The sequence below is a fragment of the Bradyrhizobium sp. AUGA SZCCT0105 genome (genome assembly GCF_018129565.1).
Lineage (GTDB): Bacteria > Pseudomonadota > Alphaproteobacteria > Rhizobiales > Xanthobacteraceae > Bradyrhizobium.
This window is the reverse complement of the sequence record NZ_JAFCMK010000011.1, coordinates 1-115,343: the sequence shown is the minus strand read 5'-3', so window position 1 is coordinate 115,343 and position 115,343 is coordinate 1. Positions and strand designations below refer to the sequence as shown.

Here is a 115,343-nt window from a genome sequence, read left to right as displayed (position 1 = left end):
TCTGCGACGGCATTGCGGCCGATGGGGAGCGACCCCGCCTCGCGGAAACCTTCGATTGGACCGGACCATTCGCCGGCGCTCATTTGGCCTATTCGGCCGGCAGCTCCCAGTTTTCGTCAAGCGGCCAGGGATCTGCGCCAGCGGCTGGCTCGTTCGGGCTTATTAATGTTTTCGACCCCTCCAAGGGTACGGGCAGCTACGCCATCGGACTGAGCGCCGGGTACAATTACATGTTTCCGTCGCGCGTGGTTCTTGGCGTCGAGGCCGATGTGTCCTTTCCGAACACGATCGCGGGCTCCGCTGTCGTCCCCGGTTCACAGGGCCCCTCGACGTTCAGAGAGGCGGTGCAAGCCTCCGGATCGGTGCGCGCGCGCCTTGGCTATGCGCCGGGCGCCTGGCTTTTCTACGCCACCGGCGGCCTGGCGTGGACCTACGACCGGTCGACGCTCGCACCGGGGGTCGGCGCTGATGGTGAAGCCCAGGATCTTACGCGTCTAGGCTTCGCATGGGGAGCAGGAGCCGAACTCGGGTTGTCGCCGAATTGGTCGGCAAGGTTCGAATACCTCGGGACGGGTTTCGGCTCGCAGGGTGTGACATTTTCGGGAGCGGCGCAGCGGGTGTCGTCGGATTGGGCGGTTCACACGGCACGGTTGGGCTTCAACTATCGGTTTGGCCGGGATGAAGGGCAAGTGCTCGACGCGGGCCTGAAGCCGCTGGAGACCGATTGGTTCAATCTGCGGGCTCAGACCACCTACCTGCAGCAGTATGCGGCGCCGTTTCGTGCGCCATACCGCGGCACCAACAGCCTCATTCCCAATCAATCCCGCGAAACCTGGGACGTCACCTTCTATGCCGGGATGCGGCCGTGGGAGGGCGGCGAATTCTGGATCAATCCGGAGATCGACCAAGGGTTCGGCTTGAGCTCGACGCTCGGGGTCGCGGGATTTCCGAGCGGCGAAGCCTACAAGGTCGGTTCTGCCGTTCCCTACGCCCGAATTCCCCGCGCCTTCTTTCGGCAGACGTTCAACCTCGGCGGCGAAACGAAGAAGGTCGACGGCGACATCAATCAGTTCGCCAGTACCCAGACTAGCGATCGGATCGTCCTGACAGTCGGAAAGTTCGCAGTAACCGACGTCTTCGACAACAACAAATACGCGCACGACCCGCGTAAGGACCTCATGAACTGGTCGCTGATCGATACCGGCACTTTCGATTATGCGGCGGATGCCTGGGGCTACACCTATGGCGCCGCCATCGAATGGTATACGGGCGCCTGGACGATACGCGGAGGCCTGTTCGACCTGTCCAGGGTGCCCAACAGTCAGGAGCTCGATCCGACTTTCCAGCAGTTCCAATGGGTCGGAGAGATCGAACACCGGCATGAAATTTGGGGCAAGCCTGGCAAGGTAGCGGTGACCGGCTTTCTATCGCGGGGACGCATGGGACGCTTCGACGATGCCGTGGCGCTCACCCAGGCGACCGGCGGGCCTGCCGACACGGCATCCGTCCGGTCGTATCGCAGCCGCGCGGGCGTCAGCGTCAATCTCGAACAGGAGGTGACCCGCGATCTTGGCATCTTTGCACGCGCCGGCGTTGCCGACGGATCGGTGGAGTCGTATGAGTTCACGGATATCGACCGGACGGCAGCGGCCGGGCTCTCGCTCGCGGGCGCATCGTGGAATAGACCGAACGACACATTCGGACTGGCTGGCGTCATCAACGGCATTTCAAGTGCGCGGCGGGCCTATCTCGATGCCGGCGGGCTCGGCATTCTGGTCGGCGACGGCCGGCTTCCCAATCCCGGTCCGGAGAAGATCATCGAAACCTACTACAGCTTTCCAGTATCGGCGTGGCGCGCGACCTTGAACTATCAGTTGGTCACCAATCCCGCCTACAATCGCGACCGCGGTCCGGCTTCAATTTTCGGCGCCCGTTTGCGCGCGCAGTTCTAGCAACGGCAAGCCGCACGGTTACTTCGTTCGGCTCAATTCCGCGCCTGCAGCGCTGAACACGACATCGGCGGAACGACATTTCTCTCTCACCGTTTGCAGGATTTCGCGTCCATCCGGCGTCTTGCCGTCGTGCATGAGGAACTCGCCGATGTAAAAATCGGCTTCGCAGAGCCGCTTGGCGGCTGGCGCGTTGCCCTCCTCGGCATGCTCACGTACGCGACCCGCCTCCAGGGTCCCAAGATAGAGATCGAGGACCGCGCCCGGCCACCGGTCGCGTCGCACCCTGGCCGTGTTCTCCTCGAGTTCCTGGCGGTCCGCAAATCCCTGGTGGACCCGCGCTATGTGCAACCAGATCACCGGATTCGGGTTCGATGGCCTGAGACGAACGGCGATCTGAAGGTCCTCGACCGCCGCCGCAATAGCGTCCGAGTACAGGTGCGCGCGACCTCGTCCGAGATAGACGGCCGCATTACCCGGATCGAGCTTTTGGGCACGATCGAAATCGCCTATCGCTTCCTTGTACCGGCCAAGCGCCAAATACGCGTTTGCCCTGTTGGCCCAAAAGATGGGATCGCTTTCGCGCAGCCGGATGGCTTCACCGAAATCCGCGATGGCGGTTTCCGCGTCTCCCTGCATGAGGTAGACGCCGCCGCGATTGCTGTAGGCATCGGCAAAATCCTTCCGCAAGGCAATCGCGCGATCGTAGTCGGCCACGGCGGCCTGGTAGTTTTGCTTCGCGATGAAAGCGTGGGCACGGTTGTAGTAGGCCTCCGCATACGCCGGATCGAGACGTATCGCGGTCCCGTAATTCTCAATGGCCAAGTCCAATTCGCCCTTGCGTTCGTAAACCGAACCGAGATTATTACGTATCAGCGCACTGTCGGGGTTGAGCCGAAGGGCTTGCAAGAGGTCGTCGCGCGCGAGGTCGAATTCGCGGCGATCCGTCCAGATGAGCGCCCTGTAGACGTAGGAGTTCGGAAACTGCGGGAGCAGTGCGATCGCAGCGTCGAGATCGCCCAGCGCAAGGTCGCGCAAACCGAGCGCTTCGTAGGAGACGCCGCGGCTGTACAGGAGAAATCCTCGCTGCTCCGGCGCGAACTCTCCGCGCCGGAGGGCTTCGTCGAACAGCTGAATGGCATATGGATAGAGCCTCCGCTCTTTTGCAGCAAACCCTTCGCGGACGAGCTCGTTTGCCGTCTGCGCCGCCGAAGGCACTGCAAAAGCGAAAAGGATCGAGACGCACAAGGCCGCGCGAGCTGCGGCATACCGAAGACCGTACAGCCGCGCTGCGCCGCGCGGTATTGCGCTCCAAACCGCCTTTATCTCGGTCATCCGCGTCGACGTGGGCGCCCTGCGCTGAAACATCCGCCTACCCTCCCGTCAGTTGGCCGATCGCCACGAAAGGTGCCCGGTTGCGGATAACCCGCAATCATCGCACCGGAATGACCAGCCTCCCGGCTCCCTATGCCAATCGCCGTCGCTCGCGCATGCCGGACACGCCGCCGTTCCCCTTTCGGACGGCCCCGCGCCGAGCTTGGCTTCCACCGCCGCCTTGAGCCGGTTGGCGCGCACGATTCCTTCCGTTTCCTCATTCTCGTCCACCTAACCTAGACCACGCTGTCTGGAGCGAGCGAGCAGGCGTTGCCCTCGCTGATCTCGATCTGCAGGGTCGCGTGGCCGATCTTGTAGAATTCCTGCAGCATGTGGGCGCATTCCATCAGGAATTCGTCGCCCGGATGTCCGGACGGGATCACCAAATGACATGTCATCGCGGTTTCGGTGGTGCTGATCGGCCATACGTGCAGATCATGGATTTCCGTCACGTTCGGTCGATCGAGCAGAAACGCCCGGACCGCATCGAGGTCGATCTCCGCGGGTGCTGCGCTCAACGACATGCCGACCGAACTCCGCAGCAGGCCCCAAGTGCTCCACAGAATGACGGCGCAGATCACCAGGCTCATCGCCGGATCCAGCCACAACCACCCGGTCCATAGGATCAGCGCCGCCGAGATCACGACGCCGGCCGACACAGCGGCGTCGCCCGCCATGTGCAGGAACGCGCCCTGAATGTTGATGTCGCCCTTTCGTCCTCTTGCAAACAGCAGTGCCGTGGCACCGTTGACGAATATGCCTATCGTCGCGACCACCATGACGGTGACGCCGGCGACCGGTTCCGGATCCCGGAAACGCTGCACCGACTCCCACCCGATCGCGCCGGTGGCCACAAGCAGAAAGACTGCGTTTGCGAGTGCCGCAAGGATCGACGAGCCGCGGAGCCCGTACGTGAACCTTCCGCTTGGAGCGCGCTTGGAGGCGATTGAGGCCGCCCAGGCGACCAGCAGTCCGAAGACGTCGCTCAGATTGTGCCCGGCGTCGGCCATCAGCGCGGTCGAGTTCCCGAGATAGCCGTAGACGGCCTCGGCGACGACGAGCGCGGTGTTCAAGGTGATGCCGATGGCGAACGCCTTGCCGAAACTCGCCGGCGCATGGACGTGCCCGGCGCCACCATGATCATGATGATGATCATCGCCGGCGGCATGCCGGTGATCGCCATCATGATCATGGTCCCCATCATGGCCATGACCGGCATGCCGACGATGATTATCGGCGCTCCCGCCCCTCTTGCTTACGTTAGACATGCAGCACGGCCTCCTCGGCTCTGATGGCTTCGTCCTCGATCTGGACAGTGACGTGGTCGATGCCGAATTCGTCCTTCATGACTCGGCGTGTTTCACGCAGCGCCTCGCGTCCACGCGACATGTCGGCGAGGACGAGATGGCCGCTCATGGCGTCGAAGCCGGACGTGACGGTCCATACGTGTAGATCATGGACGGCGGTCACGCCGGCGATCTGCATGAGCTTCCGTTCAAGCGTCCCAGGGTCGACGTTCGGGGGCGTGCCCTCCATCAGGATATGCGTAACCTGCTTCAGCAGCGCCCAAGTCCTTGGGACGATGAACAGCCCGATGCCGGCGCCGATGATCGGGTCGGCAAGAACCCAGCCCTTCCACATGATGAGCAAGGACGCGACGATGACCCCGATCGAGCCGAGCATGTCGCTCAGCACCTCGAAATATGCGCCCTTTACGTTCAGGCTTTCGGACGATCCACCGGCAAGCAGCCGCATACTGATCAGGTTGACGACGAGCCCGATCGCCGCGACGACGAGCATCGGGCCGCTCCGGATCTCGGGTGGCGCCTGGAAGCGTTGATAGGCTTCGTAGAGGATGTAGACCGTAAGCAGCAGCAGCACGACGGCGTTGGTCAGCGCCGACAACACTTCCATGCGCAGGTAGCCGTACGTCCGCTGCGGGGTCGCCTCGCGTTGCGCGAACCGGATCGCGAGCAGCGCCAGCGCCAGCCCGCCGACGTCCGTCATCATGTGCGCGGCGTCCGCCAGCAGCGCCAGGCTGCCCGTGACCAGACCGCCGACGACCTCGGCCACCATGTAGGTCGCCGTGAGGCCAAGCGCCCACGCCAGCCTTCCCGCGTGCTGCGCGGCCGCGGTTCCTGCGGCACCTCCACCGTGCATGCGGTCAGCTCCCCGGAGTCAAGGTTTGGTGGTCTTCGGCGCCGCCGAAGTGAATGTGCGCGTTTATCGATGACGTCATGCTCTACGATCCAGTCTTCCATCCGCCTTCATCGAAACCGGCTCCCGTTCCAGATCAATCGTGTGCAGCAGCTATGGTCGAATGCGCCGCAATGCAGATCGATGGCGGGGACGCCGGAAACGATCGACATGTCGACTTCAGAGGTCTTTCCGCGCCAGACCTCCCGCTGCAAGCCAGCCCGGGAAACAAAGACGCGATGGAGACATCCGTCGGCCGAACAGAGCTCCGCACTTTTTGCGCATCCGATCTCGTCGAAGTGCACCGCCGTGAATTCTTCACCCGCGCCTCCCTGCAGATACCGCAGAAACCCGTTACGCACGGTGATGTATTCATTCCCGCATTCGCGCTGCGCCACATCGAGTGCGGAGCGGATGGCGGGAGAGAGCCGGTCGTACTGGCCGGAGGATAGCGGCACCAACCGGCCGGAGGCCTGACCCGAAGCGCGCGCCATCGCGCCGGACGCCGTAAGACACATCATCAATGCTATGAAGAAACGCCACATGAGATCCTCCCTGCCAGCGTTGCCAACCGCATCATGAGCATTCTCGACCCGATTTGAAGGAGACGCCGATACGCTGTTCCTTGATCCAGACGATCCGGCATTCGTGACGGACATCGTCGGACGAGATCACCAGCGTGAATTCCCGAGGCACGCCGAGCGGACTCACGACGTCCAGCATCGCGCCCGACTTCGTGAGGTTGCGCACGGTACAAGAGATCGCCGATCCCCCGAACGAGATCATTCCGGCCTTCAAAACGCGCGTTCGCCGCAATTTGCGCTTGTCTTCCACGAGGGCCTCCCATCGCGACACGCTAGTCCACCTTCTTTTCGGCCTTCTCCGCGAGTTCGACGATGTCGCCTTTCGTGAACAGGATGCCCTGAAGCTCGGTCCGCCAGTCCTTATTGCGTCGGAGCAGGAATTCGAGATTCATGCCAAAATGCTTGAATTCCTCCTTCTGCGCGTTGGCCATGATCGCTTTGGCCTCCTTGTCCTTTTCCAGCGACATCCGCTGTTCGTACCAGCCGATGGCCTCGGCTTCCTCGATCAGCGACGTGATCATTCGTGCGAAGGTGCGCGTCTCCTGCGAAAGCTCGTCGGCCGGTTCGTGGTATTGGTCGAATCCCATTTTCTTCTCCTGCTGTTCAGGTCGTGGATGGATTTGCTATTTGGATCGAGTTGAAGGCGACGCCTGTGACGAGGCGTCCGTCAGAATTCGTTTTTATTCCCCTCCGGCTTGATTTTCTTCGGCCGCCAGCGGCGGGCGTCGAGCCGGCCGATCACCGGCAGAAATTCAAATTCGAGGATCAGGATCACCATTCCGGTCACGAGCGCGGCGATCAGAAGTTCACCGACACCCGCGAGCATGCCGACCGCGGCCGTCGACCAGATCGCCGCGGCGGTGGTCAGGCCTCGGACGGCGCCCCCGTCCCTCAGGATCATGCCGCCTCCGAGGAAGCCGACGCCGGTCACAACGCCCGCCATCACTTTTTCGGCGGTCGCCGGAAAATTCTCGACGCCGACGGCCGTGAAAGCGGCCGCTCCCAGGCTGACGAGCATGAAGGTACGATCGCCGGCCTCGGAACCACGAAACTCGCGTTCCCACCCGATCGGGAAAGCCAGCGCCACCGCGACTCCAATCCTGATTAGCAATGCAGCATCGAACCTTGTGGTCCCGCCGGCGTCGCCCGGCGCGGCGGACGCGATTGCCGCGCCAATCGTCAGCCCGAAGACCAGAGCGAAAAAAGCGACGGGGGCCATCGCATGACGCGCCCTCCCTATGGTGGACATTCGGTTCAATTCTTGGCCTTTCCTGTGCTTGAAGGGTCGGGTAGACGGAGCAGCCGCAGGGCGTTCAGCGTGACCAGCACTGTCGCGCCGGTGTCGGCGAGGATGGCGGGCCACAGCCCGGTGAGCCCGACTACGGTGGTGACCAGGAAAACTGCCTTCAGCCCTAGCGCGACCGTGATGTTCTGGCGGATGTTGGTCATGGTCCGCTTGGACAGGTCGACCATGGCCGCGACATCGGACACGCGTCCGTGCAGCACGGCGGCGTCCGCGGTCTCCAGCGCGACGTCGGTACCGCCGCCCATGGCGATGCCGACGTCGGCGGCGGCGAGCGCAGGTGCATCGTTGATGCCGTCGCCGATCTTGGCGACGGACCACCCGGCTTTCTGGAACTGGCCGACGATACGCTGCTTGTCCTGCGGCAGAAGTTCCGCTTCCACGTCGATTCCCAATTGCTGGCCAATGGCGGTGGCGGTGCGGCGGTTGTCGCCGGTCAGCATCACCGTCCTGATCCCGGCGTCCGCCAACAGCTTCAGGCCCGTCTTGGCATCCGGACGAGGCTCGTCCCGCATGGCGATCGCGCCGGCGACTCTGTCGTCCATGACGAGCAGGGCAACCGTCTTCCCCTCGTCGTTGAGGGCCGAGATCCGGGCGTCCTGTTCGGCGGTGGTGGGGGCAAATTCGGAGACTGCTTTTGGCGAGCCGAGGAATATCTTTATGCCCTCCACCGTCGCTTCGACGCCCTTGCCGCCGATCGCCGTGGCGTTCGAAGTCGGCGGCAACCAGATCTGGTGGTCCGCCGCCCTGGACAGGATCGCAGCAGCAAGCGGGTGGCTTGATCCGGATTCGAGCGCGGCGGCGAAACGCAGGACGTCTCCCTCGCTCCGCTCGAAGGCGATGATATCCGTGACCTGGGGCTTGCCCGCAGTGAGCGTACCCGTCTTGTCGAAACAGGCGATGGTGATCTTGCCGATCTGTTCGAGGACGGCGCCGCCCTTCAGCAGCAGACCCCGGCGTGCACCGGCAGATAGACTGGCGGCGATCGCCGCAGGGGTCGAGATCACCAGGGCGCAGGGACACCCGATCAGCAGAATGGCGAGGCCCTTGTAGATCCAGCCGCTCCAGGTCCCGCCGAACACCAGCGGTGGGATGATGGCCACCAGGGCCGCGACCACGACCACGCCGGGCGTGTAGTACCGCGAGAAGCGGTCGATGAAGCGCTCGGTAGGCGCTTTGGACTCCTGCGCCTCCTCGACAAGCTTCACCACGCGGGCGATCGTGTTGTCTGCCGCAGCGGCTGTCACCCGCACACTGAGCAATCCGTCTCCGTTGACGGTGCCGGCGAACAAGGTCTCGTCGCGGCCCTTCCGGACGGGCGTGCTTTCGCCGGTGACCGGCGCCTCGTCGATCGAACTCTCTCCGGAAACGATGACGCCGTCGGCCGGGATCCGGTCGCCGGGACGCACTTGGATCATGGCGCCGACCGATAGGGTATCGGCCGGGACCTCGCGGACCTGACCGTCCTCCTCCAACCGTGCGGTCTTGGGCACCAGCTTGGTCAGGTCCTGAATGCTGGCGCGCGCCCGGCTGGCGGCGACGCCCTCGAGCAGTTCTCCGATCAGGAACAGGAAGACCACCGTGACCGCTTCCTCGGTCGCCCCGATGAAGACGGCGCCGATCGCGGCGATCGTCATCAGCATCTCGATGGAAAACGGCGTCCCCGCAGTTGCAGCGGAAACTGCGCGCTTCGCGATCGGGACCAGCCCGACCATCATCGCCGGGAAAAACGCCCATTGCTCGATGGCTGGAAATGCTTTTCCGATCGCGAAAGCGACCGCGAGAGCGGTTCCGGACGCGATGGTCAAACCGCCCTTGCGGGTTTTCCACCAAGGCTGATCCGAAGGGGCATCTAGATGAGAATGGCTTTCGCCGGATGTTGTAGAGATACCACGATCGTCGCCATGAACATCGCTTCGATCGGACTCGGGCCGGGCCACCCGGTAGCCGAGATTCGAGATCTGATCGCGGATCTCATCGGCGTCTACCCCTCCGGCGCCGCGGCGGACAGTCACCGTGCCGCCCGTCACCGAAACGGTGACCTCCGTGACCCCAGGCATTCGCTGGAGGGCGTTTTCGATCTTCGTGGCGCAGGATGCGCAGTCCATCCCGTCGACGCGAAAGCGAACCTTCTCCGTCTGTAAGGTGTCGCTCATGATCGATTCCTTTGGCACTGCGGGAGAGGCTCGGTGCGATGTTTCAAATTCACGTCTTGCCCTCCTGGCGCAACCGCTTGTAGAGCGCTTCGACCGCGTCCGAGAAATCCAGCGATACATTGCGTGCACAATGATCTTCCAGAAAATGCAATTGGTTGATGAGATCGAACGTCACCGGATTGAGATCGAGCCCCTCGTCGACACCGGGCGGCCTGCTCAGGATGATGCCGCTCATGAAGCCTTGCGCCCATGCAAGGTAGTCCCGTCGAACCACAGGATTGGCTTTGACGTCGTCGTTGAATCGCTGACACGTGGTGGCGCCAAGACCGACGATCCGCGCCTTTGGTGCTTCCGCCCCGAGGGCGATACCTGCGCTGGCTGAGAAGACGGCAGCCCAGGACAGCGCCACCACGACGCAGAGCGACGGCCGGCCCGGACCAACCGCGCTCATCCGGGCCTGCGGCTCAATTCCGAAGGCGGTATCGCGTATTGCACAACGTCCACTCGATGCCCTGCCGTCCTGGTGCGCAGCGGCCATCACTTCTTGAACTTCACTTGGCCGGATTTTCCTTCGGCGGTCTTGATGGTGAGCGCGATCGTCGTCCCCGCCGCTATCGGGTTCTTCGCGTCGCCCTTCAGCGAATTCTCGCCCTGAGGCACAAGCGTAACTGTTTCGCGCCCGCCGCCTCCCGCGATCAAAACCGCGGCGGTGTAGCCCTTAGTGGAAACCGGCTTGGGGGAGTTCGGAACGAACACATTGATCGTGACCGTATTTCCGGCGGTCATGAGCTCGGCATCAATGCCGGCGACATCGAGCATCAAGCCGCCGTTGGGACCCTTTTCGTATTCCTCCGCGTAGGCCGGGACTGCGAACAACATGGCGGCGATTAACCACAGCGCATATCTCATGACTTAGCTCCTTCAGTCAGGGGTGCTTCCGATTTCCCGTTCTCCAGATCCTCCCGCCTGAACAGGACGTAGAGAGCCGGCAATACCAACAGCGTGAGAATGGTCGAAGAGATGATTCCGCCGATGACGACCGTCGCCAACGGCCGCTGTACTTCCGCGCCGGCGCCGGTTGCGATTGCCATCGGCACGAATCCAAGCGACGCCACAAGCGCGGTCATCAGCACAGGGCGCAATCTGGTGAGCGCACCTTCGCTGACGGCTTCGACGAGGCGGCGCCCTTCCTTGCGAAGTCTCTCGATGAAGGTGATGATGACGAGGCCGTTGAGCACGGCCACGCCCGAAAGGGCGATGAAACCGATGCCTGCACTGATCGACAGCGGAATGCCCCGCAGTAGGAGTGCCAATATGCCACCGGTCAAGGCCAACGGGACGCCGCTGAAGACCAGCAGGGCGTCAGGTATGGAGCCGAGGCTCATGAACAGAAGCAGGAAAATCAGCAGAAGCGCTATCGGCACGACAATCGTCAGCCGCTGTGTCGCGGACACCAGTTGCTCGAACTGTCCGCCCCAGCCGATCCAATAGCCTGCCGGAAGTTTGACCTTGGCCTCGACCTGTTGCTGGGCGTCCGCCACGAAGGATCCGAGGTCGCGTCCGCGCACATTGGCGGTGACGACGATGCGACGTTTACCCTGCTCCCGGCTGATCTGGTTAGGACCGGGCGCGAGATTGATCTGGGCTAGTTCCGAAAGGGGCACATAGCGAATCTGGGAAAGCGGCGAATTGCCCCAGATGGCCGGGACGGCCTTTGCCTGGTTTTCCAGCGGCGGCAGCGGAACCGGCAGCGCTTTGAGCGCGAAGATATCGGAGCGCAAATGCTCCGGAAGCCGGACGACGATATCGAATCGGCGGTCACCCTCGAAGACCACCCCGGAATTCTTGCCGCCGACCGCAATCTCGACCAGGTTCTGAACGTCGCCAACGCTGATGCCGTAACGCGACAACGCTTGACGATTCAGTTTGACCGTCAGCACCGGCAATCCAGACGACTGTTCGGTCTTGACGTCGGCCGAGCCTTTCACATTTTGCAGAACGGCCTGGACGCGTGACGCGTACTCGGCGAGCACATCGAGGTCGTCGCCAAATATCTTGACGCCGACGTCGCTGCGGACGCCCGATATGAGTTCGTTCATGCGCTGTTGGATCGGCTGCGAAATTTCATAGACGTTGCCCGGGATCTCTTCCGCTGCCTCCTGAATTTCGGCGACGACCGCGGCCTTCGGCTTCTCCGGATCGGGCCATTCCTTCCGCGGCTTCAGCATGACGTATCCGTCGGACGTCGAGGGCGGCATCAGGTCGGTGGCGACCTCCGCGGTGCCGGTACGCGAGAAAACCTCCTTGACCTCCGCAATTTTCATCAGCCGTTTCTCGACCATGGCCTCCATTTCGAGCGACTGGGTCAAGCTGGTTCCTGGAATTCGTATCGCCTGTAGCGAAACATCACCCTCGTCAAGGCTCGGAATGAATTCACCGCCCATGCGCGTAGTAGAAATGCCGCACACGATCATCAGCAGGACTGCGATTATAGCGACGCCGAACCTGTTGCGGATCGAGGCGGCCAGCAACGGCCTATACAGTTTTCGCGCCCCGCGCATGAACCAATTCTCATGCTCCGAAACTTTGCCTGTCACCAACAAGGCGACCGCCGCCGGCACGAACGTCAGCGATAGGATGCTCGCGCCGGTGAGCGCCATCAGCACCGTCAACGCCATCGGAGTAAACATCTTTCCTTCGACGCCTGTGAGGGTCAGGATCGGGATATAGACCACACCGATAATCAACGTTCCGAACAGGCTCGGACCGATCACTTCTCGAGAAGCGGCCAGTATCGTCTCGAACCGCTCTTGGCGGTTGAGTATTCGGCCGAGCCGGTGCTGCTCCGCCGCCAGAAGGCGCAGACAGTTCTCCACGATGATGACGGCACCGTCGATGATGATGCCGAAGTCGATGGCGCCAAGGCTCATCAGGTTGGCGCTGACTTTGTTCTCCACCATGCCGGTGATGGTGAATAGCATCGCCAGCGGAATCACGAAGGCGGTGGCGATCGCGGCTCTAAAATTGCCGAGGATCAGGAAAAGGATGACGATGACGAGCAAAGCGCCTTCGACGAGGTTCTTTTCAACCGTTGCTACCGTCGCTTCGACGAGGTGCGTCCGATCATAGACGACCCTCGCGATCACGCCGTCCGGCAACGACCGTCCGATCTCTTTGAGCTTGGCGGCAACCCGTTGAGCCACCGTGCGGCTGTTCTCGCCGATCAAAAGCATGGCGGTTCCAAGAACGACTTCCTTTCCGTTGACCGTTGCAGCACCCGTCCGCAGATCCTTGCCTTCCCTGACGTCGGCGACGTCTCCCACGCGGACAGGCACGCCATTGCGCGTCCCGATTACGATTTCCTTAATTTCCTCGACGTTGGCGACTTGCCCGGGCGTGCGTACGAGGTACTGCTCGCCGTTCCGTTCGATGTAGCCGGCGCCGACGTTGGCATTGTTGGCCGCCAGCGCCGTCATCACCTCTCGGAAACTGAGCTTGTAGGCCATCAATTGCGCGGGATCCGGCAGCACGTGGAATTGCCGTTCGAAGCCGCCGATGGTGTTGACCTCGATGACGCCGGGTACGTTCCGAAGCTGCGGCTTGATGATCCAGTCCTGTATCGTCCGCAGATCGCTCGGCGTGTATTCGCCGCCGCCGGCCTTGCGGGCTTCCGGTTTGGCTTCGACGGTGAACAGGTATATCTCGCCAAGTCCGGTTGATACCGGCCCCATCGCGGTTTCGATGCTGGGCGGTAGCTGGTCCTTGACCTGTTGGATCCGTTCGTTGACCAACTGCCGGGCGAAATAGATGTCGGTACCGTCCTTGAAAATGACCGTTACCTGGCTCAGTCCGTAGCGGGACTGCGACCGGGTGCTGTCCAGATGGGGCAGTCCTCCCATCGCGGTCTCGACGGGGAACGTGATCCGCTGTTCGACCTCCAGCGGCGAGTATCCGGGCGCCCGGCTGTTGATCTGGATTTGAACGTTGGTGATGTCTGGGACCGCATCGATCGGAAGGCGCGTGAAATTCCAGGCACCAAAGGCCGCCATGAGCAGGACACCGATCATGACGAGCCAACGCTGGCGGATGGCGAACGAAAGGATCGCATCAATCATTGGGTTGCTCCGGACGTTTGCCGGTTTCCCGGACGCGCGCAAACGAATGAACGGGTGTCGTGTAGACGACACCGTCGCCCTTGCGTCCGGTCCAGGCGGCCGATGCGATGCTACCGCAGATGTCATCGGCAAGTTCGGACCGGCAGACCAATCGCAGCTCCAGGTATTGATGGTAGGTGAGATCCGTCTCCGTCGACACGTAACCGCCCCCTTGTCCGCGCCCTCTTCCCTGTCCCCGCACCTCATCGAAGGTGAAACCGGGAAAATCAGGAAGATCGTGCAGCGCGCGGACGACATGGCCTTCCATGTGCGGCCTGATCAGCGCGGTAATCAAAGTCTTGCTGCCCTCAGTGCTCATCACTACCCGCTCCCTTTGCCAGTTCCGCCTTGACGATGAAGCTGTTCTGAGCGGCGTAGACGTCGCCTTCGAGCACACCAAAGATGATTTCGACGAGATGAGTGTCGCGTTCGCCGATCTCGACGTCGCGGGCGTCGAATTTTTCGCCGTTGCGAACGAAGACGACCGTCCGGTTCTCGACGGTTTGCAACGCCGAGGACTTGACTGCGACGCCGACTTTCTTCGCCGACAGGGTCAGTCGACCCGTGATGAACAACCCGGGACGGAGCCGTTGTTCCGCGTTCGTCACGATGGCTCTGGCAATCGCGCTCTGGGTATCGCTGCTGCCGACCGGCGACAGGTACGAAACCTTGGCCTCGATTGCCGGCCCGCCGTCCGCCGGATCGATGAAGACCTGGTCGCCGATGCTGACGCGCTTCAAGTCGCGGCGGTACACCGAGAAGTCCACCCACACCGTCGACAAGTCGGCGATCACGAAGGCGGGCTTCTGCTCGGATACAAACTCTCCCAAGGTAGTTTGACGGTCGATTACGGTACCAGCGAGCGCCGCCTTCAATTCATATTGGGTCAGGCTCTGGTTGCTTTCGATGACCGCCACGACCTCGCCCTTCTGAACGACGTCGCCGATCCGCTTGCGAACGTCCCGGACGATCCCCGGGAAGCGGGGCGTAACCTGGACAAGCGATTCCTGGTTGGGTTGAACGATGCCGTTCAGCAGAAGGCTGTCGCGCAGTACGCCGGACGAGGCTTTTGCAAGCTCGATCCCCGCCGCCTGGACCTTGGCGTCGCTCAAGGCGACGCTGTCGGCATGTTCCTCCTTCTCGGCCTTCTCGGTCGGCGCAGTCTTCGAGGTCGCCGGCAGCAGCATCCGGTATCCGCCGTAGGCAAGCGCGGCGGCGACCAGAATGAATACGGAATATCGGACAATTGCCTTCATTATCTCGAACTCTCGCGGGTTAGCGTAAACGGGTTGCCGGCAAGCCCTTCGATCGTCGCAATTGCGATATGGAAGTTCTGCAGCGCTTCCTGCTCGCGCAGCAGCGCCTGCAATAGCGACCCTCGGACGTCGAGCAGTTCAAGCAGGGTAAAACGGCCCTGCGAGTAGCCGCTGAAGATCGTCTCCGACGCGCTGCGGGCATTGGGAATGACCGATGAACGCAACAGCTTCATCTCGGCCAACGCACCGGTCAAAGTATCGTAGGCTCGGCCCACGATGCTGATCAGCACAAGCTTGTTGATGGCACGCTCCGCTTCGGTCTTTGCGAGCGTCTCCTGCGCTGCGATGATGTTGCCCGTGTTCTGGTCGAACACCGGGATTGGAATCGAGACGCCCAGCCGGACCGCGTTGTCGTTGGTGTCCTGAAAATGCCGCCAGCCCGCAGAAATGCGCGGGTCGGGGATCGCCTTCAGGCGCGCGATCAGGAGCTCGGCATTGCGTTGGGCTGTGACCGCGGTCCACCGCAGCAACTGCGGATTGGCTTCAATGGCCTGGATGATGGTCTGGAACGGAGGCGGCTGGCCGATAGTCGCGAGCCGTCCGACCGCCTTGCCGAACCGCGGACTGCTGTCGCCCATGAGTATCGCCAGATCGCGGCGGGCCAGGGCCAACTGCGTCTTGGTGCGCTCGCGTTCGACGCGGAACAGATCGGCGGCGACCTGGGCCCGCAGCGTCTCCGCCGGGGAAGATGCACCTTCCTGGACGCGCTTCTGAAGGAGCGGAATCAGCGGATCGAAGCTTGCGATCTGCTCGTCGAATATCTCGATGCGGCGCTGCGCGCTGATGATCGTGATGAACGCGATCGCGGTCTCGGACAGCACTTCCAGCCGGGTTGCCCGGCGCTGCCAAACGGCCGTGCCGATGCCCGCCTCGCCCGCGGCGACGCGCGCTTCGCGCTTGCCGCCCAGTTCGACGAGTTGGCTTAATTGCAGGTTGGTCTCGGCTGACCGCAGCCCCTTGTAGGGCCCCGACCCCAAAGCATTGTCCAGTTCGAACGATACGTCCGGATTGGGGAGCGCACCGGCCTGGATCCGGAGCCCACCAGCAATGCCGATATCGCGCTCGGCCGCCGTCAGGCGCGGATTCGCGGCCAATGCCCGCTGCAGCGCTTGCGGCAACGTGATGACATGCGAAGAACGTTCGGCAGCCTGGACTGGAATTGAAAGTACAGCCAATGCGCATGCAATGCGCAGGGCGTCTCGGACCAAAAACATGCAAAAAACCTGAAAAGCACGAAGACGACGCGGTCAGACCGCGCGGCGGCGATGTTCAGGCCAGATGTTTGGGTGGCGGCGTATCAAGCCGCGGGTGGTCCTCGAAAAGGAGCTTCGGCGGGGCGAAGTACAGCGTCACGGGGCGCGCGGAGGGCCCGGCATCCGTGACCAGCGCAGGCATCATGACCGGCGCGCAAACGTAGCAATGTCCGGCGATCACGTTGGATTTCTTGGAGCCGCCCTCATCCGAGCCATCGTCGGGGATATTGCCCGAATCGGATGCGATAGCGGCCGCGACAGCTTCGTCCGTGCAGGAAATGGTGTGTACCAGACCGACGAAAAGGTAAGCAAAAGCAAGGAACATCAGCAGCATCCGGCGAAAACCCGGTGCTTGCAGTCTTGGCAGTTTCTGACCGGCCTGACGTCCCATGTCGTCGGGTTAGCAAATTTCTTCTGCGAACACTATTACAATGTTGACACCCGTTTGAGAACCTTCCGCTCGTCAAACACGGCGGCTGATTGTGTAGCGGCACCTGTCACTTGCGCCGAAGGATTTCGGCCAATCCGATGATCGTCCCCGCTGCGCCGAGTGGCCCGATGATCGTTACCCAAGGATGGTCCGGAAACGCTCGGTGCAGAAGGATACCGGCAACAGTCGCGCACAAGGCAGTTATCGCCAGAACCCCGACGATAAAGATGGATCGTTGGGTCTGGGACATTGGATGACAACCTTGCGCTCTGCGGGCGAATCGCGGGAATTCATTGTTTGCTTACGTAAAATGGAGCCCGAGGCCCAAAACTGCAAATTTGGGCGGCATGGAACTCGGTTCTAACTTGGACGTAAACAAACGCCATTTTTCCATGCTTTTTCCGGCCGAGGGGCATTCTGGTGAATTCGACCAAAAAGAGCGCGCGAACAGGACCTAGCCCGGTCGTGGGTACGAGCAAGCCGCGCCTGCTGGATGCCCTCGGGCCGGGGCTTATCACGGGCGCCTCCGACGATGATCCAAGCGGGATCGCCACGTATAGCCAGGCCGGCGCCCAATTCGGCTACACGCTGAGCTGGACAATGTTGTTGACCTATCCGCTGATGGCGGCGGTCCAGATGATCAGCGGAAGGATCGGACGGACGACGGGTCGTGGCCTCGCAGGCAATTTGCGTCAGCATTATCCGAATTGGCTCTTGCAAGTCTTCGTGACGCTGCTGGCGGCCGCCAACATCATCAACATCGGCGCCGACCTCGGTGCGATGGCCGACTCCACCAGTCTGGTGCTCGGCGGCTCGAAAACTTTTTATGTGGCCCTATTTGGCCTGGTCTGCATCGGGCTGCAGGTCCTGCTGCAGTACACCCGTTACGTATCCTACCTGAAATGGCTGACGCTCGCGCTGCTCGCCTACGTGGCAACGCTGTTTATGGTGGACGTCCACTGGGGCGAAGCGCTTCGCCAGTTCGTATTGCCGTCCATTACCTGGAAGATCGAATATATCCAGACTATCGTCGCGGTCTTTGGCACGACGATCAGCCCCTACCTCCTATTCTGGCAGGCGTCTCAGGAGGCCGAGGACATACGCGTCGTTCCCGAACGACAGATCCTGAAACGGGCGCCAGAACAGGGTCCGGACGCCATCAAGCGGATCGAGCTCGATACCCTGATCGGCATGGGCGTTTCAAACCTGATCGCGTTGGCCATCATCTTGACGACCGCCGCCACGCTTAACGTATCCGGCGTGACGGATATCGAGACTTCCGCCCAGGCCGCCGAGGCGTTGCGTCCGATCGCCGGCAATTACGCCGCGACGATATTCGCGTTGGGCGTTCTCGGAACGGGACTTCTGGCCATTCCCGTGCTGGCCGGTTCAGCAGCCTACGCCATTGGCGAAGCCCGCAAGTGGCCGATCGGCCTTGCACGGCAACCCAAGGAAGCGAAGGCTTTCTACGCGACGATTGTCATGGCGACAATTGTCGGCATCCTCCTCAATTTTGCGCCGATCGACCCCATCAAGGCGCTGTACTGGTGCGCGGTCATCAACGGCATCGTTGCGGTGCCGGTGATGGGACTGATGATGCTGATGGCGGCAAATCCCAAGATCATGGGCGAATTCACGATCGGCGGTTGGCTGACGGGACTGGGATGGATAGCGACGGGTGTCATGGCGGCTGCGGCGGTCGCCATGGGGGTCACATATTTCATGTAGCCTTGTCCAGGTGAACGGCGATCAGATGCGCCCCGGCCGACATCGTGGCGAGCACGATCGCCTCATCCCATTCGGATAGACGCTCCGTGAGCGGTCGGCCGCGGCCGATGGCTAACGCCGCTTGCACAAGCGAACCGAGCCCGCTGACGCCCGCCAGGTAGCGAAAGAAGAGCGTGCTCGTCGCTCCCGTACTGATAGCGAGCGCCGCCGCCAGGGCCACCGCGAACGCGGTCTCCCAACCGACCTTGCTCAACCACGCACGAAAAGGGTTCGTCTGCACTATCTCTCTCAAAAAGAAGGAAGTTTGGCATTCAGCCGGCGACTTCGTCCAACAGAAGAATCAGCAGAAAACCCACGAAAAAAAGACTGGTTACCCACGGCTTCTCCGGAGCCGAATGAGCTTCCACCAGGAGCTCTTCGGTGACGAGGTATAGCAGCGCTATCAGACCGAACGAAAAGAATGCCGCGATCCAGAAATTAGGTAGATGGCTCAACGGGATGCCGACGGCCGCCCCGGTCGGCAATAGCACCGCCAGGCCAGCGATGATGAAAAGCACCTTCGTCGGCTGCCGAATGGTTTCCGATAGTTCGCCGGTGAGCGAGAGCCCGAGAAAAAGCACTTCGATCGTGAGCGCTACCGTAAGGAGAAAACCCTGTTTGACGCCGGCGGCGAAACCGATGCCGAGGACCAATCCGTCGATGAAGATGTCCACCGCGACCATGATGACCAGTCCAAGGGTGCCTTTGGCCTTTTCGCCCAGACGCTTGATCAGGAGCATGAGGAGGATGCCCGCGGCTCCTCCAAGGATGACCGCCCAGACCGACTGGCGATGTTTGATGTCCGGGAGGAGTTCGCCGGCCGCGGCGGCGAAAACGACGCCCGCCGCGAAATGCTGAATCGCAGCGGCAATCACAGGCGTCGGTTGCCGCCAGAGCGCGACGGCAGCCCCCAGAACGACGGCGACGCTGGGGATCAGGGTATAAAACCAACCGGCCATATTCACCCTCGGACGGCTTGGAACGGCAGCGCGGATCCGCGCGCGGATAGACCGTCTAACCGGCTAAGCAACCTTACCGACCGTGGCGCGTTTCTGATTTCCAAACTCAAAGGAGACTACCGATGCCGGACACTTCACAAATCAAAGAGCACATGGACGTCATTTCAGCCGACAAAAAGACCGTCGGCAAGGTCGATCATCTGGACGGCTCCGACAAGATTAAGCTGACCAAACAAAGTTCCCCGGATGGAGACCATCATCACTTTATTCCGGTCGCCTGGATCGACCACATCGATCAGCACGTTCACCTGACAAAATCCGGCGCGGATATCGCCGCTCACTGGGAGCACGAAGGCCGAAAGTAAATTCGACAGCGTCTGCTCCCCGGCTGGTGCACCGCCGGCCGGGGTGGCATCTTCCGGTTCCTCTTCAGACTTTATCGACCTAAGGTATCTTGCGCCGCCATGACAATAGCTTGATGCGGCCGATAGCTCTTCTCGGTTATCTTGAGCGACGCGGGATGCGGCAAGCTGATGAAGCGCGCCCGCGCGGTATGAAGGACTCGCGGCAAGTTGTCAGTCCCGCATTTGATTCTTCTGTGGTCTATAACGGCATGTCCCCGGCCGTTGGATCGCTTCGCCACAAGCATCACACTATCCGGACCTACATCATCGGCATCGGCACGGGTGAACACATCCTCCTTTTCATTGGGATGATGCGGACAGGCCGTCCCCTGATATCTTCTAAGGCTTGCATATCGCCGCATCTGCTCCTGATCCAAAAGCGCGGCTGTGGACAAGCGGCATTTGAGATGAGTTTCCCGGAGTTCGCTCTACGTGCGGGCGGCGGCGGCAGTGGCCGTCCGGAGGCTGTCCGGGATGATGGCTCGCGAGGCGAATTGCCGGTCGAGCTCCGTCTCCTCTTCGATCATCCGCGTGCCCAACAGGATCGACTTGCGCTTCATGGATTCGAACAGGCTTCGTACCGCGGAGATTTGGTCGGGCCTTAATTCCAGTTTGTCCGCGAGTTCCAGCGCATGCGACGGAACCCCCGGATATCCGTTTAATTCCGCGGCCAACGCCATTCCCTGGCTGAGGTCCGCGACCTGCTGCCCAGAAAGCGCCTTCACGGTTCGGTCTTGCATTCTCGCGTAAGGGCCTTCGGCACGTGCGTTGCTCGTTACAAGCAAAGGACGGCTGTCGTCAAAATGCGCTTTATTGGAAACCCCGCGGTCTGATGACCTTATTTTCGCAGAAACCGGCTGAACTGGAAGCGCTGCGTACCACCGCCGGGCGTCAAATGATCATGCCGCTTCGGATCGATCCGTTCAAACTCGGGCCCTAGCGCGGAGGCAAGAGTTGTCGGATCGTAGCGCACGATCGGCAAGCCGCTGCACCTTTCGGGACCGTCGGGAGCGAACGTCGCGATGATAACGTGCCCCCCGGAGCGCACGGCCTTCGTCAGGCGAGCGATGTAAGGAAGTCGATATCAATTCGATATGCCGTGCGCGGCTGAACGGGCGGCATGTCTATTCGCTTTTCGCGGCGCAGGCCTATTCGACGGCGTAGGTGCTGGGAGGCGCGCCGTCTCTCGTAACGGCGTAAATGGTGAATGGGCCTTTCTTTTCTCCAGGCATCTCAGGCGAGCCCGCGGGCAAGCCGGGAAGGGTAATGCCAGCAATAGCAGGACGCTCCGAAAGCAGTCTCCGAATCACGCGGACCGGAACGAGGCCTTCGACGACATAGCCGTCAACGAACATCGTATGGCACCCTTCAAGTTTTTCCGGAACGCCTGCCTTCCTGCTGATCTCTGCGAGTTCGTTCGTGATCTTGACCTGGACCTCGAACCCATACTCCCGCAAGTATGAGACATATTCATCGCAACATTTACAGATCGGTTTCTTGAACAGGGTCGCTTGGGTCGATACGGCAAAGGCGGGAGCAGGAAGCGAAAACAATGCGGCAACAATGCTCCGGCACAAGGTTCGTCGGTTCATCAAAGTCCTCCTTGCATTCAACGAAAAAAACCCGGTCGCAGTGGGGACGGCGTCTATCGACAGGCCCACAAGCCGGATTTGGGCCCCCCTTGGTAGGTGCATGACTTCCCTGAATTGCGTTGTTGCGGCGACGGGCGTCCTTGCCATCCCGTCTTGGAAGCAGTCGGCGGGGTTCCGGCCTGGTTGAAGGCACCATATTCGGCGGGCTGGTTCGGCCGATGTTGGAGATTGTGGTCGGCATGGACGGCGCTTGATATCGCCATGAACGGCAACAACAATGAAACACGAAGAAGGATGTTGGCCATTTTTCTCTCTCCTTTGATCCGCTTGCGCGCCGCCAACCTGTGCCCTTCAGGGCCGGGCCTAGGCGGGACGGACATCTTTTCCCGATCTATCGAATGTTTTGACTGCATCGGGTTTTCCGGTTGCGCAAGAATGTGAAAGCTCTCTGTTACTGGAGGACATCCAGGGTTGGCCTGTGGATCGAGCCGGGACGCCGGCCGGAAGCAGGAAGCGAAACCCGCGAGGGCGGATACTCGGCTCTTCGGGGCCGAGAGTAGTCACGCTCTACTAGCTAGATCGGATGAGAGCGCCGATTGGTTACAAGAACACGCAACCGTGATTCCGGATTCGTAAGGACCGTCTCGAAGAGGCTCGGTCAACGGAAGGCAGCCGGCCTCCCCGTTGTCGACGGGACTGCGGGGCGGGACAACCGTGGCCGGCAACGCGTGCAGCGGTGCGGGCCAGATAGGCAAGCAACTCCCCACCCGCTCACACGACGTAGTCATCCCAGCTCGCATAATGTTCCCGGCTGCGTTTGCCGCGTGGCGCGCTAAGCGCGATTAGGATGACACCTAAGACCGCGCTCGTCCAAGCCGCCGTAGACGATCCCCCGGCGAGGATCCACGGCGCGACGATCAGCCAGAGGCCGCAACCGGCGATGACAAATCGCACGGGCCTCGCCACCTCTGCCGTCGCGATAATCGCCGTTGTCACGACAAGGGCTCCCACGACATGATCGCTGTCCGCCATCGCTCCTGCCGTTCCGAAGGTGAGCCGCGTGAACATCAATGAAACGCCGAGGATCGCGCTTGTCGCGAGCGTCCAAGGCAGCGTCACTCCGCGTATCATGTCCGCGAGCGCCGCCTTCGGCGAAGCAAGATCGTGTCCACCGACATCGGAACCACCCAGCATGGCGTCCCCCAAGAAGAACGTACGCCAGAACGGCTTTCCTGCGCGGCGGCTCCAGACAAGAAATTGGCCCATTGCGATCAACTCATCGAGAGAAAACGGGATCATGACAAGCATCGCAAGTGCTGCGAGCAGGCACAGCGCGCACCAAGTCCCGATGATAATCGGCTGAATAATGATGAAATAGATGCTGATCACGCCCAACGGCACGACGAGGATGCCGAAGAAGGTCACCATCCACGGCATCGTACGCCATCTTGCGCGACCGCCCATGCAGGCCATGAGGATCTCAAGAGCATAGGCAACGGCTCCCAGACCGGCATCGGGAATGGGCCAAGCCTTCGAAACATCGGAAGTGATGATGGTTTCGGTGCCATTCAGTCCGCCGACCCCTCCAAAGAACGGGTCCCAAACGGCCTGAACGTGGCCCAGCTGGTAGGCAGTCAACTGCCGCGCGATGAGCAGCCCGACCAGCCCCATTGCAGCGACCGGAAGACGCTGCGCCGAGGTCGACGGGCAGTAAGTCCAACCGGGAGGTACCGATGTGGAGTCCATCATGCCTTCCATGCTCATGCCGGGCATCATGGGCACAAGAACCGCAAAGGTAATGACCAGCATTCCCACGATCAGATCGTTGTTGTAGGCCGCAGCGCTGGGCGCCCAGAATACCAGCGGCGCAAACAACAGCCAAAGCCCTATGACGACGTTTGCCCATTGCGCCCAGTTGGAACGGCGGGAAAGCGACAGGGCTCCGAAGAGCATGATCAGCAGCCCGGCGATGACGTCGCTTCGCCCCAGTATCGCGCTGCGCCAGTCCGGCGGAGCCAGTGAGCGATCTTCCGTGACCTGGAGGATCGCAAAATCGAAGGAGGCATGCTCGAACAGCCCGAAAGCGAAGGCACTCGTCACAAGCCAGGCCCCGAGAGCGATGTTGACGAAATGCGCCCAACGCGTCGTGTGACGTTCGGACTCCATCATGTTTTCGTGCTCGCGGGACACCCGTTGTTGCAAGGCGACCTGTTCGACCATGCGCGCCTCCGGAGATTTTTCCGGCTGCCCGCCCCCGAGCGCGGCAGCATCGCCGGCCACCAGCGCGTCGTTCAACTTGTTTTCGCGGTACCAGCGCGCCGGATCCGCTTTCAGGTTGTCTATGATGGTCGGCAACGATCCCCGCAGAGAGAACCTTGGCTGCCAACCCAGCAACTTACGGGCTCTGCCGATGTCGAGTTCATAGTGATCGTCGGCGAAATCGACCATCCACGGCTTGATGAACGGCTCCTCGTCCAATATCTCGTCCTCAAGCCAAGCCCCCGCCTTCGCCATGAGTTTCGGGACTTTTTTTGTATGCCATTCCTCGCCATGCAGAAGCTTGGCGGTCGTGCGTTGCACCTCATCGTAGCTCATCGTCTCTGGCTCTCCGAGCAACAGGACCAGATCGCTCGGCAAATCCTTGCGTCGTTCGATCAATCGAGCAATTCCGTCGCAGGCATCTTCCAGATGCAGGAACGGTTGGCCGTGTGCCGGGTCGCCCGGGTAAAGCAGGCTAAGCAGCCGGCGTTCGTAGATGCGCGCAATCTGCTGCGACAAAAATGCGTTGCGGCCCTCGTCGGTATAAACGCCGGCCAGGCGCAGGCTCACGATTGGGATGTTTCCGTGCCGCTCGCGGATCTTAGCTTCGGTCTCGACCTTGGACATCGGGTACGGCCAGCGGGGGTCGATCGGCGCCTCTTCGTTGATGGGATGCCCGGGCTTCGTCGGCGCATGAACCAGCAGCGTGCTGCTGAATATGAACTGCTCGACTTCGAAATCCTTCAGATGCGCCAGCAGCCGCTCGGTCCCACCAACGGTAATGCTTTCGTAGAGCGGGCTGGGCTCCCCGGACAGATCGTAGTAGGCGGCCAAGTGGATGACTGAGGCGATGCGGTTTCCATACGCGATACGAAGTCGCTCGAAGGCGCCTTTCACGCCCACTTCCGAAGTGAGGTCGATGCATACGCATTCCGCCTGGGGCGGCGGGGCATGCGACGCGATACGGTCGAAACCGACGAGCGCGAACGAGCCTGACAGCTTGCGCACCAGAGCCGATCCGATGAAGCCGCTGCTTCCGGTGATAATAACAACGGGCAGGTCTGACAATTTCACTCCCGAATCGCGAATAAACGGACGCCACGCAAGGCACGGTGACCGTACGAAGGGGACGACTTGGAGTTAGTTCGTGCCGTCCGAGCCGTCGGTTACGCCGCTTTATCACTAGATCGTGAGCTTGTTGTCTCCCGTAAAGTACTATTCTCGGGACAAGGCGACTCGCATTTTATCTATACGAGCGAGAATGTCGGGGCATGCCCGTTGGACATCAGGGCGGAGGTCCCGGCGGCGCAAGAGCCGCGGTCCGACCCTAGCTCTACTCAACCATGCACCTAGATGCCGGTTCCACCGACGCAAGGGGCAACCAACGGGGCGGGACGACTGTGCGGTGAAGCCCAGAGACGATGACGGTTATGCCGGTGGTCAGCGAGCCCGGCAAGCGCGCCCTTACGCGCCAGATCGACAGGGGCCGCTATTCGCACCGCCTACATGACCGCAGCAAAGGGTCCGGTCGCGACGCGTGGAACCGAACGCAACGCATGGGAGCCATTCGTCTCGCCGTATCATTTCCCCTCCGGATTTGTACTTTGCTGCTTCAAACAGCGGGTCACCACCGCAGCAAACGCGGCCCCAGATAGGCACCGGCGAAAGTGCACAACGCGACGGTCCCTCCATACCAAAGCGCGATGAAGGGCATCGAGTCGTCGGTGCAATGAAACGCGTAGGCCGTCGCGCTGATGCCGCCCGCAGTCAGGCCTGCGAGAGCTCCTGCGCGGGTGAGATTGGTTGGGGCTGCCTGGCGTACCGCCCAGATGACGGCAGCGAACGGGACGATGGCGATAATGGGTATCGAAAGAAGACATTCGAGCCATTGGTCGCCGACCGCCATCGCCGCCCAGTGCGAACTCGGCGTGGAGAATAGACTTATCGCAGCAAGGATCATGATGCCGACAAAGGGCGAAGCGATGAGGCCGACCGATGTCCGGCGCTCGCCACCCGGTCGGGAGACCCTGTTCAATGCTGACAGCGACAGAGCGACGATGCCGATAGCGAACGCGAGCTTCACGAGGAGAAAAGTCCATGTGGTAACTTGTTCCAGATCGGGCCGGAGCCCGAGCGCCATAACGATTACCGCGAGAGACGCAACGCCGCCGACGATAATTGCGCCCGCTATGGTGCGCGAGACCTGCCGGCGGTTGACGACTTCGACATTTGTGCTGAGAATTTCAACCAGATCGTCTGTTTTCACAATTCCGGCTCCCGTGAGATTGATGCTGACAAAGCTTTCAGTCCCCGATGTATGTTAACTTTCACTGCGGACTCCGACATGCCGCTCCGCGCTGCGGCTTCCGAAACGCTCAATCCGTCAAGTTTGACGTACTGTATGGCACGGCGCATCTTCGGCGGTAGCTGAGCCATCAGGCGGCCGAGATCCGTCATGCTTTCCGACGCCACGCTATCGTCTTGGGCGGTCAGTTCGCCTGCGTCCTCGATCGGCACATTTGCGCGCGATGCTCGGTTTCTCCTCAGATAGTCGATCAGTTTGTAGCGCGCGATCGCGTAGACCCAGGGGGTCAGAAGCTGCTTGGGGTCATAAGTATGGCGCCGGGTATGGATGGCAATGAGCGCCTCCTGCACAAGGTCCTCCGCGTCGGAATCGCCGCGTGCGTAGCTGGGCATTCTGCTCCTGTAGTAAGCACGCAGATGCTTGCTTAAGCGTCCTAGAAGCGCGCGATGCGCCGCAGAGTCGCCATTGAGCCCGGCGATCATCAGGCCTCTAAGCTCGGATTCGTTGCTCGTCATGCACGAGATATACCTATGTTCGGACCCGGCTGCGTCCCGGTTACAACCGTCGCAAAAAAATTAATCGCCGGTGCGACGCCGTCAACATGTGGGCCAATTCAATATCGACACGTTAGTATCGACACGACCTGCCGGCCTTGACGTAAGGAATGTGCACTTTCAGAGCGCCTCGGGAGATCGGCCTCACGGTGCCGTGATTTTGTAACCCGATTCCCCTTTCAACCGAACTGTTTAATGGACGTCAAATTTGCCCGGCACCTGCGGAAATCGGCTCCGGCTATGTCCCGTGGGCTGGGCCGGACAAGACCTCGGAACCCGCCCGCTGGCAAGACTCTCGATCTCTTGGGCGGCTGCGGACGAGGTCGGCGACCGCCTTGGTGAGGCTCTTGGAGGATGACCAAGTCTTAATCGCCCCGCCGAGCGGTATTTGATCGGGAAGGAGTTTGATCATGGGTGCATGGGGTTTGGCCGTCGTTATGATCGTAGCCGTGTCATGGGCACTTTACCGCTACGTGGCACCGCGGAGTTGGCGGGAATGGGCGAGCGCCGGATTGGTGCAAGCATTCATAATCGCGCTTTATGCGGAAATGTACGGCTTCCCGCTCACGATCTACTTGCTCACGCGTTTCTTCAACCTGGACCGGAAATATCTCCATAACAATCTGTGGTCGGAGCTGTCCGGTTATGGAGAAAGCGCAATGGTAATTGCGATGGTCGCGGGGCTTCCGCTCGTCGTGGCCGGCCTGATCATGCTTGCCGGGGGCTGGCGGGAGGTCTATCGCGCCTACCGGCAAGGGCGCTTGGCGACCGACGGTCTCTACGGGATTGTCCGGCATCCGCAATATACGGGCATCTTCCTGGCCTTGTTCGGCGAAGGCGTTTTGCATTGGCCGACGATCTTCTCCGTAGCTCTGTATCCGGTCATCGTCATCGCCTACGTTCTACTTGCGCGTTCAGAGGAACGACAGATGATCAAGAAGTTCGGCGATCAGTACGCCGAATATCAGCGGCGTGTACCCATGTTTTTGCCCCGCTGGAGAGAATGGCGAAATTTTGCCGGTAACCAGACCCAAATCAATACATAACCTTCTTCGAATGAAATTGTACAGCGACAGCACGGCCATACCGGAACAGCCGCCGCACAATGGCCACCGGATCTTTCTTTGTTCGAAATAGCTGAAAAGGCGAGTCATGTTAAACGAGCGTTCCTCAGTTTCGATCCCATCTTCCAAATTTGATCAGTTTCTTTTCGCGCCGATGTGCGAGGAAGGCAATGGAATGCAGATTAGTGTTCTGTCCGCATTGGCCCGCGCTCACGTTGACCCGTGGGAGGAAGCGAGACGCCTTTCGACAATGCCCAAGGCAAACGTCGAGAAGGCGATAGTATCGACGCTCCGCCAGGTTTCCGGAAGAGATTGGAATTCCGCGGATGCTGCGGCAATAGCAAGGCGCCTGGAGGGACTTTTGCCGGATCGAGAAGAAAATGTGAGATCGGCGCCGACGAATATCGAAGTGCTGAGACTGCGCCGGCAATTCTATTGGTTGCCGTGGTTGGGAATTGCCCTCGCAATATCATTCGTCAATCATCGCGCCGGACCGACAATCCAAGGACTTTCGGCGTCCACCCAAGCCGAAATGTCGCGCTCCACGAATGAGAACGCGGATATCCCACCTCGCGGACCTAGCGAGTAGATAAGAGCATTCGCCGAGGATTAGTTGCGTGGATCGAGGGCGTCTAATACGGCGATTTCTCGCCGGCCCATTCTTGCGGATCGCCAAGTGGCCCCTGTATACGGGGCAATTTGGGGACGGGCGATTTCCCGGCACGAGTCCCATCGAAGGGCCCTTCCGATCAGGCGATCTCCTGTCCACTCGACACGCCGCCGCATCGCTTCTGCTGGTCTCGAAAGAAGTTGCGTTTGCTGCCGCGATGCGAAGTGCGGCCCTCCCCGCACGGGATTCCAGGCGGGGCGGAAATTTGCCGAGGGAATCAACACCAGGCGACTCAGCGGCGACTCTTCGCGGCTTTAGCGAGATCGCGAGCCGCGGTTTCGGAGTTGGTGAGCATGAGTGTCAGGCGATCGAGAACGCCTTTATGGTGCAGGCAACCCCGCGCGCGTCGCCGTTGGACAATTCTTCGTCAGGCCAAGCCGATACGCCAGCCGCTGCTCTTCTGAAGGCTTCGCTGGTCGTGCGTATATTTCGACCTCACGATGCGATGATTGTGTAACCAGATTCCCCATTCAGCCGAATTGCTTATTTAGAGGCGACTTGCTGATCGAACAAATCTTTTCCCGTTTCTCGGTGTAGTGCGCCCGACCAGAAGATTTCGGACACGCCACCAGTGAGATGGCCTGATCACAGGCAAAAGGGAGACAGCAAGAAGATGGATAATTTGATCAGAGAGCCCAGCACTAACTCGGAGCGGTTAAACACGGGCAAGACTGAATTCAAGGTCGCTGTCGCAATCGCGAGCGGCGCCGCCCTCTCGCTTGGATTCATCGTTTTTGCACTTGGCATCCGCCCGGACCTCCAGGACGCCGATGTGATGGCCTTCGTTGCAGCGAAGCTGGTATTCAGTCTGGTCGCCGCCGCGCTGTCGTCTGTCTTTCTGGCGCGACTCGCACGTCCTGGCTTGGAGCTCCTGTCCACACTCTCCCTGACAGCCGTGCCCTTTCTCGGCGTTATGATTCTCGCAGTGGCGGGTATGGCCGCCGATCCGAATTGGGAACAAATGATAACTGGGGATCAATGGCGCGAATGCGTTCTTTCAGTTCCGATCATAACGATCGTGCCCTTTGTCGCGATCATGTGGGCTGCGCGCCAGGCGGCGCCGGTGAACCCAGCGCGGACGGGCGCGATCGCCGGACTTACTGCCAGCGCTGTCAGCGTGACCGCCTTTTCGATCCATTGCACCATCGATCCTGCCCCGCTTGTTGCTCTGTGGTTCGGTGGAACGGGCATTCTGTGCATGCTTAGCGGAGCAAATCTGGGGCCCCGGCTTTTGCGGCGCTAAACGATAACGAGCCTATGCAGCACCAAAAATAACAGAAACGCTCGCTGACGGAACCGAAGGCGTGAGCATGGCATTACTTTGATAGCTATGTGCTGGCAACCGGTTTGAACCGGCGCCCACCCTTCTAACCAAGCAATCTACAGGTCGATCGACGCTGGGTCCTTTTTATGAGTTGTGCCTTTCGCGACATCTTATTCGAGCGATTGTAACCGGTTGGTGGTGTTGCCCGAACTCCTAGACAACGATGCCGACATCGACTTCCGGTACCGAAAAGGATCAATCGTGACGTTCCAACAGTCGCCCAGCGATACCGATACCACCTCCGACAACTACCGCGAGACACAAACCTTTCTTCTTCTTTGTCCCACTCACCGCGACGACCGCGAGCTGGCCTTGATCGGAGGATATCGAAGGAGATTCCTTCGCCACGAGTACGCCAGCATCGCGCTAGAGGAAATGGTGTCGCAGTACGGGTCAGTTCTGCCCTCTTTTGCTGACCCGCTTGCCGAAATAGAAACCATTCTGACGAAATTGTCAGGTACCGCGATCGCCGGTGTCATCAGCACCGACGACTATCCTGGGAGCGCTCTGGCGTGCGCCGTCGCGCAGCATCTCAATCTGCCGGGCGCCTCGCCCGCTGCAAATCTGCTTTGTCAGCACAAATACTATGCGCGCCGTCTTCAGCATGCCGTCGTTCCCGAGGCCGTCCCGTCATTCGCCCGCGTCGACGTGAGCGAAAGAATGGCGATGCCGTCTCCCATTGCGCTTCCGGCCTTCGTGAAGCCGGTGAAGTCGTTCTTTTCCATCGGAGCACAGCGTGTGGATTCGGAGCGGCAGCTTACGTCCATGAAACGCCATTGGGCCTCCCGCCGCGCCTTCTTTCGTCCCTTTGAGCGGCTGTTCGAGTACTATGTTGGACTGCCCATGGAAAGCGGGTACCTGTTGGCGGAAAGTCTGCTATCGGGACGGCAATGTACGTTGGAGGGATACGCATTCGGCGGCGACGTGCAAGTTGTCGGCATAGTGGACTCCGTCATGTTTCCCGGAACGAATGTTTTCGAACGCTTCGAGTATCCGTCGCTCCTGCCAGGACCTGTTCAAGAACGAATGGCCACGATTGCGCGAACGTTTATGGCGAGCCTCGGGTACCGCGACGCGATGTTCAATATCGAGTTTATCTACGATCCTGTTGCTGACACAGTAAGCATCGTCGAGGTCAATCCGCGCATGGCCTCTCAATTTGCCGATCTGTACGAAAAGGTAGACGGCTTCAACACGTACGCTGTGCTGCTCGATCTCGCGGCCGGCCGCGAACCGCGACTCTCGCGACGCGAAGGTCAGCACCGCACGGCTGCGAGCTTTGTTCTGCGATCCTTCGAGGACATGCATGTCGTCGCCCTTCCCTCAGTGCACAATTTGGAGCGATTAAGCCTGCGGCATCCCGACGCGCGGATCGAGATCCTGGCCACGGCCGGGAGCGCTCTTTCCCTTGAGATGCAGGACGGCCAGAGTTTCAGGTACGGGGTCGTCAATGTGGGAGCGCGCGACCGACAAGAGCTGCTCGAGAAATTCGAAGAATTTCGACGCGACTTGGGGTTTGTCTTCCTGCCCACGTCCTCCGACCGCTCCGATCTTCCGCTGCGGGTGTCCCGCTTGGAACATGAACTAAGAATTCACGAAGCAGTGAGCGAGTAACCTCGCAGCATTTGTCTTCGAATTAGCAAGTAGGTACGCAAGCCGCGGGGTTGTATCAAAGGATCAGGTGCGAACTCGACCTGCCACAACAATTATTTGCGACCCCGGTCAGCGGGCGCCGAGAGGAAGTCAAATGAGCGAGCTCACCATTCCTTCGGGAAAAGATGAACCAAAACACTGTATGCAAAAGCGTTCCCTTTCTGCCGATGTCAAGCTCGGCCTGGCTCTGATGGGGCTCGCGCTGTTCGCTGGCGGCACGCTCAACTGGCACTGGCTGGTCGCCGCAGGCCTACTGCCGATAGTTGTTTGCCTTCTGTTCTGCGGGGCAATGTGCGGTCTGCATCTTTGCTCCGGCAACAGGGGCAACAACCAGGGCCCCGGACGCCCGACGATGGTTCCCCTCCCGGGAACTAATGCACGCATCTGAAGATGCCACCGCAAGCCTAATCGACGTTCACAAAACCACGGAGATGCAACATGAAGAAAATCGCAATATTATCACTTAGCCTGCTCGCCGCAGGCGTGGGCATGTCCCTTCCCGGCACGGTGCGCGCCGCGGACGAGCCGACCGCGTCCTCCTCCCAGAGCCCCGTTGCGAAAGATCATGAGAGCATGATGGGCGGCGACATGCAGGCAATGTCGAAGATGATGGCCCAGATGAACCAGATGATGGAGAAGTGCGATAAGATGATGCAAAAAATGGACGATCGGAAAACGAAGTAGCGATCTTCAAAGAAAGGCCTTTAAGGGGAGTTTTGCAAATTACCGATGAGCGGGCGCCTTGGGTTTTCCATGGGCGCCCGCTCCGCTTCCCGTAAACCTCTGGTCAACGCGCTGGCGAATGGTCTCCGTTCTAGTGACTATCGGCGGGCTTCTAGCAACTCTAAAATAGCAGCGGGCCTCTATTTAATTGTGAAGGGGATGATGAGGTCGCTGGCAAACGTCCATTGTGAACCCTTCGTTCCTCCGCCGAATGGCGTGGTGTTGTTCAAGGAAGCGTCGTAGCGAATCTCCGGCCTGATAGTGAGACCTTCCAGTTGCTTTGGGACCGGAGGTTTGATGGCAAGTCCAACGGTCAACGCACCGTAAGTCGTCGGGCCGCCGCTGATCGCCACACCCAATGGATTGCCGTGTTCAACCCTCACAAAATCCAGATTGCCGGGGAAAGAGGCAACAAAGAAGCCGTTGTTGTCGCGCCAGATCTCTCCGCGGCCAGTGATCTTGAGCCAATCGTTGATCGCGTAAGTCGCGTATTGGGCTACGCCGCCGCCAGTCGCGTTGAAACCGTCGTCGCGTATGTAGTTCAGATCGGTCGTCAAGGTCAGCTTGTCGGTTGGTTTCCAGATTACGGTCACATCGTTGAGATAACGCAGAGCGGTGTTGGGATTGACGCCCGCAAGAACGACAGACGACACGTTGGGATTTTCTGGACCGATGTGAGTCGTTGCCAAAACGGTTAGTGCGCCACCCAGCAAATTCAGACCGATACCGCCGTGGAACGCGGCGGCCTTGTTGTTGTCGCCACAATTAAAGCAATCGAAGCGATTGCCGAAGGTCGTGTTAACGCCCGTGTCTACGCCTAGATAAATATCAAGCATTGGATTGACGTGGGTGGTCGTCATGACGCCGGTGTGCTTGAACGGAATGCCGAAATTGAAGATGTAGGAATGCGAATAAAGCGCATTGTCAGGCGCGTAGATAACCTCCGCGCCTTCCAAGGTCACGAACTGTCCGACCTTTACGTCAATGCCACCCGAAGTAAGCCATGGCAGGTGGAACAGAGCGTGCGCCTCGACGATGTCGAACTGGTTGCGGCCGCTGATCGACTGGTCGAACTCACCCAGGTAATGCGTGTAGCGCGCGTCCGAGCCGTACATCGCTTGGAACTTGAAGCCAAAATCGTATCCAGTCGCTTTCGGATCGAGAGGGCGCTGAACCGTGAGCAAAGCCTGATTCAAGAAAGCTGAATTGGACTTGTCCGTAAAGAGCTGGCCAAAATTCCCGCCAGCGGGGTCGTTTCCATTGACCGTACCACCCACTTCCACGTGACCGTTGATCGTCAGTGTATCCCACCAAGAGGGCATGGGCGGCGGCGCTTTGACAGCCTTCAAAGGGATATCCGCGGCGTGGGCGGCCGTCACAGCGGCGAACGCGATTACCGCGGATGTGATCATTCTCTTCATAGCAGCCCCCTCAAATTAGGTCGTTCGAACGTCCGGCACTCGCGTTGCGAAATCCGAACCAGATACGACCTTGTCCAACCCCGTGCATGGCTGCAGTTAATGGGCCCTAAGCAATACGAGGCAAGCCAATAGCATTGGCAATTGCTGCTCTTTTAGGCAAAAGCAGTATCGATACTTAATTCGTTGCACGCTGTTGCAATCTGGGCACAGTGAAACCCGTGGGAGAACCGGCCCCGGCGGCGAGCGCCCACAATAAAAATACCCCGCCCGCAGAAGGAGCGGACGCGGCCAATCAGGAGTAGGAACTCTGGTGAACATGAACGCCTTGGTAAAAATTCGACCATCCGATTCGCGCACGGAACACCCCCCGGACTGGCAGTTTATAGGGTTGTGCGGTCAGCATCGGCGCATATCCCCGACCGCGTCTCAGCCGCCTTCCGTGCCGGTGTCGTTTCTTAGTCGGTCCCATTTGTTACCGAGCGACCGGAGTATGGCTACTGAATTGTACCTCTGCTTGGGAGAGACACATCCCAATGGTCTCCAAGTGAGAAGTTCGGCACTTTGTCATTCGACAGGGGGAGGCGCCTTGGCCTCCCGACCCTTTTCCTGTCTCCGTGCTTCACACTCACGCAGCAGTTCTGGGCAGGACCACACAACATTTCCATCGTCCTCCACAATGAACGGGCTGATGAGGGTCATGTTTTCCTTTAGCCAAGCCGCACGGTTTATGGCGCTTTCGTTATTCGCGTGTCGCTCGCACTGCAGGAGGAGGACGCCATCGGGAGCGGAAACTTGCTGCCATATTGGGTCATCGGCATAAAGCAATGTCACGGGGCCAAACTCCGAGCGCTGCTTCCAATGACGCCACAGTTCTTGACAGGCAAGCTCGACGGCAAGCGGCACCGGCCTGATTTCGTTTTCCCAAAGTTGCACCGCGGCACGACCGAGTCCGAGCTTTTCCCCCGCCTCGACCTGCGTGTATCCTATTTTTTTCCGCCACTTTTTAAATTCCCACACGTCCATAGCGTTATCCTGAATCCAACAGATTCCGCACCTTCAATTTCACTCACCGATGATTTGACTCAAGCGACTCCAAGTCAGGCACCGTCCTTTTCGAGAAGGCTAAAACTCGCACTGGTTTTGTCCCCGCTCTTGCTCGCTTTCCATGCGTCGCACTCGCCCAGCAACGCTGGAGTTGACCAAACAACATTCCCATCGTCTTCCACAATGAGCGGAGTAACGAGCGTCATGGTCTCCCTTAGCCAAATCGCGCGGTTAATGGCGCTTTCGTTGTTTGGATGTCGCTCGGATCGCAGGAGGAGGACGCCACAGGGTGGAGAAGTTTGCTGCCATACTGAGTCGTCGGCATAGAGCAGTGTCACTGGGCCAAAGTCCGGACGCTGCTTCCAACGGCGCAACAGTTCCCGACAGGCAAGCTCCACGGCCAGCGGTACTGGGCTTTCGGCCTCCCAATACTGCACGGCGGCGCGGCTGTATCCGAGCCTCTCTCCCGCCTCAGCCTGCGTGTATCCTAATTTCTTCCGCCACGTTTTGAAGTCCCACACGTGCGTTATCCTGATTGTGCAACAGAGAAATATCTCGGGAGCGATGCCTTTGCCGAGTGGGTGAAAATCATACAAGGTCTATACCAATCGGCGTCACGTAGAACCATCTGTGTCGGCATTCCGCAACTTGGTGACAAGATTCGACAACCCGCGATGCAGCGCAACACGAACCGCATTCTCACTCGTCATCAGTTTTGCGGCTGTTTCCTTCAGCGATACGTGTCCGGAGACGGGTCGCTTGCAAGACAATGCGCTGAAGCTGCGGCAGACTTTTGGATATGCTCATCGACTTCAGGGGTCTTACGGAACTCAGAGGGCGGTCCCTCAGCCGAGCGTTCCCCCGAAACAATTGATGTCGATGCGGCACGGCTCGCCGGTCCGGCGCATTACGTCCAAGAGCTTATTGCGGGTAATCGCGAATAGCCAGGAGCAAACGGTGCACTCGCCTCCTAAGTGTGACGTTGATGCACAGCGAGCAAGATTTCTTGCACGATCGCCTCGCGATGGACTGCCGGCAATCCCTCCCGCGCCAACTCGCGCTCCGCGGTTGCTCGCACTACCGGCGCAATTTCCCGCAACAGACGGTGATAAGCGGCGCCATCGCCTGCATTGGCCGACTGCATTAGCTGGACCATTCGATTTCACGTTCGCGCACGCGCCTAGGATTCTGTGTTCATCGCGTTTCGCTAAACCGGTGAGGAGAGCTCTCACACGCTGATTTCCTGAAAATATCTAACGCCGGTCAAAGAAAAGGTATTTCACGAACGCCGCAACCGCGAGCAATAGGACGATGAGGAAGAGAATCCCTAACAGGCCCATACCAAACATCATGCCGTCACTCATCATCATGCCATTCATCATCCAATTCTCCGTATCTTGCATCTTTCAACGCCTCTGTATTCACTCCGCCGCTTGCGAACGGTCAAAGGCGCTTGTCAAAGTCCGATCTGGGATCTCCTGTTCGACTGTAGCGGCCGCATTCGGTTCGCTGGGCAATCGAAATCCCTTGATTAGCGCATAGACGGCCGGGATCACAATGAGCGTCAGGATGGTCGACGAGATCATGCCGCCGATCATCGGCACCGCGATACGCTGCATGACCTCTGAGCCCGTGCCTGTGCTCCATAGAATGGGAATGAGGCCGGCCATGATAGCAACGACAGTCATCATTTTGGGTCGCACCCGCTCGACCGCGCCCAGCATGATCGCGGCATTCAGGTCCGCTCGCGTAAACGGCTTGCCTTCCGCGATTCGTTCCGCCTGAAGCTCCTTCATCGCATGATCGAGATAGATCAGCATGATGACGCCGGTCTCCGCCGCGACGCCCGCCAAGGCGATGAAGCCCACGGCCACTGCGACGGAAAAATTGAACCCAAGCCACCACATCAGCCAAAATCCGCCGACAAGGGCGAACGGCAGCGACAGCATCACGATCAGCGTCTCGGTCAGCCGACGGAAATTCAGATAAAGCAGCAGAAAGATAATCAGCAACGTCACCGGCACAACGATCTTTAGCCTTGCGGTGGCGCGCTCCAGATATTCGAACTGGCCGCTCCAGACGATGTAATTCCCCGGCGGAAACTGCACGCTGGCGGCCACCGCCGCCTTGGCATCCGCGACGTAACCGCCGAGATCGCGATCCCGGATATCAACGAAAATGTAGACCGCGAGCTGGCCGTTCTCGGTACGGATCGTTGTTGGGCCGCGCGCCAGCTTGATGGCGGCGACCTCGCCGAGAGGCACGGTTCCACCGCCCGGCATAGCCACAAGGACATCTCTTGCGATCGATTGGGGATCGCTGCGCAGATCGCGCGGATACCGGAGATTGACGCTATAACGCTCGCGGCCTTCCACGGTGGTGGTGATGGTTTCGCCGCCGAGGGCGGACGAAACCGTATCCTGCACATCACTGACCATTAGGCCGTAGCGTGCGAGCGCCTCGCGGTTTGGGACGACATCCAGATAGTAACCGCCGATCACCCGCTCGGCATAAGCGCTGGAGGTGCCCGGAACCGCCTTCACGACGGCTTCAATTTGCCGTGCCAGCTTCTCCATCTCCGTCAGGTCTTTACCGAGGACCTTGATGCCGATCGGGGTGCGAATTCCGGTCGCGAGCATGTCGGTGCGGGCCTTGATCGGCATGGTCCAGGCGTTGGAGACGCCGGGAAACTGCAAAGCCTTGTCCAGTTCGGCAATCAGGCCATCGGTGGTCAGGCCCGCCCGCCATTGCTCCTTGGGTTTGAGATTGACGATGGTCTCGAACATCTCGGTGGGAGCAGGATCGGTCGCGGTCTCGGCGCGTCCGGCCTTACCATAGACCGAGGCAACTTCCGGAAACGTCTTGATGATCTTGTTCTGCGTTTGCAAAATTTCGGCCGCCTTGGTCACCGAAAGCCCCGGCAATGTCGTCGGCATGTACATCAAGGTGCCTTCGTTCAAGCTTGGCATGAACTCGGTTCCGAGTTGCCGTGCCGGCCAGAGGCTCACCGCCAAAGCGACAAGCGCCAGAAGGATCGTCAAGGTCTTGGCCTTCAGCACGCCACGGATCATCGGCCGATAGACCCAGATCAGGAAGCGATTGACCGGGTTCTTGTGCTCCGGAACAATCTTGCCACGCACGAACAGCACCATGAGAGCCGGGACCAAAGTGATCGACAGGATGGCCGCCGCCGCCATCGAGAACGTTTTGGTAAAGGCAAGCGGGCTGAACAGACGCCCCTCCTGCGATTCCATGGTGAAGATCGGCAGGAATGACACCGTGATGATCAACAGGCTGAAAAACAAAGCCGGTCCGACTTCACTCGCAGCCTCAATCAGGACTTCTATCCGTGGCTTGTCGGGTGGCGCGCGCTCGAGATGTTTATGAGCGTTCTCGATCATTACGATGGCGCCGTCGATCATGGCACCGATCGCGATGGCAATTCCACCAAGGCTCATGATATTGGAGCCGATTCCCAGCATCTTCATGGCGCTGAAAGCCATCAGGATGCCTACAGGCAACATCACGATGGCGACGAGGGCGCTTCGCACATGCAGCAGGAACACGATGCAGACGATCGCAACGACGATGCTTTCTTCCGTCAGCGTTCGCTTGAGCGTCTCGATCGCATCGTGAATAAGTTTTGAGCGATCATAGACCGGTATGATCTCAACGCCTTTAGGTAGCGCCGCCGCCATGTCGGCAAGACGCGCCTTCACGTTGTCGATGACATCCAGCGCGTTTTGGCCGAAACGTTGCAAGGCAATGCCGCTGGCGACCTCACCATCACCGTTGAGCTCGGTAATGCCTCGGCGCTCATCCGGTCCAAGCTCGATCCGCGCCACGTCCTTCAGCAAAACCGGTGTGCCCTTGTCAACTTTCAGCACAATGCTTGAAAGGTCGGAAAGGCTTTTGACGTAGCCCCGGCCGCGCACGATGAATTCAAATTCCGATAACTCCACGGTACGGCCGCCGACATCCATGTTGCTGCCGCGGATCGCGTCGCGCACCTTCGCAAGCGGGATATCCAGTGATCTCAACCGGTTCGGATCGACGATGATGTTGTACTGCTTGACGAAGCCGCCGACGCTCGCCACTTCGGCAACACCCTCGGCCTTGGAAATGCCGTAGCGAATGGTCCAATCCTGCAGGGATCGCAAATCCGCCAGCGATTTGTCCTTGGACTGCAGCGCGTACTGATAGACCCACCCGACGCCGGTCGCATCTGGGCCTAGCGTAGGCGTCACGCCGGCCGGGAGCTTCCGCGCGGCCGCGTTGAGGAATTCCAGCACGCGCGAGCGCGCCCAATAGATGTCGGTACCATCCTCGAAGATGATGTAAACAAAGGAGACGCCGAAGAACGAAAATCCCCGCACGACTTTGGATTTCGGCACCGTCAGCATCGCCGTCGTGAGCGGATAGGTGACCTGATCCTCAATGACCTGGGGTGCCTGACCCTTGTACTCGGTGTAGACGATCACCTGGGTGTCGGAGAGGTCGGGGATCGCGTCCAGCGCCGAGTTTTTTAGAGCATACACGCCGGATGCCACGGCAAAAACCGCCCCAATCAGGACCAGCATCAGGTTGCGGGCGGACCAGTCGATAAGACGCGCGATCATTGCGATTTCTCCCCGGCATCGAGGCCCTTGAGCGCGGCTTTGAGGTTGCTTTCGGCGTCGATCAGGAAATTCGCGGAGACGACGACCTTGTCGTTTTCGGTGAGCCCTTCCCTAATCTCGACACGGCCACCGCCGCGCCGTCCGAGCTTGACTTCGCGCGGTTCAAAACGGCCATCACCCTTGTCGAGAAGCACGACCTGCCGCTCTCCGCTGTCGATGACGGCGCTGCTGGACACGGTCACGACGGGAGCTTCCGTTCCTGTGGCGATTTCCACATCCGCATACATGTCGGGGCGCAGTACGTCGTCCGGGTTCGACAATTCGATTCTGATCCGCGCGGTTCGCGTCTCTGCCTTTAAATGGGGATAAATCAATGAGACCTTGCCGATGAATGGACGGTCCGGATAGGCCCGTGGACGCACGGTTACCTTTTGCCCAACTTCAATGAGTCCCAGATCACGTTCGGCGACGTCGACCATCACCCAGACGACATCATGGTCGACAATCCGAAACAGCACGTCACCCGGTGCTGCCCGCATGCCGTTGACCGCAGTCCGCTCCACGATCTCGCCGTCCTGCGGCGCGGGCCAGTTCATATAGACAGGAATTTCGCGGGTATGCTCAATGTCGGCAATAAAGCTGTCCGGCGCACCAAGGTTCTCTAGGCGCCGGCGAGCCCCTTTTAGGGCCTGATTGCCTATTCCGGCGTCCGGACGGGCATTGAGAGCCGAGAGATATTCCGCGGCAGCGCTTGACAGGTTGGGCCCGTAGATGCGCATCAGCGGCTGCCCCTTGTAGACGTGCGTGCCGGTGGTGACGTTGCCGACGGTGTCGATGAAGCCTTCGAAACGCAGCGAGACGACCGATTTGCGTCGCTCGTCTTCCTCGACGATGCCCGGTGCACGCACCATCGTATTCAGGGTGCGGCGCTCCGCGAGTTCGGTCTGAACGCCTGCCTTCTGCAGCTTGCCCGCACTGACTTTGACGGAAGAGTCGTCGTCCTGTTCTCCTTCATAGACCGGCAGGTAGGCCATTCCCATCGAGTCTTTTTTCGGAGTCGGCGACGTATCAGGCAAGCCCATGGGATTGCGGTAATAGCGGATTTTGCCTCGATCCCCGCCCTTCGCAGTCATCGTTTCCGGAGCTTTCGCCTCGAAACTCAAATCTTCGCTGCTGCGGACCGCGAGATAGTCCTTGCCCGCCGAAGTCTTCTTCGGAGTCAGCGAATAGGCCGGAAGGCCATCGGGATCGCGATAGTAAAGGATTGGTCCGGGCGCTTCGCCTTGGCGGGGGCTTTGTTTTGCAGCCGCGGGGAGCACACCGTCCAGCCACTCTGGAAGCGGGGCGTTCGATCGCCCGACAGCTAATCCGAACACGCCCGCAACCATGATTGCGGACGTAATCAACAGCACTCCAATCGGCCGGTTCATAGGGAACCTCCCGCAAGACGTTCCAGCTCGGCGTATTTTGACTGCAGCTCTACCTTGAGCTTGAGCAGATCGAGCTGGACCGCGCGAAGCCTGCGCTCCGCCTCGAAGACAAAAAACAAATCCGTGGAGCCGGCCTGGAAGCCGTTCCTCGCGTTGTCGACGGACGAGCGGGCCGGCGGCAATTGACGCGTTGCGTAGATCTGCACGACCTTGCGGAGTGCCTCGACGCCGAACCAGGCGTCGGCGACCTGTCCATCGATTCGCAGCCGCAACGCTTCGTTGCGGGCCTGCGCAGCGCCAAGACGGGCGCCTGCGGCTCGTTGCTCGGCGTCCTTGACCTCGTAGTGCAAGGGCAGCTTGACGCCCAGCATGAACTCGCCGGTATCTTCTGTGCCGGGCCGCTGCACGTACTTTGCGCCCAGCGTCATGTCCGGATAGTAGTTGAGGTCGGTGAGCGATTTGGTTTGAGCCGCGGAATTGCTTTGCGCCCCGGCCAGGGCCAGCATCGGATTCGCGGAGCGTGCGAGCGCCTGCGCCTGGGCGAGGCTGACCGCCTTGGCGGTCCGGAAGCCGGCCGGCGGCGCTAACGGCGCCAAGGACGGACGGCCGATCAGCGCATTCAGCCTGGCTGCAGCGGACTTCTGCTCGCCCTGCCGGCGGACGACGTCGCCCTCGGCCGTGGCAGCTTCCACCTCGGCTCTGATGACATCCTGCTGATCGACCGACGTTGCACCGTATCGCGCCCGTACTAATCCGAGAATCTCGTCGTAACGCCGTTTGATCTCTACCGAGATACCGACGGCCTCATACGCGGCGTTGTATTCGCCATGCGCGGCAACGACCTGCGCAATCAGTTCGGTAACGGTCGCGCGTCCCTGGAATTTTGCGGCGTCGGCGTCGGCTTGCGCGATATTGCGCTCGAGGCCGTATTTGCCCCAATACTTGAATTCCTGCTCTACGCCAAAGCGACGCTGCCCCACGCCCTGGCGATTGACGTCCCAGGCTTCGAGGATAAGGGTTGGATCGGACAGCACGCCGGCGGTTCCGATCTTGTGGACTGCCGCATCGAAATCGAGCGAAGCGGCCGCAACCGTCGGGTTGAGGCGCTTGGCAATTGCGACGACGCTTTCCACCGTCGCTCCGGGCAGGGTCTGATCGCCTGCCGCCGCCGGAGACAACCACAGCACCGCTGTAATTGCTCCAAAAGCGGCTACGTTCGTAATTCCGTTCAAGCGGATCACGGCGCGGCCTTGAGGACGAGCTTGCTTTCGACGGTGCCGGTTTCGCCCTGAACTTTGGCGCCCAAGGACAATTGCCATCCGCCTTCCATCGTCACGGCGGCCTTGAACTTATAGACGCCAGGCTCCGTGCTCGGCATCGGTTCGATCGTGGTTTTCATCGTCTCCATGCCTTCGGGGGCCATATCGAGTCTCGTTGCGAAGATCACGGCGTCGGGCACAGGCTTGTTGTCAGGTTTATGGATCAGCCGTACCGAAATGACCGCGTCGCCCTTCTTGACGGTCTTGTCGACGAGCTGGAATTCATAGTCCTTGACGTCCGCGCGCGCCACGGACGACACGCCCAACATCGCCAGCGCAGTCAACGCACTCACGCCGGCACGTCTTGAGATAGAAATAGACATAAGATTTCTCCAAGTGTTACTGATCCCCTTGGCCCTACGCCGCGCGGATGGTTGCAGTGGTCCGGCGAAACGCAGCGGATAGCCGAAAGGCCGTCAGTCACGCAGACCAGATCGCAAGCCTTAGACTTGAAGACGAGGAGGTCGCGCTGGTGGCCTGGGCGGCAGGCCTTCGTCGGCACTCTCATCGAAAGCGGGATTCGCCACCTCGACGGGATAGCGAACCGTCAACAGATCGCCCGGCGCGGGCTCGATGAAAATGCCCGCCGTGGCGCACAAAGCCGCGAATGGGCAGATCTTGCCCGCATCCGGTGCCTTCGCCGGTGCCGCCGCCCCGTCGGATTGCATCATCGCCATACAGTCCGGCGACATGCCGGCAGCCATGGCTGGGAAGGCCGCGCTACCTGCCACCAACCCGAGGATGGCGAGGCTCGCGACGATACTCCTCAGCAAGGAAATGGCACGGTTCAGACGCATACCCGAATATCCCATGGAGGCCGGTGGCAGCGCAACCGGCGAATCAAAAAGCTGACGGCATTGTTACACCCGAATTTCGGCATTCGACCACTAACCACCGGCCGAACCGCCCGGAGGCGGGCGCGGCCGCGATGAAAACCGCAGCAAGAGTGCAGCGCATCACGGCAGCGATAATCGGAGACCGTGGCTGCCGGTCCGCTCCCCGTTGTTCGCGGGCGACGACCAGGCAAACAGCTTAGCCGCCCCGCCGCCCGGCGCCTTTGCCCGGTCATTCCCGCGTCCAGCCGCCGTCTTGAAATTGCGCGCACCATATCGAGCCTGGTCCGAGAGAGCCTCAATGTAGATCTTCTCTCAGCAGGTCTGTGTTGATGGCGAAAGCTGCCATCGCGCCTTCTGCAGCAGCAACGACCGCGAATTGCAACTTCCGCGACGCATCGCCGGCGACGTACAGGCCCGGCACGTTCGTTTTTTCGTAGTCGTGCGTATCGACCATATCTTTGGTGCTCGGATTGTAACCCAATCTGGCAGCAAGATCCGACCTTTGGTGCTCTCCATTCATGACGAATATCGCGCTGCGCGGGATCACTTGGCCTGTGGTGACTCGCACGGCCTCGAGCCCCCTATCGTTCCCTATCAGGCTCTCGACCTGATCCTCAATCACCCGGATGCCGTGCTTTGCGAGACGATCGCAATCCTCCGGCGATAGATTTCCGCCTCCATCGGTGAACAGAACGATATCCTTGCTCCACGCGGTCAACTCTAGGGCGACGTCCCCGGCCGCAGGCCCCGGGCCATAGACGGCAAGCGGTTTGTCGCGATGCTCCCAGCCGTTGCAGTATGGACAGCTATAGGCTCCGTTGCCCCACAATTCTCGAAACCCCGGGAGATCCGGCAATTGATCGACCATTCCCGTTGCCACCAGCAGCTTCCTGGTGCGGACGTTGGTTCCGTCGCTCAAGGTCACCGCGAAGCGGTCGTCCAGATGGTGCGCGGCCACAACCGAACGCTCGAGCAACTCGACGCTGTCGTAGCGCCTTAATTGCTCCCGTCCGAGAAGAAGCAACGTCGTGGGCGATTCGCCATCTCTGGTGAGGAAGCCGTTGACGCGACGTGACACTGCATTGCGCGGCCGGCCTGGGTCACACAAGAGGACGCTCCTTCGGCATCGGCCCAGCACCAGCGCGGCATTCAGACCGGCCGGCCCCGCTCCGGCGATAACTACGTCGAACATTCAGTTCTCCAGTCCATATTGTCCTGCGGTAGTTCGAAGGGGCGCCAAGTTTTGGTTACACGTTACGGGCCTCACGATCCCGTGATATGGATGCAGTTGGAAAGATGTCTCTGTGGCGTCCCGGTTATCCAAGAAAGGTCGTGTTTCAGATCCGGGTGCTAAAGGAGTTAAAGGGACCGGTCGGCCAATATGCGATCGACCCTCTTTGTCCGACTACTGCTTGCTCAGGCCGATCAGGGCGATCAAGGTCTTCAGCCCCCGGTGGATGTTGATCTTGACCGCGGATTTCGAAATCCCGCAGCGGGTTGCGGCCTCGGCCACGCTCAGGCCGTCTATCTTCACGTATCGAATCGAGAGGCTCACCTTCTCCGGAAGACGGGCCAAGAGTTTGGTCATGTCCAGGGCACTTTCGATTTCCGAGGGGTCGTGCTGTTCGATGAGTTCCCCCGCGTCGCCGATGGAAATGTCGGTCATCGACGTTTTGGTATGACGCAAATGGTCGATCAGCTTGTACCGCGCAATGGCATAGACCCACGGCGTGAAAGGTTGATCCGGGTCATACGTATGTCTGCTCGTATGGACGGCCAACAGGCATTCCTGCACCAGATCCTCGACTTCAAACGGTTTGCGTCCGGCGCGCGCAAGTCTGCCCTTGTAGTACGCGCGCAAGTGGCCGCTCAACGTCTGAAACAAGGTCTTGTGCGCTGAGGCGTCGCCGGCGAGACTTGCGGTCATGAGCGCCCTCATAGTCCTCTCTTGCATCATCGGACATCGCCTCCGATAAGCAACGACGGGGATGGAGGAAGCCTCGGACCAGGCCCACGCGGGAAACCAAACTTGCCTTCCGGAACGGTCGACGACGCGAGCCCGCCATTTCGCTCAGAGAACTCCTCGCCGAAGGGGTTGCCGAGATAAGGCGCAAGAATAGGGCTCTCGCCGAGCCCTCCGGCCGAGCAAAAACAGGACATGAACCGGCGAATGCCGGCACGACCGCAAATCATGAAAACGTCCAAAGGGTAATGGCAGCCGATCGGCAGCCGAGCCAAGACTCGCGTTAAACGCGCGCGCGGCAGATGCTGTAGTGATCAGGCGGATTTAGGCGGAAAGGGATCCGGCCGCATCCTTAACCCGATGCCAAAGGTCGACAGAAGCGGGAAGGCGAATCGAGATACCGCGAGGCTCGTGTCAACCGTTTGCGTCCCGATGGAGAGGAAGCTGGCACAAGACGATGGACACACGCGCAGAGCCCCGCACTCCTTCGCGCAATGGTCGCAATTGACCGGCTCCGACAATTCGGTTTGTGCCGTCGACGAGGGGAAAGCGGCGCACGTGGCTGCTCCGCCCTGCGCGATGATGTTCACCAGAAGCACAAGAGCCAGTAGCGGCGCGATCGCACGGCGGATTCTAGTCCACATCACGACGCATGTTAACACCTGCGACAGGCCGTTCAAGCGTCCCTGCCTACCTAAACCGCAGCTTCCGCGCTCTCGAGACATTCGTTTGCGCAACGCAACAATCGTGCGAATCGATTGGGCCAAACGAAGATCGCGCGGCACCGCGTTGGTCAACTCGCCCGTCTGATACAGGGCACTACTTCACGTCGACGTGAGCCTGTAACCCAAAAGCTTGTCCATCCGAAATAACCGTCATGCAGCCTGCGATGAGGACATGGGACGGCGCAGCAAATATTCTAGGAATTCTCTGGTGACGGGTTTCAACGCTCTTGCGACGAAGTGTCCCCCGATGGAAGCAGTGAACTGATCACTATGTCAGGCGAGAACTACTACAAAAAAGAGAACGAACCTGCGCCGGCGTTGCAACACGCGCCACGCGACCAGATGCATCTCCTTAACGCCCGTTCGCCAAGTCCACGCGATCTGCGGCTGGATCTTTTTCGCGGGCTCGCCAACTGGGCCATTTTCATCGATCACATCCCGAACAACGTCGTTGCGTGGCTTACGATCAGAAATTACGGTTTCATCGATGCCGCCGACCTGTTCGTCTTCATTTCCGGGTATGCTGCATCCGTCGCGTACGTCAAGATTTTGGCGGAGCGTGGATTTGCCGTAGCCGCTGCGCGCACGGTGAAACGCGTTTGGCAACTCTATGCCGCGCACGTTCTCCTGTTCTTCATCTATGTCGCGGCAATCGGATACGTCGCACAGCGCTACACCGGTCTCGATCTAGCCAACCAGTTCAACATTGCCGGACTGATAGGCAATCCCGCGGACACGCTTTTTCAGGGACTGATCCTGCGATTCAAGCCGTTGAATCTGGATGTCCTGCCCCTCTATATCGTGCTCATGGCATTTCTCCCCGCGATATCGTGGCTCATGTTGCGAGCACCGGATCTGGCTATGGGAGCATCATTGCTGCTCTACTTGGGAGCACGGCATTTCGGGTGGAATCTCTCCGCCTACCCCACCGGGGTCTGGTATTTCAATCCGTTTGCATGGCAACTGCTGTTCGTATTCGGCTCTTGGCTTGCAATCGGCGGAGCAGCGAAGTCGCGTCGCGCAATCGGATCGCCAAGCCTCCTGTATCTTGGAGGGGCATACCTGATTTTCTCCCTCGCGATGACAATGGCCAGCCGGTTTCCCGAGCTTGCAGGTCTGATCCCGATCTGGCTACTTGAGCTTTTCAATCCGAACGACAAGACCAATCTCGCTCCCTATCGGGTGGCCCACCTTGTCATTATCGTGCTCCTGGTCGCCAGATTCGTGCCCCGCAATTGGACCGGCCTTGAACAGAAGATATTCCAACCGGTCGTCATGTGCGGTCAGCAATCGCTAAAGGTCTTTTGCGTCGGTATATTGCTGTCGTTCGCAGCACATGTCGTGCTTGCCGTCGGCTCCGAATCCGTCTGGGCCCAGATTCTGGTTACCGCGGCCGGCCTCTCGCTAATGAGCGCGGTCGCCTATTGTTCATCTTGGTACAAGAAATCCGTTCACCCGCTAACAAATTTCGTTCCGGAACGCGGCAATAGAACCGCGATCGAGGGCCTTGCGGGAACGACCACCTCGGGGGAGATTCGGATTCGGGCTTTGCAGGACGAGACCCCGCTCCTTGCGCCGAAGGAAGGGCGATTTAACCGGATCGCCGTTCAGGGTTAACCGGCTTTCAGGTGCGAAAACATCGGGTTGTCGTAAAAATGGACGAAGTGATCCGCCTTCGCGTGTCTCGGGGGCGGCCTTCGGACACCCGCCGAGCACGCCCGGCCAAGGCGATTATTGCGAAACTCGCGGAGTCAATCTTAAGCAGCTCCGCTTGTAACCGATAGGGATCATCCTTCGAACTAACCACGTACAGGCCGTCGCATCGGGATGGCCGGCGAAGCATTGCGGCAAATTGGCTTCCCGGGCCCGCGACAACTTCGAGCACGTCGCATACCCCGACAGGAGGAATTGATGCGTAAGTTGTGGACAGTCTCGTCGTCGCGAAGGACGACCGAAAGCTGGGCATCGAAGTGGGCTACGGCCTGGAGGGGGCACTAAATGACGTCACAGCCAAGCGCATCGTCGACGAAATCATCGTGCCGCTGTTCAAGGGGGGGGGTAATTTCACCGACGGCATCTCCGCGGGGGTCGACCGGATCATCCGCGTCGTCGATGGGGAACCGCTGCCTGCGCCGTCACCAAGACCCGCCGCCGGTCTTTCTGATCTTCAAAACTACCTTCCTGTCATTATCATCCTGGCGCTCATGGTCGGCGGCTTCCTGCGAGCCTTGCTGGGCGGCTTTCCCGGCGCCTTGATGACCGGCGGTACGGTTTCATTCCTCGCGTGGTTGTTTGTCGGAACGTCATCGATTGCGCTGACTGCGGGATTGATTGCCTTTGTGTTCACTTTGTTCAGTGGAAGGTTTGGTTCATTGGGAATTCTCGCCTTCGCGGGCGGGACCTTCTCGGGAAGTTCAAGGGATAGCGGTTTCGGCGGCGGCGGCGGATCCGGGAGCTGGTGACAATGGGCATCAAACGTATCACACGCATCTGCTTGCGAACCGCTGGCGGGTCCGCAGGGCTTTCTCCCGGCAGGCTCTGGCTTCGATCAAGGGGGCAATGAATGCGGGTGAGGCCACCAACGCCGGCCAGATCGGCTTTGTTGTGGAAGGCGCGCTCGATGGTGCGCCGCTGTTCTTGCATCAAACCGCGAGAGAACGCGCGCTTGACGTTTTTTCGCAATTGCGGATTTGGGACACGGAACACAACAATGGCGTGCTGATTTATCTGCTGCTTGCCGACCGGAACGTAGAGATTATCGCTGATCGTGGCATCGACGCTAAGGTCGGCCCCGCCGGTTGGGAAGAAATCTGCGTCACCATGGAAGCCGAGTTCAGGCGGGCGAACTTCGAGAGCGGCGCCATCAAAGGCATTCAGGCCGCAAGGCAACATCTGGCGAAGCATTTTCCCAAGAACGGCGCCTGCGAGAATGAATTGCCGGATGCGCCGTTGGTGATTTAGCGCAAGGGGCGAGTTATCCAAATCGCTCTGCGCGGTCGCGCCGTCGATCGAAACGTTTCCAGGCGGACGAGTGCCAGTACATAAGCGGCGCTGTCCCCGCCGCTCAGCTTAGAAGGAGAAAAAGACGATGACGGCCAAGCAGGCAGACTTGTGGGATGTGATCGTGGTGGGCGGAGGTCCGGCAGGCCTCAACGCCGCCTTGGTGCTGGGGCAATGCCGCAGGAAGGTCGTGCTCTTCGACGACGGCAAGCCCCGCAACGGCGTGTCGCATGCCTTGCACGGATTCCTCAGCCGCGACGGCATCGCGCCGGCGCAGTTTCGTGCAATCGCGAGAGAGCAACTCGCGCCCTACGCCTCGGTCGTTGTCGACGAAACGCGCGTCGTCGACGCCGTGCGCACCGGCTTCGGCTTCTCGGTGACCACGGGAGACGGCCGCACCTTTCGGACCCGCAAACTTCTGCTGGCCGCAGGAGTGGTCGACGCACTGCCGGAACAGCCGGGCTTTCGGGAGCTTTACGGCGTAGCCGTCTTCCATTGTCCCTACTGCGACGGGTGGGAGATGCGCGAGCAACCGCTTGCCGTCTACGGCCGCGGGGACGACAAGGGCGGCGGACTGGCGCTTGAGATGACGCTATGGAGCCGTGACATCGTATTGTGCAGCGACGGGCCTTCGGGTCTGAGCGCCGGCTACCGCCAGCGCCTGGAGCGGCATGGCATCGCAGTTCGAGAGGAAAGGATCACGCGATTGGAAGTGGGCAGCAGCGTCCCCTACAAGGCTTCGTTCGACATCGTGTTCGAATCCGGGCCCCTCCTGCGCCGCGCCGGGATCTTCTTCAACACGGGCAGGCACCAATCCACCGATGTTGCGGCGCGCCTCGGTTGCGACATGTACGATCCCAAGGGCTGCAAATTGGACAACAACCGGCAGATGACCCACGTTCCCGGCTTATATGTCGCGGGGGATGCGTCGCGCGACGTTCTGCAGGTCATCGTGGCCGCCGCCGAAGGCGCAGAAGCCGCCATCGGGATCAACAGAGCGCTGGTTCATGAGGATTGCGCATGAGCGGCTAGGTTTCCACGATAAAGTCAACGCCGCCCCTCGCACCAATTGCCACCCTCGTTTTGGCCGGTTTGCGCGCATGGCGCGACAGCAACTCGCGGAAGGCGGATAGCAATGGTAGTCAAGCCGTCAACGGAATGTGAAGCACCGGGACTGTTCGTCCGGTTCAGGTATTGGGTTGCAAAGCTGATCTATGAGGTCATCTTCGTCATCCTGGTTCGGGATGGAAGCTGGCAGGAAGGGGTTTTCGAGTCCCTTGCGCCCAAGGCAGGCGACCGGGTCCTCGATGTTGGGCCTGGCAGTTCCTTCACCGCGCTTTCGCTCGCGCTTCGGTTTCCGGAAGCGACCTTCGTAGGATTGGAGCCCAGTTCCAGGGCCGCCGAGAAGGCGCGCTCGAAGGCGGCACAAAAGGAGATTCGGAACCTCTCTGTCATTGTCGCCCCTATCCACGGGGCGCTACCCTTCGATGCGAGTTCCTTCGAAAAGGTCGTGTGCATGCTTGGATTGCATGATTGTCCGCCGGCGGAGAAGCTCGGAATCGTCAAGGAGATCATGAGGATCGTGAGGCGGGGTGGCACGTTCCACGTGGCCGACTTCGACAAGCCCGAAAATCGCGGGGAAGGCGGAATCCTCGAATTCGCGAGACGCATTTCGGGACCTGCCGCGGTTGCATCGCATGTCAACGGAAGCTGGATCCAATTTCTCGCGAAAGGCGGATTTGCCGGCGTGCGGCGGCAGTCGTCGCACTCCATCGGCATAGGCCGGATTTCAGTGGTGAAAGCGCGAAAGCGTTGATTCCTCGCGCGGCATAACTGACCCTCCGGGCCCCGGTAGGGGCGCGCGCATCGCGCAGAATGGTGACGTCGAAGTCGTCCGCAGCTTCCATGCGGCCGAAGTCTCCGCTCAGCCGAGAGCATTTCTCCCGGTAATACTTCCGCACGCTGTAACCGTGGACGGTCCTCTGCCGAACTAACAGGGATTGGGCCAGATGAGGCCGGACCAAGGACGAGCGCCTCAGAAACTGGCTTTACGGAAATTTGGAGGGACCCATGATGTCGGACAACGACCTGTCGAAGAAGTTATCTGAGATTCAGGATACGAAGCCGCGGATGTCGGACCCCGAAATCGAATCGGGCCGCTCCCGTACGGTCATGCCGCCGAAGTCGGCAAACGGAAACAGGTGGTCGATGTGGCCGATGTATCTGTGCTTCGGCGTGCTGTTCGTGGTCTTGCTCTTCACCGTGATTCCGCGGCGTTGATTGTTCGCGTGGCGATCGAAGCGGATGGCCATTCAAACCGGTAGGCTCGAACTCCGGCGCGGCAAAGCTGCTTGGATTGTCGGCGGCGGTGGAGTTCTTGGAGACGAAGGACGAAGCGGCATGGCGGTCCAGGACCCGATTCGACAGGCGCGGCGCGCGGACGCGGACTATGCGCGCTTGGCCCCGGTCTATGACGAGGCGACGCGCTGGATCGACTTGGCACGTGCGGCGGCCGTCGACCGGCTTGCGCCGCAGCCCGGCGAAACGGTTGCGGATATCGCCTGCGGTACGGGTTTTTGCTTGCCCGCGCTTGTGCAAGCGGTCGGCCCTGCCGGCACGGTCATCGGCGTCGAGCCGAGCCGTGCGATGCTCGCCCATGCGCGGTCGAGGACGGTGACGTATGCCAATGTCCTTCTGGTCGAGTCGCGTGCCCAGAACGCCCGGCTTGCCGCTGCTCCGGACGCGTTGCTGTTCAGCTTCGCGCACGACGTTTTACAATCGCGCGCCGCACTGGAGGGCATTCTGGCGCAGGCAAAACCTGGTGCGCGCGTCGTCGCAGTCGGAGCGAAGTTTTTCCCGTGGTGTCTCGCACCCCGAAACATCTGGTTCCTGGCCGGGGAGCGCGGCTATGTCACCAATTACCGCGGGTTCTGGCGGCCGTGGCGCTACCTGGCTGCATACCTCGATGAGTTCGAGGTGCAATCACTTTCCCCCGGCAACAAATACCTCGCGATAGGACGGGTGAGGACTACGCTGAAGTCGGCTCGGGGCAAAGTATAAACTCGAGGTGCCTTCCTGTCCGACGCTGTGGCCCACCGTTGCGGCTTGACCGGACGCGGCCGCCATCCCTCGCGGAATGGCGTACCTCGACGCCGTCGACCGCCACGTACCACGCCGAAGATTGCGGCGCCTTACGGTGGAACCGGAAGACAAGAGGTGCGATCATGAAAGGACCGGATGCAAAACGCTCGATCGAGCGCTATCGCCGCCTGGCGCAAAGCTACGACGCGAGCAGCGCAGCAGGGATCGCGATACGGGAGAAGACGGTCGCGCTCCTCAATTTGCAGCCCGGGGAAGTGGTGGTCGATATGGCATCCGGCACCGGGCTAAGTTTTGCGTCGCTATTGAAAGCCGTCGGACCGAACGGGCGCGTTGTTGCGATCGAACACAGTCCTGAGATGATGGCCCTGGCGCGTAGACGCGTCCAAGTTGCAGGCTGGGATAACGTATCATTGATCGAGTCTGCGGCGCAGGCCGCCGACGTTCCTCAGTTTGACGCCGTGTTATTCCATTACGCCCACGACGTGCTGCAGTCTTCCGCAGCCCTCGCACGTCTGTTTGCACGCGCGAAGCTTGGCGCTCGGGTTGCGGTGGCCGGCGCCAAGTTCACCTCTTGGATGCTGGCGCCGCTCAATCTGTGGGTGATGATTCGCGCCAGACCGTATCTGAGCACGTACGCAGGCTTGCGACAGCCTTGGCGCAACCTTCAGACATACGTGCCCGACCTGATGATCAGCCCTTTCTTGCTGGACACCGGATACATCGCGCATGGAAGGTTTCGATCGGGCGGTGAGTAGTGTATTTTGTTCGGCGGTAGTACCCGGTTAAGGCTGCGTTGCCTGCATGGATTTGGTGCTTTGCGTGCCAGAGCGCCCGGGGAACATCTGTGTGAACGGCGAACTGCTGTAGAAGCAACGATCCGCTCGACTCTCTCGCAAGGCCCACGAGGCCGCAATCAGCGTCGCTGCAGTCCGACACTGGCGCAGCCACGGTTCTCAAGGGCCGCGTTTCCAGCGTCGGCCCCTGTAAATCCGCACGCGGCTGCTAACGAAAGCGCGCTACGCCGCGTCAGACCGTGCGAATGGTTTGACCTCAATCTTGGTTGCACAAGTCTAGTCATGGCGTCGGCGGCATCTAACGCTACGTCTGCGTGATTTACGGTAGCAGGGCGCGCGCCCGCCCCCGCGGGACGTGGCTCGAAAAGATTCCGACCGAGGTCGCTTGACCTTGGGGGTAACTCCAAGGGCTAACGTCGGAAATGACCCGCGACACTAAAACGGAGCGCCAGATGAAAACTACCATTTTCAAAATCGAAGGCATGAACTGCGACGCTTGTGCGAACACAATCAAGACCCTCGTTGAAAAAGAACCGGGAGTGCAAATGGCATCCGTGTCCTACGGCGAGCGACACGCGCGCGTGCTCTACGATCCGAAATCGATCGAGGAAGAGCACCTCGTCCAGACGATTCAAAAGCCCGGTTTTCGGGTCGTGGGACGCGAAGACCTGAGGTGACTGTCTGAGATCACTCTCTTTCGCGTCCTTACAGCAACAGATTCCGGAGATTCCGATGACCGTCTCAACAGCAACTGTTTCAACATTCGACCTTTGGAGCGAAGAGCCCTCGGCGAGACCCGATCGCAGGAAAATACGCGCCCGGATCGGAGGCCTTCATTGTTCGCTCTGCACCGGGACGATCGAAAAAGCCCTGGGCCGAATGCCCGGCGTCGACAAGGTCGCGGTGAGCTTGACGCACGAACAGGCGCTGGTCGAATACGACCCGGCTCTCGCGCGTCCGGAGCAGTTGCTGCAAACCTTGCGCGACATCGGCTACACGATCTCCGACCCCCGCAGGCTCCGGGCGTTCGAAGAAGAGGAACGCGATCTGGTGCGCGAAGCCCGGCGCTTCGTCATGGCGGTGGTTCTCAGCGTCGCTGCGATTCCGATCATTGCCGATCCGGCGGTGGGATGGATCGGCTTTCTGCCGGCGCTGGTTTGCCTCAGCCTTGGCGTCTTCGTTTTCCTCGTGCTGCGATCGAGCGGGTTGTGGGCCGCTATCGGCGCCTCGGTAGGACTAACGGTCATGGCCCTTGGTCTGCTCTACCTCAATCTGCGGGGGTATCTGACGCATGCCTCGCCATGGCTCGCCGCCGCGTTGGCGTTTGTTCTGGTCTTCGGGGTCGGACGACACATTCTGTTTATGGCCTTCCAGGCACTGCGGCGTGGCATCCTCAACCAGCACGTTCTGCTTGAGATCGGAGCCTTCGCGGGCATCGCTGGCGGCGTTATCGGCCTCATCCTCGATCGGCCCGGATATCCGACCGCGGCGTTCTTCGCCGTCGCGGTGATGGTCGGCACCTACCACATCTTCTCGGAGTGGTTGTCCCTGATCGTCAAGACGCGGAGCTCCCAGGCCGTCAAGCGGCTCCTGGACCTGCAGCCTGAGACCGCGCGCGTCGTTCGCGGCTCGCACGAGGTGGAATTGCCGATCGACCAGGTGAAGCCCGGCGATCTCGTCCGGATACGTCCAGGCGACCGGATTCCTGCCGATGGCACGGTGGTCGACGGCCATTCCGGGGTCGATCAATCGCTGGTGACCGGAGAGTCGTTCCCCGTTGAGAAGACGGTAGGCGAATCAGTTATCGGGGGATCGATCAATACGACGGGCACCCTCCTAATAGCGGTCACCGCTATCGGCGAAGGCAGCTTCCTCAACCAGGTAATCCGACACGTCGAGGACGCCCGCGCGCTGAAGCCCGGCATCCTCCATCTGGTCGACCGCGTGCTTCGCGTCTACACGCCGATTGTTCTTCTGATCGCCGCGCTTGCCGTGGTCGGCTGGCTCGTCGGCTCCTGGCTGGCTACGGGGCATGTCGACATAGAACGCGCCGTCTTTGCCGGTTTGAGCGTGCTGGTGATGGGTTATCCCTGCGCGATCGGTATCTCTGCGCCGCTTTCGATCGTGCGCGGTGCCGGCCAGGCCGCCGAACACGGCATCCTGATGCGCACCGGCGAAGCTTTTCAGGGCCTCCGGTCTGTCACGCACATCGTTCTCGACAAGACGGGGACCCTCACCGAGGGGCGGCCGGCTGTGCGAGAGGTCGAAACGCTGGACGTCAGCGAGCAGGAGCTTCTCGCAATCGCCGCCGCCGCCGAGGCATCCTCCGAGCATCCGCTCGCGCGGGCAGTGATCAAGGCCGCGTTCGATCGCGGGGCAACGCCTCTGGACGTCGAGTCGTTCGAAGCTTTTCCCGGAAGGGGGGTCGTCGCACGTATCGAAGAAAGCAACGTTCTCGTTGGGAGTCCGCGATTCCTTGCCGACCGGAATGTCGACCTGACGGGTCTTTGGAAAGCCATCGAAGCCCTGGAAGCGGACGGGCGTACCGTAGTCGCTGTTGCACGGGATGGGATTGCTTTGGGCGTTGTCGCCTTGGGGGACGCGCTCCGATCGGACGCTATCGCGGCCGTGGCGGCGCTGCGCAAGGCGGGGCTGAAAACGATCCTCGTCACCGGTGACAACGAGCGCGCGGCAAACCGTGTCGCGTGCGATGTCGGCGTCGACGAGGTGCATGCGGAAGTGCTGCCGCAAGACAAAGCCAAGATCGTGCGGGAGCTACAGGCCGGCGCCAGAGTCGCGATGGTCGGCGACGGCATCAACGACGCGCCAGCGCTTATGCAGGCGGATATCGGCATCGCCATGGGCGGCGGCACCGATATCGCGATCGAGGCTGCGGACATCATCATCCTGTCGAGCCGTCTGGGCGCCCTCCTAATTGCCCGCGACATCAGCCGGCGGAGCTACGCGAAGATGGTCCAGAACGTCATCCTTGCATTCCTCTTCAACGGCTTCGGCATTCCGCTCGCCGCCACGGGCCTGATCCACCCGGTATGGGCGATGGTGGCGATGGCCGTGAGCGTCACCGCGATCTTCATCAACTCGTTGTGGGGGAGCCCGAGGCTCTTCCTCGACGCGATCCGCAGCGTGGGACAACCCATTGCCGCGACACCCACACAAGCGAATTTGAACACAAAGGCCTGAACACAGTGACGCAAGACATCAGCGAGACCCAGCGCGAGCGCCTGCTCCGGGCACTTTCCGCAGCCACCTTCGTGATTTTCTTCCAGGCGTTCATGGTCGCGCCGCTCATCCCGCGGCTGGCGGAGACCTTCGCGGTCTCGCCGCAAGAGGCCGGGCTGATCGTGCCGGCCTACCTTTTGCCCTACGCAGTCGCAACGCTCGTCTACGGCCTGCTGGCGGACCGGTTCGGCGTATGGCGGATTATGGTCGGGTCATTAGCGGCCTTCTCGGTCTTGACTGCAATGACGGCCACTGCGCGCTCGGTCGAGGAGCTCGCGCTTTGGCGTGCCGTGACAGCCTTGGGCGCCGGTGGCGTCGTGCCGCTTGCGTTGACCCTTGTCGGTCGCCTGTTTCCTTATGAACGCCGCGGCAGGGCGCTCGGATGGCTGTTCGGAGCTATGGCGGGCGGCATGGCCTTCGGCTCGACCTTTGGAGCGGTTCTCGAACCGTTCATAGGATGGCGTGGCATTTTCGTTGCCGTCGGCGGAGCAGGCGCGGGCGTCCTCCTTTTTCTGATCCCCCACCGCCATGTCATCGGCGGCGCCGGGCAAACCATCGGGGGCGGCCTTGGCGAGCTGTTCCAAGGCTACAGAAGCCTTCTCGCGACGCAGCGAGGCGCGCGGACCTACGGCTTTGTCTTCATCAATTCCATCTTCCATTCGGGAGTATTCACCTGGCTCGGCCTCTATTTTGAACAACGCTACGGTTTCGGGCCCGTGGGCATCGGATTGGCGCTCCTTGGATACGGCGTGCCGGGCTTCCTGTTCGGGCCCGCAATCGGCCGCTTGGCGGACCGCTACGGCCGCGCACGTTTGCTCCCGATAGGCCTCCTGTGCGGGGCGCTCGCTGCGGCGGCTTTGATCATCGAGGCTCCCCTCTTGTTGGCGGTTGCCGTCGTCACGCTCCTATCGCTGGGTTACGACATGACCCAGCCCCTTTTCGCTGGCATCGTGACCGCGTTGGGCGGAAAACGTGCCGGACAGGCGATGGGATTGAACGTGTTCACGCTCTTCATCGGCTTCGGCCTCGGCAGCCTCCTCTTCGGCGAACTGCTTCGCCACCGCTTCGGGATGGCCCTGGGCCTGTTCGCCGGGGTCGAATTGATCTTGGCGCTAGTGTCCTTGTGGTTGTTTCGTTCCGAGGCTCCCGCGCCGGCCAATACCGCCGGGCGGTAACGAAGTCTTGTTCGAACGGTCTGGCTCAGGGGCCGCGACAGGCGGCCCATCCCTCATGATCAGCTTGACCTTCGAGTATGCTCCAAGGGTTACAACGCGTGCTGGAGAGACTGGATGTTCACCATCGGCAAATTGGCTTCCCTCGCGAGCGTCAGCAACGACACGCTGCGGTACTACGAGCAGGAGGGTCTCATCGAGCCTGCGGGCAAAAGCCCCGCCGGCTACCGGTTGTACGACGCGGATTCGGCGCGGCGCATCCGCTTCATCAGGCATGCGCAGAACTGCGGGTTCACGCTCGCCGAGATACGCGAACTGCTGGCTTTGCGGGGGCGCGACAAGGCGTGTTGCGGCGACGTCCGCACCCGGGCGGTCGAGAAGAAATTGCAGATAGAAGGCAAGATCCGAGCAATGAAGGCGATGTCCAAGGCGCTCGACCAGTTGATCGCGGAATGCGCGAACGAGACCCAGCCTGTGAACGAATGCACGATTATCGCTGCGCTGGAACGGACGGCCGGGGCAATGACATGAGGATCGAGATTTTCTATACGCCGGGCTGCTCCGAATGCGACAGTGCGCACGCCAAGCTCCGAGAGGCCGCGGAAGAGTCGGTGAAGGAGCTGGAATGGCGGGAACTGAATGTTCTCGATGATCTCGCCTACGCGGTGGAACTGGGCGTTCTTACGCTGCCGTCTATCGCCGTCGATGGAGTGCTCGTTTTCACGTCGATGCCGACGGTTGCGCAACTGCGTGAAGCCTTGATGAAGCGAAGTGGAGCGAGCACGTGATCGACGCGGACGCGCTTCGCCAAGCGGTGGAACATGCCGGGGTCGCCGCCGCGGGTATCGCGTTTCTGACCGGACTCCTTTTCAGCTTCAATCCGGTTGCTCTTGCTTCGATCCCGGTTTCGCTCGCTTACGTCACCAGAGGGCGCGACAAGGGCCAAGCGCTGGTCTTCGGCGCGATGTTCATCGGCGGCATGATCCTCGCCCATGTCGCTCTCGGCTTGATTGCCGGATTGGGCGGGAAATGGGCAGCGGACATCGCTGGAAGAGGCTGGGGACTTTTTCTCGGGCCGCTGTTGATATTGCTGGGTCTGATGTGGACCGGTTGGCTTCGGATACCGCTGCCGTCGTTCGGCTACCGGGCGAGCCGTCCGGCCGCCGCATGGGGAGCATTCCTGCTCGGGATCCCGTTCGCAATCGCGGTGTGTCCGGTGTGCACGCCGACCTTGGTGGTGTTGCTCGGTGTGACGGCGGGAATAGGGTCGGTTTGGCTCGGAGTAGTTCTGCTGCTCGCGTTCGCTCTCGGTCGCGCCGTTCCGGTCGCCATCGGCGCATTCGCCGTCGGTTGGCTAGAGAACCTCAAGCAGTTCGCGCGATACCGGAGGGGGTTCGAGATTGCCGGCGGCGTTGTCCTGATCGCGATGGGCTTCTACATGTTGAACGCGGTGTACATTTGGATTCCCGGCCTGGCGATCTGACCATCTTGAGCGCCACAAGCCTGGCCCTCAGCGCCGGGGTCGAGGTGCGCTCTCGCAAGAAGCGAATACGATTTGGAATTTCCCGATCCCGGCGTTGTCCCCGCAATGCTTGGCGTCCCGCATTTACCTGCTTCCCTTTCCTTTGGCCCTCGCTGACTTTGGATGGAGAGACTCGATGACAAGGTTCACAACGTCGCTGGCGCTCGGATTGCTCATTGCTTCCTCTGGCTTCGCGATGGCCGAGCAACGGACCATCACCTTGGCGGTAGACAACATGTACTGCGAGGCGTGTCCTTACGTGGTAAAAAAGACGATCGAGAAGGTTTCTGGCGTCTCGAAAGTCATCGTTTCGTTCAAGGAAAAAACTGCAGTCGTTGTGTTCGATGATGCGCAGGCAGAGGTGAAAGACCTAACGAACGCGACGACCGGCGCCGGCTTTCCTGCGACACCGAAAAGCTGAGAGGAAGCAACTGAGCGTGAAGCGAACTAAGTTTGATGACGAAAAAATCGTTCGCGTCGATTACCCAAACTGTCTTGTCGACCGCGACGAGAGAGGTGCCCTTCATCTGCGACGTGACGCACGAAGGATCTTTTAGATCCTTCCTGCGCGTCGCAACACGCCCGGCCTTCGCCTACCGGTCGCTGCGCTTGCATAAGCGGATGGCAAGTTCCCGTAGCTGCAGAAGACACAGCAATTTCCCGTCTTTGGCTTGAGACGTTCGCCGCAGCCTTTCAGTCGTAGGAAAACTGGCAGGCTCTGCTGGGCATAGATTCCAGCGCACGATGCAGCTAATTGTTAACCAATTGTTAACCATTTGGGACGCAAAAGATTGTACTGCAGCAAGGAGATTCTTCATGAACGGTCTCGAAGTGATGGGCGCTGCGCATGATGCCATCATTACGGTCGTTGTGATTTCTGCTCCCTTGTTGATCGTCGGCACGGTGGTTGGCGTTGCAGTCTCGCTGTTCCAAGCCCTGACGCAAATCCAAGAGCAGACGCTCATCCAAACCCCCAAGATCCTTGCGACATTCCTTACTTTTCTGATCGCCCTACCCTTTATGGCCGAGACTTCGCATAACCAATTTTTGCGAATGGTTGCGCAAATCAGCGCGCCCACTAATTGAGCGCAAGGATAATCCGGCAGCGTTTGAGCCTTTGAACGGCGCAAGCCTGGCAATGGCCTAACAGTTGGAAGGCGCGGGGTTTGGAAATCTGCTACGCTTGGCCGCAACTGAACAGGCTGATTCGGCGGTCATATGGGCGAGACCACGATTATCCATCTGTCGAGACTGATCGCGCTCGAACGGAGGTTGGACAACGTTGCCAACAACGTCGCCAACGCGGATACGACCGGCTTTCGCGCGCGCCAGCTTTCCTTTCAGGAATATCTCTCGCCGGCGAAGGAAGGCGATGCCGACGGTAAGAAGGAGCGTCCCGTCTCGCTGGTCAATGCAGGATTCCAATATCCAGATTCCTCCGGAGGCGCCATTCAACTCACCGGCAACCCTCTCGACGTCGCTATCGTCGGCGACGGTTATTTTGCCGTTCAGACGCCGCAGGGAGAGCGCTACACGCGGGCGGGGGCGCTCACGGTCGACGCGACGGGACGTCTGGTCACTATGGAAGGCCAGGCGATACTTTCCCGTAGCGGTCCGATCACTATCGCGCCCGAAGAGCGCTCATTGACGATAGCCGCCGACGGCACCATCAGTTCCCGGCAACGGATTGTCGGCAGCCTTCGCCTCGTTCGGTTCGACGGCCCGCTTCAGGCAGTGGGTTCCAACCTATTTCAGAGCCAGACTCCTGCTCTCGATATCCCGACGGGCGCCGTAAGACTCTCGGTCGGAGCGCTGGAGAAATCCAACGTGCAAAATGTCCAAGAGATGAGCCGATTGAGCGAGGTAACCCGGTCCTACGAACAGGTTGGCGGGCTCCTCAAGAATTCGCAGAGCGTCGACGATCTCAACAAGCTCGGAACCGTCCCAGACTGAATCGTTCGCGAACAAGCCGCCATCGCCTTCCAACGGGACCGCCTCGTCGCCGAACTAAAGCCGGCATCGATTTGGCTCTTCGGCAGCAGGGCGCGCGGCGATGCGCGTCCCGACAGTGACTTCGACCCGCTGGTCGTGCTTCGGGACGGGCTCCCCGTCGAGAATTCGCATTATGCCGTAGCCCGGCCAGTTGTGGCATGCGGCTTGGGCTGCGACATCGTTCCGGCTTCCTGGTCCACATTCGTCGGAGAGAAAGACGTGAAAGGGTCCTTTGTGAACGCGATTGTTTCGGAAGGGCGCGAGGTATACCGAGCCAGAGCGTCAAGGAAGTCGCTAGTCTCGTCGACGAGATCGACGATTACCGACGGGACCGCGCGACCGCGCCGAAACCGAAATAATCTCTGTTCGGGCATCCCTCCATCCCTGCTGCTCCCAACGACGACCCGCGCCGGAGGAGCCTCCAGATTGACAAATCCCCGGGAGCGTGCCCCCGGACACTCGCCTGCCCCGAAAAGCCTCCCACGAAGGTCGCGGCGGGCCCACAGGCCTATCGGTCCATACCTCCGCGGCTTTCGGGCGCAGCGTCCCGCTCGTTGCGACCCGTCGCCTTTGCCCGAGTTAGTCGGGCCAGTCGTCGTCGCGGGCCGCAGGCCGGCCCTCGATGTCGGATCGAAGTGCCCGCATTCGAATCCCGTCGGCATTGCCCAAGGGCGGATGTCGTAGCTTGCGGCCCAAGAGCCAAGAGCGCCCTCAAACGTTGCCGGCGGCGACTTGGGCAGTCGAACCGATCGGCCTGATCGGCCGTGCAATCGCCAGGATTCCCTTGATGCCGTTGCCGAAGCGCGCGATGGCATCGCGGTGGTCCCGCAACTCGCTGTACGGCAGATAACGCAGATTGAGTTCGCCAACACGCGAAAATGCCGGCCTGGCGAATTGCGCACGCACTTCGTCTTCGCGGTCGTCCGGGGCGACGAGGAAGAAGTTGCGCGCTGCGGCACCGTCGATGCCGAGCGCCAAGTCGAGCATCCGGACGATCCCGGAATAGATGCTCGTCGTGTGCTCCACCTCGAACGCGGCAGCGACATCGCCGCCGGGTTCGATCCAAAGCACATCTATAAGACGGATAGCGTCCGCAGCGGCGGCTTCGGACAGGGCGGCCGGCAGCCTATCGAGACAGCCGTCGGCCAGTCGTCCCTCCTTGTACGACCTCGCCCCGTCGTTCGATGCGATCCAAACCTGAAAACCGAGCGCGACGCCGAGATCCCGCAACCACCCCTGGATTTCGGTGTGGGTATGATCCGCTTCGCGCGCCGCTGCTGCCGCTTTGGATGACACGGCGGATTCCGCGCGAACTTGTTCAAGGTCGGTTTTCCAACGATCGAGGGAGCCTTCGTGTTCGCGTTCCGGAAGCGGATAGCGTCCGGTGCCGACTTCGAACAGAAACGCTGCCGCGGCCCCGAGATCATTGGAGAGCAGGTTCCGGTACTGTGAGTTGAGCGACAAGATTCCGCGGCGCATGGCAAGATACTGCTCCCACCGGCCCAATTTCACATCCGCTCCCGTCAGGGCATTGTATCCCCTCACGATGGCGGTGTTGAATGGCGGCGCGATCGTCGGATGCAGGAAATACAGCAGATTCGCCGCTGCAGGACCGAGCCCCTTGATCGCTGCGCGGTCAAGGGTCTGGATCGCTTCGATCACATGTTCCTCCGTGTTACAGCAGAGACAGGTATCGAGAAAGTTCCCGAAGGCCACCTGGTTGGGCCGGCTTTCGTATATGTCCGGGATTCTCAGCTTGGGCTTCCACATGAATGCATGATCGGCGCCTTTGAAGACCTGCCGCTGCTCGGCAATTGAGTCGAGTACGGTCTCAAGTGAAGATCCCCGGTAGGCATTGCCGAACGTATCGGCCCTGATCTCGGCGATCACCTCCTGAAGTCCGCGCCTGATCGATCGGAAGTTTTTTATCCGCGCGTCCCACAGAAACCATGTCCGGTACGTCGCCGCCTCATCATCCCGCCAATGGCGTATGAGATCCCCAACCCAAGTTTGGTCCATTCGCTAAGCCACCCCATTCAAAATTCCGCGGGGGCTGATTCGCCATCGCGCCCCTGCTAACCTGCCCCTCGTTCAGCCTAACCAATATACCGGACTTGCTCCTCTCCGCACAGTTAAGACGACGCTCAGGGGTTGTCCTTCCGGTCTACGAACCGGACGCCGATCCGCTTCTCCTTGCGCCAGATCACCCGGCATCGTCGCCCGCCGCCTTCGAGCTCGAGGACGATCGAGTCGGGAATTCCGATCGGCGACGCCACCTCGAGCGAGGCGCCATTGTCAGAAAGGTTTCGGACCGTGCAGCTAATCGCCCCTCCTCCGAAGGAAATGGTGGCGGCCTTCAAAACCCTGTGACGCGGCGCCGACCTGTTGTCCTCTACCATCCGACATCCTCCGCTTGCCTCCGGCCGACTATCGTTCGCTTTCGGCTCAGTGCTTGTGTTCGCCCTTTTGTTCGGTCTGCATCCTCATCCCGGCCCCGGACTTCTCGCCTCTTTCCGGCTTCTTGCCGTCACCCTTGTCCATGGATTCCATCTCTTCGTCCGGAGGCGCCCTCGCGACCATGTCCTTGTAATGCTCGGCGGACAGGCCAGGCAGTCGGGTGACGAATGCAACGATGCTCCAGATGGTCGCATCGTCATGCCCGAGACCCCAGGCCGGCATGCCACTCATCTTCAGTCCGTGCTTCGTGACCCAGAACACGGTCTTGGGATCGAAACGCTGCTCGGAAAGATTGGGCGGCTTGGGGTAGAGGCCCGGTCGGATTTCCGAGTCCGTCTGTTCGGGCGCGAGATGGCAATTCACGCACATTGCCGCATATTGCCCTGCTCCCTTAAGAACAAGCTGTTCGTCCTGAAGGTCGGGAAGCTCGATCCGGCTTGCGCGGACTGCGATGGAGCGGTTGCGAACGGTCTCCATCACTTTTCGCGTGATTTCCCAATGCGGCGTGTCCGCGCCGACATCGTAGAAGCCGTAGCCGACGTAGAACAGAATTCCGCCAAAGAGAGCCACCGCAGCAAGGACCGCAACACCCAATCGTCTCGTCATTTAGCATCTACCTTTTTTGGCTGTTGAGGGTGCTCGCAGTGATCGCCGGGTGCGGCGGCTGGTTTTGCGGATGACGGCGGCCGGTCCAGCGAACGCGACCAGGTCCGGTAGAAGGCGACGCACGACATCAGCATCAGACCGGCGGCGCTGACCGCGACTTGAGCGGCCAATCCATCCGAATCCATTTCGAGGATGAAATGGCCGACGAACGACAGAAGGATACCGACGCAGAACACTTCGAGGGACCGCTGACCGCAGACGATCAACGGCCGCAGCACCGCGGAACGCAGCCCGCTCCAATCGGCCGGAACCAGACGGACCACGATGACGGCCAGCGCAAGCAAGTGCAGCAGCCGGTAAGGCGCGAGGTTCGTCTTGTCGTTCGGGACGAACCATTCGAGCACGCCGGCGGGAAGAAGACCCGTCGTGCCAAGACGGTTCGCGAGCGTCACGACGGCCGCAAAGACGACGAAAGCGACGCTCGCCGCAAGGACGGCACGTGACCGCACCAGCACCTGAATCCACGCGCGACCACCCAAGGCCGCCCACGCACCCAGCGTGAACAGAAGCTGCCAGGCGAACGGATTGAAGTACCAGCCGCCGGAAGGATAGGCCGAGAAGTTCCAACCGAAGAGGCGTGCTGCCAGGTAGACCGCGGTCGAGGCCGCCAACGCCGCATGCGGCCACCGCATCATGGCGATCAGCAACGGCGGGAAGCCGGCCATCAGAACGATGTAGAGCGGAAGGACATCCAGATTGAGCGGCTTGAACTTCAGCATCAGCCCCTGCGTGAGCGTGGCGACAGGCTGCTCGATGAGCCCGGCGACGTTGAATTCGTCAAGAAGGTGCGAGTGCCCGTAGCGCTGCGCGACATATCCGATCGCCGCGGCGTAGAGGACGAACAGCAGGACGTGGGCGACATATAGCTGCCAGACGCGCCGCATCAGCAGAGCCGTTCCGGCGAGCATTCCCTGTGCGGATATCCTCCGGGCGTACACGAACGCGGCCGTGTAGCCGGAGATGAAGACGAAGATGTCGGCGGCGTCGCTGAACCCGTAATTTCTTGTCGTCAGCCACGCGATCGAGTTGTTGGGAATGTGATCGAGAAATATCGCCCAATTCGCGAGCCCGCGAAACAGGTCGAGACGCAGATCCCGCCCTCGCGGCGAAGCGACCTTGGAGGTTGTGATTGTACTCTTGACTTGGTCCGACGAAGCCACTGCCATGGACGGTTCGTCTGGCTGGAAACTTCTAACCGGCTGCAAGGTCGGCATCGATCAGCTTGCCATCGCCCGGCAGCTTTCGGCACAACGCGCACATGCCGTCACGCAATCGTCCATGCCGCCGATGCGTTCGCAGTCCGCGGCGCATTCGGTGCATATCTCGGCGCACTCTTCGCAGACGTGCGCATGGTGGGGCGAATTCAGAAGCATGAAGTGCGCCGCCGTGCGGCACATCTCGGAGCAGGCCATCATCAGCCGGAAATGCTGGGGCGCAACGTGTTCGCCGCCCGCCTCCAGGCAGTGCGTCATCGCCGTCCCGAGGCACGTCTGGTAGCAGCGCAGGCATTCGTCGATGCACGCCTGCATCTCTTTGCTCATCTTCATCTGGTCATCTCCTTCGTTGTTGCCGCCCTATTGCACGTTCAGGACCAGCATGAGGCCTCCGCCGCCATGCTGCTCGACGTTGTTGTTTGCCGTGTGATGCGGAATGTGACAGTGCACCAGCCATTTGCCGGGCTTCCGCGCCGTCCAGACCACGTCGTAGCGCTGGCCCGGACCGACGTTGACCGTATCCGCCTGGTATCGCGCGGTGTTCTTCAGGTTCACCCCGTCCACGGCGACCACTTCGAACGGCCCGCCGTGCACGTGCATGGGGTGCACGAAGTTGTTGTTCGTGCCGATGAAGCGGAGCTTGATGGTCTGCCCGACCTTCATTGCGACGGTGTCGGTGGACGGATAGGCCTTGCCGTTGATGGTGAAGTAGTTCGGCAGCGCCCCTTCCATCAGCATGGCGGGATAGGTCAGCCACTCCCGCTTCAGCCACTCCTGTAGCTGGATCGTGTAGTCGAGGTCGGCCTTTACCTCGGTCGAGGCATCCTTCGGCGTGATCAGCAGCGCGCCGTAAAGCCCGAGAGCCTGCTGGCGGTCCGGATGATCATGGCTGTGATAGAAATATGTGCCGCTCTGGCCCACGTCGAATTCATAGGTGTATGAACCGCCCGGCGGCACCGGATCCTGGGTGACCTTGGCCGGTCCGTCCATCTCGTTCGGGACGATCAGTCCGTGCCAGTGGACGGTCGTGCTCTCGGGAAGCGCGTTGCGGAAGTTTATCCGCACGCGGTCCCCCTCCGTCACCTGCAGCCGCGGTCCCGGGACCTGCCGGTTGTAGGCGTAGGCTTCGACCGCCACGTCCGGAAGGATGTTCCAGCGGATGATCTCAGCCTTGATGTCGAAAACCTTGATCCCGTTCTCGATGCGCGGCGCAAGGACCTTGTCGCCCCTCGCATCGGGCGCGGCCACGTAGGCCACCTGACGCGGCTTCACGGCGGCCATGTCCTTCATCGCCTCGCCGGGTAGATCGAAAGTGTTGATCATCCCCGGCGGCATGATGGAGCCATCGACGTCGCGAGCGCTCAATCCGAGGTTGACCAAAAAGCCCGGAATCACCATTCCGGAGATCAAAAGAAACGACGTAACGCCGGCGAGCGCAGCCAGTTGCGGCGTCGTCGCGTCGCCGTCCATCCGATGGCCGCCGCCATGGGACACTTCGCGGTCGGTTGCCCTTTTTGCGCTCTGTTGTCCGCCATGCCCCTCCATTTGGCTCATTTGCTCATCCGACATTCGACCCGTCTCGGACTTCATTCCGGACATGTCGTCCCGTTCGCCGGGTGCCCCCGGACGTTCGGTCATCAGTCCGTGCTTGATCTTCTTCTTCACCATCCAAACGTTGAACGGGTAGGCGGTCGTGAACCCGACCATGACGCCGATTGACATCACACCCCAGAAGACGAGTTCGAGCGGATCCATCGCCCGCATGTCCCGGCCCATCATCAGCAGGCTCATCGTCGGCGCCATTCCCGCCATCATCGCGTTCATGCTGATGAACTCCGGCATGAAGCTCTTGCGGACGTTCTCCCAGTAGGATCCGCCCATCGTCTTCATCATGAAGAGGGATTGGAAAATGAACAGCCCGAACGAGAAACCCGCGATGTATTCGACGATTAGGTCGATCCACATCGGAAGGCCCAGCAGGGCCGTCACGGTCGCCGCCAGGATGATGCCGGTCGCGTCGCCGGCGACGCAGTGAATCGTGCTGCCGACGCCCTGCTTCCAGAGCGGCGAAGTGAAATGCTCATGCTCGCCTGGACGGGGCTCCTTGTCCGCGAGCACGTAGAGCAGCAATCCGAAGGGACCCATGTAGAGCGTGACGAGAATGAAGCCCCATTTCATCACCGTCGGCTCGGGATTGCCGTTGAACTGGTCGAAAGCGACGTACGCGGTAGAGCCCGCCGCGAGGATGAACCAGGCGATCAAAAAATAGTCGTACGGAAGTGCGATCATGGTTGTCCTCGCGTCTTAGGGTCAGGCCATTCAGCCGCCGTGCTTGCCGATCCACTCCTTGAGCATGGACTGCTCTTTCGTCTGGTCCTTGATCGCCTTTTCCGCCATGTCGCGGATCATGGGATCTTTCGTCTCCTTCAAGACCGTCTGCGACATGTCGATCGCACCTTGATGGTGAGCAACCATCATCTTCGCGTAAGCCTTCGTCGGATCCGGATCCATTCCCTTCTTCATGTCGGCATCCATCTTCTCCATCGACTTCATGTAGGCGTGACCGGCGTCGTCGGCGAACGACGGCACCGAGAGCGCAAACAAGATCGCGACGGACGCAACGGACTTCTTCAGGGTATTTCGTGTCATCACATTCTCCATTGTTAGAAAACACTCTCGCAAACAGCTTGTGCAAACCGTTGTTCCGCGAGGCCCGAAACTAAGAGACCGGTCTTACCGATGCCGTCGGGACAAGCGAGGGCATGCGCGGTCGAGGGACCTCGCAAAGAGTCGAAACGTCCAAGGTCAGATCATGGTGGAGCGCTTGGGGGACCTCATGCTTTTTCGTGCAACGACATTCATGCGACGTGGCGGCTGCCGACCACTGGTCGGACTGCCGAATGGTAATCCTTGTGACTCCGCCTCCTGTGACGAGCGGCAGACATGACGCAACGAAACGATCAGCGATTCCTCCAGGTTGCCGCGAGGATCCGCTCTTCCCACAATGTGCTGGAGGTAGCGAAGACGTTGTAGCCGACCCACGCGTGCTTCTTGATCTGATCGAGGCGTCCGACGCCCTCCAGTCGGATGAAACGGCACAGCCCGGGGTCGAACACGAAAACGCGTAGAGACAGTTCATCGATGAGATGACGCGTGATGCCGTGCGTCCGGTCGAGGCCGTGCTCTTCGCAGATGACGACGCAGTCGCGCCGCAATAGGCCTTCGGCGCCCGCCAGCGCCGCGATCTCCACGCCCTCCACGTCGAGCTTGATGACGACGGGAAGCGCCGTGTCGATCAGGCCATCGGCGGCGAGCCCGTCCAATGAAACGATCTGCACGGCTTCCGGCTCGTTCTTCTTCAGCGTCAGCGTTCCAAAGGCTTCATGTCGTGCCCCAGTGATGCGCGCAAAGCCGCCGGATCTATCGCCGACCGCGGCGTTCAGCCATCGGAAACGGCCGCCGTTGAGGCGTGCGTTTCTGGCCAGCCGCCTTGCGTTCTCAGGAGATGCTTCGACGGCGAGAGCCGCTTGCCCGCCGAAGGGCGAGCTGGATGCCAGCACGGACCAGTAGCCGAAGTTCGCCCCGCAGTCGACGAAGGAGTATCTGAGGTCCGCCGCACTTTTTAAGAAGGCTTCGATCTCCTCTTCATAGTCGTATTTCGGGTTGAGAATCCTGCTCCAATATCCGTCGCAGAACGGAATGGCAAAGTCGGCATCATCGTTCAACCGGACGATGATGTCGCGATCGGCAACGACGGTCGCGACCGCCTTGCAACCGAGCCTGAAGCCGCGATGCCCGTAAGGTCGCGTGATGACGGATCCAGCCTTCAGGGCGAGCACCGCCACCCGGTCAATCACGCCCGCTCCGCTCAGCATTCCGCTTACGCGATCGAAGACTAGCGGTCGTTCGGCCGCAACTCCGTCAGCCTGGCGCAACGAGGCATCCATCCATTCCCTCCAAAATCCGCTTTTCGGCCGGCGCCGCTCGCTCAGACGGCGGCGCCGGTCGTTCCGGCGTTACTTGCCCTTCTGCATCTTCGTGATCGTGATGCCTGCGGTCGCCCGCTCGGCCTCGAACTGCACCTTGTCGCCGACCTTTACCTGCTTGAGCATCCCGGGGTCCTGCACCCGGAAAACCATGGTCATGCCGTCTTCGTCCATGTCGAGGTTCTTGATAGGACCGTGCTTCAAGGTGATCTTGCCGGCGCTCTCGTCGATCTTCTTGACCTCGCCGTTGGCCATGGCGTTCTGCGCGAGGGCAGCAGCCGACGTTGCCGCCAGAATGACGGCGATAACTGATGCTGCAAGTTTATTTTTCATGACGTTTTCCTTGGTTTTGATGGAATCACTTGACGACGATCGTGCCGACCATGCCGGCTTCGCGATGGCCCGGGATAAGGCACGAATATTCGAACTCTCCGGGCTTGCTGAACTTCCAGACGATCTCGTCGGTCTTCTTGGGGGCAAGCCGCTTGCCGTTCGGGTCGTCGTGCTCCATGTCGGGATTCTTCTTCATGGCCTCTGCGTGCTTGAGATTTTCGGCGGTCGTCGCGAGTATGAATTCGTGGTCGAGTTCGCCGTTGTTGCGGAGCATGAATTTGACCTGCTCGCCCGTTTTGACTTCGATCTTCGCGGGCATGAACATCATCTTTCCGTCCATCTCGCCCATGGTCACCTGGACGATCCGGGCAGGTTTCTTGGCATCGCCGGGCTCGCCGGCGGAGAACGTCTCGTCGTGGCTGTGGCTATGCCCGGCCGGACCCTGGCCCGCCCAGACGGCAGTGCCGCCTGCCAGCAGCAGCGCCGCGATGGTCGAAGCGACGGTTTGATTGATGGTCTTCATTGGCTTCTCCTGTCTGATGTTGAGTTTCGAAAAGGCGTTGGGTCACATGTCCTTCATGTTCATGCCCTTCATGCCTTTCATTCCTTTCATGCCCTTCATTTGCGTCGTCCCGCCTTCGTCCTTGCCGCCATCCTGGCGGGGAGCCGCCGAGGCGGGCGCATCGACTTCGTATGCGACCGTGCCTTGCGGATTCTTGTAGGGGCCCGGATCCTTGTAATCGTCGCGGGCCATACCTTCCCGGATCTTCATCACGGAGAACATGCCGCCCATTTCGATGGGGCCGAACTGACCGGAGCCCGACATCATCATGAGCGTGTTATCCGGCATCGGCATCTCCATCTCGCCCATGGCCATTCCGGTCGAACCCATCACCATCGCGTCCGGAGCGAGCTTGCCGACAGCCTTGGCGAGATCCTTCTTCGAGACGCCGATCATGTTACGCATGTCGTGCCCCATGGCGTTCATGGTGTGGTGCGACTTGTGGCAGTGGAAAGCCCAATCGCCGGGATTGTCTGCGAGCACGTCGAAGACGCGTACGGCGCCGACCGGGACGTCGGTGGTCGTCTCCGGATATTGCGCGGACTCGGGTACCCACCCTCCGTCGGTGCTGGTCACCGCAAAGCTGTGCCCGTGCAGATGGATCGGATGATTGGTCATCGTGAGATTCCCCATGCGCACGCGTACCTTGTCCCCCAGGCGGACGGGCAGCGGATCGATGCCGGGAAACACGCGGCTGTTCCACGTCCACATGTTGAAATCGGTCATCTCGTTGACCTTCGGCAGGTAGGTGCCGGGATCGATGAGGTAGGTGCTCATGATGAACACGAAGTCGCGATCGACCGGCCGAAAGGTCTGGTCCCGGGGGTGCACGATGAACATGCCCATCATGCCCATCGCCATCTGCACCATCTCGTCCGAGTGCGGGTGGTACATGAACGTCCCGCTCGTCTTGATCTGGAATTCGTAGACGAAGGTCTTGCCGGGCTTGATGTGCGGCTGGTTGAGACCGCCCACTCCGTCCATGCCGTTCGGCACGATCATGCCGTGCCAGTGCACGGTGGTGTGTTCGGGCAGCTTGTTGGTGACGAATATCCGGACCTTGTCGCCTTCGACTGCCTCAATGGTCGGACCGGGCGACTGCCCGTTGTATCCCCACAGGTAGGCCTTCATTCCTTCGGCGAATTCGCGCACGACCGGTTCGGCGACCAGATGGAATTCCTTCCAGTCGCCGTTCATCCGCCACGGCAGCGACCATCCGTTAAGCGTCACCACCGGCCGATAATCGGGACCGGACGTCGGATGCAGCGGCGGCTGCATCACCGCCTTTTCCATGAAAGGCGCTTCCGGAATGTTGGCCGCCTGCGCCCGGCCGCTGACTGCGCTCGCGCTCATCAGCGCGGCCGTTCCGATGAATCCTCTACGCGATAGCATGCTCTTCTCCTTCAATGACCGCGGCCGCCGGCGGCCTGGGCCGTGGCGGTCTGACGGGACGGATTTTGGGATTCTCCCGAGCCGCCGCCGTTGACGACCGTCTGCAGGTCGGACTGGGCGAACCAGAAGTCGCGCTTGGCCTCGATCCCGGCGCGCAGCGATGCGATGCGTTGCCGTGCTTCAGTCAGCAGGGCGAACACGTCGATCTGCATGCTCGAGAAGCGCAGTTGCATCTCTTCGGTGATGATCTTCCGCAGCGGCAGGACTTCGCGTTGGTACTGGCCGGCGATTTCGTAGGTCGACCTGTAGACGCGGTAGGCGTCCCTCGCCTCCGAGCGTACGTTGATTGCCTTCTCCGTCAGGCGGTTGAACGACTGGTTGTAGGTCTCGGCCGCCTGCCTGACGCGCACCTCGCCGCCGTCGAAGATCGGAATCTGGAACTGGATGTCGAAGCCGCGTTCGCGGAAGGGCGCTGTATCGGGATCGCGCGTCTTGCGGTCGATTCCGGCCACGTCGAGGAGCGTCACGAACCGGCTCGCTTCCGTCAGATTGAGCGACCTTGCGAGGGCGTCGAGTTCGATCCGCGCGATCTGGAGGTCGATGCGGTGGCTGACCGCATCGACCTCTATGAATGGCAGTGCCGACGCGCGCCGCGGCAGCGCCGGCAGCGCATTCGGGATTTGGAAGGCGAGATCGCTGCCCCAAAGTCCCATCAGGCGCGCAAGTCGCTCGCGCGAACTTGCCGCCTCTTGGCGTATCGATCCGAGTTCGGCGGTGGTCTCGGCATAGAACACCTGCTCGCGCGCCTGGTCGAGCTTGTTGAGCGATCCGGTCTGGCCGAGTTTGAGGGCGAGCTGCGCGGTGGATTCCGCAGTGGATTTGGCGTCCGCGAGCAGTCCGACGAGTTCGTTGGCGGCGACCGCGCGGTAGTAGGACCGTCTGACTTCCGCGGCGAGCCGCAGCGTCTCGAGGGCGGCCCGCAACTGTGCCTGCCGGAAACGCTGACGTGCGATTTCCGAGCGGAATGGCAGGGTGGCAAGCGCCAGAATGTCGCCGACGACCTGTCGTTCAATCTCTACGGCGCCGCTGCCCGATATTCGCGAGATCGAAAAGGTGGGATTGGGCGGCAGGCTTTCCTGGACGAGATCCGCCTCCGCCAGCGCCAGCTCGTTGTATGCAGCCTGAAGGCCCCGGTTGCTCAGGAGCGCGACCTGGACCGCGCTTTCGACGTTCAGGGTCCGCCGAAGCAGCCGCTTGACCGCATCGTTCGCGACCAGAGCGTCGTCGGTGGTCCGGATCGAGATCACGTCCTTCTTGATGGTTTCGCCGGCGATGTCGGCAACGGCCGTCATGCCGCCGTCCGGAGAGAATGTTGCGCAACCCGAGAGCAGCAAAACCGCCGTCAGCGCAAGCAGGGCCGGTCTGCCACCATGTTCGGCCGGTCTGCGTCGCTCTTCATGAGAGTTTCTTGTCATGGCGCTCTCCTACTGCCCGGACTTCGGCGAAGGAGTGACCCGCTGATTCTGTTCCTTCCAGCCGGAAGGCGCGGTCGGCCGCATACTTGTGTACGGCGCGATGCCGGACCGGTAGCTGACGCCGGCGACCGGCACGTTCGGGTCGGCCGGATCCGCACCGACGAGCGGCACGGTCGGAAGGCATCCCCCCAGCGACAACGCCGCGGCCGCCATCCCCGCGATTGCCCAAAATCTATTGCCTAATATCCTCTCCACCACCGACCGAACGGCGGCGAGAATCGCCCCAAACTGCGCAAACATTTTCTTTTCCCGAACTGACGATGGACCACAGGCGCGCGTGCCCTCGACGGGGCACGGCACCGCGTAGCTTCGATCAGGTCAGGTGATGGGGGGACGATAGAGCCGAGGGGGAGCGTTGTCGGAGACGTTGCGGTAGCCTTCGACTTCGCACAGCGCCGTCGGAGTGGAAGGCATCACGATGTCGACGACCTTCGCCGGAATAGCGGTAACGCACATCAGCCCGCAGCATTCTCCGCCCGATGCATGCGGTGCCTTCTCCGGAGCCGACCTCGAATCCGATGCCGCCGTCATCGAATGGTTGCCGCCGCCGGAATTTACTTGCGCAGCGGCATGATCATGGATCTGGCCGTCGTCATGCACGTGCTGCAACTCGGAATGGACATGGACCATTCCGGGAACGTGATTCTCGTCCGTCAGACACGGGGCCGGAGCATGGACGCCCGGCAGCGCATAGGAGATCGTCGGCGCCAGTACGCACAGCAGATAGGCCAAGGCTACCAGCCACCCTGCTCTCAATCGCTTCGTTCTGGTCAACCGGACGAGCATGTAGATTTCAACGCCTTTTCGTATGTAGGCTTGCGAGCATAGCGGTGAAGCACCGGCCCGCCAAGATGGAACTTGTCGTTTCGCTCATCGGTCCGCCCGGCCGATGACGGCCATCAACTCAGCGATCTTCTTCCTCTGGTCCGTCTTGTCGCCGCTCGCGATGGCATGTTCGACGCAGTGGGAGACGTGGTCCTTCAGGACTTCCTCCTCGACCCGCCGCAGCGCGGCGCGGACCGCCGAAATCTGAGTCACGACGTCGATGCAGTAGCGCTCCTCCTCCACCATCTTGGAGAGCCCGCGCACCTGGCCTTCGATCCGGCTGAGGCGCTTCCGGCAGGATGCCTTGATGTCTTTTCGCATGAGTCCTATATACCCCTACACGGTATGGGTTGCAAGTAGGCATGGAGATCGAAATGGCTAACGAACTGAACGCGATGTCCCGAAGTGGATGCGAATGCTCCTCCAAGGCCGCGGGCGGGGCGCAAGCGCCGGCCGAGAAGAGCGGATGCTGCGGCGGCGGTGGCGCGCACGAAGACGGTCATGGCCATGCTGCCTCTGGGACCGGAGTCGTCGACCCGGTCTGCGGCATGACCGTCGATCCGGAAACAAGCAAGCATCGCGCCGAATTTAGGGGCGAAACTTATCATTTCTGCTCGGCCGGCTGCCGGACCAAGTTCGCCGCCACTCCGGAGCAATACCTCGACAAGGGAAATGCAGAGCCGCAGCGCGCCGACGTTCCGGAGGGCACCGTCTTCACTTGCCCCATGCATCCGCAAATCCGTCAGATAGGCCCCGGAAGCTGCCCGATCTGCGGAATGGCGCTGGAACCCGACCTGGTTAGCCTCGACGACCAACCCAATCCCGAACTGGCCGACATGACCCGCCGCTTATGGGTCGGGCTCGCGCTAGCGTTGCCGGTCGTCGTCCTCGAGATGGGCGGCCACCTGGTCGGCGGCCACAGCTGGATCGACCAGAACGTCTCGAACTGGATCCAGCTCTTCTTCGCCACGCCGGTCGTGCTTTGGGCCGGGTGGCCGTTCTTCGCGCGCGGCTGGCAGTCGCTGGTGACCCGCAATCTGAACATGTTCACCCTCATCGCGATGGGCGTCGGCGTCGCCTTTACGTACAGCGTCGTGGCAGCGGTAGCGCCCGGCATTTTCCCGCCCGCATTCCGGACCCACGACGGCGCGGTCTCGGTGTATTTCGAGGCCGCCGCGGTCATTACCGTCCTGGTCCTGCTGGGCCAGGTGCTGGAGCTTAGGGCCCGCGAGGCCACCTCCGGAGCGATCAAAGCCCTGTTGGATCTGGCGCCCAAGACCGCGCGTCTGGTCGACGAGACTGGCGCCGACCATGAAGTCCCGCTCGACGGTTTGAACGTCGGCGACAAGCTGCGGGTCCGGCCGGGCGACAAGGTGCCGGTGGACGGCCTCGTCGTCGAGGGACGCTCGTCGCTCGACGAATCGCTGGTGACCGGAGAATCGATGCCGGTCACCAAGGGGACCGGCGACAAGGTGATCGCCGGCACGCTGAATCAATCGGGCGGGTTCGTGATGCGGGCCGAGAAGGTCGGCCGCGACACCCTGCTTTCCCAGATCGTGCAGATGGTGGCGCAGGCGCAGCGGTCCCGCGCTCCCATCCAGCGGCTCGCCGACCAGGTGGCCGGCTGGTTCGTGCCCACGGTGATCGTCGTCGCCCTCCTCGCGTTCGGCGTCTGGGCGCTGTTCGGTCCGGAGCCGCGGCTCGCGTTCGGCCTGGTTGCGGCCGTCAGCGTCCTGATCATCGCCTGCCCTTGCGCGCTCGGACTCGCGACACCCATGTCCATTATGGTCGGCGTCGGACGCGGGGCCCATGCCGGCGTCCTGATCAAGAATGCCGAAGCTCTCGAACGCATGGAAAAGGTCGACACGCTGGTCGTCGACAAGACGGGGACGCTGACCGAGGGCAAGCCGAAAGTGGTCTCCATCGTGCCCGCAGCGGGTTTCGACGAGGAGGAAGTTCTGAAGCTTGCGGCGAGCGTCGAGCGGTCCAGCGAACATCCGCTTGCCGATGCGATCGTCCGTGCGGCGAAAGAACGGAATCTGGCGCTTGCCGACGTCGAGGAATTCGATTCCCCGACCGGCAAGGGTGTATCCGGCAAGATCGACGGCAAGCTGATACTGCTCGGCAACGCCAACTTTCTCGAATCCGCGAGCGTTGCGACACAACCGTTGGAGGCGCAGGCAGAAAGGCTGCGCGGCGACGGAGCGACCGTCATCGATATCGCGGTCGACGGCAAGCTTGCCGGCGTTCTGGCCATCGCCGACCCCGTCAAGGCCTCGACGGCCGATGCGCTGAAGGCGCTCGCAACAGACGGCATCAAGGTCATCATGCTGACCGGCGACAACCGGACCACGGCAAACGCGGTCGCGAAGCGCCTGGGCATTTCCGACGTCGCGGCCGAGGTGCTGCCGGATCAGAAGAGCGCCGTCGTCACCAAGTTGCAGAAGCAGGGACGTATCGTCGCGATGGCCGGCGACGGCGTCAACGACGCGCCCGCGCTCGCGGCGGCGGATGTCGGTATCGCGATGGGGACCGGAACGGACGTGGCGATGGAAAGCGCGGGCGTGACCCTGCTTAAAGGTGACCTCGGCGGCATCGTCCGCGCCCGTCGCCTCTCCCAGGCGACGATGCGCAACATCCGGCAAAACCTGTTCTTTGCCTTCATCTACAACGCGGCGGGAATTCCGATCGCCGCGGGCATCCTGTATCCGACGTTCGGATTGCTGCTGTCCCCCGTGATCGCCGCGGCTGCCATGGCTCTGTCGTCGGTGAGCGTCGTCGGCAACGCGCTTCGGCTCAGAACGGTCAACATCTAGCGACCACGGATTCGCGGCTTCCGCGATCTCTTGCGCGAACCAATTCGGAAGGCCGTCACGACATGTCGCGAAAGAACGAAGAGGATGTCGATTGTCTGATCGTCGGTGGCGGCCCCGCCGGGCTGATCGCGGCGATCTATCTGGCCAGATACCGCCGGCGGATTGCGGTCATCGACGGCGGCAACAGCCGCGGCGCACTCATCCCGGTCAGCCACAACTATCCCGGCTTTGCCAACGGGATCAGCGGCCCCGACCTCCTGAAGACGCTACGGTCCCAGGTGCGGGAATTCGGAGTCTCCATCCACAACGGTCACGTGACGGATCTTGGCCGATCGGACAGCGGCTACGTCGCGACCCTGGACGCAACGAGAATTCGCGCAAGCCGCGTTCTGCTCGCCACGGGCATCGTGGATGTAACTCCAGAGTTTCCCGGCCTCGATCGGGCCGTATCGGACGGCGCGATACGCTACTGTCCGGTCTGCGACGGTTATGACGTGCGCGGTGAGCGGGTCGCCGTGCTCGGCCGCACGCGGAAGTGCTTCGAAAAAGCGCTCTTCATGCGGACCTATTCGCGCGACGTGACGATGCTCGATATCGGCGACCCGGCGGATGCCGGCAGCGACGCTGTTTCGGCGCTCGCTGCGGCCGGCGTCCGTCGCCCCATGGAGCCGGTCGTCCGGTTGGAGCGCGACGGACATCGCGTTTCCGCCCTATTTCGCGGCGGTCATCGCGAGACTTTCGACTCGATCTATCCCGCGCTCGGCTGCAACGTGCGTTCCGAACTCGGAACGCGGCTCGGAGCGCAACATAATGCGTCCGGCTGCTTCAAGGTCGACGAGCACCAGCGTATCACCGTTGACGGTCTGTATGCCGCGGGAGACGTCGTATCCGATCTTCATCAGATTGCGGTCGCCACCGGACACGCCGCGATCGCTGCCACGCACATCCACAACTCTTTGCCCCGCAATTTTGCTGATTAAGCCGGTTCGCGGCCCCGCGAGGTAGCCGCTGGCTCGTTGGAACGGCGATCGCATTCTTCTCCAATCCGTCATGGGAACAAATTGTGCCCTTCTTGCAAGGGGTGAGCTCACAATTCGAGAAGCACCCAAAATCCCGGCAGACTGTTCGAACGGCCGTAACGGAGTTTCGCGCAATCGCTCTCCTGCATCGACGGGTATTACGATCAAAGATCGCCATGTGCGCCGCCGATCATCCGCTTCCGCGCCCATCTGAAGACGAGGTTGCCAATTTAGTCGCTAGTTCACCGACAAGATTTCGGAATACGGTACGAGTGTCAAACAACTGCCGCGAAAGCACGCCGTGCTGCCGCACGATTGGTATCGCCTATTGTCCCAGGAAGTGGGACGAGTCATCGGGCTTAAGTCGGTTTCACCAATGATGGTGGTGGTGACCGTAACCGCCGCCAAACCCGAAGCTTATGCTGGGCCCGTAGCCATAACCATACCCTGGACCGTAGCCATACCCCGAGCCGTAACCATAGTCGGAATAGCCGGGCTGCACGTAGTAACGCCGCTGAATATACCGGCGTGAATTGTAACAACGTCCATAGCGGTCACATATGAGGTGAACATTTTCGACAAGGGGGTCAGGCTGCATCGAGGACGCGGTAGCCATCTTCGCGAAAGGAAGAGCCGACGCAGGACTGGCCATCGCGATACCTAAAAGCGCCGCAGCACTCATGAGCCAAGAACGGGTCATTGATTCCTCCCTTTTCCATAATTTGCAAACAATAAAGCCCCAGCCTCGATATAGGTTCCCTCAACCAATCTCTACTGTGGACCAACGTCCCCCCCTACGTCACGGCTAGATTCATGCACTACGGACGCTTCGAGGCTTGTTGGGTTCATGATATTTAATCGACTCTGCATCGCAAACCGGCGAACGCCCTAGATGGTATCGGTCAAAATCGCGGTCGTAGTCGACGCGAACCGGGCGCCGTTGGAAGATGAACCCGGATATTCGCTCTAACGTTCCTGTTTACGCATTGATCTGGAAAACGTGACGAGATCCGGCTTGGTGATGACGGGCATCTTCTGGACATCGTCCACTCGCGCAGATGTGCCGGTTTGAACCCCGCCACCTGATACTCGGCGCAATAGACCGGGATGTCCGGTAAGCCACTCGACCAGTACTTTGATGCGCGCGAGCCGCTATTCGTTCGAAACCGGGAGGACCGCCGCCGATGCTGCGAGCCACCGGCTCGATGGGATCGAGCACACGAGTATTCGGCCTTCTCAACGAGAGGAGTTGGCTGTGCTGCACCGAAACTTTTAGCAACTGGAAGGGCCGATATTGGCCTACGGTCACGGCGTCCAAAACCGCTAACCGCGTAGCAGATTTGAAAAAACGCATATTTTCAACATGTATAAATACGGAAGTTGAGGAAGTCGCTGGATACTAGTCTCCAAACGTTTCTCAGCTTCCGTATTTTGTATCTACAATGACCAGCGGCGGAAATTAGTCGTGTCGGTCGCCGTGGTGGTCATCATGATGGTCATCATGCCCATGATCAATCTGAACGTGGTGATCATCATGCCCATGATCGATTTGAACAACCGGATGGTCGTGATCATGATCGTGGTCATGCCGGTCGATTACCGGATGATCGTGATGATCGCCGTCGTGATCGTGACCGGCATTAACGCCGACGCTAACGCCTCCGGGACCAACATCAAGGTGCTGGGCGAAAGATACGGTGGGAAGTCCTACCGCTAATCCAAACACGACGGCAAACGGTGCGAGATATTTCATTTCGAAGCCTCCTTGCTGAAAACCATGAGGCTGTAATGTGTCAGCCGTGATAACGTTCCCAACTGTTAAGCGCTCGAGGATGTCTTGCAGCAAGGAACCTGGACACCATCGCAGCAGAAGTTCCTCTTGTGCACGCTCACTCGCAAACTCTGCGGTAAAAGTGGCGCCCGTATTGGTCGTGATCTACGACTTGATAACACCTTCTGACATATCTGTGTTCATGCGGTATGCCGTTGTCATGAAGGTAGTGATTATACTCGTGCGCGTCGCCTTCGTCGCCATGTGAATGAGGGATGCCGTTGTCGTGCAAGAAGTGATTAATTCCTCCTCCATCGTGATGATGGTCTTCGTCGTCAGCCTTCGCTGAACCTCCAATTAGTGCAAAGCTCATGGCAACGCCGGCAATCAAAGCTATTTGAAGTTTCGACATCTTCCCCTCCCTTAACTATTTCTGCGATCGCTTGGACTCCAAAGATGGAAAAAATAAGTCCTACCGTCTGAGTGTATATCCCACCGACTTTACCTAACTCGGACATGCGAATATTGTTCAACTTTACACTCGCGCTAGCCGATGGCGCAATCGGCTTCTGGAAAGCCGTCGACGAGGGTCAGGATCCAGCCGCGGTCGAACTTGGCCCGCTTGCATGCTTGCAGCGTGACGCGCGCGCCGAGCGGCAGCTATGCGCTTCTCAAGCAAATCGCGGATCCGCCTTGAGCGACTGCCCCTCGGTCTGAAAGACGATGCGCTGATTGGTCGTCTCGCTAAAACCCGCGCCGCGCACTCCCGTCGCCTTCTTCGCCGCGGTCAGCACCTCGTTGAGGGTCAGATTGTATCGAATGAGCTGATCCGGATGGACGGGCAGGAGGGCGAGGACCATCTCGGATGATAGATCCATGAACATCGATACGAATCCCTCCTCCCGCGCGGCCAAGAAGAGAAGCGGATTGGGCCCGCCGAGCCCGAGCGAGGCCACTATGCGGAGGCCGTGGCCTGCTGAAGGTCGGATCCGCGCATGCCGCCGGTGCCGTGCGAGACCGCGCCGAGCGGAAACTCCTCGGCGGCACGCCGGCGAGCAGGTCTCAAGGCGGTTCTGATACTCAGTGTAGGTACCTCGATTGCCGGTGCTGAGTGTCCTCAGGGTCGCGCCGCCCCCCGTGCGCGATCACTACGGTTGCAAGGACGTCGCGCGCGCCTTCAGCGTTCTCGTTCCTGAACTTTAACGCGCTCAGCATTCGGGTTCTGCCTGACATTTTCTTTGTCGCTCCCCAATCGCTGACGGTCTTGAACAGATTCTATCACGGTCGCACGCGCGAACGAATGCCCCCGCTCGAGATGTCCGGCAATCCGTTCCTTAGCCGCTTCTATGATGCTATATCGAGCGCGGTCGTCCCCGGGAAAGACGCGTTCGAGCGCTTGCTCGATAATGACCATTTGGGATTGCGCTGCCACCAGGTCGGGATCGCGAGCGGCTGTCGGTCGGTCTGCCGCGCGAAACTTCTCTGCCGTCACCCGCCAGCGATTGCGCGGCACCTGCCGCCGCTCGATACGCGCACTCCCGCTTGCTGCATCTATCACTTTGATATCTTTGGCGACGCGTTCGACACCATCCCTGCGCACCTGAACGCGATCGCCGGACCTTGCCTTGCTATCGGAGGTCGCTTTTTCCAGACCCACACCCCATACCCGATGCTGCCGGCCATTATCGAGTTCGATGGCCACATAAGTGGAGGTCTCGGCATCGGTACGATTGCGATAGGGTGCCCGACCGACCCCGATCAGGCGTCCCGATATGCCTTTGTCGTAATCGAACTTATCCGCGCGCTCGTCCCTCTCGGAAACCGAACGAGCTTCGGCCTCCGGAGTGCGCGGATGCGTCCGTTCCCAGATCTCTCGCCGATCTCCAAGTGCCTGCCTATCGAGCGCGGTCGGCTGATAGCCCCCGACGTCCATTCCTCGCGCGCCGGCCTCAAGCCAGGCCTCGCGCCGGAACTCCGCGGAGCCGCGGACGTGAATTGCCTCCCATTGCCGATGTTGCGCGACGCTGACCATGTCGCGGATCACCTCGGCTGCGGCCACCCGCGTGACCAGGCGATCCTCGGTGACCTTGAACGCGAGGTACTCACCCCGCTCATCCGCGTACAGCCGCGCCTCGCCGTCTGGTCCATCTTTTCCGGGCTCATTGGCTATCACATAATATTTGCGGCGGATACGATCGGGCAGCGCATTCTCATCTACCGTCGCGGAAGATGACTTGTCGCTCGGCGCTGACTTCGCTGCGGATTTCTCGCCTGACTTCTCCGTGCCGGGATCGCGCCCCATGCGCTCCTGCCGTTTGAGGCTGAAGTCCTGGCTGTCGTCACGCGTATCGTTCATGCTGCTGCCCGTTTTGCTTGCGGCTGGACCGTCGCGCCGGCGGAATGGCCTGGGAGTCGATGTAATTCAGGGTCCAGGCTTTCATGTCGTCCTCGGACAGCCCTTCAAGATCCACATCCACATCCCCGAAATCGAAACTGGCATTGGCAGGGATCGTGGAGGGATCCGCCACTTCTTCGTCCGTCATCGGCCGCGTCCGAAATACCGCCCGCAGTTCGGCGACCTCGGAGCGAAGCTCCTTGATCTCGGCGTCGAGCAGCGCATTTGAGCGGCTCTTGGGCAAGTCCGGGACCGGCGCCGGCAGCAATCGCTGCAGGAATGCCTTGTCCTGGTAATAGATGATCTTGTCCGCGATGATGGGCGGAATGCCTGTACCGAGAATGAAGGCCTTGGATTTCGGAAGAAGTTTGAGTTCTTGGGGAAGCATCAGGGCGCGGCGGTGTTCGGAGATGGTCTCGCTGGTCGAGCGCATCGCGAGACCCTTCGGACCGCTGCGGCTGCGCGCTTTCACGGTGTCGTAGCCGATACGCTCCGAGAGTTCATTCGCCACGTCCTGTTCCTTTGGGGCGAAAACGACCTCGACAGCGTGGTTGGTCATGAAGTTGCGGGCCGCGTCGATCCCGTAGATCGCGCGGAGTTGAGCTGGGCTCTGGACCACGGTGAGGAGGCGGATGCCGTAACCGGCAATGAACGCGACGGATTTCGCAAGCACGCTGACATTGCCCAGCGCCGGAAATTCATCGAGCAGCAGCAGCACCTTGCGATTGAGTTTGGGGTTTTGTTCCGGCAGTTCGCGGGTATTGAGATCGACCACCTGCTGAAAAAACAGATTCAGAAGCGGCGCCATGCGGTCGAGATTGTCAGGCGTGACGCCGAGGTAAATCGACATCGGCCGTTGCCGCAGCTGCCGCAAATCGAAATCGTTGGTGGATGTGGCTGCATCGATGCGGGGATTGAGCCACAGACCGAGGCGCGCCGTCACGGTCTTGCGCACCGAGTTCATGGTATTTTCGGAGGCAGCAAGGAAATCGTTCAGCGCCGTAATGCAATGTCGCGATAGGGGCGAAGGACCGGACTTGCGGCCCGTGATGATTTTCTCGAAATGGACCTTCAGGTCGGGGGCCGCGGAAAGCTGATGCAAGATCTCGCCGATCGTCAATGGCAGCCCCGGCGTTTCCGCGACATAGCCGCCGATCGCGACGAAGGCCGAACGGGCTGCCTCGAACCAGAACGGATCACCGCGGCTCTCGGCCGGAAATAGCATCACGGCGATGCGCTGCAGATCGTCATAGAGTTCGGCGGGATCGCTGCGCACATAGCCTAGTGGGTTGTAGCGCGCGGTGCGACCGTTCTCCTCCAACGGGTCGAACAGATGGACCTCCTGGCCATGTGCTGCGCGAAAACCGGCCGAGCGATCCCAGTTCTCCTTCTTGACATCCAGCACAACCACCGAATCCGGCCAATTGAGCAGGTTCGGAATCACATAGCCGATGCCCTTGCCAGCGCGGGTCGGGGCATAGACCAGGACGTGTTCCGATCCGCCGAAACAGAGCATTGCACCGTCCTTGCGGCCGAGCAGAAGACCCTCCTTGGATCGCAGACCGGCGGCCTTGATCTCGCGCTCGGAAGCGAATCGAGCGCTGCCGTGAAGAGGGAGAGGACGGTGCCGGAGGATAGCGCCGAGCAGGCCAAAGACCACAACGACGCCGGTGAGGGTCGAAAGCGTCAGCCAGCGGTCGAAGCGTGGGTCAGCGCCGTAACGGGGCCAGCCCGTGGCGATCTCCGACCAGTGAAAGCCGCCGTCGTGAAGCCTGAGCCCGAGCAGCAGAACGTTGGAGGCGACCAGCAGAAACAGCGCACTGGCACCGAGCGCAAGCGCTGCGCTGAGCGCGGCCTTAGTGGGCGTGGTCGCGTTTGCGAACGGGGTCATAATAGATTTCCGATATGCGATAGCGGCCATCACGCTTCTGCATCTGGACGACGACGTCGACCAGAAGCAACAGCAGCGAGCGGATATCGTCGCGATGAAGGTCACGTCCCTCCGCACTTTCCTTCACCAACAATGTCATCTGTTCGAAAGCGAGCCGGGCGCTGTCGGCATGAACCGTGGTGATCGATCCTGGATGGCCGGAATTCACATTCCTGAGATAAAAGAAGGCGGTGCCGTCGCGCAGCTCCTGCAGCAGGATGCGGTCGGGCCGCATCCGCAGGCAAGATTCAAGCAGTTCGCGCGGCCCGATTTTGGCAACACCCTGGCCGTCCTTGGCATAGAGCAGCCGCACATAATTGCGATGCGGGATTACGAACTCGGCGGTGTCCTCGATAGTGATCAGACGCTCATTCGCGGGGATCGCTGCAATCAGCGCCTTGGACAAGGTGGTCTTGCCCGAGCCGGTTGCGCCGGAAATGAGGATATTGCGTCGGCTTCGCACTGCAAGTTCGAGGAAGTCGCGCCAAGCGCCCGTTTCTTTCAGGGCGAGCAATCGGTGCTCGTCGGCGGTAAGCTCGTCGCCGGCGGCGCGGACCTCATCGAACAGCTTTGTCTGCTCGAAAGCATCAAGCGTCATTGTCAGTGTCGATGGCTTGCGGATCGTGAGACTGATCATACCGGCCGGGACAGCCGGCGGGACCACGATCTGGCAGCGCTCCTCACCGATCAGGGTGGTCGACACGACAGGGTGTTCCGGACCGATATCCTGGCGCGTGAGACCGGCAGCCGCGGTTGCGAGATGTGAGAGGTAAGCATGCGTCAGGGCTGCCGCTTCATGCCGGGTCCAACCATCAGGTCCTTCCACGAAAATCTCACCGGGACGGTTGACGACGACTTCGGTCAGGGTTTTGTCCGCGAGGTAGGGTGCAAGCGGCTCGAGGTACCGCGCCAGAACAAGTCGGCCGCCATCGCGTTCGATTGATGCGACCTCGCTCATTTCGTCACCACAGCCGGCGCCACGATGACTCCCGGGACGGTGCGGTCGAGAATCTGGGTGCGGGTTTCGATCCGCTGCAGTTGATAGACCGAGGAGAAATCGACATCGCGCGCAACAAAGATATTGACGAGCTCGCCCTGGTTCTTGTTCAGCGTCGGCGGGATGTTGATCGACTGCTCAACGGCGATGCCGGCGGCGGTGTTGGTGGCGCCAGTGGTATTGTTGATCTGGATTGAGCTGTCCTGCAACTGCTGGCGCCCGATTGAGGAGGCATCGCTGACGATCGACAGCAACAGCGCCGAGCCGAAGCGCTCCCAGAAATGGGTGTCGATGTCGCCGTCGAAGCCAGCGCGGCCCAGCGCATCGGTAGCCGGCGAGGACAGTGCTGCGATGACACCCGTCGGCGTCTTGGCGCGGGTCCATAACACGAACAGGCGTTTTGAGCCGCGCCGTACATTGCCACGATATTCGCCGACGATTTGCGTGCCCTTTTCCATCAGCACGACGTTGCCGGAATCCGACATGACGTCGCGCAACACCACGCAGGAGACGAAGCCGGCCACGTCCGACGACATTGCCGTCTCCAGTGCGCACGGGATTGACGTGCCCTGCGTGACCAGGAGGTTGCGATTGGGAAGCCGCGCCGCGCGCACGCCCTCGATGGGTGTGGGTTTCAGCTTGTCGGCAAGGTCGTTGCGTGGCTCTCCCCGCCCAAAACCGTAGGGATCCGTAACTACGCTCCCGGTCACGCCGTCGCGAGCCGGACGCGCCGATGAAATCGGCCGGTTATAAGCCAGCACCGGCGCGCGCCGGGCGCTCTCAAGTAATTGGTCGGGCGCGGGCACAGGCGCCGCCGGCGTGGCCACAACCGGACCAACGGGAATGGCACCCGTGGCGATTGGCGCGGCAGCTGCCTCGTGAACCGGCTCGAACGCCGCCGCTTGACGAATCATGAGCTTGCGGGCGGAATCGTTGACCGGCTTATCGCCCTTCCAGGTCCCCCAGATGATCAGGAACGCAAATGCGGTAAGCGCCAGCGCACCGAAGCCCCGCTTGAGCATCGCTGCTCGACCATTGTCCCCTCCTCCCACGGGCGTAATGCCACGGTCATCGGCATGCGTCTCGTTCTGAAGCTCGGTCATATCGCGCTCGCCTATCGTGACTTCAGGGATGGAGGTGATTTCTTCGCCCGCCGCTCGATCGACGGGCTTGTGGTGTTGGTCCCGGGATTGATCCCGACCGCGTCAAACGCCTCATTATAAATGCAGAGCACGTTATCTCCCTTGCGCAATCGAAACTCTCTGGCCGTGGCGTGGACCACCACAAGCTCGCCTCGGACATCCTTGGGTACCAGGCTTTCAGAGCCGTCCGAATTGATCAGGTAGATTGCCGGAATTTCGCGGTTTCCCGCGAAGCGAAACGTGGTCTCCTTGCCATCATCGAACACGGCTTCCGGTTCGAGATCGATTGAGCCCTGTGCCGAGAAGCGCCAATTGCGCGCGCCGTAGGCGTGATGCAGGTCGAAGGTTTGCTCGATCAGGGCGCCTTCGCGCTCGGCGCCGCGAGCGGCCGCCTCGAGACGCCGGCGCTCAATCTCTTCGCCGGGATAGGCGAAGCGGATGACGAAGTAACTGTCCGCAAGCGTCGTCTCGGCGATCGACAACTCGAACTGATAGGAGCGTTTGCGCCCGTCCGGGCGGGTGGTGACCACCTGCAGATTGGTCGGTGGATGTTTTTCGCGCGGCTTGAGAAACAGGATCGAGCCCGCGGGTGCGACTTCCCACGCCACCGCGTCGCCGATCGCCACATGCGCGACCTCCTCATCGTCGGCAAACACGACCTGCGTCGAGGCGCGGATCACGCCGTTGAGCCGGACCACGTTGGACGGGTCATAGGTCACCGTGCGTACCCGGGCATCGCGTTGCCCCGGTGACGGCTGTTGCAGCGCCAGCACCGGCCCTACGAATCCGAGGGCTAAGGCCATCAAGAGCACGAAACGTTTCATGGAACGACCTCCGGATCGGCGCGGTATTCAGAAACTAGAAAGCCGAGCGGATTGATCAGACGGTCGGCGGAGGACATCGGCGCGTTGGCGTAGGAAAACGTCAGGGTGGAGACCCAATGGGTCACCCGGGTTTCCTCACCCTTGCGGCTCTCTTTCATGAAACGCACAGACGCGACATTGTCGGCCAGGAGCGAGATCGCCTTGATACGCACCGTCGCGACCCCAAAACGGCCTTGAACGACCTGGGGGCTTTCGGGATTGGAGCCGCGATACCACGCCGCGAATCGGGCCTGCTCACCCTGCCCCGAAAGCAGTGAAATCGTGCGAAAGTTGGTTTCGGCCTCCGGGTAGCTGTAGCCCTCACGCGCGCGAACGTAGCGTCCCAAGAAATATTTGGTGACCGCCTCGTCGTAGCGTGACGGCGTCGAATTGAGCGCGGAGACGGTCTCGACGATGCCGGTCGCATTATCGACCCGGATCACGAACGGCTCGACGGTCTTCAGCGGCGCCAGCGCTGCAACCGCTCCGACCGAGGCGACCGCCAGCGCACACGCGCCGGCCGCGACCACCCAGGCGATGCGCCGCGAGCGATGGGCGGACAGCAAGAGATCCTGTTCCCATCGACGCGCATTATCGAAATAAGTTTTCAGATTATCGTGCCCCACCATCTCACGCCTCCTTGCCGCAGGAGCGGTAAGAGGCCGCAATGTCCGCCAAGTGGCCTGATGCGGCGAGATGAGAGGATGGCGCTGACGAGCTGCTCTCGCCTTTACGGATGATTGGTGCGGATGGCGGAATTGGTGGCTCCGGTGTCGCCAACGGCGTGCCGGTTTCCCAGTCCCACAGCGAACGATTGAGGGGCCGGCGCGCCAGACCGTCACATGAGGGTGGCGCCTTGGACCAGATCGCGCAGCCGCCAAGCTGCCATGCGACCACGCAGATAATGAATAGTCGACGCCACATTTTCTGATGCCCCGTCTTGCCCCGGCTCGCCTGATGCCGGCTATTTCTCGCACGCTGGCTAATGCCGCCGTGCTCAACGCGGCCTCAGCGACAAACATGCTCCGGATCACAGAAACAGAGTCGGTCGTCATCCTGACCTGTCTTTTTCGGCAGGGTGTTTGGGAGCTCTTGTCCGATCCCAATAGCTGCCCGATTGTCGCAATTGGCGGCGCGCATCAACGACGGGGTCTCATTGCGGCCGGATGGTCAATCCACCGGACGCTCACTCCAGCGATGTCGACGTTCTACAAGGCGAGCGACTTTGTGGTCACGGGCTCCGCCACATTCGACGCAGTGAGCCTCTTGTCGATATATGGTGCCATAGGTTGGACGAGCGACAGCTAGACCTTGGTCGTCGTCGATGGTTCGTCTGCCAGGTTGTACTTCGCCGGGTCGTCTCCGAGTTCGGCCAATCCTGCAGCCAATCCTTTATTTGCCATCGATCTGGCGTCGTTGTCGAAGGTCGAGAGACTTTGGCGGATAGCATTTTGCCAAGCTTCGCCGCGGTCCCAAGCCTCGGTATACGCGGAAGCGAGGGCGACGTGCTGACGCGTCTGGATCATCGCCTCGAAAAGCGCAAGCGCCTGTCCGAGATCTTTACGGCTCTTCGCCGTGCCGTCATGGTCGGTCCGCCGTCGGGTGGCCACGATAAGCTTGTGTATCGCATAGCGCTCGGGTGCCGGGACGACGACCGGCACGCCTGCATTATGCATCAGCACGGCTCGCACGGGTTCGTGGATGAGGTAGTCGAGAAACCGCAGCGGAATAGCCGATGCGCCGCCCAGCGCAGGCATTCGAACTGGCTTTCCGTCGAAATCGGCTGAACCGGTGTTGGGAGTAAGAAACTCGACCTTGAAGCCGCTGCGCGAGACGTATTGCGACGTCTGACGTCCATCGGTCTGGCTTGGAATCTCGCGGAATGTGGGGTCTACTTTCTTGATGACTTGCAGAACCGGCGGCAGACTGTCCTCAACTGCTACCGATACGGAATGGAATTGCGCAAAGTCCGCATCCAACGTCTGCATGACGGCATTCGTCAATCGCACCCCCAGGATCGCGCAATAGCATTGGAACGCCACCGTCCCGACGAGGACGCCTCGCAGACGGAAGAAGCCCGCGTTCGCCAAGGCCTCGATGACGTCGCCAGTGGTTCGATCCGGCTGAGGAAGGTAGGCTTCGCGTACAAGCGTCGACACCAGTTTCCGCCGGGCTCGCATGTCCGCCTTGAGGTCCTTGAATACTTCCACCCGCTTGGTGATCTCCGGATCCTCCACCGGCCCGACGTAACGTCGCTCCTGGCCACCCTCTTGTTTAGCCTTGTCGAAATACCAGTATTTCTTGCCTTTCACTTCAACAGCGATGAAGCGTCCTTCGAGCGAGAAGTCCGATGTAAAAGTGGCGTCCAAGCTTCTCTGGGACAATTCCGAATAGATGGTCTGGTACATTGGATCGAGGAGCTTCATCGGATCTCCATTATACTAATTACGCGAAAACAGTATAACAGCAATCAAGCCAAGCATCCAGGGATGTTATACTATTTCTGTGAAAATAGTATAATCCCATCATCTCATTGATAACAAATATTTTGTCTGCCTATGACTAGTACCCGGAATCAAAGCTGAGTGATACGTCGGCCTTTGAATCAGCGTTGACGGACCTTTTTCTTGGTCCAGACGAAGGGCTCGGCTCTGTCGTTGTACGCGTTGACGTAGGCATCGATGTGTTCCTGAAGCTGTTTGAGACTGGTGAAGGAAGCGCCGCTGAGCGACTGCCCCTGCAAGATCGAGAACCAGACTTCGACCTGATTGAGCCAGGACGCGCTTGTCGGCGTGAAATGAAATTGCACGTTGGGGGGCCTTGAGCCAGTGCTCGTTCTTCTTATGGGTGTTGAGATTGTCGAGGATGACGTGAAGCTGGCGGTCCGGAAAAGCCGTGGTGACGCTGTCCATGAAGTCGAGGAACTCGATACGCCGCCGCCGTTTGGAATGCGTCGCGATGATCTTGCCGGTGGCAACCTCAAGTGCCGCAAACAGCGTTGTCGTGCCATGCCGCTTGTAGTCGTGGCTCTGGCCGGTCAAGGCGCGGCCATTGGGCAACTTTAGATAACCTTGCGCTCGCTCCAAAGCCTGGATCGAAGGCTTTTCGTCCACGCACAGCACAATGGCCTTCGCGGGCGGGGCGACGTAGAGGCCAACAACATCGGCGGCTTTGGCCGTGAAGTGCGGGTCATTGCTCTCGCACCAGGACTTGCGAACCACGAGGTCGATCTTGTGGTTGCGCAGGAACCGCCAGACATATTGGACGTCAACATCGCCCAGCGCCTCGGCCAGCAGCGGGCCGGTCCAGCGCGCAAACCCTTCCGGTGCGGCCTTGTCCAGCAGCTTCAGAATCCGCTTGTCGGTCGTCTTCGTATAAATCGGCTGTTTGCCCGGCCGTGGCTTGTCTTGCAGCCCTTCAAGGCCATGGTCGGCATAGCGACGCCGCCAAAGGCTGACAATCCGCGGCTGCACCCCAACTTCCTTGGCGATCGACCGGGTGCTGCGCCCATCCGCCGCCAACAGAACGATCCGCGCTCGCTTCAAATCGCGCTGTATCGTTAGCGGCGAGCGACAACACGCCTCAAGCACCTTGCGGTCTTTCCGCGAAACGTGGACTTCTCTTGCTTCGAGTATCATCCTCATCTTGAATCACGACTCACCCTCTAAGAAAAGGGGGTACTAGAGCCCTTTGGCTGAAGGATCAAGACGGGCTGACATATCCAACGAGTAAGTAATCCGCCACAGCTTCGAAGCCTGCGAAGCGTAATTGTGCGGAATGCTCCACGTCCTCACTCTGATGGAATCGGCCGTTGGATTGTAAGCTGACTACGCGGTCGTGGTCCCCTGCGATCGGCTGCGCCGCATGCTGCCGCCCTGACGGCTGGCTCTCATCGCCGCGAGACCTTGTGTTGCCGACCATCGGGCGCCGGCATACGCGCCGCCGGCGGCGGCCGTGGCATTGGCGATCAATGGGCTTGTTACCAGCCGGCTTGCGAGCGACGCGCCGCCCCCGGCGAGACCGCCTGCGATGATCGGCAGTTGAAGCGCGATGTATCCGGAGAGACCGAGCACCGCGCTGACGGCGACTGCGGCCACCACCATCTCGCCTGCTGTTCCCGCGTTTGCCGCGAACCTGTCGATGAAGCCGGTGACGGTGGTTAGCATCAGCCCGACCAGAGCGACTACCAGCACCAACAGGATCACGAAATTGGCGACTTGGCGCAGCCAGGCTTCCGTAAACGGGCGCGTAGCCTCAAATAATGCCAGCGCAATGAAGATCGGGCCGAGCGCGATCACGACGCCGAGGCCAACTTTGGCATAGAGCAGGATTGCAAACTGGAGGAACGAGCCAACAGCCACGAACACCAGGAGAATGGCCGCAATCAGCGCCGGCGCTATGTTGGTCAACCCGGCTTGATCGTAGATCTTGTTGGCAACATCGATCCCTTTGGAAAGAAGCTGGTCGAACGGAACTCCGGAATTGGTATTCAGTCCCGAGCCCGCCAACGCGTTGCCGATTTCCTTCGGCAATGAGTCGAAAAACAGACCGGTGACGTATTGCTGGAACGTGCTGGAATTGGTCGCGAGCAGAACGACGACCACGATCCGCATCGCCCGCCAGGCAAATTCCATGATCGGCTCAGAAATGGCTCCCCGCATTACCGCAAAACCGTACAGGATAACGTAGAGCGTCACGGCGACGCGCAGCGGACCGTCGATGTAGGACGCGAGATTCGACACCGACGTCGACACGAATGCCGTGATCGGCTGCTCGAATTCTTTCAGGAAACTGTCAAAGACGTTTATGGCCATCGCGGCGATCCTTACTTCAACGCGTCTTTCATCTCTTGGACGGTGACTTTGTTGCGGGCTTCATTGGCGTTGGTGCAATTGGGCGTCTTTGCGAGTTCACCGGGGTTGTCGCGGCACGCCTTGAGAGCCACCGCAAGCTCGTCGCGATGTTCAAAAAACCAGCCTACTGTTTTCGCCGGGCGACTGGTGTCGGCCTCGTTGCAGCCCGTAAGGCTGATGACGGCGGCGATCGACAGGAGAATGGAAATCATCGTCTTCATTGCAGGGCCGCCTTCATTTCATCGACGAGTTGCCGCTGTTTCTCGCGCTCGCGTTGTCCGTCCATGTCGGTGCGGGCTTGCTGGATCATCGCGAGACCCTGCATGCGCAGCACGTCGTTCTGCAGAAGCGCCTGTTCGGCCTGTAGTCGCGCCGAAAGGTCGAGAACTTCCTTGACGTCGGTCGCCGAGCTGATGCGAGTCCTGAGTTCCTCAAGCGCATCGATGCGCTGCGAGGCGGTGTCGTAGACCGCCTGGCCCATGGAGTGCTTGGCGCCGGTCTGCCGGGCGATCCGGTCGAGCTCGCTCTGGTAATACGAATTGCCGCTATTGCCGGCATAGGCGCGATTCTGATTGAGATACTGGTTGATCGAATTCGCAAAATTGCCCCTGCCCTGCCCCGCGACCAGCTTTTCGATATCGGAAAACTGCTGCGGCAGCACTTTTCGAAACTGCGGCGTATTCAGAAGCGCCCCGATGTCGTTGGCGTTGGTCAGCTTGTTGAAACTGTCATAGAGCTGCTTGGCCTGGTTCAACTGGTCCTGCGCGACCTTGAGCTGCGACGTCAGCGTATCCACCTGTTTTTTGAGCTCGGTCAGCTGTTCGAATTGCCGCGCGAACACGTTCGGATCGAACACAATCTGGGCTGCGGCGGGTGAAGTCAGCAGAAGGACCGCGACAGCTGATGCTGAGACGAGAGTGATCGGCAAGCGCTGAAGCATCATTGGGCTTTCCTCCGCTCTGCGTGAAAGACCGGCAACCATTGAGCCGGATCGTCGCCGACCGCGGAGCGTACGCGATCGAGCAGCTCCACGGTTTCCGTGCGCCCCGACAGCACCGCGAGCGCGTCCTCGAAACCGCCGAGATCGAGTTCCGCCACCACCGAATTGTGCCCCTGCTTGATAAGAAAGCGGCGGCTCTCGGGCGCGAGGTCCTCCTTGATTAGGCGAAACTCGGTGTCGGTGAGGTGGAAGCCATCGACATAGTCCGATCGCGTACCACGTGCGTTCGGCAGGAAAATCTGCGTTGGGCATTGCTCGACAATGGTGTGTGCGATCGGCGAGGCCAGCGCATCGCGGGGAGACTGTGTGCCGAACACCATGACGCCGTTCTGTTTGCGGATGGTTTTGAGCTTGTTGTTGGCGAGATCGCGAAACGCCTCGTCTCCAAGCGCCTTCCAGAATTCGTCGATATCGATGATCAGCCGCCGGCCGTCAATCAGGCGCTCAACACGATGAAACAGATACATCATCAGCGGTGTGCGAACGGTGGGATGATCGAGTAGATCGGTCATGTCGAAGCCAATGAACCGGGTATCGAGGCCGATGGCGTCCCGCTCGCCATCGAGAACCCAGCCGTAGGGTGCGCCGAGACACCATCGCTCTAGCCGCGCACCGATCCCTTCACGATCTTGCTGGCCGAGAAAGGTCCGCAACGCGCCGAACGAGCGTTCCTCCTGCCGCAATTGCGAAAGAGCTCGCAAGCCGGAGTCGATCCGCTCTTCCTCCGTGACGGTCAGGGGACGGTTTTCGGGCGTGACGAGTTTCCGTACCAGTTCGCCCAGGAAGGAGAGATTCGCCGGCGTCAGTTCCAGCGCCTTGAGCGGCGCACAGCCCGTCGTGATGCCGTTGCGGAGCGTCAGGTAAGTGCCGCCGGCGGCGCGGATAAAAATCTCGGCGCCGCGGTCCTTGTCGAAGAAGACGTAGGTTGCGCCGAGCCGCTCGGCCTGCGACAGCAGGAAATTCTGAACGACGGTTTTGCCGGACCCCGAGGGGCCGCAGATGAAGGTATTGCCGAGGTCGCCGTGATGGAAAGAAAAGTAAAACGGCGAGCCGGACGCAGTCTTGAGCATCGCGACCGCCGGTCCCCAATGATTGCCGTCAGGCTTTCCGGTCGGATAGGTGTGAAAGGGGGAGAATGCCGCGAAATTGCGCGAGCTGATCGCGCCCGCGCGAGCACGGTATTTGAACAGTCCCGGAAGCTGCGCCCAATAGGCGGCTTCAAGCCCGAGGTCTTCGCGTGCGACCACGGCACCCGCGTCAGCCAGCGCGCGCCGCGCCACGCTCATGTGATCCTGCAGCTGCGAAGGCGTATCGGCATAGATCAACAGCGAGAGGTGATGATCGCCGAGCGCAAATCGGTTGGATTCGAGGTCGTCGAGGGCGTCAGAGAGCTCGTCGATCTGCGAGGCCGCCGGATCCTGAGCCGAGACCAGCTGGTTCTGCTTGCGCGTCAGTACCGTCTTGGCGTCGGCCTTTGACAGAAAGGCGAAGGATTGCGTGACGATCAGTTCGAAAGGCGCGGGAAGCAGCGCATTCAACAGGCCCGGCCGGGTGGACGCCGGATATTCCTTGATTCCGAACATGCCGGCGAAGCGCGATCCGCCGGCGCCTCGGATCTCGAGCGCTTCGCGGCCGAAGATGATGCGGTTCGAGTATAGCGCAGGTCCGATCGGTCCTTGCGGCAATGGCATCGGCATCCACTCGCCAGACGTAACGGCGTGGAGTAGTTCCATCGGTTCTGAAAACAGGATGCCATCGCGCTCCACCAATCCAATGGTCCGGGCGCCGTAACGCTCGAGTGCCGCGACGATATCGCGCGTGGCATCGTCGAGCCGCTTCAGCGCCTCGCTGTCGACCTCGACGGAGCGTCCGGCGGCGCGACTGAGCCGTTTGAAGAACGCGGCCGCCGCGTCCGTGATCGCGCGGCCGGGATGCCATAGCAACGTGAGATAGAGATCGTTGCGAAACAGCGCTTCATTGCGAAGCCGGTCACGATATTTTGCGTCGAGCGCCGCCGCAAATCCAGACCGGAACTCGCCCTTCGGGTAATCTGACGTCCGACGGCGGACCAGATGGGTCCACAGCGCCAGCCGTTCATCGGCGACGTTGCGCAGCGTGAGGTTCAGCTTGGCGTGAAGATCGTTCAGATCGGCGGTCTCGGCGGTCTCGAACGAGGTGCCGTCGATCCTGATCACCGTGATCAAGGCACGCGTCGAAAGGCTGATGACCGTATCGGTGACGTGCCGCCCGAACGGCAGGTAGACATCGGGCTCGATCTCCCGGACTTTCGCCGCTGCATTACGCATATCCAAGGTCCCTCGCTCGATAGCGCCTGATTAGCTTGAGCGGGGTACAGGACGATCCGCCCCAGAATGGCGCGTTGCGCGTGCGTCCCCGGGTCTCGATCCAGGCGAGCAGAATTCGGAACATGTTGGGATCGTGGCGGCAGATAATACGGCAGAGACCGTGGATCGGAATCGCGACCAGGCCGTAGATGATGCTCCCCGCCACTAGAAACAGGATGCAGGAGAACATCACGTTGAGCGCCATGGCTTCCATCGTTACACCGGCGATCATGGCCGGGCGCGTGCAGGCGAGGAACAGGGTATCCTCCGTGAGGCGCGCGGCCTCCATCATCACCGTCCTCCGGTCAAGGTGGAGACCACCTCGGAGGCGCCGAAGGTGATGGCGACGCCGAGCACCACGTAAGCCGCCTTGCGCAGATCGAGATAGCCGAACATCCAGGCGATGCCGACGATGATGACCGCCAGCGTCGCCAGCAGGCGCGCCACATTGCCGGTCAACATGGTGACGATGTTCTGAAGTACGCCCTCGATGTTCGCAGTCTGCGCTAGGGCGGGTTCGGCCAAGGCGCCACTGAGAACGAGCCCCATGCAAAACAGGGCGGCGGGTTTCTTAAGACGAGAGGTCATGACACGGCTCCGATTGGCGGTGCCGGACCGGTCCGGACCGCGGGTTGATTTGAAGACAAAACAAGTGGTGCTCCTCACCGTTCATAGACAAAAGCCGACGTGCCAAGGCCTGAGCGGTAGACATCCCAGTTCGGATGATCCCTGACAGACGGTGCTGGTGGTTTGATTGTCGGCGGGTCGCCGGTGGAAATGTCGGCACCGGCAGACGCCATGGGCTTTTGAGCGCGCGGGTCGAGCGGAGGGCTGGGAGCGTTCGTCGCGAAGCTCGCCACGACGGTGGCAATCGCCTGATCGCGGCTCAACCTTTTGATGTTCGTTGCTCGCAGTCGCGCTTCGAACAATCCACTAAGGCCCGCGATGTGCTTGCAGGCGTCGAAGGTTGTGGCGATCGTCAGGCCGGCCAGCTTCATATCCTCGGCATCAAATTGAGCGAGGCCGCTTCGGACCGGGTGGCCAGTGGCTGTGGCCTCGGTCACGAGCTGAATGGCCTCGTCACGGTCGGTTGCCTGAATCGGAATCGGTTTGCGCCCCTCAATCGTGATCAGCAGAGGCTCGAATGAGCTTGCCTGCCGCACAATCGCCGCCAGCGGCCGGACCATTGCCGTCGCCGGGGCACACCTTTCGACCAAAGCCGTAAATGCAGCAGGATCCATTGTTGAAGGTCTCTTTGTTATTGTCTGAGCGAAGACGCTCGACACTATGCCGCGAGCGCCACGCTTGATGTCGGAGTGTCAATCGCCAGCCCTGAAATCTTCCCCGCGCTCCGGATCGCTCCGAGAGCATCATCGGTGACTGGCAACAGTCCGGCGACGGCTTTGGTGGCTCCGATCTGGCGCGGTTCGCCGAGTCGATCGAGGTGCCATCCGGCCCGGCGCAGGATTCTCTCCATGCGCAGATCAGTGACGGTCGCGATTGCCTGAAGGTCGTGCTGCTGGCTCCATTCAATCATTGCCGCAAACAGCAGGAACGTCGCTTTTCGCAGGCCGTTCTCGGCTGTTGCCGCCACGTTTTGGGTGTCAACGCAGAAGCGCGAGCTCTCCCAGATTTTGACAGCTTTCGGCGCGGCTCGACCATCCAACAATACGGGAAACGTATCCGCCAGCATGTTGCGGCCAGTGGTCGGCAGCAGGCGAACACAACCGACAACATCGCGCTGCTCGACCGCCAACAGATAAGTCGGCGCGAGGGTGTCGTATTGATCGATCTCCAATCCATCGGAGACAGAGACTTCCCAGTCGAGCCGTTCCTTAAACACACGCCCTCGCAGGCGATGCATTCCCAGTGTCAGTTCAGAATTGTGCAGGAGCGCAGTACGCGCGCGTACAATGACATTCATTCTTGACCTCCAGCTGCGAATCACAGGTTCGCGATCAAGAAAGCAGGCGCGGTCATGACGTTGAGCTGTCAGTTTCGACAGGGGGCAAACTCAGCTTGCCGCAAAGTTGCCGCAAGACCGAAATACACGTCCCACACGCAGCGCGCGAATTGCGCGTGGCTGTCGCTTCAGGGAAGTCAGAATAGTTCTAAAAAAAGGGGCGCAATGAAAAATGTCGAAAGGGCGTGTAATGAGTTTGTCGATTGTCTTCACTCCGCCGTTACGGAAGATGATTTTCGCCGTGTCGCGGAACGAACCGCCCACGCGTTAGGATTCCGGTGGTTTGCCTATTTTGGACGCAGCGCTAATGTCCCTAACCTGATCTCGTCCTATCCGAAGAGTTGGACCGACCACTACTTCGATGAAAGATACGACGTTATCGATCCCGTTCTTCAAAAGCCACGAACCCCAAGCCGAATGTTTCTGTGGGACGGACGAGATGCGCGTAGCGCAAAATCTGCGAAAGAACGCCGTCTGTTTGACGATGCGCTTAGCTTCAAGATCAGGACAGGTCTGACGGTTCGCATTCCCGCAAGCCAAGGACAATTCGCCGCGTTTACGCTGGCGGTGGATGACCGGAGCCTTGGACTCGACCGTTTCATTGAGACGTCCCAGGATCTCTTGCAAATGGTGGGTCTCACCTACCATGCGCATGTGAGCGCCAGGATTGGACGCGCACCTCTGATCGATCAGACGGGCAGCCCACTAACTCAGCGGGAACGGCAGTGTCTCGCATGGATATCTGACGGCAAGACAATGGAGGATATTGCTTCGCTTCTCGATCTCACGCCGCGCGGCGTAAAGTTTCATCTGGATAATGCCAGGCGAAATCTCGCTGCATCAACCCTTCCCCATGCTGTGGCGCTCGCGCTTCGGCTGGGATTACTCCCGTAATGTGCAGCCGTCCGGGTCGGCAAGCGCGGCCACAAGGTCGGCGGTTTGACCAGGGTAAATTTGCCAACAAGATGCACGGGCCTCGTCGATTGAGGTCGGCGCCCCATCATTTGCAGTGTTCAGCCCAAACGATGTGCGGCTCGCAATCATTGCACCTATGTCATCCTGGAATTTTCGAGTGGGGAATTGGGCGTCGCCCTGCGGGCCGGGCTGTTGGCTGCGCTGAAGTCCCGAAAGCGGGTCTTCCCTGCGGGCTGCCATCCCTGACGCAAGTGCGGATGCGTGGCCCAAAAGCCGCGAAGGCTCCGTGATCTGGAAGGGTGCGAATCGATTGGTTTTACCTACATTGGCGTTAAGCTTACTCTTGGGGGGCGATTCGTCGCCCATGCCCCGCATGATCATTTGTTCTTCGTAGATCCTGCACTTCAACCATCGGATCGGCGGACGGACAAACGTGTCAGAAGCAGCATTCAAACTGAAATCGTTGGAGGCTCCACCCTATCGCGAGCCGCCGCACAACATCGAAGCTGAGCAAGCGCTGCTCGGCGCCATGCTGATCAACAATGACGCCTTTCATCGGGTTGCGGATTTCCTGAAGGCTAACCATTTCTTTGAGCCGTTGCACGGCAGCATATTTGAGGTGACGAGCGAGCTGATCCGCTCAAACAAAGTTGCCAATCCGATCACCCTTAAGACCTTCCTTCCTGTGACTCTCGACATTGCCGGAATGTCTATTGCGCAGTATCTCGCCCGCTTGGCCGCGGAAGCGACGACGATCATCAACGCGATCGATTACGGTCGGACTGTCTACGATCTTGCGGTGCGACGTGAGTTGATCAAAATCGCCGAGGATATGCTCAATGGCGCATTTGAAGCGCCCATCGATTGCGCTCCAGCAGATCAGATTCAGCATGCCGAGCAGCTTCTGTACAAAATCGCCGAAACGGGGCGTTATGGCGGGGGCTTCGAAACGTTCGAGAGCGCACTCGACAGCGCCATTGATAGAGCCGCACAAGCGTACCAGTCCGATGGCAGGCTTTCTGGCCTTGCAACGGATCTCAAGGACCTGGATGCCAAAATGGGAGGTCTTCAGCCAACAGACCTCATCATCATCGCCGGCAGACCCGGCATGGGGAAGACATCTTTAGCCACCAACATCGCGTTCAATGTCGCCAGCGCCTACGACGCGACGCAGCAAGTCGACGGCTCGGCAAGATCCGTGGCTGGTGGCATCGTTGCTTTCTTCTCGCTCGAGATGTCCTCGGAGCAGCTTGCCACTCGCGTAATCTCTGAGCAGACGGAGATCCCCTCCTCCGATATCAGGCGTGGCGAAATCGACGAGACAGCTTTCGGGAAGCTGCTTGATTGCCGCCAGAAAATGCGCCGCCTTCCCCTCTTCATCGACCAAACCGGCGCCCTCTCCATCGCCCAACTCGCCGCCCGCGCCCGCCGCCTGAAGCGGCAACGAGGATTAAACCTCATTATCGTCGACTACATTCAGCTTATGCAGGGCAAGTCACAGCGTGCTTCGCAGAACCGCGTGCAGGAGATCACTGAGATCACGTCCGGGTTAAAGGCGCTGGCCAAAGAACTGAATGTGCCGGTCATTGCGTTATCGCAGCTTTCACGTTTGGTGGAAAACCGCGACGAAAAGCGCCCGCAACTTTCAGATCTTCGCGAATCCGGCTCGATTGAACAAGATGCCGACGTCGTATTGTTTGTGTTTCGTGAAGAATATTATCTCAAAAACAAGGCGCCCAAGGTCGGCGCCGACGAGTACCTCGCTTGGGAAGCCGAGATGAGAGATGCTCGCGGCAAAGCGGAAGTCATTATTGCGAAGCAGCGGCACGGTCCGACCGGCACAGTGGCCATGACGTTTCAAGGCGAGTTCACCCGCTTCTTCGACCTCGCCGAACACGACCACTTGCCACGCCGATCAGCCTAAGCGCCGATATTGGCTTCATATTCACACCATGGTCGGCCAGCAGCGACCCAGTAGAGCAAATCAAACGAGCTCTACTCTCACCGCGACAAAGCCGAACCTACGCCTGTCAAGCTGATCTGCTCGTCGCAGGCACTAACCCCGCCCTGGCTGCTTCAACAAAGGATGACACTTGTTCTCGCGTCTCGATCACGCCGGCAAGAACCCGCGTGACGGAAGATGTGCGGTTCGGCACACCATGCTTCCGGGGAAGGACCAGCCCCGCTCTCGAATGGGCTTTCCTTGGTTCCGGTACGGCCTTCTACGATCAACCCGCAAGGGGTTCGCTACGCAAGCGTGCGACCTCTTCGGCTTCGCCTGCGAGGTGACCGCGGCCGCCCCCGAACACGTCGGCGCCTGTCGAGCGGGGATGGTCCCCGCCCCAAGACGGGAGCCTTTCAATGTCGCACAATCTCACCCTCGCTCAGAATCACGCCTTCGATCTCGCCCGCACGCTGATGGTACCGGTCATCCTTTTCCAGGTTGAGAACGAATTCGGTGTGATGGTTTCCAGCGAATATGACGGCGGGCAAGATGCCATCGTTCATGAATACGATCCCTGGTCCCCGGCTCATTGAGCCGGGTGACCGGCTGCCGCTGGCGCCTTGCCGGCTGCAAGGGAGGCTTCGCCGCGCACCAGATGCGGCGATTGACGGTTGGTCAGCGCGCCCTTGCATTCGGCAGGCTTCGCGGCCGGTCGGGGATGTTCCGCAAAGCTAGGAACAAGTGAGACCAACAGAAGAAAGGGCCGGACGTCGCCTGCGCGAGTCCGGTGCAGACAAATGGACAAGAGAGAAATCGAAGAACTGCGCGAAAAGGTCGGCTGCGCGGCCCTGCTGGAGAAAGCCGGCTGGAAGGTCGACGTCAAGGCAAGCACCCGCCGTGCAATCAAATATCGACGCGACAGGAACATCGTCATCGTCATCCACCAAGGCCGCGGCTGGTTCGATCCCTTGTCGCCGGCGAAAGGGGACGTGTTTTCGCTTGCCGAACACCTCGGCGCCGGTGGTTTCGTCGAAGCGTGCGACCACGTTGCGGATGTGGTTGGCTTCGTTCCCAGCACACCTGCGTGGCAGCGCCCGGCAAGGCCGAAGACCCTTGCGTCTGTTGCAGAACGGTGGAGGCACCGCTTCAAGCCGAGCCCCGGCTCGCCGGCCTGGCGCTATCTGACCCGCGAGCGCGGGCTGCCGGCGGACATCCTGAAGCAGGTGGTCGCCTGCGATCGGTTGCGAGAGGGTCCCCAAGGCAGCATGTGGGCGGCGCATAGCGATTCTACTGGTGCCCTCACAGGCTGGGAGGAGCGTGGACCGGAATGGCGCGGCTTCGCCACCGCCGGCGCCAAGGAACTCTTTCGCTTCGGGCCGGCCGGGTCCGAGCGAATCTGCATCACTGAGGCGGCCATCGATGCCATGAGCGTCGCCGCGATCGAGGACCTGCGCCCCGACACCCTTTATGTAAGCACGGGCGGCGGCTGGTCTCCGGCGACGGATGCAGCCATCCGCGGCTTGGCCAAGCGCCCCAACGTCCGGCTCGTGGCAGCAACCGACAACAATCGGCAGGGCGACGTCTATGCCGATCGTGTTCGTGCCATCGCGGCGGAAGCGAGCGCGGGGTATGCGCGATCGCGACCGCGCGCCGGCGATTGGAACGAGGATCTGAAGGCGCTGGTCAAGAGACTGGAGAAAGAGCTGGTCGCAGAAAACGGGTGAACAAGCCGTTGCCGCATGCCCGGCCAGCGCGTCAAGGGTGAAGCTTCGCCCGCGTTCCGCGGCCCTTGACCCTCCGGACCGGAGAGGCGGCCGCCCTGAGGGTGTTTGCAACACCCAACGGAAAGGCGCCCAGCCATGCCTCTATTCACGATCGAGACAACCTATCGCTTGCCGGTCTATCGTCACCAGACCTATGAGGCCGCGAGCATTGACGAGGCCTGCCGCCTTGCCATCGACGACGACGATTGGTCTGACGAGAAACACGACCACGAGTCCGCTGGCGAAACCTGTGTGACCGGCATCTGGGCCGGCGAAAGCGCCGCCTACAGCGGCGCTGCGCAGCCGATTTTGTCCCACTATGCCGAGACGCCGCAGCGCATCGCCCTGCACTTCGAGGTGCTGCTCGGGCTCATCAAGGTTCTCGCGGGCCAAGGCGACATCGAAAAGCCTGACCGCGCCTTCTGGCTTGACCGCGCGCAGCCAGCGATCGCCTTGGCGGAAGCCCTTCTCGCCGGCGAGCGCGACCCGGATTAAGCGAGCCACGCCGCGCCGAAGGCGCATCGATCACGTCTGCCGCATCTGAAGACCCTGCTGCATCGCGCGTGGCGATCGCCGCATCGGTCGGTGATCTGTTGGACGCGGCGACCCGCGGGTCAACGGGCAAGCCGTTCCCCATCGCGACCCGCGATTGGAGATCCTCGCGCCGGAACCCCGCCCTGCAAGCGCCGACCGCGACGGAAAAGCAAAAGGCGATGTGAGCGTGCAGATAGGGTCCGAGATGGGGAGAACGGGAAAACCGAAAACCCGCTGCCGCATGCCCGGCCGGCGCGTCAAGGGTGAAGCTTCGCCCGCGTGCCGCGGCCCTTGACCCGCCGGACCGGAGAGGCGGCTGCCGAGGAGGTGTGACGAAGGACTGAAGTGATGAGGAGATCAGGCGGATCCCGCGCGCTTCAGCCCGGCCAGGCCAAGAGGAGCCGCCGATGCACACCTCCCCGACAATCCGCAAAATCTTCGAGGGCGTTGCGACACGCCATGACATGTACCGCATGTTCAACCGCCATCGTGGCAATCCGACCATGGCCGACGGCGATACCGGCCATCTCTTCGCCGGTGAGTGGTTCGAGATCAGCGAAGCCGACCACGATTATATGTTCGAGATCCTGCCGCCGCTGTTCATGCGGCCCGACATGTTCGCGATGCGCGAATACCTGACCGGCAGCGTCACCGGCGTCTTCTTCTCGCCCTCGATCGACGGCCGCAAGCGTTTCTTCCACAGCTATTGCGATCTTTCGGACAAGGCCTCTCCGGATCGCACCAAGGCGGCGATCATCGAGCGCGAATCGCGGCCGGTCCGCGCCATGACGCGCGAAGAACGCCTCGATCACATCTGGTCGAGCACCCACGATGATTATCGCGGCTATGCCGGCAAGCGCTGGCCCGCCGCGCTTCAAGGCAGGCGCACCGTGCTGGTCTATGCCGGCCGGGAGGGCACGGTGCTGAAGCTGCTCGACGATCTGACCGAGCAGGAGATCGCGGAAAAGCTGCCGGTTCAACTGCGGCATCTTCCGCAACTTGCGGCCTGAGGGAGGATGTCATGGCAGACTATCACTTCCCGACCGTTGTCCAGCCGAACATCCCGGCGGCGGACATGACACCGTTGGAGCGCCTGATCCTCGACCTCGTCTTCGACGCCGAGAATGAGGAGGGCGGCATCTACTATCATTCTTGGTGCGGCCCGAGTGACTTCGTCACCCTGTCCGTCGATGATTTGCGGACTGCTTGCGCGGCTTCGCACGAACAGGGCGAAAGCAGGATAGGCAACCACGTCATCGCGCTGCTCGCGCGATACGACGCAGACGCCGGCGGCGATCCGCCCGACGACATCGACGTCGATCTCACCGACTCCGACACCGGCTGGGATCAGATATTTCAGGACATCACACGCCGTTCAGCCGCGATCAACGAGATTGTGGTCACAACCGCGTTTACCTGCACGAAGATGCGGCCGGACGGCTTCGGCGGCAGTGTGATGCTCATCACGGCCGATGCTATCCGCTACCGGTCTACAACTGACATCCTTGAAGAGTTCTGGAACGAGGCCGCCAAGGCGGCCGCCGCTCGCCAAGTCCCCACGTCCACGGACCGCCCATAGGCGGCGTCCCCTGATGCACTGCGACACGCCCGGCCAAGCGCCGGGCTTCGCTTTTCTGGCGCCGGCAGATCGCCCGGTCGCTCCACCAACCCGATGCGAACGCTATCGCCTGCCTGCCCGGCGGGAGGACGGCACGCGCCTCTATCACAAGGAGATTCTTCTATGGCGCATAATGATCCCTTCACCCTCGATCTCTTCGGCAACACCTCGCTGGCGTCCGGCCTCGGGCTTGGCGTGTCGGCCTTCCCTACGCCCATTGAAGTCGACGATAACGATCACGCCCGGTCGTCGCCAACACCAGATCGTCGTTCGGTTGCGTCGTCTCCTTCGACGCCGGCGCCGACCCAGGGTAAGAATTTTCACCTCATTGGGAATCGTGGGCTTGCGAAGAGTTGGCGCGATCGCGCGCGGGATAATCTCGCAGCGATTCGGCTTGCAGCGGCGATCGAGGCCGAAGGCCGGCAGGCGACGTCGGACGAACAGGCACACCTCATTCGATTCACTGGCTTCGGCGCGTCCGAGCTCGCCAACGGCGTCTTCCGGCGCCCGGGCGAGGACGCGTTCCGGAAAGGCTGGGAGGAGATCGGTGGGGAGCTCGAGGGCCTTGTGGACGCCGGGTCCTACGCCTCGCTCGCCCGCTGCACCCAGTACGCCCATTTCACACCGGAATACATCGTCCGCGCGATCTGGACGGCTGTACAGAGGCTTGGCTTCCGCGGCGGCCGCGTGCTTGAACCCGGTATCGGCAGCGGTCTTTTCCCCGCGTTGATGCCGGCAGGGCTGCGCGACTTCTGCCACATCACCGGCGTGGAGCTCGACCCGGTGACTGCCCGGATCGCGGAACTCCTGCAGCCACGCGCCAAGATCCTCAACGAGGATTTTGCCCGAGCCGAGCTGAAGCCGCACTTCGACCTCGCGATCGGCAACCCGCCCTTTTCCGACCGCACCGTTCGCAGCGATCGTGCCTACCGCGCGCTCGGCTTGCGCCTGCATGACTACTTCATCGCGAAGTCGATCGATCGTCTCAAGCGCGGCGGGCTTGCCGCGTTTGTCACCTCCTCTGGCACAATGGACAAGACGGATGCGTCCGCACGCCAACACTTCGCCGCGATGGCCGATCTCGTCGGCGCAATCCGCCTGCCGGAGGGTAGTTTTCGCGCCGACGCCGGCACCGACGTCGTCGTCGACGTCCTGTTCTTTCGGAAGCGCTTCGACGCGGAATCCGCCGGTGATAATGCGTGGCTCGATCTCGCCGAGGTCCGCGCCGGGACCGATGAGGGAGCGATCCGGATCAACCGGTATTTCGCCGAGCATCCGGAGATGGTGCTCGGCACACACGCTCTCGCTTCGGGCCCGTACGGCGAAGCCTACACTTGCCTGCCGCGCGCAGACACCGATCTGGACGAGGCGCTCGCGGCCGCGATCCTCCATCTGCCGCAAGCGGTTTACGATGGGACGCCGGAGGCGATCGGTCCGGATGATTGCGAGGCGGCTGTTCGCGGAACACGTGAGGAGTACGGTTCCTCGGTCCGCGATGGCAGCTACTTCATCGGGTCGAACGGCGCCCTGATGCAGATGATCGATGGCACGGCCGCCACCATCAAGGTCAAGAAGAGCCGGTCGGCCGCCGGCATCTTCGAGAAGCATGCGCGCCTCATCCGCAAGCTGATCCCGATTCGCGATGCCGTGCGCGAAATCCTCAAGACCCAGGAGGCGGATCAGTCCTGGAACCAGTCGCAGATCCGGCTTCGCATTGCCTGGAGCTCCTTCGTTCGGGATTTCGGACCAATCAACACCACGGTCGTGTCGTCCGTCGAGGACGAAGAAACCGGCGAGGCGCGCGAGACGCACCGCCGACCGAACCTTGCCCCCTTTGCGGACGATCCCGACTGTTGGCTGGTCGCGTCGATCGAGGATTATGGCCTCGAAACGAATACCGCCAAGCCTGGGCCGATCTTCACCGAGCGCGTGATCGCACCGCCGTCGGCGCCGGTCATCACCTCGGCGATCGATGCGCTCGCTGTGGTGCTCAACGAGCGCGGCACCGTCGACCCGGAACACGTCGCCGAGCTTTTGCACGGCAATGTCGATGCTGCGATTGAGGAACTTGGCGATGCCATCTTTCGCGATCCGGAAAGCGGCGCCTGGCAGACGGCGGACGCTTATCTCTCCGGCGCGGTGCGCTCCAAGCTTGCCGCGGCACGCGCCGCCGCCGAGCTCGACCCGTCGTTCGCCCGCAACGTCGCGGCGCTCGAGCGGGTTCAGCCGCCTGATCTGCGGCCCTCCGACATCACCGCCCGCCTCGGCGCGCCCTGGATTCCCGCAGCCGACATCATCGCCTTCGTCAAGGAGACGATGGATGCCGACATCACGATCCACCACACGGCCGAACTCGCCTGCTGGACGGTGAATGCGCGGCAACTGTCGTGGACGGCCGCGGGCACGACGGAATGGGGCACGCATCGCCGCCATGCCGGAGAGCTCCTCTCGGACGCGCTGAACTCGTCGATCCCGCAGATCTTTGACATCGTGAAGGAGGGTGACAGCGAGCGGCGCATCCTCAATACGGTCGAGACCGAGGCGGCGAAGGAGAAGCTCGCCAAGATCAAGAGCGCGTTCCAGACTTGGATCTGGTCAGATCCGGATCGCACCGATCGCCTGGCGCGGCTCTACAACGACACCTTCAACAACATCGTGCCCCGTCACTTCGACGGATCGCATCTCAAGCTTCCGGGCGCCTCTGGCGCCTTTTCTCTTTATGGGCACCAGAAGCGTGCCATCTGGCGCATCATCTCCTCCGGAAGTACGTACGTCGCCCACGCCGTCGGCGCCGGCAAGACGCTGTCGATCGCGGCCGCGATCATGGAGCAGCGCCGGCTCGGCCTAATCAACAAGGCCATGCTTGTCGTGCCGGGCCACTGCCTTGCGCAGGCGGCGCGCGAGTTCCTGGCGCTCTATCCCAATGCCCGTATCCTGGTCGCCGACGAGACCAATTTCGTGAGGGAGAAGCGGCATCGTTTCCTGTCGCGCGCGGCGACCGCGAACTGGGATGCGATCATCATCACCCATTCCGCCTTCAAGTTCATTCCGGTTCCGTCTGCGTTCGAGCAGGAGATGCTGCAGGACGAGCTGGAGGCGTATGAAGAGCTGCTCACCCGCATCGACTCGCAGGACCGGCTTTCGCGCAAGCGCGTCGAGCGCATGAAAGAGGGCCACAAGGAGCGGCTGGAGGCGCTGGCCTCGCGCAAGGACGACCTTCTCACCATCTCCGAAATCGGCGTCGACCAGATCATCGTCGACGAGGCCCAGGAATTCCGCAAGCTCTCCTTCGCCACCAACATGACGTCCTTGCGCGGCGTCGATCCGAATGGCTCGCAACGGGCCTGGGACCTCTATGTGAAATCCCGCTACGTCGACATGAAGAACCCCGGCCGCGCACTCGTACTCGCGTCCGGCACGCCGATTACCAACACGCTTGGCGAAATGTTCACCGTGCAGCGGCTGATGGACCACGCGGCGCTGCGCGAGCGTGGTCTGCATGAGTTCGACGCATGGGCGTCCACCTTCGGCGACACGTCGACCGAGTTGGAGCTCCAGCCCTCGGGCAAGTACCGGCCGGTGACGCGCTTCGCGCAGTTCGTCAACGTCCCCGAACTCATCGCCATGTTCCGCTCCTTTGCCGACGTGGTGCTGCCGGAGGACCTGCGCGGCTTTGTGAAGGTCCCGAGCATCGCCGGCGGCAAGCGCCAGATCATCACCGCGGAGCCGACGGCGGCCTTCAAGGCTTACCAGCGCCTGCTCGACGAGCGCATCACCGCGATCGAAGAACGCGACCGGGCGCCGGAGCCCGGCGACGACATACTGCTCTCGGTCATCACCGACGGCCGACACGCTGCGATCGACCTGCGGCTGGTCGATCCGGCTCAGGGCAATGAAGCCGGAAACAAGCTCAACGCCCTCGTCGTCAACGCCTTCCGCGTCTGGACCGAGACCGGCGCGAGCACCTATCGTCGCAAGGATGGCCAGCCCTTCGATAAACCTGGCGCAGGCCAGCTCATCTTCTCGGACCTCGGCACCCTCTCGGTCGAGGCCACGCGCGGCTTCTCGGCCTATCGTTGGATTAGGAATGAGCTCGTTCGTCTCGGCGTGCCGGCGTCAGAGATCGCCTACATGCAGGACTTCAAGAAATCCGAGGCGAAGCAGCGCCTGTTCAACGACTTCAATGCGGGCAAGGTCCGTTTCATCATCGGCTCGTCTGACACCATGGGCACGGGCGTCAATGTGCAGCCACGGCTGAAGGCCTTGCATCATCTCGACGTGCCGTGGCTGCCCTCGCAGATCGAACAGCGAGAGGGCCGGATCGTCCGGCAAGGCAACCAGCACGACGAGGTCGATGTCTTCGCCTATGCGACGCTCGGGTCGCTCGATGCCACGATGTGGCAAAACAATGAGAGGAAGGCGCGGTTCATCGCGGCCGCATTGTCGGGTGATACCAGTGTTCGCCGCCTCGAGGACCTTGGCGAGGGCCAGGCGAACCAGTTCGCCATGGCGAAAGCCATCGCCTCAGGCGATCCGCGCCTGATGCAGAAGGCGGGACTTGAAGCCGAGATCGCGCGCCTCGAGAGGCTGCGCGCCGCCCATATCGATAACCAACACGCCATCCGTCGACAGGTTCGTGACGCCGAGCGTGAGATCGAGCGCGCCACCCGGCGTATCGATGAGATCGGACGCGATATCGCGCGGTTGAAGCCGACGACCGGCGACGCCTTCGCCATGAGTGTGAAAGGGACGCTTTTTACGGAGCGCAAGCTCGCCGGGCGCGCCCTCATGCAGGAGATCCTGACACTCGTGCAGCTCCAGCACGAGAAGGAAATCGTCATCGCCTCGATCGGTGGATTCGATCGCTCTTTCGAGGGGCGTCGTGTCGGACGTGAGGGCTACATCTACACGACCACGCTGGCGCGCACAGGCGCCAGCTTCGAGATCGAGCTCGGCATGACCGTCACGCCGCTCGGCGCTGTCGTCCGCCTCGAACACGCGCTCTCCAACCTTGAGGGCGAGCAGGAGGCGTATCGGAATCGCCTGACTGACGCGCGCCGGCGCCTCGCCACTTACGGCGCCCGCGTGGGAGAGGCCTTTGCCTTCGAGGCCGAACTCGATCTGAAGCATGACGAGCTTGCCGCGATTGAAGCCGAGCTTGCCGTCAGCGATCCCAATCTGAAAAAGCAGGTGGACAGCCTGGCGGCATGAGGAAGCGAAAAGAAAACCTCCTCGCAGAGCGGCCAGATCAGCGCCGCTAACGCTCAACCGACCGCCTCGCGATCCCGGCCACGGCGCGCTCGCAAGGCGCGCTGACGCGCCCCGCTCACGCCTGCCGGGCAGGGCTGCTCGCCGGCAGTTGCGCCGCCCCGGCCGCTCCGCGGGGTGGATGAGGGTCTTCGGAAAGAAGACGAGAGGGACCGCCAGGAAAACGCGGTCCACAACCCCTGAAATGGAGAAGGTTCATGAGACTGATAACGATCGATCCGCGCGCGCTTAAGCCCAATCCGGATCCAACGCGGCGTACGGCTGCGGCACCGCAGGCCGACGCGCTCCTGCTCGCCACGATTAAGGCAGTCGGCATCGTGCAGCCCCCGATCATCTCGCCGCAGCAGGACGGCGGCAACGGCTATTACATTCAATACGGGCATCGCCGCGTTTCGCAGGCGATCGCCGCGGAGCTGGCGGAGATCGAGGTGCTCGTCGCCGATCCCGAGACGGACAAGGATGCGCTGCGCGCCATCGTCGAGAATGTCGCGCGCGAGGGCATGAACCCGGTCGATCTGTGGCGTTCGATCGAGCGGTTGGTCGGGCTCGGCTGGACGGAGGAATCGATCGCCATCGCGCTCGCCCAGTCCGTGCGCCAGGTCCGCAAGCTGCGACTCCTCGCGAACGTCCTGCCGGCGATGCTCGACCAAATGGCTCGCGGCGATATGCCGAGCGAACAACAGTTGCGCATTATCGCTGCCGCGACCGACGAGGAACAGGGCGAGGTCTGGAAAAAGCATAAGCCGAAGAAGGGCCAGCCGACCGTCTCCTGGAATGACGTCGCGCGGGCTTTGACGCGCATCCGGATGTACGCGCGCGATGCGAGCTTCGACGATGATCTCGCCAAGGCCTACGGCATCGTCTGGCAGGAGGATCTGTTCGCGCCGGCCAACGAAGACAGCCGCTACTCGACCGACGTCGAGGCCTTTCTCGGCGCCCAGCACGAATGGATGGCCAATCATCTGCCGAAGCGTGGCGCCATCATTGAGGTCAACGAGTGGGGCCAGCCGAAACTGCCGCCCAAGGCTGAGCGCGTGTATGGCAAGCCTGGCAAATCCGACCACGTCGGCATGTACCTCGACCGTAGTGGCAAGGTCGAGACGGTCGCCTATCGGGTCCCGAAGCCGGACAAGAAGACCAAGGGCGCCCCGGCTGGAGGCGACGACGCAGCCGCGGTGGCGAAGCCAAGGCCAGACGTGACGCGCAAGGGGCGCGAGATGATCGGCGACATTCGCACCGATGCGCTGCACGAAGCGCTCGGCCGTGCGCCGATTGAGGAGGACACTCTTCTTGCCCTGCTCGTTCTTGCCTTCGCCGGTCAGAACGTCAGCATTGCCTCGGGTGCATCGGACAATCCCTACGGCCATGCACGGGTCGAGCGGCACGTCGTCCGGCTCATCTCCCAGGAGGGCAAGCTCGACTTCGACCGGGAGACCCTGCACCAGGTCGGCCGTTCTGTCCTGAGCGATGTCCTTTCGTGCCGTGAGAACCGCTCGGACAGCGGCGTTGTCGCGCGCATCGCCGGCGAAGCGATTCGCGCGGACGCCTTCCTGCCGAACATGGGCACGGAGGAATTTCTATCCTGCCTCTCGCGTCCCGCACTCGAGGGCGCCTGCGCCGGCACGTCCATCCTGCCTCGCCCGCGCGCGAAGGACACCAGGGCCGAGCTCGTGAAGCACTTCGCCGATGGCCAGTTCGTCCATCCGAGCGCGCTGTTCGCCCCGCCGCTTGAGAACGTCACGACGTGGGTTGGGCGCTTCTCCGGCAACACCGATCCGGACGATGAACGCGACAGGCCGTCGGAAGCGTCCGACGTGCAAGCCGAGGACACGGATGCGGAAGACGACACGCCCACTGGCTTCGCCGAAGCTGCGGAATAACGGCGGTCCGGCCCCTTCGAACGATCTCCGCCGCCGGCTTCGAGCTGGCGGCGGTTCTGTTTCTCCATCACCGACAGGAGGATATCATGTCTGCGCAATCGATCTACGACCAAGCGCCGATCGGCGCGCTCATCCGCTGTTCGGACGGCACGCCGCGGCCGCCGCAGCGATTCAAACACAAGCTTGTGGCTTGGGAGAACAACAACAATGGCGGACGCCTCGTCCGCAAAGTCGAGCCTCATACGAGCGGCAACCACACGACACCGGCGAGCTTCACTCTGCACCAGGGCGACTTTGGCAGTGCCGGCGTCGTGGTGCTCAAGGTCTTCAAGACCTTTTCCGCAAGTTCGCCGTTAACCTTCACCATCGTGGAACGGCCGAAGCCCGGCATGGTGCGCGTTCTCGATCGGTCCGGTGAGCGCGCCGAGCTCCTCCACCTCGCAGCCGATCGCCCCGCGGCGCTAGCCTGGCTCGCTTCGCATCGCTATTCGGATGCCGTGTTCGACGAGGTCATCGATGACGGTGCGGCGTCAGGCTCTGGCGAAGGGAGGGCAGCATGACCGCGCCTCGAACCTCCGATCAGGCCAACAATCCCACCCCCGCCTCGGCGGGGGTTTTGTTTACCCGAACTCATGACGGTCTTCTCGTCGCCAAGGTCCGCGACAATGCTTTGGCGATGATGCCGGCCACGAACGGCCGCTACTATCTCGCCTCGGCCGGGCTCTTGTCGCGGCCGATGGAAGAATGGTCACGTGCCGATTTTTACGGTCATGGCGGCGAACTCGCGGCCGAAGCTGCCTTCCGCGCCCGCGTCCACGAGAATGCCGAGCATCAGCGCCAGCGCGCCACTCTCGGGCGTCGAGAAATCCGTACCGGCGCCAATACGCCGTGGGGCGCCTCGCAATGCGCGGCCGTCTATGCCGATGGCGTCATCTCGCACTCAACCGCCGGACACGGCGGCTTTCATCTCGATGCTGCGCATAATGCAAAGGTCCACCCTGCCCTTCGCGCGCGTGGCGGCTGGTACGAAGAGGATTGTGCGTGGGCGGCTGTCGCGCAAGCGCTTCCGGAATTGTTCACCGACTACGAACGGCGTTGCGCCGATCAAACCATCCGCGATTGGTATCCAGACGCGTGGGAGACGATTCACGGGCGCCCGCTTCTGCCGGGAGAATCTCACAAGAAGGATCGCCAGGCCTTCGAGCGAGATCACGCCTCCGACTGGATCGTGATCTCGGCCATCCGCTCCGATCACCATCGTGGGATGACAGAATGCGTCGCCACGCTCGGCGGCGATCGCCGCGCGGCCGAGCAGCGGCGCTATCTCGTGGCGTCCGACGAATATCACGTCGGCCGATTCGGCTTCGTGATCAATGAGGTGCGCCACCGACTCTACGGCGGTCCTTCCAACTTCGTCGGATGGAGGTGACCCATGCCCTGGCGCCTCATCGCCAAAGCTTTCGGCTGGCGCACGGCCACCGACGAGGACGGAGCGACGCCTATCCTCGTCGTCTGGCATCCCCGGCTTAGACAGCATTTTACCGGTTCCGAAGCCTGGAAGCGCGCCGTACGTCTCTCCATCCACGCGCCGCAACCTTACCCGGCCGACGCCGACAGAAAGGAAATTCAGTCATGACCGCCTACCCTGTCGCCGTGAATCTCCTCGTGCAGGCGCATCATCGTCCCGAGAGCGCCATCGCCGACGCGCTCAACGGCATCCTGACGCCGGATATGCGCAAGCATGCCGGCAACAATTCGGCGCTGATCGACTGGGCGATCGCCGGCGACGATATTGCATCATCCATCGCCGGGGTCTCGCTCCCGGATGACTACATGCCGGACGAGTCGTCCTTCCCTTTATGGCCCACGGGGACGGTGCGATGATCGAGCCCTCGCATCGGCGCTTCCTGCTCACGCGCATGGACGTCGCGCAAGCCGAGACGCAGCGCCATCTCGGCATCATAGAGCGTCAGATCGCAACACGCGCCGAACGTCTGACGACCACCGATCGGGCGAAGAGTCGGCACCACGGCCGTGCCGCATCGGGCTGGACAAACGCCGATGAGCGTCTGTTTCAGGAGCATGTCGCGAAGCTCACTTTGGCCCGTCGCGGCGAGATCGACGCTCTCACGCGCAAGCTCGATCGGCAGGAGAAGGCGATTGCCGAGTGTCGGACACGCCATGGCGTTTCTGCTGCATAGCGTTGAGGAGGCGGAGGGCCGCACCAATCGGAGCGTAAGCGGTGTGTGCGGACACTGCTGTCGCCGTCGAAAGAGCCCGGCGGTCTGACAAGACCTCTCACGGTTTCTGCGGCGGGCTCGCCCCTTGGCCGTCACTCCCTCGGTTTGTGCTGCGGTCTGAACCGGCCGCGGGCCGCTTCAAGGGCAAGTCGCAAGCGATCGGCGACCGCCGTCTCGTCATGGGAGGCCGCGTCCTTCGCAGGCCTGAAGGCCCGCTCGTCCGCAACCCGCCCATGCTCGCCTTGGCAGCCGCCGCCCCCTGAAGCGGCCCGCTGACGCCGGTTCTGGTCGACCGCACCCGAGGGAGCGACGGCCAAAGGGCCCGATCGCTTCCCAAGGCGAAACCGAGAAAGGATCTCATCATGACCAAGACCGCCCGTTCCCCTCGCGCCTCCGCCCGCGTCATCCCGCTTCGCCGCGCCACGACCCTCGAAATGGTCCACCTAGCCTGCCCCGACTCTCCTCAGGCGCTCCGCATCTCCGAGAGCTTCGGCCTCGCGATCCTCGACAGCGACGGCATCCGCGACCTGCACGAACGGCTCATCGTCGAGACCGCCGACGCCCTCAAGGACGGGCTCAGCGACCGTGCGATGGAAATTCATCTGCAGCGCATCGTCGGATCCTATGTCGGATCTGCCCACGGTGCCGGCCAGTTCTACTCGCGCGCCGTAACCGAGGCGCGCGAAGCGACCGCCAAGCTCGCCAACGACATGCGCGACGAGGACCTCGACGGTCCGGTCGGTTTCGACAGCCAGTCACAGCGCAAGCGCGAGTTCGCGGCCGACATGGGCCTGCAGGCACACGCACTCCGCATGGCGGCCGAGGGTGCCGTCGCCGCCTACGAGCAGGTCATCGGCGAGGCCTGGAAGCCTTTCGAGCGGCAGGTCGAACACGCCGGTGAAACCGTCACCAAGAAGGCCGCCGTGGCCCAGATGGCGGCATTCGAGTAGCCCTCAAGGCGGGGCTTCGGCCCCGCCTTTCATACGTCGCAACTCCGCGGGCCGGTCATGAGACCGGCCCGTTTTTTGTCGCTGGCGGAATCAAGCAAAACCAAAACCACGCATCGCGCCAGTGCGGCCCCTCCCGGTCCGTGGTCCTGCGGCGGGTGCGGCGCACGCGCAACGGCTTCGCCGTCCTCCGCTGCGCTGTGGCCCTATCGGGTGCGCGAGCGCCTGGCGCCGCCGCTGCGGTCCCCGTGAGGGGCCGCGACAGGCGCGGCCTCCAGAATGGAGGTCCTGGAAATGAGCAGGAAGGAAGAGAACCCGCGCGCCAATATCTACGCGCGGATCACAGATCGTGTCGTTGCCGATCTGGAGCGCGGTGTGCGTCCCTGGGTCAAGCCATGGAATGCGGCCAACGCGGCGGGGCGCATCACGCGGCCGCTGCGCCACAACGGCATGCCCTATCAGGGCATCAACGTCGTCCTGCTGTGGTCGGAAGCCGTCGCGCGCGGCTTCACGTCGCCGATCTGGATGACCTTCAAGCAATCGCTCGAACTCGGCGGCCATGTCCGGAAGGGCGAGAGCGGAACGATGGTGGTCTATGCAAACAAGATCACGAAGACCGAAACAGATGAGCATGGCGACGAAATGGAACGGGCCGTTCCGTTCCTGCGCGCCTATACGGTGTTCTGCGTCGACCAGATCGAGAATCTGCCTGATCACTATTATGGGCACCCGGCTCTCAGCATCGCGCCGGCACAGCGCATCGCGCATGTGGACACGTTCTTCGCCAACACCGGCGCGACCATCCGACATGGTGGCGACAAGGCCTTCTTCGCTCCGTCGCTCGACCTCATCCAGATGCCGCCATTCGAAGCCTTCCGCGACCCCGAAAGTTATTACGCGACGCTCGCGCATGAGACCGTGCATTGGGTTGGAGCGGAACATCGGATCAACAGAAATCTCAGCCGCTATCACAAGGACCGCAACGAAATGGCGCGCGAAGAATTATGTGCCGATTTGGGCGCTTGCTTTTTAAGCGCCGATCTTGGAATCGTGCCCGAACTCGAGCCGCGCACCGATCACGCAAGTTACGTGGCATCGTGGTTGGAGCTGCTGTGCAACGAGAAGCGCTTCATCTTCTCCGCGGCCGCGCACGCGCAGCGCGCCGTTACGTATCTGCACGATCTTCAACCGAAGTCGGCCGAGATTGAGAACGCCGCGTGAAGCGCGACCGTCAGGGCGTCGGATGCTTGCTCTTCATCGTTCACCTTTCTCAAATCACGAAGGCCCCGCCGCGCGGCGGGACTTTTCTCGCGAGCATTGTCACGCGTGTGCCGGCGACCGAAGATGGCGGTCGTTGCTACCTCCTGACCGAGCCATGCCGGCGAGAAAGGCCGGCGCGGGTCGCCTGGCTGTCCGAGATATCGGTCTGTCCTTGCGTCGACTGTCTTCTTGCGGCGACCGAGCCTTGTGGCATTGCAATCGGCGTCGTGGCTCCTGGCCTAGTCGCTGGGGCCGGGGAAACCGTCAGCGGTGCATGCGCGGGTCTCTTTCATCGTGCCTGGGACCGTCGCCATACGGTGTGGCGTGCCTGTCGCTCAATCGTGTCCCCATCGTTCGGCCTGACGCGCCCAATGCGTCCTCGATTTGGCATGTCTAACCGAAGGCCGTCGTCGCTGCGCTTCGCCTCGATTTCAAGACCGCAACGGCCGTGCTCAGCTTTCTTCCCCTGGGCGCTGCGCGCCCATTCCTCGCGAGACAAGAAAGCCTCGCCCTGGCCGCCCTCTACTGCGTGTCGGCCCTGCGGGTGCGGTCCAATCGCCTCCGGTCAACGACAGCCATCGAGGTCGCGATGGTCGCGGCCCGAGAAACGAAAGAGGACACGAACATGGCTACCATCGGCAACTTCACCGTGAACGGCAACGGCTTAGGTTACGCGCGAGAAGGTGTCCTTTAGCGCGCTGACTGTTGCGAGTTTTGCACGCAGACGTCCGGGTCAAGCGT

General features: G+C 61.1%; 110 protein-coding genes and 2 pseudogenes (1 of these 112 running past the window's edge). 45 read left to right on the top strand and 67 right to left on the bottom strand.

Annotated features, from left to right (window positions below):
- Positions 1-1,952: the 3' portion of a carbohydrate porin gene (locus JQ573_RS34845; protein WP_212319129.1), read on the top strand. Its footprint begins 43 nt before the window's first position; only the last 1,952 of its 1,995 coding nucleotides appear in the window; the start codon falls outside the window, past its left edge; its stop codon occupies positions 1,950-1,952.
- An 18-nt stretch (positions 1,953-1,970) separates the two neighbouring features.
- On the opposite strand, the gene JQ573_RS34840 is transcribed toward JQ573_RS34845, so the two are convergent.
- From JQ573_RS34840 to JQ573_RS34770, 15 genes are all read right to left on the bottom strand, one after another.
- Entirely contained in the window at positions 1,971-3,317 is a 1,347-nt protein-coding gene (locus JQ573_RS34840) for a tetratricopeptide repeat protein (protein ID WP_212319131.1), read from the bottom strand.
- A gap of 242 nt (positions 3,318-3,559) precedes the next feature.
- Positions 3,560-4,591, bottom strand: coding sequence for a cation diffusion facilitator family transporter (locus tag JQ573_RS34835; protein ID WP_212319133.1), 1,032 nt, complete (start codon positions 4,589-4,591; stop codon positions 3,560-3,562).
- Positions 4,584-5,483, bottom strand: a complete 900-nt coding sequence (locus JQ573_RS34830; RefSeq protein ID WP_212319135.1) for a cation diffusion facilitator family transporter — start codon at positions 5,481-5,483, stop codon at positions 4,584-4,586. Before JQ573_RS34830 ends, JQ573_RS34835 begins: the two co-directional genes overlap by 8 nt.
- 107 nt (positions 5,484-5,590) lie before the next feature.
- Positions 5,591-6,064 (bottom strand): hypothetical protein, encoded by a 474-nt coding sequence (locus JQ573_RS34825; protein ID WP_212319137.1) that lies wholly within the window; start codon positions 6,062-6,064, stop codon positions 5,591-5,593.
- Positions 6,065-6,095: 31 nt separating this feature from the next.
- Positions 6,096-6,353: a PilZ domain-containing protein gene (locus JQ573_RS34820; RefSeq protein ID WP_212319139.1), complete on the bottom strand. Its 258-nt coding sequence runs from the start codon at positions 6,351-6,353 to the stop codon at positions 6,096-6,098.
- Between the two features lie 22 nt (positions 6,354-6,375).
- On the bottom strand, positions 6,376-6,690 hold the full coding sequence (locus tag JQ573_RS34815; protein ID WP_024582871.1) for a hypothetical protein: 315 nt from the start codon (positions 6,688-6,690) through the stop codon (positions 6,376-6,378).
- A gap of 80 nt (positions 6,691-6,770) precedes the next feature.
- Positions 6,771-7,322, bottom strand: a complete 552-nt coding sequence (locus JQ573_RS34810) for an MgtC/SapB family protein (protein WP_249132646.1) — start codon at positions 7,320-7,322, stop codon at positions 6,771-6,773.
- Positions 7,323-7,357: 35 nt separating this feature from the next.
- Complete coding sequence (locus JQ573_RS34805) at positions 7,358-9,562, bottom strand: heavy metal translocating P-type ATPase (protein WP_212319141.1); 2,205 nt, start codon at positions 9,560-9,562, stop codon at positions 7,358-7,360.
- 49 nt (positions 9,563-9,611) lie between these two features.
- Positions 9,612-10,013, bottom strand: coding sequence for a hypothetical protein (locus JQ573_RS34800; RefSeq protein WP_212319339.1), 402 nt, complete (start codon positions 10,011-10,013; stop codon positions 9,612-9,614).
- A gap of 86 nt (positions 10,014-10,099) precedes the next feature.
- Positions 10,100-10,471, bottom strand: coding sequence for a hypothetical protein (locus JQ573_RS34795; protein WP_212319143.1), 372 nt, complete (start codon positions 10,469-10,471; stop codon positions 10,100-10,102).
- Entirely contained in the window at positions 10,468-13,677 is a 3,210-nt protein-coding gene (locus JQ573_RS34790) for an efflux RND transporter permease subunit (RefSeq protein WP_212319145.1), read from the bottom strand. Before JQ573_RS34790 ends, JQ573_RS34795 begins: the two co-directional genes overlap by 4 nt.
- A complete protein-coding gene (locus JQ573_RS34785; protein WP_212319147.1) occupies positions 13,670-14,035 on the bottom strand; it encodes a P-II family nitrogen regulator in 366 nt (121 codons plus the stop codon). Before JQ573_RS34785 ends, JQ573_RS34790 begins: the two co-directional genes overlap by 8 nt.
- The gene (gene ihpB / locus JQ573_RS34780) at positions 14,025-14,972 is read right to left on the bottom strand and encodes a divalent metal ion exporter adaptor subunit IhpB (RefSeq protein WP_212319149.1); all 948 of its coding nucleotides are present in this window, start codon (positions 14,970-14,972) and stop codon (positions 14,025-14,027) included. The genes JQ573_RS34785 and ihpB overlap by 11 nt, the downstream gene beginning before the upstream one ends.
- Positions 14,972-16,246: a divalent metal ion exporter subunit IhpA gene (gene ihpA / locus JQ573_RS34775; protein ID WP_212319151.1), complete on the bottom strand. Its 1,275-nt coding sequence runs from the start codon at positions 16,244-16,246 to the stop codon at positions 14,972-14,974. The genes ihpB and ihpA overlap by 1 nt, the downstream gene beginning before the upstream one ends.
- 55 nt (positions 16,247-16,301) lie before the next feature.
- Entirely contained in the window at positions 16,302-16,619 is a 318-nt protein-coding gene (locus tag JQ573_RS34770; protein ID WP_249132645.1) for a hypothetical protein, read from the bottom strand.
- A gap of 516 nt (positions 16,620-17,135) precedes the next feature.
- On the opposite strand from JQ573_RS34770, the gene JQ573_RS34765 reads away from it, so the two are divergent.
- On the top strand, positions 17,136-18,443 hold the full coding sequence (locus JQ573_RS34765; RefSeq protein WP_212319155.1) for an NRAMP family divalent metal transporter: 1,308 nt from the start codon (positions 17,136-17,138) through the stop codon (positions 18,441-18,443).
- On the opposite strand, the gene JQ573_RS34760 is transcribed toward JQ573_RS34765, so the two are convergent.
- Positions 18,436-18,723, bottom strand: a complete 288-nt coding sequence (locus JQ573_RS34760) for a hypothetical protein (RefSeq protein ID WP_212319157.1) — start codon at positions 18,721-18,723, stop codon at positions 18,436-18,438. The genes JQ573_RS34765 and JQ573_RS34760 overlap by 8 nt on opposite strands.
- A 31-nt stretch (positions 18,724-18,754) precedes the next feature.
- Positions 18,755-19,441: a ZIP family metal transporter gene (locus JQ573_RS34755; RefSeq protein ID WP_212319158.1), complete on the bottom strand. Its 687-nt coding sequence runs from the start codon at positions 19,439-19,441 to the stop codon at positions 18,755-18,757.
- Positions 19,442-19,563: 122 nt separating this feature from the next.
- On the opposite strand from JQ573_RS34755, the gene JQ573_RS34750 reads away from it, so the two are divergent.
- Entirely contained in the window at positions 19,564-19,806 is a 243-nt protein-coding gene (locus JQ573_RS34750; protein WP_212319160.1) for a DUF2171 domain-containing protein, read from the top strand.
- A gap of 467 nt (positions 19,807-20,273) precedes the next feature.
- Here the strand turns inward: JQ573_RS34750 and JQ573_RS34745 are convergent, their stop codons facing one another.
- From JQ573_RS34745 to JQ573_RS34725, 5 genes are all read right to left on the bottom strand, one after another.
- Entirely contained in the window at positions 20,274-20,570 is a 297-nt protein-coding gene (locus tag JQ573_RS34745; RefSeq protein ID WP_212319162.1) for a hypothetical protein, read from the bottom strand.
- 423 nt (positions 20,571-20,993) lie between these two features.
- A complete protein-coding gene (locus tag JQ573_RS34740; protein ID WP_212319164.1) occupies positions 20,994-21,437 on the bottom strand; it encodes a DUF411 domain-containing protein in 444 nt (147 codons plus the stop codon).
- A 771-nt stretch (positions 21,438-22,208) separates the two neighbouring features.
- Positions 22,209-24,764: a vitamin K epoxide reductase family protein gene (locus tag JQ573_RS34735; protein WP_212319166.1), complete on the bottom strand. Its 2,556-nt coding sequence runs from the start codon at positions 24,762-24,764 to the stop codon at positions 22,209-22,211.
- A gap of 556 nt (positions 24,765-25,320) precedes the next feature.
- A complete protein-coding gene (locus tag JQ573_RS34730; protein WP_212319169.1) occupies positions 25,321-25,962 on the bottom strand; it encodes an NrsF family protein in 642 nt (213 codons plus the stop codon).
- A complete protein-coding gene (locus tag JQ573_RS34725) occupies positions 25,959-26,516 on the bottom strand; it encodes a sigma-70 family RNA polymerase sigma factor (RefSeq protein ID WP_212319171.1) in 558 nt (185 codons plus the stop codon). Before JQ573_RS34725 ends, JQ573_RS34730 begins: the two co-directional genes overlap by 4 nt.
- A gap of 449 nt (positions 26,517-26,965) precedes the next feature.
- On the opposite strand from JQ573_RS34725, the gene JQ573_RS34720 reads away from it, so the two are divergent.
- The 5 genes from JQ573_RS34720 to JQ573_RS34700 all read left to right on the top strand — a co-directional run bounded on the left by JQ573_RS34720 (position 26,966) and on the right by JQ573_RS34700 (position 31,950).
- Positions 26,966-27,601 (top strand): isoprenylcysteine carboxylmethyltransferase family protein, encoded by a 636-nt coding sequence (locus JQ573_RS34720; protein ID WP_212319172.1) that lies wholly within the window; start codon positions 26,966-26,968, stop codon positions 27,599-27,601.
- A 1,301-nt stretch (positions 27,602-28,902) separates the two neighbouring features.
- Positions 28,903-29,532: a DUF1109 domain-containing protein gene (locus JQ573_RS34715; RefSeq protein WP_212319174.1), complete on the top strand. Its 630-nt coding sequence runs from the start codon at positions 28,903-28,905 to the stop codon at positions 29,530-29,532.
- A 282-nt stretch (positions 29,533-29,814) separates the two neighbouring features.
- Positions 29,815-31,227: an ATP-grasp domain-containing protein gene (locus JQ573_RS34710; RefSeq protein ID WP_212319176.1), complete on the top strand. Its 1,413-nt coding sequence runs from the start codon at positions 29,815-29,817 to the stop codon at positions 31,225-31,227.
- A gap of 133 nt (positions 31,228-31,360) precedes the next feature.
- Positions 31,361-31,654 carry a hypothetical protein gene (locus JQ573_RS34705; protein ID WP_212319178.1) on the top strand — a complete coding sequence of 98 codons (294 nt, stop codon included), beginning with the start codon at positions 31,361-31,363 and terminating at the stop codon, positions 31,652-31,654.
- 50 nt (positions 31,655-31,704) lie between these two features.
- Positions 31,705-31,950 carry a hypothetical protein gene (locus JQ573_RS34700; RefSeq protein WP_212319180.1) on the top strand — a complete coding sequence of 82 codons (246 nt, stop codon included), beginning with the start codon at positions 31,705-31,707 and terminating at the stop codon, positions 31,948-31,950.
- Positions 31,951-32,129: 179 nt separating this feature from the next.
- Here JQ573_RS34700 and JQ573_RS34695 read toward each other — a convergent pair whose 3' ends face one another.
- The 11 genes from JQ573_RS34695 to JQ573_RS34650 form a co-directional block, all read right to left on the bottom strand.
- Positions 32,130-33,410, bottom strand: coding sequence for a porin (locus JQ573_RS34695; RefSeq protein ID WP_249132644.1), 1,281 nt, complete (start codon positions 33,408-33,410; stop codon positions 32,130-32,132).
- 564 nt (positions 33,411-33,974) lie between these two features.
- Entirely contained in the window at positions 33,975-34,433 is a 459-nt protein-coding gene (locus JQ573_RS34690) for a helix-turn-helix transcriptional regulator (RefSeq protein WP_212319182.1), read from the bottom strand.
- Positions 34,434-34,507: 74 nt separating this feature from the next.
- On the bottom strand, positions 34,508-34,975 hold the full coding sequence (locus JQ573_RS34685; protein ID WP_212319184.1) for a helix-turn-helix domain-containing protein: 468 nt from the start codon (positions 34,973-34,975) through the stop codon (positions 34,508-34,510).
- A 732-nt stretch (positions 34,976-35,707) separates the two neighbouring features.
- Positions 35,708-35,836, bottom strand: coding sequence for a hypothetical protein (locus JQ573_RS40710; protein WP_283815135.1), 129 nt, complete (start codon positions 35,834-35,836; stop codon positions 35,708-35,710).
- A 39-nt stretch (positions 35,837-35,875) separates the two neighbouring features.
- A complete protein-coding gene (locus JQ573_RS34680) occupies positions 35,876-39,073 on the bottom strand; it encodes an efflux RND transporter permease subunit (RefSeq protein WP_212319186.1) in 3,198 nt (1,065 codons plus the stop codon).
- The gene (locus JQ573_RS34675) at positions 39,070-40,503 is read right to left on the bottom strand and encodes an efflux RND transporter periplasmic adaptor subunit (RefSeq protein ID WP_212319188.1); all 1,434 of its coding nucleotides are present in this window, start codon (positions 40,501-40,503) and stop codon (positions 39,070-39,072) included. The genes JQ573_RS34680 and JQ573_RS34675 overlap by 4 nt, the downstream gene beginning before the upstream one ends.
- Entirely contained in the window at positions 40,500-41,690 is a 1,191-nt protein-coding gene (locus JQ573_RS34670; RefSeq protein WP_312011723.1) for a TolC family protein, read from the bottom strand. The genes JQ573_RS34675 and JQ573_RS34670 overlap by 4 nt, the downstream gene beginning before the upstream one ends.
- 50 nt (positions 41,691-41,740) lie before the next feature.
- Complete coding sequence (locus JQ573_RS34665) at positions 41,741-42,145, bottom strand: FixH family protein (protein ID WP_212319192.1); 405 nt, start codon at positions 42,143-42,145, stop codon at positions 41,741-41,743.
- A gap of 120 nt (positions 42,146-42,265) precedes the next feature.
- A complete protein-coding gene (locus JQ573_RS34660; RefSeq protein WP_212319194.1) occupies positions 42,266-42,619 on the bottom strand; it encodes a hypothetical protein in 354 nt (117 codons plus the stop codon).
- Positions 42,620-42,953: 334 nt separating this feature from the next.
- On the bottom strand, positions 42,954-43,850 hold the full coding sequence (locus JQ573_RS34655) for an NAD(P)/FAD-dependent oxidoreductase (RefSeq protein WP_212319196.1): 897 nt from the start codon (positions 43,848-43,850) through the stop codon (positions 42,954-42,956).
- Positions 43,851-44,063: 213 nt separating this feature from the next.
- A complete protein-coding gene (locus JQ573_RS34650) occupies positions 44,064-44,585 on the bottom strand; it encodes a sigma-70 family RNA polymerase sigma factor (protein WP_409334717.1) in 522 nt (173 codons plus the stop codon).
- A 1,103-nt stretch (positions 44,586-45,688) separates the two neighbouring features.
- Between JQ573_RS34650 and JQ573_RS34645 the strand changes: the two genes are divergently transcribed.
- From JQ573_RS34645 to JQ573_RS34575, 15 genes and pseudogenes are all read left to right on the top strand, one after another.
- Positions 45,689-46,963, top strand: a complete 1,275-nt coding sequence (locus JQ573_RS34645) for an OpgC domain-containing protein (RefSeq protein WP_212319343.1) — start codon at positions 45,689-45,691, stop codon at positions 46,961-46,963.
- Positions 46,964-47,268: 305 nt separating this feature from the next.
- Positions 47,269-47,808 (top strand): TPM domain-containing protein, encoded by a 540-nt coding sequence (locus JQ573_RS34640; protein WP_212319200.1) that lies wholly within the window; start codon positions 47,269-47,271, stop codon positions 47,806-47,808.
- A gap of 2 nt (positions 47,809-47,810) precedes the next feature.
- A pseudogene (locus tag JQ573_RS34635) lies at positions 47,811-48,307 on the top strand (TPM domain-containing protein).
- Between the two features lie 127 nt (positions 48,308-48,434).
- The gene (locus tag JQ573_RS34630; RefSeq protein WP_249132642.1) at positions 48,435-49,370 is read left to right on the top strand and encodes an NAD(P)/FAD-dependent oxidoreductase; all 936 of its coding nucleotides are present in this window, start codon (positions 48,435-48,437) and stop codon (positions 49,368-49,370) included.
- 111 nt (positions 49,371-49,481) lie between these two features.
- Positions 49,482-50,162, top strand: coding sequence for a class I SAM-dependent methyltransferase (locus tag JQ573_RS34625; RefSeq protein ID WP_212319205.1), 681 nt, complete (start codon positions 49,482-49,484; stop codon positions 50,160-50,162).
- A 254-nt stretch (positions 50,163-50,416) separates the two neighbouring features.
- A complete protein-coding gene (locus tag JQ573_RS34620; protein ID WP_212319208.1) occupies positions 50,417-50,626 on the top strand; it encodes a hypothetical protein in 210 nt (69 codons plus the stop codon).
- 120 nt (positions 50,627-50,746) lie between these two features.
- Positions 50,747-51,406 (top strand): class I SAM-dependent methyltransferase, encoded by a 660-nt coding sequence (locus tag JQ573_RS34615; protein WP_212319211.1) that lies wholly within the window; start codon positions 50,747-50,749, stop codon positions 51,404-51,406.
- Between the two features lie 164 nt (positions 51,407-51,570).
- The gene (locus JQ573_RS34610) at positions 51,571-52,203 is read left to right on the top strand and encodes a class I SAM-dependent methyltransferase (protein WP_212319212.1); all 633 of its coding nucleotides are present in this window, start codon (positions 51,571-51,573) and stop codon (positions 52,201-52,203) included.
- Between the two features lie 461 nt (positions 52,204-52,664).
- Positions 52,665-52,919, top strand: a complete 255-nt coding sequence (locus tag JQ573_RS34605; protein WP_249132641.1) for a heavy-metal-associated domain-containing protein — start codon at positions 52,665-52,667, stop codon at positions 52,917-52,919.
- 55 nt (positions 52,920-52,974) lie between these two features.
- Positions 52,975-55,443, top strand: coding sequence for a cation-translocating P-type ATPase (locus JQ573_RS34600; RefSeq protein ID WP_212319216.1), 2,469 nt, complete (start codon positions 52,975-52,977; stop codon positions 55,441-55,443).
- Positions 55,444-55,448: 5 nt separating this feature from the next.
- On the top strand, positions 55,449-56,657 hold the full coding sequence (locus JQ573_RS34595) for an MFS transporter (RefSeq protein ID WP_212319218.1): 1,209 nt from the start codon (positions 55,449-55,451) through the stop codon (positions 56,655-56,657).
- 114 nt (positions 56,658-56,771) lie between these two features.
- Entirely contained in the window at positions 56,772-57,185 is a 414-nt protein-coding gene (locus JQ573_RS34590; protein ID WP_212319220.1) for a heavy metal-responsive transcriptional regulator, read from the top strand.
- Positions 57,182-57,442: a thioredoxin family protein gene (locus JQ573_RS34585; RefSeq protein ID WP_212319222.1), complete on the top strand. Its 261-nt coding sequence runs from the start codon at positions 57,182-57,184 to the stop codon at positions 57,440-57,442. The genes JQ573_RS34590 and JQ573_RS34585 overlap by 4 nt, the downstream gene beginning before the upstream one ends.
- Entirely contained in the window at positions 57,439-58,137 is a 699-nt protein-coding gene (locus JQ573_RS34580) for a cytochrome c biogenesis protein CcdA (protein ID WP_212319223.1), read from the top strand. The genes JQ573_RS34585 and JQ573_RS34580 overlap by 4 nt, the downstream gene beginning before the upstream one ends.
- A gap of 175 nt (positions 58,138-58,312) precedes the next feature.
- Positions 58,313-58,597 (top strand): cation transporter, encoded by a 285-nt coding sequence (locus JQ573_RS34575; RefSeq protein WP_212319225.1) that lies wholly within the window; start codon positions 58,313-58,315, stop codon positions 58,595-58,597.
- Positions 58,598-58,729: 132 nt separating this feature from the next.
- On the opposite strand, the gene JQ573_RS40705 is transcribed toward JQ573_RS34575, so the two are convergent.
- Positions 58,730-58,873: a GDCCVxC domain-containing (seleno)protein gene (locus JQ573_RS40705; RefSeq protein WP_312011729.1), complete on the bottom strand. Its 144-nt coding sequence runs from the start codon at positions 58,871-58,873 to the stop codon at positions 58,730-58,732.
- Positions 58,874-58,992: 119 nt separating this feature from the next.
- On the opposite strand from JQ573_RS40705, the gene JQ573_RS34570 reads away from it, so the two are divergent.
- The 3 genes from JQ573_RS34570 (at position 58,993) to JQ573_RS34560 (ending at position 60,852) form a co-directional block, all read left to right on the top strand.
- The gene (locus tag JQ573_RS34570; RefSeq protein WP_212319227.1) at positions 58,993-59,262 is read left to right on the top strand and encodes a flagellar biosynthetic protein FliQ; all 270 of its coding nucleotides are present in this window, start codon (positions 58,993-58,995) and stop codon (positions 59,260-59,262) included.
- Positions 59,263-59,394: 132 nt separating this feature from the next.
- On the top strand, positions 59,395-60,129 hold the full coding sequence (gene flgF / locus JQ573_RS34565; RefSeq protein ID WP_212319229.1) for a flagellar basal-body rod protein FlgF: 735 nt from the start codon (positions 59,395-59,397) through the stop codon (positions 60,127-60,129).
- On the top strand, positions 60,130-60,852 hold the full coding sequence (locus JQ573_RS34560) for a nucleotidyltransferase domain-containing protein (protein ID WP_212319347.1): 723 nt from the start codon (positions 60,130-60,132) through the stop codon (positions 60,850-60,852). It begins immediately after the preceding gene.
- A gap of 27 nt (positions 60,853-60,879) precedes the next feature.
- Here JQ573_RS34560 and JQ573_RS34555 read toward each other — a convergent pair whose 3' ends face one another.
- The 15 genes from JQ573_RS34555 to JQ573_RS34485 form a co-directional block, all read right to left on the bottom strand.
- A complete protein-coding gene (locus JQ573_RS34555) occupies positions 60,880-62,187 on the bottom strand; it encodes a type II restriction endonuclease (protein WP_212319231.1) in 1,308 nt (435 codons plus the stop codon).
- A gap of 125 nt (positions 62,188-62,312) precedes the next feature.
- Entirely contained in the window at positions 62,313-62,567 is a 255-nt protein-coding gene (locus tag JQ573_RS34550) for a PilZ domain-containing protein (RefSeq protein ID WP_212319233.1), read from the bottom strand.
- 46 nt (positions 62,568-62,613) lie between these two features.
- Positions 62,614-63,231 (bottom strand): cytochrome c, encoded by a 618-nt coding sequence (locus JQ573_RS34545; protein ID WP_212319235.1) that lies wholly within the window; start codon positions 63,229-63,231, stop codon positions 62,614-62,616.
- Positions 63,228-64,457 (bottom strand): OpgC domain-containing protein, encoded by a 1,230-nt coding sequence (locus JQ573_RS34540; RefSeq protein WP_212319237.1) that lies wholly within the window; start codon positions 64,455-64,457, stop codon positions 63,228-63,230. The genes JQ573_RS34545 and JQ573_RS34540 overlap by 4 nt, the downstream gene beginning before the upstream one ends.
- A gap of 51 nt (positions 64,458-64,508) precedes the next feature.
- Positions 64,509-64,838: a four-helix bundle copper-binding protein gene (locus tag JQ573_RS34535; protein ID WP_212319239.1), complete on the bottom strand. Its 330-nt coding sequence runs from the start codon at positions 64,836-64,838 to the stop codon at positions 64,509-64,511.
- 27 nt (positions 64,839-64,865) lie between these two features.
- Positions 64,866-66,794, bottom strand: a complete 1,929-nt coding sequence (locus JQ573_RS34530) for a DUF4396 domain-containing protein (RefSeq protein WP_212319241.1) — start codon at positions 66,792-66,794, stop codon at positions 64,866-64,868.
- A gap of 30 nt (positions 66,795-66,824) precedes the next feature.
- Positions 66,825-67,154 (bottom strand): DUF305 domain-containing protein, encoded by a 330-nt coding sequence (locus JQ573_RS34525; RefSeq protein WP_212319243.1) that lies wholly within the window; start codon positions 67,152-67,154, stop codon positions 66,825-66,827.
- A 311-nt stretch (positions 67,155-67,465) separates the two neighbouring features.
- Complete coding sequence (locus JQ573_RS34520) at positions 67,466-68,452, bottom strand: FkbM family methyltransferase (RefSeq protein WP_212319245.1); 987 nt, start codon at positions 68,450-68,452, stop codon at positions 67,466-67,468.
- A 69-nt stretch (positions 68,453-68,521) separates the two neighbouring features.
- Positions 68,522-68,824, bottom strand: a complete 303-nt coding sequence (locus JQ573_RS34515; protein WP_212319247.1) for a copper-binding protein — start codon at positions 68,822-68,824, stop codon at positions 68,522-68,524.
- Between the two features lie 25 nt (positions 68,825-68,849).
- Positions 68,850-69,347, bottom strand: coding sequence for a plastocyanin/azurin family copper-binding protein (locus JQ573_RS34510; RefSeq protein ID WP_212319249.1), 498 nt, complete (start codon positions 69,345-69,347; stop codon positions 68,850-68,852).
- 42 nt (positions 69,348-69,389) lie between these two features.
- Positions 69,390-70,778: a multicopper oxidase family protein gene (locus JQ573_RS34505; protein WP_212319251.1), complete on the bottom strand. Its 1,389-nt coding sequence runs from the start codon at positions 70,776-70,778 to the stop codon at positions 69,390-69,392.
- 11 nt (positions 70,779-70,789) lie between these two features.
- On the bottom strand, positions 70,790-72,253 hold the full coding sequence (locus tag JQ573_RS34500; RefSeq protein ID WP_212319253.1) for a TolC family protein: 1,464 nt from the start codon (positions 72,251-72,253) through the stop codon (positions 70,790-70,792).
- Positions 72,254-72,262: 9 nt separating this feature from the next.
- On the bottom strand, positions 72,263-72,553 hold the full coding sequence (locus JQ573_RS34495) for a hypothetical protein (RefSeq protein WP_212319255.1): 291 nt from the start codon (positions 72,551-72,553) through the stop codon (positions 72,263-72,265).
- Between the two features lie 78 nt (positions 72,554-72,631).
- A complete protein-coding gene (locus JQ573_RS34490; RefSeq protein WP_249132640.1) occupies positions 72,632-73,045 on the bottom strand; it encodes a hypothetical protein in 414 nt (137 codons plus the stop codon).
- Positions 73,046-73,183: 138 nt separating this feature from the next.
- Complete coding sequence (locus JQ573_RS34485; protein WP_212319259.1) at positions 73,184-73,459, bottom strand: metal-sensitive transcriptional regulator; 276 nt, start codon at positions 73,457-73,459, stop codon at positions 73,184-73,186.
- Between the two features lie 53 nt (positions 73,460-73,512).
- Here JQ573_RS34485 and JQ573_RS34480 point away from each other — a divergent pair, with 53 nt between their 5' ends.
- The 3 genes from JQ573_RS34480 (at position 73,513) to JQ573_RS34470 (ending at position 78,690) form a co-directional block, all read left to right on the top strand.
- The gene (locus tag JQ573_RS34480) at positions 73,513-75,954 is read left to right on the top strand and encodes a heavy metal translocating P-type ATPase (protein WP_212319261.1); all 2,442 of its coding nucleotides are present in this window, start codon (positions 73,513-73,515) and stop codon (positions 75,952-75,954) included.
- A gap of 62 nt (positions 75,955-76,016) precedes the next feature.
- Positions 76,017-76,934, top strand: coding sequence for an NAD(P)/FAD-dependent oxidoreductase (locus JQ573_RS34475; RefSeq protein WP_212319263.1), 918 nt, complete (start codon positions 76,017-76,019; stop codon positions 76,932-76,934).
- Between the two features lie 1,504 nt (positions 76,935-78,438).
- Positions 78,439-78,690 (top strand): hypothetical protein, encoded by a 252-nt coding sequence (locus JQ573_RS34470; RefSeq protein WP_212319265.1) that lies wholly within the window; start codon positions 78,439-78,441, stop codon positions 78,688-78,690.
- A 172-nt stretch (positions 78,691-78,862) separates the two neighbouring features.
- Here the strand turns inward: JQ573_RS34470 and JQ573_RS34465 are convergent, their stop codons facing one another.
- The 18 genes and pseudogenes from JQ573_RS34465 to JQ573_RS34380 all read right to left on the bottom strand — a co-directional run bounded on the left by JQ573_RS34465 (position 78,863) and on the right by JQ573_RS34380 (position 96,193).
- Positions 78,863-79,156 (bottom strand): hypothetical protein, encoded by a 294-nt coding sequence (locus JQ573_RS34465; protein WP_212319267.1) that lies wholly within the window; start codon positions 79,154-79,156, stop codon positions 78,863-78,865.
- A gap of 259 nt (positions 79,157-79,415) precedes the next feature.
- Positions 79,416-79,604 (bottom strand): hypothetical protein, encoded by a 189-nt coding sequence (locus JQ573_RS34460; RefSeq protein ID WP_212319269.1) that lies wholly within the window; start codon positions 79,602-79,604, stop codon positions 79,416-79,418.
- Between the two features lie 317 nt (positions 79,605-79,921).
- Positions 79,922-81,100, bottom strand: coding sequence for an LPD7 domain-containing protein (locus JQ573_RS34455; protein ID WP_212319271.1), 1,179 nt, complete (start codon positions 81,098-81,100; stop codon positions 79,922-79,924).
- On the bottom strand, positions 81,084-83,030 hold the full coding sequence (locus JQ573_RS34450; protein WP_212319273.1) for a type IV secretory system conjugative DNA transfer family protein: 1,947 nt from the start codon (positions 83,028-83,030) through the stop codon (positions 81,084-81,086). The genes JQ573_RS34455 and JQ573_RS34450 overlap by 17 nt, the downstream gene beginning before the upstream one ends.
- Positions 82,996-84,027, bottom strand: a complete 1,032-nt coding sequence (gene virB11, locus JQ573_RS34445; protein WP_212319275.1) for a P-type DNA transfer ATPase VirB11 — start codon at positions 84,025-84,027, stop codon at positions 82,996-82,998. Before virB11 ends, JQ573_RS34450 begins: the two co-directional genes overlap by 35 nt.
- Positions 84,024-85,169 carry a type IV secretion system protein VirB10 gene (gene virB10 / locus JQ573_RS34440; RefSeq protein ID WP_212319277.1) on the bottom strand — a complete coding sequence of 382 codons (1,146 nt, stop codon included), beginning with the start codon at positions 85,167-85,169 and terminating at the stop codon, positions 84,024-84,026. The genes virB11 and virB10 overlap by 4 nt, the downstream gene beginning before the upstream one ends.
- Before the next feature lie 11 nt (positions 85,170-85,180).
- Positions 85,181-86,032: a P-type conjugative transfer protein VirB9 gene (virB9, locus tag JQ573_RS34435; RefSeq protein ID WP_212319279.1), complete on the bottom strand. Its 852-nt coding sequence runs from the start codon at positions 86,030-86,032 to the stop codon at positions 85,181-85,183.
- Positions 86,029-86,700 carry a virB8 family protein gene (locus tag JQ573_RS34430; protein ID WP_212319281.1) on the bottom strand — a complete coding sequence of 224 codons (672 nt, stop codon included), beginning with the start codon at positions 86,698-86,700 and terminating at the stop codon, positions 86,029-86,031. Before JQ573_RS34430 ends, virB9 begins: the two co-directional genes overlap by 4 nt.
- Positions 86,701-87,375: 675 nt before the next feature.
- Entirely contained in the window at positions 87,376-88,497 is a 1,122-nt protein-coding gene (locus tag JQ573_RS34425; protein WP_212319282.1) for a GSU2403 family nucleotidyltransferase fold protein, read from the bottom strand.
- A 179-nt stretch (positions 88,498-88,676) separates the two neighbouring features.
- A pseudogene (locus tag JQ573_RS34420) lies at positions 88,677-89,709 on the bottom strand (IS630 family transposase).
- Between the two features lie 189 nt (positions 89,710-89,898).
- Complete coding sequence (locus JQ573_RS34415; RefSeq protein ID WP_312011721.1) at positions 89,899-90,825, bottom strand: type IV secretion system protein; 927 nt, start codon at positions 90,823-90,825, stop codon at positions 89,899-89,901.
- A gap of 71 nt (positions 90,826-90,896) precedes the next feature.
- Complete coding sequence (locus JQ573_RS34410; RefSeq protein ID WP_212319285.1) at positions 90,897-91,145, bottom strand: EexN family lipoprotein; 249 nt, start codon at positions 91,143-91,145, stop codon at positions 90,897-90,899.
- Complete coding sequence (gene virB5, locus JQ573_RS34405) at positions 91,142-91,867, bottom strand: P-type DNA transfer protein VirB5 (RefSeq protein ID WP_212319287.1); 726 nt, start codon at positions 91,865-91,867, stop codon at positions 91,142-91,144. Before virB5 ends, JQ573_RS34410 begins: the two co-directional genes overlap by 4 nt.
- The gene (locus JQ573_RS34400; protein ID WP_212319292.1) at positions 91,864-94,230 is read right to left on the bottom strand and encodes a VirB4 family type IV secretion/conjugal transfer ATPase; all 2,367 of its coding nucleotides are present in this window, start codon (positions 94,228-94,230) and stop codon (positions 91,864-91,866) included. The genes virB5 and JQ573_RS34400 overlap by 4 nt, the downstream gene beginning before the upstream one ends.
- Positions 94,223-94,561, bottom strand: coding sequence for a type IV secretion system protein VirB3 (locus JQ573_RS34395; RefSeq protein ID WP_212319294.1), 339 nt, complete (start codon positions 94,559-94,561; stop codon positions 94,223-94,225). The genes JQ573_RS34400 and JQ573_RS34395 overlap by 8 nt, the downstream gene beginning before the upstream one ends.
- Positions 94,561-94,857: a TrbC/VirB2 family protein gene (locus tag JQ573_RS34390; RefSeq protein ID WP_212319295.1), complete on the bottom strand. Its 297-nt coding sequence runs from the start codon at positions 94,855-94,857 to the stop codon at positions 94,561-94,563. The genes JQ573_RS34395 and JQ573_RS34390 overlap by 1 nt, the downstream gene beginning before the upstream one ends.
- Positions 94,858-94,931: 74 nt before the next feature.
- A complete protein-coding gene (locus tag JQ573_RS34385; RefSeq protein WP_212319296.1) occupies positions 94,932-95,510 on the bottom strand; it encodes a type IV secretion protein in 579 nt (192 codons plus the stop codon).
- Positions 95,511-95,554: 44 nt separating this feature from the next.
- A complete protein-coding gene (locus tag JQ573_RS34380) occupies positions 95,555-96,193 on the bottom strand; it encodes an acyl-homoserine-lactone synthase (RefSeq protein WP_212319297.1) in 639 nt (212 codons plus the stop codon).
- A 204-nt stretch (positions 96,194-96,397) separates the two neighbouring features.
- Here JQ573_RS34380 and JQ573_RS34375 point away from each other — a divergent pair, with 204 nt between their 5' ends.
- The 16 genes from JQ573_RS34375 (at position 96,398) to JQ573_RS34300 (ending at position 114,563) form a co-directional block, all read left to right on the top strand.
- The gene (locus JQ573_RS34375) at positions 96,398-97,126 is read left to right on the top strand and encodes an autoinducer binding domain-containing protein (RefSeq protein WP_212319298.1); all 729 of its coding nucleotides are present in this window, start codon (positions 96,398-96,400) and stop codon (positions 97,124-97,126) included.
- Between the two features lie 454 nt (positions 97,127-97,580).
- Positions 97,581-99,071 carry a replicative DNA helicase gene (locus JQ573_RS34370; RefSeq protein ID WP_212319300.1) on the top strand — a complete coding sequence of 497 codons (1,491 nt, stop codon included), beginning with the start codon at positions 97,581-97,583 and terminating at the stop codon, positions 99,069-99,071.
- A gap of 437 nt (positions 99,072-99,508) precedes the next feature.
- Positions 99,509-99,685: a hypothetical protein gene (locus JQ573_RS34365; RefSeq protein WP_212319301.1), complete on the top strand. Its 177-nt coding sequence runs from the start codon at positions 99,509-99,511 to the stop codon at positions 99,683-99,685.
- Between the two features lie 204 nt (positions 99,686-99,889).
- Positions 99,890-100,816, top strand: coding sequence for a DUF3991 and toprim domain-containing protein (locus JQ573_RS34360; RefSeq protein ID WP_212319303.1), 927 nt, complete (start codon positions 99,890-99,892; stop codon positions 100,814-100,816).
- Between the two features lie 135 nt (positions 100,817-100,951).
- Positions 100,952-101,350: a hypothetical protein gene (locus tag JQ573_RS34355; RefSeq protein WP_212319305.1), complete on the top strand. Its 399-nt coding sequence runs from the start codon at positions 100,952-100,954 to the stop codon at positions 101,348-101,350.
- A gap of 446 nt (positions 101,351-101,796) precedes the next feature.
- Positions 101,797-102,399 (top strand): DUF1419 domain-containing protein, encoded by a 603-nt coding sequence (locus JQ573_RS34350; protein ID WP_212319307.1) that lies wholly within the window; start codon positions 101,797-101,799, stop codon positions 102,397-102,399.
- A gap of 11 nt (positions 102,400-102,410) precedes the next feature.
- Positions 102,411-102,968: a hypothetical protein gene (locus tag JQ573_RS34345; protein ID WP_212319309.1), complete on the top strand. Its 558-nt coding sequence runs from the start codon at positions 102,411-102,413 to the stop codon at positions 102,966-102,968.
- 162 nt (positions 102,969-103,130) lie between these two features.
- Positions 103,131-108,218: a helicase-related protein gene (locus tag JQ573_RS34340; protein ID WP_212319311.1), complete on the top strand. Its 5,088-nt coding sequence runs from the start codon at positions 103,131-103,133 to the stop codon at positions 108,216-108,218.
- Positions 108,219-108,472: 254 nt separating this feature from the next.
- A complete protein-coding gene (locus JQ573_RS34335) occupies positions 108,473-110,155 on the top strand; it encodes a ParB N-terminal domain-containing protein (protein WP_212319313.1) in 1,683 nt (560 codons plus the stop codon).
- A gap of 86 nt (positions 110,156-110,241) precedes the next feature.
- Entirely contained in the window at positions 110,242-110,715 is a 474-nt protein-coding gene (locus JQ573_RS34330) for a hypothetical protein (protein ID WP_212319315.1), read from the top strand.
- On the top strand, positions 110,712-111,584 hold the full coding sequence (locus JQ573_RS34325; RefSeq protein ID WP_212319317.1) for a DUF7007 domain-containing protein: 873 nt from the start codon (positions 110,712-110,714) through the stop codon (positions 111,582-111,584). The genes JQ573_RS34330 and JQ573_RS34325 overlap by 4 nt, the downstream gene beginning before the upstream one ends.
- A 3-nt stretch (positions 111,585-111,587) precedes the next feature.
- Positions 111,588-111,791 (top strand): hypothetical protein, encoded by a 204-nt coding sequence (locus JQ573_RS34320; protein WP_212319319.1) that lies wholly within the window; start codon positions 111,588-111,590, stop codon positions 111,789-111,791.
- Entirely contained in the window at positions 111,788-112,039 is a 252-nt protein-coding gene (locus tag JQ573_RS34315) for a hypothetical protein (RefSeq protein ID WP_212319321.1), read from the top strand. The genes JQ573_RS34320 and JQ573_RS34315 overlap by 4 nt, the downstream gene beginning before the upstream one ends.
- Entirely contained in the window at positions 112,036-112,356 is a 321-nt protein-coding gene (locus tag JQ573_RS34310) for a hypothetical protein (RefSeq protein ID WP_212319323.1), read from the top strand. Before JQ573_RS34315 ends, JQ573_RS34310 begins: the two co-directional genes overlap by 4 nt.
- Positions 112,357-112,757: 401 nt before the next feature.
- Positions 112,758-113,345 (top strand): hypothetical protein, encoded by a 588-nt coding sequence (locus JQ573_RS34305; protein WP_212319325.1) that lies wholly within the window; start codon positions 112,758-112,760, stop codon positions 113,343-113,345.
- A 291-nt stretch (positions 113,346-113,636) separates the two neighbouring features.
- Positions 113,637-114,563: an ArdC family protein gene (locus JQ573_RS34300; RefSeq protein WP_212319327.1), complete on the top strand. Its 927-nt coding sequence runs from the start codon at positions 113,637-113,639 to the stop codon at positions 114,561-114,563.
- The last annotated feature ends 780 nt before the right edge of the window (positions 114,564-115,343 follow it).

Coding starts and splice junctions, on each gene's coding strand:
- JQ573_RS34840 (WP_212319131.1), bottom strand. CDS start 3,317: ATGTTTCAGCGCAGGGCGCCCACGTCGACGCGGATGACCGAGATAAAG.
- JQ573_RS34835 (WP_212319133.1), bottom strand. CDS start 4,591: ATGTCTAACGTAAGCAAGAGGGGCGGGAGCGCCGATAATCATCGTCGG.
- JQ573_RS34830 (WP_212319135.1), bottom strand. CDS start 5,483: ATGCACGGTGGAGGTGCCGCAGGAACCGCGGCCGCGCAGCACGCGGGA.
- JQ573_RS34825 (WP_212319137.1), bottom strand. CDS start 6,064: ATGTGGCGTTTCTTCATAGCATTGATGATGTGTCTTACGGCGTCCGGC.
- JQ573_RS34815 (WP_024582871.1), bottom strand. CDS start 6,690: ATGGGATTCGACCAATACCACGAACCGGCCGACGAGCTTTCGCAGGAG.
- JQ573_RS34810 (WP_249132646.1), bottom strand. CDS start 7,322: ATGGCCCCCGTCGCTTTTTTCGCTCTGGTCTTCGGGCTGACGATTGGC.
- JQ573_RS34805 (WP_212319141.1), bottom strand. CDS start 9,562: ATGAGCGACACCTTACAGACGGAGAAGGTTCGCTTTCGCGTCGACGGG.
- JQ573_RS34800 (WP_212319339.1), bottom strand. CDS start 10,013: ATGAGCGCGGTTGGTCCGGGCCGGCCGTCGCTCTGCGTCGTGGTGGCG.
- JQ573_RS34795 (WP_212319143.1), bottom strand. CDS start 10,471: ATGAGATATGCGCTGTGGTTAATCGCCGCCATGTTGTTCGCAGTCCCG.
- JQ573_RS34790 (WP_212319145.1), bottom strand. CDS start 13,677: ATGATTGATGCGATCCTTTCGTTCGCCATCCGCCAGCGTTGGCTCGTC.
- JQ573_RS34785 (WP_212319147.1), bottom strand. CDS start 14,035: ATGAGCACTGAGGGCAGCAAGACTTTGATTACCGCGCTGATCAGGCCG.
- ihpB (WP_212319149.1), bottom strand. CDS start 14,972: ATGAAGGCAATTGTCCGATATTCCGTATTCATTCTGGTCGCCGCCGCG.
- ihpA (WP_212319151.1), bottom strand. CDS start 16,246: ATGTTTTTGGTCCGAGACGCCCTGCGCATTGCATGCGCATTGGCTGTA.
- JQ573_RS34770 (WP_249132645.1), bottom strand. CDS start 16,619: ATGCTGCTGATGTTCCTTGCTTTTGCTTACCTTTTCGTCGGTCTGGTA.
- JQ573_RS34755 (WP_212319158.1), bottom strand. CDS start 19,441: ATGGCCGGTTGGTTTTATACCCTGATCCCCAGCGTCGCCGTCGTTCTG.
- JQ573_RS34750 (WP_212319160.1), top strand. CDS start 19,564: ATGCCGGACACTTCACAAATCAAAGAGCACATGGACGTCATTTCAGCC.
- JQ573_RS34740 (WP_212319164.1), bottom strand. CDS start 21,437: ATGAACCGACGAACCTTGTGCCGGAGCATTGTTGCCGCATTGTTTTCG.
- JQ573_RS34725 (WP_212319171.1), bottom strand. CDS start 26,516: ATGACGAGCAACGAATCCGAGCTTAGAGGCCTGATGATCGCCGGGCTC.
- JQ573_RS34720 (WP_212319172.1), top strand. CDS start 26,966: ATGGGTGCATGGGGTTTGGCCGTCGTTATGATCGTAGCCGTGTCATGG.
- JQ573_RS34715 (WP_212319174.1), top strand. CDS start 28,903: ATGGATAATTTGATCAGAGAGCCCAGCACTAACTCGGAGCGGTTAAAC.
- JQ573_RS34705 (WP_212319178.1), top strand. CDS start 31,361: ATGAGCGAGCTCACCATTCCTTCGGGAAAAGATGAACCAAAACACTGT.
- JQ573_RS34700 (WP_212319180.1), top strand. CDS start 31,705: ATGAAGAAAATCGCAATATTATCACTTAGCCTGCTCGCCGCAGGCGTG.
- JQ573_RS34695 (WP_249132644.1), bottom strand. CDS start 33,410: ATGAAGAGAATGATCACATCCGCGGTAATCGCGTTCGCCGCTGTGACG.
- JQ573_RS34690 (WP_212319182.1), bottom strand. CDS start 34,433: ATGGACGTGTGGGAATTTAAAAAGTGGCGGAAAAAAATAGGATACACG.
- JQ573_RS40710 (WP_283815135.1), bottom strand. CDS start 35,836: ATGATGAATGGCATGATGATGAGTGACGGCATGATGTTTGGTATGGGC.
- JQ573_RS34680 (WP_212319186.1), bottom strand. CDS start 39,073: ATGATCGCGCGTCTTATCGACTGGTCCGCCCGCAACCTGATGCTGGTC.
- JQ573_RS34675 (WP_212319188.1), bottom strand. CDS start 40,503: ATGAACCGGCCGATTGGAGTGCTGTTGATTACGTCCGCAATCATGGTT.
- JQ573_RS34665 (WP_212319192.1), bottom strand. CDS start 42,145: ATGTCTATTTCTATCTCAAGACGTGCCGGCGTGAGTGCGTTGACTGCG.
- JQ573_RS34660 (WP_212319194.1), bottom strand. CDS start 42,619: ATGCGTCTGAACCGTGCCATTTCCTTGCTGAGGAGTATCGTCGCGAGC.
- JQ573_RS34655 (WP_212319196.1), bottom strand. CDS start 43,850: ATGTTCGACGTAGTTATCGCCGGAGCGGGGCCGGCCGGTCTGAATGCC.
- JQ573_RS34650 (WP_409334717.1), bottom strand. CDS start 44,585: ATGACCGCAAGTCTCGCCGGCGACGCCTCAGCGCACAAGACCTTGTTT.
- JQ573_RS34645 (WP_212319343.1), top strand. CDS start 45,689: ATGCATCTCCTTAACGCCCGTTCGCCAAGTCCACGCGATCTGCGGCTG.
- JQ573_RS34630 (WP_249132642.1), top strand. CDS start 48,435: ATGACGGCCAAGCAGGCAGACTTGTGGGATGTGATCGTGGTGGGCGGA.
- JQ573_RS34625 (WP_212319205.1), top strand. CDS start 49,482: ATGGTAGTCAAGCCGTCAACGGAATGTGAAGCACCGGGACTGTTCGTC.
- JQ573_RS34620 (WP_212319208.1), top strand. CDS start 50,417: ATGATGTCGGACAACGACCTGTCGAAGAAGTTATCTGAGATTCAGGAT.
- JQ573_RS34615 (WP_212319211.1), top strand. CDS start 50,747: ATGGCGGTCCAGGACCCGATTCGACAGGCGCGGCGCGCGGACGCGGAC.
- JQ573_RS34610 (WP_212319212.1), top strand. CDS start 51,571: ATGAAAGGACCGGATGCAAAACGCTCGATCGAGCGCTATCGCCGCCTG.
- JQ573_RS34605 (WP_249132641.1), top strand. CDS start 52,665: ATGACCCGCGACACTAAAACGGAGCGCCAGATGAAAACTACCATTTTC.
- JQ573_RS34600 (WP_212319216.1), top strand. CDS start 52,975: ATGACCGTCTCAACAGCAACTGTTTCAACATTCGACCTTTGGAGCGAA.
- JQ573_RS34590 (WP_212319220.1), top strand. CDS start 56,772: ATGTTCACCATCGGCAAATTGGCTTCCCTCGCGAGCGTCAGCAACGAC.
- JQ573_RS34585 (WP_212319222.1), top strand. CDS start 57,182: ATGAGGATCGAGATTTTCTATACGCCGGGCTGCTCCGAATGCGACAGT.
- JQ573_RS34575 (WP_212319225.1), top strand. CDS start 58,313: ATGACAAGGTTCACAACGTCGCTGGCGCTCGGATTGCTCATTGCTTCC.
- JQ573_RS34570 (WP_212319227.1), top strand. CDS start 58,993: ATGAACGGTCTCGAAGTGATGGGCGCTGCGCATGATGCCATCATTACG.
- flgF (WP_212319229.1), top strand. CDS start 59,395: ATGGGCGAGACCACGATTATCCATCTGTCGAGACTGATCGCGCTCGAA.
- JQ573_RS34555 (WP_212319231.1), bottom strand. CDS start 62,187: ATGGACCAAACTTGGGTTGGGGATCTCATACGCCATTGGCGGGATGAT.
- JQ573_RS34550 (WP_212319233.1), bottom strand. CDS start 62,567: ATGGTAGAGGACAACAGGTCGGCGCCGCGTCACAGGGTTTTGAAGGCC.
- JQ573_RS34545 (WP_212319235.1), bottom strand. CDS start 63,231: ATGACGAGACGATTGGGTGTTGCGGTCCTTGCTGCGGTGGCTCTCTTT.
- JQ573_RS34540 (WP_212319237.1), bottom strand. CDS start 64,457: ATGGCAGTGGCTTCGTCGGACCAAGTCAAGAGTACAATCACAACCTCC.
- JQ573_RS34535 (WP_212319239.1), bottom strand. CDS start 64,838: ATGAAGATGAGCAAAGAGATGCAGGCGTGCATCGACGAATGCCTGCGC.
- JQ573_RS34530 (WP_212319241.1), bottom strand. CDS start 66,794: ATGATCGCACTTCCGTACGACTATTTTTTGATCGCCTGGTTCATCCTC.
- JQ573_RS34525 (WP_212319243.1), bottom strand. CDS start 67,154: ATGACACGAAATACCCTGAAGAAGTCCGTTGCGTCCGTCGCGATCTTG.
- JQ573_RS34520 (WP_212319245.1), bottom strand. CDS start 68,452: ATGGATGCCTCGTTGCGCCAGGCTGACGGAGTTGCGGCCGAACGACCG.
- JQ573_RS34515 (WP_212319247.1), bottom strand. CDS start 68,824: ATGAAAAATAAACTTGCAGCATCAGTTATCGCCGTCATTCTGGCGGCA.
- JQ573_RS34510 (WP_212319249.1), bottom strand. CDS start 69,347: ATGAAGACCATCAATCAAACCGTCGCTTCGACCATCGCGGCGCTGCTG.
- JQ573_RS34505 (WP_212319251.1), bottom strand. CDS start 70,778: ATGCTATCGCGTAGAGGATTCATCGGAACGGCCGCGCTGATGAGCGCG.
- JQ573_RS34500 (WP_212319253.1), bottom strand. CDS start 72,253: ATGACAAGAAACTCTCATGAAGAGCGACGCAGACCGGCCGAACATGGT.
- JQ573_RS34495 (WP_212319255.1), bottom strand. CDS start 72,553: ATGTTTGCGCAGTTTGGGGCGATTCTCGCCGCCGTTCGGTCGGTGGTG.
- JQ573_RS34485 (WP_212319259.1), bottom strand. CDS start 73,459: ATGCGAAAAGACATCAAGGCATCCTGCCGGAAGCGCCTCAGCCGGATC.
- JQ573_RS34480 (WP_212319261.1), top strand. CDS start 73,513: ATGGCTAACGAACTGAACGCGATGTCCCGAAGTGGATGCGAATGCTCC.
- JQ573_RS34475 (WP_212319263.1), top strand. CDS start 76,017: ATGTCGCGAAAGAACGAAGAGGATGTCGATTGTCTGATCGTCGGTGGC.
- JQ573_RS34465 (WP_212319267.1), bottom strand. CDS start 79,156: ATGTCGAAACTTCAAATAGCTTTGATTGCCGGCGTTGCCATGAGCTTT.
- JQ573_RS34460 (WP_212319269.1), bottom strand. CDS start 79,604: ATGGTCCTCGCCCTCCTGCCCGTCCATCCGGATCAGCTCATTCGATAC.
- JQ573_RS34455 (WP_212319271.1), bottom strand. CDS start 81,100: ATGAACGATACGCGTGACGACAGCCAGGACTTCAGCCTCAAACGGCAG.
- JQ573_RS34450 (WP_212319273.1), bottom strand. CDS start 83,030: ATGACCCCGTTCGCAAACGCGACCACGCCCACTAAGGCCGCGCTCAGC.
- virB11 (WP_212319275.1), bottom strand. CDS start 84,027: ATGAGCGAGGTCGCATCAATCGAACGCGATGGCGGCCGACTTGTTCTG.
- virB10 (WP_212319277.1), bottom strand. CDS start 85,169: ATGACCGAGCTTCAGAACGAGACGCATGCCGATGACCGTGGCATTACG.
- virB9 (WP_212319279.1), bottom strand. CDS start 86,032: ATGAAACGTTTCGTGCTCTTGATGGCCTTAGCCCTCGGATTCGTAGGG.
- JQ573_RS34430 (WP_212319281.1), bottom strand. CDS start 86,700: ATGGTGGGGCACGATAATCTGAAAACTTATTTCGATAATGCGCGTCGA.
- JQ573_RS34425 (WP_212319282.1), bottom strand. CDS start 88,497: ATGAAGCTCCTCGATCCAATGTACCAGACCATCTATTCGGAATTGTCC.
- JQ573_RS34410 (WP_212319285.1), bottom strand. CDS start 91,145: ATGAAGACGATGATTTCCATTCTCCTGTCGATCGCCGCCGTCATCAGC.
- virB5 (WP_212319287.1), bottom strand. CDS start 91,867: ATGATGCTTCAGCGCTTGCCGATCACTCTCGTCTCAGCATCAGCTGTC.
- JQ573_RS34400 (WP_212319292.1), bottom strand. CDS start 94,230: ATGCGTAATGCAGCGGCGAAAGTCCGGGAGATCGAGCCCGATGTCTAC.
- JQ573_RS34395 (WP_212319294.1), bottom strand. CDS start 94,561: ATGATGGAGGCCGCGCGCCTCACGGAGGATACCCTGTTCCTCGCCTGC.
- JQ573_RS34390 (WP_212319295.1), bottom strand. CDS start 94,857: ATGACCTCTCGTCTTAAGAAACCCGCCGCCCTGTTTTGCATGGGGCTC.
- JQ573_RS34385 (WP_212319296.1), bottom strand. CDS start 95,510: ATGGATCCTGCTGCATTTACGGCTTTGGTCGAAAGGTGTGCCCCGGCG.
- JQ573_RS34380 (WP_212319297.1), bottom strand. CDS start 96,193: ATGAATGTCATTGTACGCGCGCGTACTGCGCTCCTGCACAATTCTGAA.
- JQ573_RS34375 (WP_212319298.1), top strand. CDS start 96,398: ATGAAAAATGTCGAAAGGGCGTGTAATGAGTTTGTCGATTGTCTTCAC.
- JQ573_RS34365 (WP_212319301.1), top strand. CDS start 99,509: ATGTCGCACAATCTCACCCTCGCTCAGAATCACGCCTTCGATCTCGCC.
- JQ573_RS34360 (WP_212319303.1), top strand. CDS start 99,890: ATGGACAAGAGAGAAATCGAAGAACTGCGCGAAAAGGTCGGCTGCGCG.
- JQ573_RS34355 (WP_212319305.1), top strand. CDS start 100,952: ATGCCTCTATTCACGATCGAGACAACCTATCGCTTGCCGGTCTATCGT.
- JQ573_RS34350 (WP_212319307.1), top strand. CDS start 101,797: ATGCACACCTCCCCGACAATCCGCAAAATCTTCGAGGGCGTTGCGACA.
- JQ573_RS34345 (WP_212319309.1), top strand. CDS start 102,411: ATGGCAGACTATCACTTCCCGACCGTTGTCCAGCCGAACATCCCGGCG.
- JQ573_RS34340 (WP_212319311.1), top strand. CDS start 103,131: ATGGCGCATAATGATCCCTTCACCCTCGATCTCTTCGGCAACACCTCG.
- JQ573_RS34335 (WP_212319313.1), top strand. CDS start 108,473: ATGAGACTGATAACGATCGATCCGCGCGCGCTTAAGCCCAATCCGGAT.
- JQ573_RS34330 (WP_212319315.1), top strand. CDS start 110,242: ATGTCTGCGCAATCGATCTACGACCAAGCGCCGATCGGCGCGCTCATC.
- JQ573_RS34325 (WP_212319317.1), top strand. CDS start 110,712: ATGACCGCGCCTCGAACCTCCGATCAGGCCAACAATCCCACCCCCGCC.
- JQ573_RS34320 (WP_212319319.1), top strand. CDS start 111,588: ATGCCCTGGCGCCTCATCGCCAAAGCTTTCGGCTGGCGCACGGCCACC.
- JQ573_RS34315 (WP_212319321.1), top strand. CDS start 111,788: ATGACCGCCTACCCTGTCGCCGTGAATCTCCTCGTGCAGGCGCATCAT.
- JQ573_RS34310 (WP_212319323.1), top strand. CDS start 112,036: ATGATCGAGCCCTCGCATCGGCGCTTCCTGCTCACGCGCATGGACGTC.
- JQ573_RS34305 (WP_212319325.1), top strand. CDS start 112,758: ATGACCAAGACCGCCCGTTCCCCTCGCGCCTCCGCCCGCGTCATCCCG.
- JQ573_RS34300 (WP_212319327.1), top strand. CDS start 113,637: ATGAGCAGGAAGGAAGAGAACCCGCGCGCCAATATCTACGCGCGGATC.